Annotated in this window: 99 protein-coding genes, 5 tRNA genes and 1 pseudogene (1 of these 105 only partly in view); 35 read left to right on the top strand and 70 right to left on the bottom strand. The window is 70.0% G+C overall.

The genetic code is table 11. The features are described from left to right. Positions 1-125 precede the first annotated feature (125 nt). Together leuD and leuC are read right to left on the bottom strand one after the other, a co-directional pair. Positions 126-719 (bottom strand): 3-isopropylmalate dehydratase small subunit, encoded by a 594-nt coding sequence (gene leuD, locus ACZ5WE_RS27035; protein ID WP_467693010.1) that lies wholly within the window; start codon positions 717-719, stop codon positions 126-128. Positions 720-724: 5 nt separating this feature from the next. Continuing rightward, the gene (leuC, locus tag ACZ5WE_RS27030; protein ID WP_467693012.1) at positions 725-2,149 is read right to left on the bottom strand and encodes a 3-isopropylmalate dehydratase large subunit; all 1,425 of its coding nucleotides are present in this window, start codon (positions 2,147-2,149) and stop codon (positions 725-727) included. Between the two features lie 181 nt (positions 2,150-2,330). Between leuC and ndgR the strand changes: the two genes are divergently transcribed. Continuing rightward, complete coding sequence (gene ndgR / locus ACZ5WE_RS27025; RefSeq protein ID WP_053137572.1) at positions 2,331-3,047, top strand: IclR family transcriptional regulator NdgR; 717 nt, start codon at positions 2,331-2,333, stop codon at positions 3,045-3,047. Positions 3,048-3,181: 134 nt separating this feature from the next. Here ndgR and ACZ5WE_RS27020 read toward each other — a convergent pair whose 3' ends face one another. Next, positions 3,182-3,640 (bottom strand): DUF4188 domain-containing protein, encoded by a 459-nt coding sequence (locus tag ACZ5WE_RS27020; RefSeq protein WP_467693218.1) that lies wholly within the window; start codon positions 3,638-3,640, stop codon positions 3,182-3,184. A 129-nt stretch (positions 3,641-3,769) separates the two neighbouring features. Here ACZ5WE_RS27020 and ACZ5WE_RS27015 point away from each other — a divergent pair, with 129 nt between their 5' ends. Then, positions 3,770-4,423, top strand: coding sequence for a MerR family transcriptional regulator (locus tag ACZ5WE_RS27015; RefSeq protein ID WP_467693014.1), 654 nt, complete (start codon positions 3,770-3,772; stop codon positions 4,421-4,423). Positions 4,424-4,464: 41 nt separating this feature from the next. Here ACZ5WE_RS27015 and ACZ5WE_RS27010 read toward each other — a convergent pair. The 6 genes and pseudogenes from ACZ5WE_RS27010 to ACZ5WE_RS26985 all read right to left on the bottom strand — a co-directional run. Beyond that, positions 4,465-4,537 (bottom strand) — tRNA-Glu (locus ACZ5WE_RS27010). Positions 4,538-4,577: 40 nt separating this feature from the next. Beyond that, a tRNA-Gln gene (locus tag ACZ5WE_RS27005) sits at positions 4,578-4,649 on the bottom strand. A 28-nt stretch (positions 4,650-4,677) separates the two neighbouring features. Beyond that, a tRNA-Glu gene (locus tag ACZ5WE_RS27000) sits at positions 4,678-4,750 on the bottom strand. A gap of 62 nt (positions 4,751-4,812) precedes the next feature. Next, positions 4,813-4,885, bottom strand: a tRNA-Glu gene (locus ACZ5WE_RS26995). 21 nt (positions 4,886-4,906) lie between these two features. Continuing rightward, a tRNA-Gln gene (locus ACZ5WE_RS26990) sits at positions 4,907-4,978 on the bottom strand. Positions 4,979-5,067: 89 nt separating this feature from the next. After that, a pseudogene (locus ACZ5WE_RS26985) lies at positions 5,068-5,391 on the bottom strand (HAD family hydrolase); the annotation flags it as partial. Between the two features lie 84 nt (positions 5,392-5,475). Here ACZ5WE_RS26985 and ACZ5WE_RS26980 point away from each other — a divergent pair. Next, entirely contained in the window at positions 5,476-5,697 is a 222-nt protein-coding gene (locus ACZ5WE_RS26980) for a hypothetical protein (protein WP_467693016.1), read from the top strand. A gap of 131 nt (positions 5,698-5,828) precedes the next feature. Here the strand turns inward: ACZ5WE_RS26980 and gltX are convergent, their stop codons facing one another. From gltX to ACZ5WE_RS26965, 3 genes are all read right to left on the bottom strand, one after another. Then, the gene (gene gltX, locus ACZ5WE_RS26975) at positions 5,829-7,310 is read right to left on the bottom strand and encodes a glutamate--tRNA ligase (RefSeq protein WP_467693018.1); all 1,482 of its coding nucleotides are present in this window, start codon (positions 7,308-7,310) and stop codon (positions 5,829-5,831) included. Further along, positions 7,303-8,091 carry a fumarylacetoacetate hydrolase family protein gene (locus ACZ5WE_RS26970; RefSeq protein WP_467693020.1) on the bottom strand — a complete coding sequence of 263 codons (789 nt, stop codon included), beginning with the start codon at positions 8,089-8,091 and terminating at the stop codon, positions 7,303-7,305. Before ACZ5WE_RS26970 ends, gltX begins: the two co-directional genes overlap by 8 nt. A 118-nt stretch (positions 8,092-8,209) precedes the next feature. Next, the gene (locus ACZ5WE_RS26965; RefSeq protein ID WP_467693219.1) at positions 8,210-8,410 is read right to left on the bottom strand and encodes a hypothetical protein; all 201 of its coding nucleotides are present in this window, start codon (positions 8,408-8,410) and stop codon (positions 8,210-8,212) included. A gap of 575 nt (positions 8,411-8,985) precedes the next feature. Here ACZ5WE_RS26965 and ACZ5WE_RS26960 point away from each other — a divergent pair. The 8 genes from ACZ5WE_RS26960 to ACZ5WE_RS26925 all read left to right on the top strand — a co-directional run bounded on the left by ACZ5WE_RS26960 (position 8,986) and on the right by ACZ5WE_RS26925 (position 19,464). Further along, positions 8,986-12,777, top strand: a complete 3,792-nt coding sequence (locus tag ACZ5WE_RS26960) for a sensor histidine kinase (RefSeq protein WP_467693022.1) — start codon at positions 8,986-8,988, stop codon at positions 12,775-12,777. Continuing rightward, positions 12,778-13,197, top strand: coding sequence for a roadblock/LC7 domain-containing protein (locus tag ACZ5WE_RS26955; RefSeq protein ID WP_098244998.1), 420 nt, complete (start codon positions 12,778-12,780; stop codon positions 13,195-13,197). A 119-nt stretch (positions 13,198-13,316) separates the two neighbouring features. Then, positions 13,317-13,721, top strand: a complete 405-nt coding sequence (locus tag ACZ5WE_RS26950) for a DUF742 domain-containing protein (RefSeq protein WP_190084712.1) — start codon at positions 13,317-13,319, stop codon at positions 13,719-13,721. Beyond that, complete coding sequence (locus tag ACZ5WE_RS26945) at positions 13,702-14,283, top strand: ATP/GTP-binding protein (RefSeq protein ID WP_160507410.1); 582 nt, start codon at positions 13,702-13,704, stop codon at positions 14,281-14,283. The genes ACZ5WE_RS26950 and ACZ5WE_RS26945 overlap by 20 nt, the downstream gene beginning before the upstream one ends. Before the next feature lie 340 nt (positions 14,284-14,623). Next, complete coding sequence (locus ACZ5WE_RS26940; protein ID WP_467693024.1) at positions 14,624-17,788, top strand: nitrate- and nitrite sensing domain-containing protein; 3,165 nt, start codon at positions 14,624-14,626, stop codon at positions 17,786-17,788. A 10-nt stretch (positions 17,789-17,798) separates the two neighbouring features. Continuing rightward, positions 17,799-18,212, top strand: coding sequence for a roadblock/LC7 domain-containing protein (locus ACZ5WE_RS26935; protein ID WP_135330751.1), 414 nt, complete (start codon positions 17,799-17,801; stop codon positions 18,210-18,212). 93 nt (positions 18,213-18,305) lie between these two features. Then, complete coding sequence (locus ACZ5WE_RS26930; protein WP_363212490.1) at positions 18,306-18,899, top strand: DUF742 domain-containing protein; 594 nt, start codon at positions 18,306-18,308, stop codon at positions 18,897-18,899. Further along, positions 18,880-19,464: a GTP-binding protein gene (locus ACZ5WE_RS26925; RefSeq protein WP_030361923.1), complete on the top strand. Its 585-nt coding sequence runs from the start codon at positions 18,880-18,882 to the stop codon at positions 19,462-19,464. The genes ACZ5WE_RS26930 and ACZ5WE_RS26925 overlap by 20 nt, the downstream gene beginning before the upstream one ends. A 157-nt stretch (positions 19,465-19,621) precedes the next feature. Here the strand turns inward: ACZ5WE_RS26925 and ACZ5WE_RS26920 are convergent, their stop codons facing one another. Together ACZ5WE_RS26920 and ACZ5WE_RS26915 are read right to left on the bottom strand one after the other, a co-directional pair. Further along, positions 19,622-19,819 (bottom strand): acyl-CoA carboxylase subunit epsilon, encoded by a 198-nt coding sequence (locus tag ACZ5WE_RS26920; RefSeq protein ID WP_160507407.1) that lies wholly within the window; start codon positions 19,817-19,819, stop codon positions 19,622-19,624. 32 nt (positions 19,820-19,851) lie between these two features. Further along, positions 19,852-21,447 carry an acyl-CoA carboxylase subunit beta gene (locus tag ACZ5WE_RS26915; protein ID WP_467693026.1) on the bottom strand — a complete coding sequence of 532 codons (1,596 nt, stop codon included), beginning with the start codon at positions 21,445-21,447 and terminating at the stop codon, positions 19,852-19,854. A gap of 364 nt (positions 21,448-21,811) precedes the next feature. Here ACZ5WE_RS26915 and ACZ5WE_RS26910 point away from each other — a divergent pair, with 364 nt between their 5' ends. The 3 genes from ACZ5WE_RS26910 (at position 21,812) to ACZ5WE_RS26900 (ending at position 24,252) form a co-directional block, all read left to right on the top strand. Continuing rightward, on the top strand, positions 21,812-22,447 hold the full coding sequence (locus ACZ5WE_RS26910; RefSeq protein WP_467693028.1) for a YceI family protein: 636 nt from the start codon (positions 21,812-21,814) through the stop codon (positions 22,445-22,447). A 207-nt stretch (positions 22,448-22,654) separates the two neighbouring features. Further along, a complete protein-coding gene (locus ACZ5WE_RS26905) occupies positions 22,655-23,191 on the top strand; it encodes a hypothetical protein (RefSeq protein ID WP_467693030.1) in 537 nt (178 codons plus the stop codon). 65 nt (positions 23,192-23,256) lie between these two features. After that, complete coding sequence (locus ACZ5WE_RS26900) at positions 23,257-24,252, top strand: SDR family NAD(P)-dependent oxidoreductase (protein ID WP_467693031.1); 996 nt, start codon at positions 23,257-23,259, stop codon at positions 24,250-24,252. Between the two features lie 135 nt (positions 24,253-24,387). On the opposite strand, the gene ACZ5WE_RS26895 is transcribed toward ACZ5WE_RS26900, so the two are convergent. The 9 genes from ACZ5WE_RS26895 to ureA form a co-directional block, all read right to left on the bottom strand. Then, a complete protein-coding gene (locus ACZ5WE_RS26895; RefSeq protein WP_467693033.1) occupies positions 24,388-25,284 on the bottom strand; it encodes an alpha/beta fold hydrolase in 897 nt (298 codons plus the stop codon). A 77-nt stretch (positions 25,285-25,361) separates the two neighbouring features. Further along, on the bottom strand, positions 25,362-26,708 hold the full coding sequence (locus tag ACZ5WE_RS26890) for a hypothetical protein (RefSeq protein ID WP_467693035.1): 1,347 nt from the start codon (positions 26,706-26,708) through the stop codon (positions 25,362-25,364). Between the two features lie 62 nt (positions 26,709-26,770). Continuing rightward, on the bottom strand, positions 26,771-28,375 hold the full coding sequence (gene cimA / locus ACZ5WE_RS26885) for a citramalate synthase (RefSeq protein ID WP_467693037.1): 1,605 nt from the start codon (positions 28,373-28,375) through the stop codon (positions 26,771-26,773). A 334-nt stretch (positions 28,376-28,709) separates the two neighbouring features. Beyond that, positions 28,710-29,957, bottom strand: coding sequence for a TolB family protein (locus ACZ5WE_RS26880; RefSeq protein WP_467693039.1), 1,248 nt, complete (start codon positions 29,955-29,957; stop codon positions 28,710-28,712). 125 nt (positions 29,958-30,082) lie between these two features. Next, entirely contained in the window at positions 30,083-31,144 is a 1,062-nt protein-coding gene (locus tag ACZ5WE_RS26875) for a TolB family protein (protein WP_467693041.1), read from the bottom strand. A 103-nt stretch (positions 31,145-31,247) separates the two neighbouring features. Continuing rightward, positions 31,248-31,814, bottom strand: a complete 567-nt coding sequence (locus tag ACZ5WE_RS26870) for a TetR/AcrR family transcriptional regulator (RefSeq protein WP_467693221.1) — start codon at positions 31,812-31,814, stop codon at positions 31,248-31,250. Between the two features lie 102 nt (positions 31,815-31,916). Next, positions 31,917-32,930 (bottom strand): agmatine deiminase family protein, encoded by a 1,014-nt coding sequence (locus tag ACZ5WE_RS26865; protein WP_467693043.1) that lies wholly within the window; start codon positions 32,928-32,930, stop codon positions 31,917-31,919. 92 nt (positions 32,931-33,022) lie between these two features. Next, a complete protein-coding gene (locus ACZ5WE_RS26860) occupies positions 33,023-34,744 on the bottom strand; it encodes an urease subunit alpha (RefSeq protein WP_467693045.1) in 1,722 nt (573 codons plus the stop codon). After that, positions 34,741-35,445, bottom strand: coding sequence for an urease subunit gamma (gene ureA / locus ACZ5WE_RS26855; RefSeq protein ID WP_467693047.1), 705 nt, complete (start codon positions 35,443-35,445; stop codon positions 34,741-34,743). Before ureA ends, ACZ5WE_RS26860 begins: the two co-directional genes overlap by 4 nt. A gap of 162 nt (positions 35,446-35,607) precedes the next feature. Between ureA and ACZ5WE_RS26850 the strand changes: the two genes are divergently transcribed. Next, positions 35,608-37,062: a cytosine permease gene (locus ACZ5WE_RS26850; RefSeq protein WP_467693048.1), complete on the top strand. Its 1,455-nt coding sequence runs from the start codon at positions 35,608-35,610 to the stop codon at positions 37,060-37,062. Between the two features lie 634 nt (positions 37,063-37,696). Here the strand turns inward: ACZ5WE_RS26850 and ACZ5WE_RS26845 are convergent. Both ACZ5WE_RS26845 and ACZ5WE_RS26840 read right to left on the bottom strand, forming a co-directional pair. Further along, complete coding sequence (locus ACZ5WE_RS26845; RefSeq protein ID WP_467693050.1) at positions 37,697-38,794, bottom strand: branched-chain amino acid aminotransferase; 1,098 nt, start codon at positions 38,792-38,794, stop codon at positions 37,697-37,699. A 245-nt stretch (positions 38,795-39,039) separates the two neighbouring features. Next, positions 39,040-40,080 (bottom strand): 3-isopropylmalate dehydrogenase, encoded by a 1,041-nt coding sequence (locus ACZ5WE_RS26840; RefSeq protein WP_467693052.1) that lies wholly within the window; start codon positions 40,078-40,080, stop codon positions 39,040-39,042. Positions 40,081-40,231: 151 nt separating this feature from the next. Here ACZ5WE_RS26840 and ACZ5WE_RS26835 point away from each other — a divergent pair, with 151 nt between their 5' ends. Continuing rightward, positions 40,232-41,848, top strand: a complete 1,617-nt coding sequence (locus ACZ5WE_RS26835) for a purple acid phosphatase family protein (protein ID WP_467693054.1) — start codon at positions 40,232-40,234, stop codon at positions 41,846-41,848. 24 nt (positions 41,849-41,872) lie between these two features. Here the strand turns inward: ACZ5WE_RS26835 and ACZ5WE_RS26830 are convergent, their stop codons facing one another. Both ACZ5WE_RS26830 and ACZ5WE_RS26825 read right to left on the bottom strand, forming a co-directional pair. Next, a complete protein-coding gene (locus tag ACZ5WE_RS26830; RefSeq protein WP_367045152.1) occupies positions 41,873-42,001 on the bottom strand; it encodes a hypothetical protein in 129 nt (42 codons plus the stop codon). A gap of 287 nt (positions 42,002-42,288) precedes the next feature. After that, complete coding sequence (locus tag ACZ5WE_RS26825; protein ID WP_467693222.1) at positions 42,289-42,858, bottom strand: GNAT family N-acetyltransferase; 570 nt, start codon at positions 42,856-42,858, stop codon at positions 42,289-42,291. A 35-nt stretch (positions 42,859-42,893) separates the two neighbouring features. Between ACZ5WE_RS26825 and ACZ5WE_RS26820 the strand changes: the two genes are divergently transcribed. The 3 genes from ACZ5WE_RS26820 to ACZ5WE_RS26810 are packed head-to-tail and all read left to right on the top strand — an operon-like array spanning position 42,894 to position 44,523. Continuing rightward, on the top strand, positions 42,894-43,490 hold the full coding sequence (locus ACZ5WE_RS26820) for a CDP-alcohol phosphatidyltransferase family protein (protein WP_467693055.1): 597 nt from the start codon (positions 42,894-42,896) through the stop codon (positions 43,488-43,490). Next, positions 43,487-43,663 (top strand): hypothetical protein, encoded by a 177-nt coding sequence (locus ACZ5WE_RS26815; RefSeq protein WP_467693057.1) that lies wholly within the window; start codon positions 43,487-43,489, stop codon positions 43,661-43,663. Before ACZ5WE_RS26820 ends, ACZ5WE_RS26815 begins: the two co-directional genes overlap by 4 nt. Beyond that, complete coding sequence (locus ACZ5WE_RS26810; RefSeq protein ID WP_467693059.1) at positions 43,660-44,523, top strand: phosphatidate cytidylyltransferase; 864 nt, start codon at positions 43,660-43,662, stop codon at positions 44,521-44,523. The genes ACZ5WE_RS26815 and ACZ5WE_RS26810 overlap by 4 nt, the downstream gene beginning before the upstream one ends. A 77-nt stretch (positions 44,524-44,600) precedes the next feature. Here ACZ5WE_RS26810 and ACZ5WE_RS26805 read toward each other — a convergent pair whose 3' ends face one another. Beyond that, positions 44,601-44,783 carry a hypothetical protein gene (locus tag ACZ5WE_RS26805; RefSeq protein ID WP_467693061.1) on the bottom strand — a complete coding sequence of 61 codons (183 nt, stop codon included), beginning with the start codon at positions 44,781-44,783 and terminating at the stop codon, positions 44,601-44,603. Between ACZ5WE_RS26805 and ACZ5WE_RS26800 the strand changes: the two genes are divergently transcribed. Then, on the top strand, positions 44,763-45,815 hold the full coding sequence (locus tag ACZ5WE_RS26800; protein ID WP_467693063.1) for a lysophospholipid acyltransferase family protein: 1,053 nt from the start codon (positions 44,763-44,765) through the stop codon (positions 45,813-45,815). The two genes, ACZ5WE_RS26805 and ACZ5WE_RS26800, sit on opposite strands and share 21 nt — an antisense overlap. 19 nt (positions 45,816-45,834) lie before the next feature. Beyond that, complete coding sequence (locus ACZ5WE_RS26795) at positions 45,835-46,542, top strand: nitroreductase family protein (protein ID WP_467693065.1); 708 nt, start codon at positions 45,835-45,837, stop codon at positions 46,540-46,542. On the opposite strand, the gene ACZ5WE_RS26790 is transcribed toward ACZ5WE_RS26795, so the two are convergent. Next, positions 46,521-47,654 carry an alkene reductase gene (locus ACZ5WE_RS26790; protein ID WP_467693067.1) on the bottom strand — a complete coding sequence of 378 codons (1,134 nt, stop codon included), beginning with the start codon at positions 47,652-47,654 and terminating at the stop codon, positions 46,521-46,523. The genes ACZ5WE_RS26795 and ACZ5WE_RS26790 overlap by 22 nt on opposite strands. Before the next feature lie 57 nt (positions 47,655-47,711). On the opposite strand from ACZ5WE_RS26790, the gene ACZ5WE_RS26785 reads away from it, so the two are divergent. Beyond that, positions 47,712-48,077 (top strand): MerR family transcriptional regulator, encoded by a 366-nt coding sequence (locus ACZ5WE_RS26785; RefSeq protein ID WP_467693069.1) that lies wholly within the window; start codon positions 47,712-47,714, stop codon positions 48,075-48,077. Between the two features lie 107 nt (positions 48,078-48,184). Continuing rightward, positions 48,185-49,075, top strand: a complete 891-nt coding sequence (locus ACZ5WE_RS26780) for an alpha/beta fold hydrolase (protein ID WP_467693071.1) — start codon at positions 48,185-48,187, stop codon at positions 49,073-49,075. An 84-nt stretch (positions 49,076-49,159) separates the two neighbouring features. Here the strand turns inward: ACZ5WE_RS26780 and pruA are convergent, their stop codons facing one another. Then, complete coding sequence (gene pruA, locus ACZ5WE_RS26775) at positions 49,160-50,791, bottom strand: L-glutamate gamma-semialdehyde dehydrogenase (RefSeq protein ID WP_467693073.1); 1,632 nt, start codon at positions 50,789-50,791, stop codon at positions 49,160-49,162. Positions 50,792-50,831: 40 nt separating this feature from the next. Further along, positions 50,832-51,758 carry a proline dehydrogenase family protein gene (locus ACZ5WE_RS26770; RefSeq protein WP_467693074.1) on the bottom strand — a complete coding sequence of 309 codons (927 nt, stop codon included), beginning with the start codon at positions 51,756-51,758 and terminating at the stop codon, positions 50,832-50,834. Positions 51,759-51,938: 180 nt separating this feature from the next. Here ACZ5WE_RS26770 and ACZ5WE_RS26765 point away from each other — a divergent pair, with 180 nt between their 5' ends. Continuing rightward, positions 51,939-53,123, top strand: a complete 1,185-nt coding sequence (locus ACZ5WE_RS26765; RefSeq protein WP_467693075.1) for a PucR family transcriptional regulator — start codon at positions 51,939-51,941, stop codon at positions 53,121-53,123. A gap of 8 nt (positions 53,124-53,131) precedes the next feature. Here the strand turns inward: ACZ5WE_RS26765 and ACZ5WE_RS26760 are convergent, their stop codons facing one another. From ACZ5WE_RS26760 to ACZ5WE_RS26730, 7 genes are all read right to left on the bottom strand, one after another. Next, positions 53,132-53,716 (bottom strand): TetR/AcrR family transcriptional regulator, encoded by a 585-nt coding sequence (locus ACZ5WE_RS26760; RefSeq protein WP_467693077.1) that lies wholly within the window; start codon positions 53,714-53,716, stop codon positions 53,132-53,134. 131 nt (positions 53,717-53,847) lie between these two features. Next, positions 53,848-55,452, bottom strand: a complete 1,605-nt coding sequence (gene serA, locus ACZ5WE_RS26755; protein WP_467693079.1) for a phosphoglycerate dehydrogenase — start codon at positions 55,450-55,452, stop codon at positions 53,848-53,850. A 260-nt stretch (positions 55,453-55,712) separates the two neighbouring features. Then, entirely contained in the window at positions 55,713-56,711 is a 999-nt protein-coding gene (gene ilvC / locus ACZ5WE_RS26750) for a ketol-acid reductoisomerase (RefSeq protein WP_467693081.1), read from the bottom strand. A 100-nt stretch (positions 56,712-56,811) separates the two neighbouring features. Beyond that, positions 56,812-57,339: an acetolactate synthase small subunit gene (gene ilvN, locus ACZ5WE_RS26745; RefSeq protein ID WP_160507374.1), complete on the bottom strand. Its 528-nt coding sequence runs from the start codon at positions 57,337-57,339 to the stop codon at positions 56,812-56,814. 29 nt (positions 57,340-57,368) lie between these two features. Then, positions 57,369-59,216, bottom strand: a complete 1,848-nt coding sequence (locus ACZ5WE_RS26740) for an acetolactate synthase large subunit (RefSeq protein WP_467693083.1) — start codon at positions 59,214-59,216, stop codon at positions 57,369-57,371. 233 nt (positions 59,217-59,449) lie between these two features. Next, positions 59,450-62,389, bottom strand: a complete 2,940-nt coding sequence (locus ACZ5WE_RS26735) for a putative bifunctional diguanylate cyclase/phosphodiesterase (RefSeq protein WP_467693085.1) — start codon at positions 62,387-62,389, stop codon at positions 59,450-59,452. 385 nt (positions 62,390-62,774) lie between these two features. Next, the gene (locus tag ACZ5WE_RS26730; protein WP_467693087.1) at positions 62,775-63,725 is read right to left on the bottom strand and encodes a 2-hydroxyacid dehydrogenase; all 951 of its coding nucleotides are present in this window, start codon (positions 63,723-63,725) and stop codon (positions 62,775-62,777) included. 97 nt (positions 63,726-63,822) lie between these two features. Between ACZ5WE_RS26730 and ACZ5WE_RS26725 the strand changes: the two genes are divergently transcribed. Together ACZ5WE_RS26725 and ACZ5WE_RS26720 are read left to right on the top strand one after the other, a co-directional pair. Continuing rightward, positions 63,823-64,815 carry an aldo/keto reductase gene (locus ACZ5WE_RS26725; RefSeq protein WP_467693088.1) on the top strand — a complete coding sequence of 331 codons (993 nt, stop codon included), beginning with the start codon at positions 63,823-63,825 and terminating at the stop codon, positions 64,813-64,815. 86 nt (positions 64,816-64,901) lie between these two features. Then, complete coding sequence (locus ACZ5WE_RS26720; protein WP_467693223.1) at positions 64,902-66,074, top strand: PQQ-dependent sugar dehydrogenase; 1,173 nt, start codon at positions 64,902-64,904, stop codon at positions 66,072-66,074. 43 nt (positions 66,075-66,117) lie between these two features. Here the strand turns inward: ACZ5WE_RS26720 and ACZ5WE_RS26715 are convergent, their stop codons facing one another. From ACZ5WE_RS26715 to ACZ5WE_RS26635, 17 genes are all read right to left on the bottom strand, one after another. After that, complete coding sequence (locus tag ACZ5WE_RS26715) at positions 66,118-66,363, bottom strand: DUF6191 domain-containing protein (protein WP_467693090.1); 246 nt, start codon at positions 66,361-66,363, stop codon at positions 66,118-66,120. Between the two features lie 80 nt (positions 66,364-66,443). Continuing rightward, positions 66,444-69,608, bottom strand: a complete 3,165-nt coding sequence (locus ACZ5WE_RS26710) for a helix-turn-helix transcriptional regulator (RefSeq protein WP_467693225.1) — start codon at positions 69,606-69,608, stop codon at positions 66,444-66,446. After that, on the bottom strand, positions 69,608-69,787 hold the full coding sequence (locus tag ACZ5WE_RS26705; protein ID WP_467693092.1) for a hypothetical protein: 180 nt from the start codon (positions 69,785-69,787) through the stop codon (positions 69,608-69,610). The genes ACZ5WE_RS26710 and ACZ5WE_RS26705 overlap by 1 nt, the downstream gene beginning before the upstream one ends. A gap of 282 nt (positions 69,788-70,069) precedes the next feature. Then, on the bottom strand, positions 70,070-70,663 hold the full coding sequence (locus ACZ5WE_RS26700; protein ID WP_467693094.1) for a hypothetical protein: 594 nt from the start codon (positions 70,661-70,663) through the stop codon (positions 70,070-70,072). A 35-nt stretch (positions 70,664-70,698) separates the two neighbouring features. Continuing rightward, positions 70,699-71,277 (bottom strand): GNAT family N-acetyltransferase, encoded by a 579-nt coding sequence (locus tag ACZ5WE_RS26695; RefSeq protein ID WP_467693095.1) that lies wholly within the window; start codon positions 71,275-71,277, stop codon positions 70,699-70,701. Beyond that, positions 71,246-73,519, bottom strand: a complete 2,274-nt coding sequence (locus ACZ5WE_RS26690; RefSeq protein ID WP_467693096.1) for an MMPL family transporter — start codon at positions 73,517-73,519, stop codon at positions 71,246-71,248. The genes ACZ5WE_RS26695 and ACZ5WE_RS26690 overlap by 32 nt, the downstream gene beginning before the upstream one ends. A 213-nt stretch (positions 73,520-73,732) precedes the next feature. After that, positions 73,733-75,826 (bottom strand): phosphocholine-specific phospholipase C, encoded by a 2,094-nt coding sequence (locus ACZ5WE_RS26685; RefSeq protein ID WP_467693226.1) that lies wholly within the window; start codon positions 75,824-75,826, stop codon positions 73,733-73,735. A 170-nt stretch (positions 75,827-75,996) separates the two neighbouring features. Then, positions 75,997-77,298, bottom strand: coding sequence for an SLC13 family permease (locus tag ACZ5WE_RS26680; protein WP_467693098.1), 1,302 nt, complete (start codon positions 77,296-77,298; stop codon positions 75,997-75,999). 309 nt (positions 77,299-77,607) lie between these two features. Continuing rightward, the gene (gene gatB, locus ACZ5WE_RS26675) at positions 77,608-79,119 is read right to left on the bottom strand and encodes an Asp-tRNA(Asn)/Glu-tRNA(Gln) amidotransferase subunit GatB (RefSeq protein WP_467693099.1); all 1,512 of its coding nucleotides are present in this window, start codon (positions 79,117-79,119) and stop codon (positions 77,608-77,610) included. 16 nt (positions 79,120-79,135) lie between these two features. Then, a complete protein-coding gene (locus tag ACZ5WE_RS26670; protein WP_399396243.1) occupies positions 79,136-79,378 on the bottom strand; it encodes a hypothetical protein in 243 nt (80 codons plus the stop codon). Next, entirely contained in the window at positions 79,375-80,880 is a 1,506-nt protein-coding gene (gene gatA, locus ACZ5WE_RS26665; protein ID WP_467693100.1) for an Asp-tRNA(Asn)/Glu-tRNA(Gln) amidotransferase subunit GatA, read from the bottom strand. Before gatA ends, ACZ5WE_RS26670 begins: the two co-directional genes overlap by 4 nt. Before the next feature lie 5 nt (positions 80,881-80,885). Continuing rightward, positions 80,886-81,182 (bottom strand): Asp-tRNA(Asn)/Glu-tRNA(Gln) amidotransferase subunit GatC, encoded by a 297-nt coding sequence (gene gatC / locus ACZ5WE_RS26660; protein ID WP_016642027.1) that lies wholly within the window; start codon positions 81,180-81,182, stop codon positions 80,886-80,888. A gap of 132 nt (positions 81,183-81,314) precedes the next feature. Next, a complete protein-coding gene (locus ACZ5WE_RS26655; protein ID WP_467693227.1) occupies positions 81,315-83,432 on the bottom strand; it encodes a putative bifunctional diguanylate cyclase/phosphodiesterase in 2,118 nt (705 codons plus the stop codon). Positions 83,433-83,968: 536 nt separating this feature from the next. Beyond that, a complete protein-coding gene (gene ligA / locus ACZ5WE_RS26650) occupies positions 83,969-86,152 on the bottom strand; it encodes an NAD-dependent DNA ligase LigA (RefSeq protein ID WP_467693102.1) in 2,184 nt (727 codons plus the stop codon). Positions 86,153-86,182: 30 nt separating this feature from the next. Next, entirely contained in the window at positions 86,183-87,178 is a 996-nt protein-coding gene (locus ACZ5WE_RS26645) for a methionine synthase (RefSeq protein ID WP_467693104.1), read from the bottom strand. After that, positions 87,175-87,864 carry an SDR family oxidoreductase gene (locus tag ACZ5WE_RS26640; protein ID WP_467693106.1) on the bottom strand — a complete coding sequence of 230 codons (690 nt, stop codon included), beginning with the start codon at positions 87,862-87,864 and terminating at the stop codon, positions 87,175-87,177. The genes ACZ5WE_RS26645 and ACZ5WE_RS26640 overlap by 4 nt, the downstream gene beginning before the upstream one ends. Before the next feature lie 31 nt (positions 87,865-87,895). After that, a complete protein-coding gene (locus ACZ5WE_RS26635; RefSeq protein WP_467693108.1) occupies positions 87,896-88,441 on the bottom strand; it encodes an LOG family protein in 546 nt (181 codons plus the stop codon). A gap of 63 nt (positions 88,442-88,504) precedes the next feature. Between ACZ5WE_RS26635 and ACZ5WE_RS26630 the strand changes: the two genes are divergently transcribed. Then, positions 88,505-88,840 (top strand): DUF427 domain-containing protein, encoded by a 336-nt coding sequence (locus tag ACZ5WE_RS26630; protein ID WP_467693110.1) that lies wholly within the window; start codon positions 88,505-88,507, stop codon positions 88,838-88,840. Between the two features lie 63 nt (positions 88,841-88,903). Here ACZ5WE_RS26630 and ACZ5WE_RS26625 read toward each other — a convergent pair whose 3' ends face one another. The 3 genes from ACZ5WE_RS26625 to ACZ5WE_RS26615 form a co-directional block, all read right to left on the bottom strand. Beyond that, entirely contained in the window at positions 88,904-89,635 is a 732-nt protein-coding gene (locus tag ACZ5WE_RS26625; RefSeq protein ID WP_467693112.1) for a M48 family metallopeptidase, read from the bottom strand. A 56-nt stretch (positions 89,636-89,691) separates the two neighbouring features. Further along, the gene (locus tag ACZ5WE_RS26620; protein ID WP_467693114.1) at positions 89,692-93,288 is read right to left on the bottom strand and encodes a type I restriction endonuclease subunit R; all 3,597 of its coding nucleotides are present in this window, start codon (positions 93,286-93,288) and stop codon (positions 89,692-89,694) included. 103 nt (positions 93,289-93,391) lie between these two features. Continuing rightward, positions 93,392-93,949, bottom strand: coding sequence for an ATP-binding protein (locus ACZ5WE_RS26615; RefSeq protein WP_467693116.1), 558 nt, complete (start codon positions 93,947-93,949; stop codon positions 93,392-93,394). Positions 93,950-94,219: 270 nt separating this feature from the next. On the opposite strand from ACZ5WE_RS26615, the gene ACZ5WE_RS26610 reads away from it, so the two are divergent. Together ACZ5WE_RS26610 and ACZ5WE_RS26605 are read left to right on the top strand one after the other, a co-directional pair. Continuing rightward, positions 94,220-95,071: a helix-turn-helix domain-containing protein gene (locus tag ACZ5WE_RS26610; protein WP_467693118.1), complete on the top strand. Its 852-nt coding sequence runs from the start codon at positions 94,220-94,222 to the stop codon at positions 95,069-95,071. 12 nt (positions 95,072-95,083) lie between these two features. Then, a complete protein-coding gene (locus tag ACZ5WE_RS26605; RefSeq protein WP_469157301.1) occupies positions 95,084-95,281 on the top strand; it encodes a DUF397 domain-containing protein in 198 nt (65 codons plus the stop codon). Here the strand turns inward: ACZ5WE_RS26605 and ACZ5WE_RS26600 are convergent. The 5 genes from ACZ5WE_RS26600 to mnmA form a co-directional block, all read right to left on the bottom strand. Beyond that, positions 95,250-96,476 carry a restriction endonuclease subunit S gene (locus tag ACZ5WE_RS26600; protein WP_467693120.1) on the bottom strand — a complete coding sequence of 409 codons (1,227 nt, stop codon included), beginning with the start codon at positions 96,474-96,476 and terminating at the stop codon, positions 95,250-95,252. The genes ACZ5WE_RS26605 and ACZ5WE_RS26600 overlap by 32 nt on opposite strands. Then, the gene (locus ACZ5WE_RS26595; protein WP_467693121.1) at positions 96,466-99,090 is read right to left on the bottom strand and encodes a type I restriction-modification system subunit M; all 2,625 of its coding nucleotides are present in this window, start codon (positions 99,088-99,090) and stop codon (positions 96,466-96,468) included. The genes ACZ5WE_RS26600 and ACZ5WE_RS26595 overlap by 11 nt, the downstream gene beginning before the upstream one ends. 114 nt (positions 99,091-99,204) lie before the next feature. Beyond that, entirely contained in the window at positions 99,205-100,059 is an 855-nt protein-coding gene (locus ACZ5WE_RS26590) for an RloB family protein (protein WP_467693123.1), read from the bottom strand. Beyond that, entirely contained in the window at positions 100,056-101,318 is a 1,263-nt protein-coding gene (locus ACZ5WE_RS26585) for an AAA family ATPase (protein ID WP_467693124.1), read from the bottom strand. Before ACZ5WE_RS26585 ends, ACZ5WE_RS26590 begins: the two co-directional genes overlap by 4 nt. 188 nt (positions 101,319-101,506) lie before the next feature. Next, positions 101,507-102,643, bottom strand: coding sequence for a tRNA 2-thiouridine(34) synthase MnmA (gene mnmA / locus ACZ5WE_RS26580; protein WP_467693125.1), 1,137 nt, complete (start codon positions 102,641-102,643; stop codon positions 101,507-101,509). A 61-nt stretch (positions 102,644-102,704) separates the two neighbouring features. Here mnmA and ACZ5WE_RS26575 point away from each other — a divergent pair, with 61 nt between their 5' ends. Next, positions 102,705-103,382 carry an N-acetylmuramoyl-L-alanine amidase gene (locus ACZ5WE_RS26575; protein ID WP_467693127.1) on the top strand — a complete coding sequence of 226 codons (678 nt, stop codon included), beginning with the start codon at positions 102,705-102,707 and terminating at the stop codon, positions 103,380-103,382. Positions 103,383-103,407: 25 nt separating this feature from the next. On the opposite strand, the gene ACZ5WE_RS26570 is transcribed toward ACZ5WE_RS26575, so the two are convergent. From ACZ5WE_RS26570 to ACZ5WE_RS26555, 4 genes are all read right to left on the bottom strand, one after another. Next, the gene (locus ACZ5WE_RS26570) at positions 103,408-104,697 is read right to left on the bottom strand and encodes a cytochrome P450 (RefSeq protein WP_467693129.1); all 1,290 of its coding nucleotides are present in this window, start codon (positions 104,695-104,697) and stop codon (positions 103,408-103,410) included. 234 nt (positions 104,698-104,931) lie between these two features. Further along, entirely contained in the window at positions 104,932-106,095 is a 1,164-nt protein-coding gene (locus ACZ5WE_RS26565) for a cysteine desulfurase family protein (RefSeq protein WP_467693131.1), read from the bottom strand. A 48-nt stretch (positions 106,096-106,143) separates the two neighbouring features. Then, positions 106,144-106,449, bottom strand: a complete 306-nt coding sequence (locus ACZ5WE_RS26560; protein ID WP_467693132.1) for a DUF4190 domain-containing protein — start codon at positions 106,447-106,449, stop codon at positions 106,144-106,146. Between the two features lie 57 nt (positions 106,450-106,506). After that, on the bottom strand, positions 106,507-106,662 hold the full coding sequence (locus ACZ5WE_RS26555) for a hypothetical protein (RefSeq protein WP_467693133.1): 156 nt from the start codon (positions 106,660-106,662) through the stop codon (positions 106,507-106,509). A 115-nt stretch (positions 106,663-106,777) separates the two neighbouring features. Here ACZ5WE_RS26555 and ACZ5WE_RS26550 point away from each other — a divergent pair, with 115 nt between their 5' ends. Together ACZ5WE_RS26550 and ACZ5WE_RS26545 are read left to right on the top strand one after the other, a co-directional pair. Continuing rightward, positions 106,778-107,401: a TetR family transcriptional regulator gene (locus ACZ5WE_RS26550; protein WP_467693135.1), complete on the top strand. Its 624-nt coding sequence runs from the start codon at positions 106,778-106,780 to the stop codon at positions 107,399-107,401. Between the two features lie 63 nt (positions 107,402-107,464). Next, positions 107,465-108,307 carry an alpha/beta fold hydrolase gene (locus ACZ5WE_RS26545; RefSeq protein WP_467693137.1) on the top strand — a complete coding sequence of 281 codons (843 nt, stop codon included), beginning with the start codon at positions 107,465-107,467 and terminating at the stop codon, positions 108,305-108,307. Here ACZ5WE_RS26545 and ACZ5WE_RS26540 read toward each other — a convergent pair. Continuing rightward, positions 108,267-109,256: a helix-turn-helix transcriptional regulator gene (locus tag ACZ5WE_RS26540; protein WP_467693138.1), complete on the bottom strand. Its 990-nt coding sequence runs from the start codon at positions 109,254-109,256 to the stop codon at positions 108,267-108,269. The two genes, ACZ5WE_RS26545 and ACZ5WE_RS26540, sit on opposite strands and share 41 nt — an antisense overlap. Positions 109,257-109,308: 52 nt before the next feature. Here ACZ5WE_RS26540 and ACZ5WE_RS26535 point away from each other — a divergent pair, with 52 nt between their 5' ends. From ACZ5WE_RS26535 to ACZ5WE_RS26525, 3 genes are all read left to right on the top strand, one after another. After that, positions 109,309-110,214: a LysR family transcriptional regulator gene (locus ACZ5WE_RS26535; RefSeq protein WP_467693140.1), complete on the top strand. Its 906-nt coding sequence runs from the start codon at positions 109,309-109,311 to the stop codon at positions 110,212-110,214. A 114-nt stretch (positions 110,215-110,328) separates the two neighbouring features. Next, entirely contained in the window at positions 110,329-110,901 is a 573-nt protein-coding gene (locus ACZ5WE_RS26530) for a cysteine dioxygenase family protein (RefSeq protein ID WP_467693141.1), read from the top strand. Next, a complete protein-coding gene (locus ACZ5WE_RS26525; protein ID WP_467693143.1) occupies positions 110,901-111,938 on the top strand; it encodes a YeiH family protein in 1,038 nt (345 codons plus the stop codon). Before ACZ5WE_RS26530 ends, ACZ5WE_RS26525 begins: the two co-directional genes overlap by 1 nt. Positions 111,939-112,093: 155 nt before the next feature. Here ACZ5WE_RS26525 and ACZ5WE_RS26520 read toward each other — a convergent pair whose 3' ends face one another. Beyond that, the gene (locus ACZ5WE_RS26520; RefSeq protein ID WP_467693145.1) at positions 112,094-112,963 is read right to left on the bottom strand and encodes a thioesterase family protein; all 870 of its coding nucleotides are present in this window, start codon (positions 112,961-112,963) and stop codon (positions 112,094-112,096) included. Between the two features lie 63 nt (positions 112,964-113,026). Further along, a protein-coding gene (locus ACZ5WE_RS26515; protein WP_467693147.1) for a coagulation factor 5/8 type domain-containing protein crosses the window boundary here: on the bottom strand, positions 113,027-113,558 show its 3' end. It continues 1,253 nt past the right edge of the window; only the last 532 of its 1,785 coding nucleotides appear in the window; the start codon falls outside the window, past its right edge; the stop codon is at positions 113,027-113,029.

Below are 113,558 nucleotides of genomic sequence, written 5' to 3'. Positions count from 1 at the left end.
TTCTGCCGTCCGAATCAAGGGAGTTGATACCACCCGTTCAGGTCATCGGGCACCCCGAAAGGCCCGGACACAGATGTACCCCCAACCGTCCACGATTGGGGGTACACCAGGGTGTTGCGGGGGTGTCAGACCTGCACCGTCCGCGGCTTGTGCGAGCGTCGGCCCGACTCGTACGCGGCGATGTCCGGCTCGTTCTGGAGCGTGATGCTGATGTCGTCCAGACCGTTCAGGAGACGCCAGCGGGCGTTCTCGTCGAGTTCGAAGTCTGCGGTGACGCCCTCGGCGCGAACTTGGCGATCCTGCAGGTCAACGGTGATTTCGGCCTGCGGGTCGTTCTCGGTCAGCGCCCAGAGCGCGTCCACCACCTTCTGGTCGAGCACGACGGTGAGCAGGCCGTTCTTCAGCGAGTTGCCGCGGAAGATGTCGGCGAAGCGCGAGGAGATGACCGTCTTGAAGCCGAAGTTCTGCAGTGCCCACACGGCGTGCTCGCGCGAGGAGCCCGTACCGAAGTCGGGTCCTGCGACCAGGACCGTTGCCCCCTGGCGCTCGGGCTTGTTCAGGACGAACTCGCCGTCCTTGCGCCAGGCCTCGAAGAGCCCGTCCTCAAATCCGTCCCTGGTGACCTTCTTCAGCCAGTGGGCGGGGATGATCTGGTCGGTGTCGACGTTGCTGCGGCGCAGCGGAACGGCCCGGCCGGTGTGCGTGGTGAATGCTTCCATGGCTCTCAGACTCCGGCGGTGACGGGGGCGTCGGTCAGATCGGCGGGCGAGGCCAGGTGGCCCGTCACCGCGGTGGCGGCGGCGACCTGGGGCGACACCAGATGGGTGCGGCCGCCCTTGCCCTGCCTGCCCTCGAAGTTGCGGTTGGAGGTCGACGCGGAGCGCTCGCCGGGCGCCAGTTGGTCGGGGTTCATGCCCAGGCACATCGAGCAGCCCGCGTGCCGCCATTCGGCGCCCGCCGCGATGAAGACCTTGTCCAGGCCCTCCGCGACGGCCTCCAGAGCGACCCGCACCGAACCGGGGACGACCAGCATCCGTACGCCGTCGGCGACTTTGCGCCCCTCGACGATGGAGGCCGCCGCACGCAGGTCCTCGATGCGGCCGTTGGTGCACGAACCTACGAAGACGGTGTCGACCTTGATGTCGCGCAGCGCCTGCCCCGCGGTCAACCCCATGTATTCCAGGGCCTTTTCGGCGGCGTACCGCTCCGACGCGTCTTCGTACGAAGCGGGATCGGGGACCTGCGCCGAGAGCGGCGCTCCCTGGCCCGGGTTGGTGCCCCAGGTGACGAACGGCGCGAGCTGGGTGGCGTCGATGTAGACCTCGGCGTCGAAGACCGCGTCGTCGTCCGTCTTCAGGGTCTTCCAGTACGCGACAGCCGCGTCCCACTCCTCGCCCTTCGGGGCGTGGTCGCGGCCCTCGATGTAGTCGAAGGTGGTGGCGTCGGGGGCGATCATGCCCGCGCGGGCACCGGCCTCGATCGACATGTTGCAGATGGTCATGCGGGCTTCCATCGAGAGTTTCTCGATGGCGGAGCCTCGGTACTCCAGGACGTAGCCCTGGCCGCCGCCGGTGCCGATCTTGGCGATGATGGCGAGGATCAGGTCCTTGGCCGTGACGTCGTCGGGCAGTTCGCCGTCGACCGTGATGGCCATGGTCTTCGGCGGGGCCATCGGCAGCGTCTGCGTCGCCAGGACGTGCTCGACCTGGGAGGTGCCGATGCCGAACGCCAGCGCGCCGAAAGCGCCGTGCGTGGAGGTGTGGGAGTCGCCGCAGACCACGGTGGTGCCGGGCTGGGTCAGGCCCAGCTGGGGGCCCACCACGTGGACGACGCCCTGCTCGACGTCGCCCAGCGAGTGCAGACGTACGCCGAACTCGGCGCAGTTCTTGCGCAGCGTCTCCAACTGCGCCCGCGAGACCGGGTCCGCGATGGGCTTGTCGATGTCGAGGGTCGGGGTGTTGTGATCCTCGGTGGCGATGGTGAGGTCGAGGCGCCGCACCGGGCGGCCGGCCTGCCTCAGGCCGTCGAAGGCCTGCGGGCTCGTCACCTCGTGCAGCAGGTGCAGATCGATGAAGAGGAGGTCGGGCTCGCCTTCGGCGTGCCGGACGACGTGGTCGTCCCAGACCTTCTCCGCGAGTGTCCTACCCATCGCTTTCCCTCCGACCGGCTGTGTTGGGCCGGCCCAACTAGAGAATTGTTCGTCCACGCCCGTACCCCTCGTGCCGCGCGTTGACCGCTATCCGTTGGTCCGCGGATCGCACGTCCCAGGGTGACGTGTTCCATCGAAAATTGAACTTGCGTTTCACAGAGTGAGACGCGAGTATCGACGCATGGACAACTCTAGCGGCGTCGGCGTTCTCGACAAGGCGGCTCTCGTCTTGAGCGCCCTGGAGTCCGGTCCGGCCACCCTCGCGGGGCTGGTCGCGGCCACCGGACTCGCACGACCCACGGCACACCGCCTCGCCGTGGCACTGGAACACCACCGGATGGTGGCGCGCGACATGCAGGGCCGTTTCATTCTCGGCCCGCGGCTCGCGGAACTCGCGGCGGCGGCCGGCGAGGACCGTCTGCTCGCCACGGCGGGCCCGGTCCTCACGCACCTGCGTGACGTGACGGGCGAGAGCGCGCAGCTCTACCGCCGGCAGGGCGACATGCGCATCTGCGTGGCCGCCGCCGAGCGCCTCTCGGGCCTGCGGGACACGGTCCCGGTGGGCTCGACGCTCACGATGAAGGCGGGCTCTTCCGCGCAGATCCTGATGGCCTGGGAGGAGCCGGAGCGCCTGCACCGCGGCCTCCAGGGCGCCCGCTTCACGGCCACGGCCCTTTCGGGCGTACGCCGCCGGGGCTGGGCCCAGTCGATCGGCGAGCGGGAGCCGGGCGTCGCGTCCGTCTCCGCCCCCGTGCGCGGCCCCTCGAACCGCGTCGTCGCCGCCGTCTCGGTCTCCGGGCCGATCGAGCGCCTGACCCGTCACCCGGGCCGGATGCACGCCCAGGCCATCATCGACGCCGCCGGGCGCCTCTCCGAGGCCCTGCGCCGCACGGGCTGACCCGGACGGGCTCGCCGCCGCGGGCCGAGCCACACCACCCGCAGACAGCACACAGAACGCCCGAGGAGCCGCCTCAACGCCGCGGCGGCCCCTCGGGCGTTTTCCTGTGCGCTCCCGGGGCTCCCGGGACGCCCTCAGGCCGCCTTGAGCCGGTCGGCGGCCCTGTCCCCGCGCCTGCCGACCGGGACCACGCCGATGGCCTTGCCCAGGCCGAACTCCGGCATGTTGACGTACACCGCCTCGTGGGCGCCCGGCGGCACGACATACGTCTCGTGCCAGAAGCCGACCTTTCCCTTGCCCTCCCGCATCCGCCGGTTGAAGGCGGCCCAGGCGGGCCGGTGCTCCTTGCCCTGATCGGACGCGTAGGCGAGGAGCTTCTCCGACGACTCCCAGTACTGCACGACGTACAGCACCCGCGGCCCGCCGAGCAGGAGCTGGTAGCCGAGCATGCCGCTCCCCCGGTCCGTGGACAGCTCCCTGAGCATCCGCGGCATCGCACGGAAGACGGGCCACCAGCTGCGCACGGCACGGAAGTTGTTGATGCGCATCCCGATGTTGAAGACGGTGATGCCGCCCTGCGCGTCGGCGGTCATGCGCCCTTCGATCGGCTGGGTGCTCACGATGGTTCCCCCTTCAGAGAGCGTTGGATAGTTTCGCTATCCATGATTGGATAGTGCCACTCCCCAAGTGGATGCGCAAGAGGAAAGAGGAGAAGTGAGCCGATGAGACTGGCGGAGCTCAGTACGCGCAGCGGGGTCGCGACGGCCACGATCAAGTACTACCTGCGCGAGGGTCTGCTTCCGCCCGGCCGCCGCGTGACGGCGACGCAGGCCGAGTACGACGAGAAACACCTGCGGCGGCTGCGCCTCGTCCGGGCGCTCATCCAGGTGGGGCGGGTACCGATCGCCTCCGCCCGGGAGGTGCTCGCCGCCCTGGAGGACGACTCCCTGGACCACAACTCCCGCCTGGGCGTGGCTGTTTGGGCGCTCCCTCACGGCCGCGAGACCGCCGAGGACGACACGCACGCACAGGCGGCGCGGCGCACCGTCGACGCGCTGCTCGAACGGCTCGGCTGGGAGTACGCCCAGGCGTACGGGGCCGCCTCGCCGGCGTACGGGATGCTCGCGACCGCGGTCGGTACCCTCGCCCGGCTCGGATATCCGTGCACCGTCGACGACTTGACGCCCTACGCGCGGGCGGGACGCCAACTGGCCGTCGCCGACCTGGACTTGATCGAGCGGTACGAGTCGTCGGAAGAACAGTTGCAGGCGGCTGTCGCGCTCACCGTGCTGTACGAGCCCGTGCTGCTCGCGCTGCGCAGGATCGCGCAGGCGGAGGAGTCCAACCACCGCTTCGGGCAGGGGACTTCGGAGTAACGACGAAGGGGCCCTCCCTTACGGGAAGGCCCCTTCTCCTGTACCCCCGACCGGATTCGAACCGGCGCTACCGCCTTGAGAGGGCGGCGTGCTAGGCCGCTACACAACGGGGGCTAGCTTGTCCTGCTGTACTGCTTCGTCCTGCCGTACTGCGCTGGGCTACCAGGACTCGAACCTAGAACAACGGAACCAGAAACCGTCGTGTTGCCAATTACACCATAGCCCACTGTGGTCTAGACCAGCTAGACCCTGCGTACCCCCGACCGGATTCGAACCGGCGCTACCGCCTTGAGAGGGCGGCGTGCTAGGCCGCTACACAACGGGGGCCCTAGCGATCCTGCATCGGTAGCAGTGGGTGCGACCCTGACTGCTTCCATGGGAAGGATCTGTACCCCCGACCGGATTCGAACCGGCGCTACCGCCTTGAGAGGGCGGCGTGCTAGGCCGCTACACAACGGGGGCGTTGCAGATAAGCTCTGCGAGCTGGCCTACCAGGACTCGAACCTAGACTAACGGAACCAGAAACCGTCGTGCTGCCAATTACACCATAGGCCATCGATACGCAACCCCTAGCAGGAGTTTTGCTTCGACTTACGCCTCCCTGTCCGGACCTTTCGGCCTTCTCGGGCGGCGCAGGAAGAACATTACCCGAAGGTGGACGGCGCTCCAAAACGGGTATCGGCGCGGAGCAGCGGCGGCAGCTCGGTGAGACGCGTGATGCGGTGCACCCCCGACGGGCCTTCCTGGGCAGCGCTGTTGCGGTCCAGCCAGATCCCGAGAAGACCCGCGTCCCGGGCGCCTCTGGCGTCGATCTCCGGCTGGTCCCCCACGTAGGCGATCTCGTCCGGCCGCAGCCCCATCGCCGTGCACACCGCGAGGAAGGCCTCGGCCACGGGCTTGGAGACGCCGAGGTCCGCTGCGCACAGGACGGCCTCGAAGCGGTCGCGGACGCAGAGGACGCGCAGCTCCGCCGGTTCCCGGAAGCGGATGCCTCGCCTGGCTCGGGTGACTTAGCGTAGGTGGACCGACGAGTGAGAGACCGAGCCCCACCCATGACCGATTACCGCGTCCAGTTCACTGTTGAGGCCCGCGCGGCGTACGACGCCTTCCCCGGCGAGCGGCAGGGCCAGCTGGACAAGGCTCTGCGCGTGCTGGCCCGTGACCCGTTCCACAAGACGGCAACCGCCCAGCTCGGCCCTGACGAGCACTTGCGCAAGGCGTACGTGGCCCCGGCGTTGTACTCGAATACATGGTGGCCGGGGCTGTCATGGTGATCGTTGTGCTGGAGATCTTCGACGAGAGCCACTATCTCGTCGACCACGCCTGAGCACGCCACAGACAGCACAGCAGAAAAGGACCCGGGAGCCGTGGTGGCTTGCGGGTCCTTCTCTGCTGTCATGCGTTCTTACGCGGCCAGCTTCGCCAGGGTCGCGTCGATGCGGGCCAGCGACTTCTCCTTGCCCAGGATCTCCAGGGACTCGAAGAGGGGCAGGCCGACCGTGCGGCCGGTGACGGCGACGCGGACCGGGGCCTGGGCCTTGCCGAGCTTCAGGCCGTGCTCCTCTCCGGCGGCCAGGACGGCCTCCTTGAGGGACTCGGGCGACGTCCAGTCGGCGGCGTCGAGCTTGGCGCGGGCCGTCGTCAGGAGCGCGGCGGGGTCGCCCTTGCCCATGGCCTTCGTCCAGGACGCCTCGTCATCGACGGGCTTGTCGAGGAAGAGGAAGTCCACGTTCTCCGTGATCTCGGAGAGGACCTTGATGCGGGTCTGGGCGTGCGGGGCGATGGCCTCCCAGGCCGCCTGGTCGAAGTCCTCGGGGGCCCAGTTGGCGTGCGGGGCCTTCAGCCACGGCTCGCAGGCCGCCGCGAACGCCTTCACGTCCAGCATGCGGATGTGGTCGGCGTTGATCGCCTCGGCCTTCTTCAGGTCGAAGCGGGCCGGGTTGGCGTTCACGTCCGCGAGGTCGAACTTGGCGACCATGTCGGGGATCGAGAAGACGTCCTGGTCCGCGGAGAACGACCAGCCCAGGAGGGACAGGTAGTTCAGCAGGCCCTCGGGGAGGAAGCCGCGCTCGCGGTAGAGGTTGAGCGAGGCCTGGGGGTCGCGCTTGCTCAGCTTCTTGTTGCCCTCGCCCATGACGTACGGGAGGTGGCCGAAGGCCGGGGTCTCCTTGGCGATGCCCAGGTCGGCCAGCGCGCCGTAGAGGGCGATCTGGCGCGGGGTCGAGGAGAGCAGGTCCTCGCCGCGCAGGACGTGGGTGATCTCCATCAGGGCGTCGTCGACCGGGTTCACCAGGGTGTAGAGCGGTGCTCCGTTGGCGCGGACGATGCCGTAGTCCGGGACGTTCTCCGGCTGGACGGTGATCTCGCCGCGGACCAGGTCCGTGAAGGTGATCGCCTCGTCGGGCATGCGGAAGCGGACGATGGGCTTGCGGCCCTCCGTCTCGTACGCGGCACGCTGCTCGGTGGTCAGGTCGCGGCAGTGGCCGTCGTAACCGGACGGCTTGCCGGCGGCGCGGGCGGCCTCGCGGCGGGTGTCGAGCTCCTCCGTGGAGCAGTAGCAGTAGTACGCGCGTCCCGCGTCCAGGAGCTTGGCGGCGACATCCTGGTAGATGTCCATGCGCTGCGACTGGCGGTACGGCGCGTGCGGGCCGCCGACCTCGGGGCCCTCGTCCCAGTCGAAGCCCAGCCAGCGCATCGCTTCCAGGAGCTGCTCGTACGACTCCTCCGAGTCGCGGGCCGCGTCGGTGTCCTCGATGCGGAAGACCAGGGAGCCCTCGTTGTGCCGGGCGTAGGCCCAGTTGAAGAGAGCGGTGCGGACCAGGCCCACGTGGGGGTTGCCGGTCGGCGAGGGACAGAACCGTACGCGTACGGGGGTCGCGTTAGCCACGCTTGATCACCTTGTTGGTGAGAGTGCCGATGCCTTCGATGGTGACGGCGACCTCGTCGCCGACGTTGAGCGGCCCGACGCCTGCCGGGGTGCCCGTGAGGATGACGTCGCCCGGGAGCAGCGTCATGGCCTCGGAGATGTGCACGATCAGGTCCTCGATGGAGCGGACCATCTCGGCCGTACGCCCCAGCTGGCGCTGTTCGCCGTTGACCGTGCACTGGATGGTGAGGTCGGAGGGGTCGAGCTCGGTCTCCACCCAGGGGCCGAGCGGGCACGAGGTGTCGAAGCCCTTGGCCCTGGCCCACTGCTTCTCGCGCTTCTGCACGTCACGCGCGGTGACGTCGTTCGCGCAGGTGTAGCCGAGGATGACGTCACGGGCGCGCTCGCGCGGGACCTCGCGGCACATGCGGCCGATGACCACGGCCAGCTCGGCCTCGTAGTGCACCTCCTGCGAGAAGGAGGGGTACGCGATGGAGTCGCCGGGGCCGATCACCGAGGTGGACGGCTTGAAGAAGGCGACGGGGACGTCCGGGACCTCGTTGCCGAGTTCCGCCGCGTGGTCCGCGTAGTTGCGGCCGATGCCCACGACCTTGTTGGGGAGCACCGGAGGCAGCAGCCTGACCTTGCTCAGCGGGACCTTCGTGCCGGAGAGCTCGAAGTCCGCGAACGGGATGCCCTTGATGATGTCGAGGACGAGCCCATCGGTCGTTCCGGGGGGACTCTCGCCCTCGACCGCGCCGAAGGCGACGTTGCCGTCGATGGAGAACCTGGCGATGCGCAAGAGCGGTGCCCTTTGCTGGAGGGAAAGTCTGACACCCCAGGCTAACGTGGCCGTGTGCCGCCAAGCCTCCTGTGACCCTGCGGCTTCGCCGCCCGTTGATCGCGCTGCGCGCTCGTCCTCACACGCCGGCCGGGCTGAAAGCCTCGGGGGCGTCCATCAGGACCGTGCGGCGGGGGTTGGCCGTCACCGTGGGGAGTTCCACGGCATGCTCCGGCTGGTCGGCGGCCGGCTGGACCTCGTCGGCATCCGTGAGGTGCGCGAGGGTGGTGCGGCGCGGGTTGGCTATGTTGCGGAACATCGCCGACTTCACAGTCTTCATCTGCTGTTCGGGCCCTGTCAGTTGAGGCGTCGCATGGCGGACGCGGGTTGTCGGATTCGCCATCCCTGTAAAGCGTCAGGCTAAACATCCAATTCCCGGCCAAAGCCAGGATGAGGCCTTGATCTTGATGTGAGTTTGCTCACGAGCTAGCGGGCAAATGGGTCAATTCAGGCCCGTGAAGGGCTTGTTGGAATCGGACATTGCGTCACTGAAGCCATCATTCCGCTCCCGATCATGAAGACTGGGACACCGCTTACCGCCGGCCCCCCTGGGCCCAATCAACCGTTTTGCCCCAGATCACTTTCTACGTCTCGTGACGCGCCACTCACGCCGTGTCACGGAGAGCCCGACCAGACACACGGGCCTTGTTGGAGATCCTGCACTGTGCTGGAATTCCCGGGACCGCCGCGGGATCGAACCGGCGCGCAGGGGCGCAACGAAGCGCCGAGTGGCGGCGGGAAAGGGGAGCCAGCGCCGGTCACTCACGACCACCATGGGGCGTTCTGCGCCCCACGACGCCGACACCGTCCCGCCGTTTGTGCGGAGGGACGCCTGGTCCAGAGGTTGCGACGCTAGTGCAGGGACGTTTCAAGAGGGATGGCAGCAGCGCTGCGGCGGAGCCGGAGCGCGGCGGGACAGACCGCGGCGCCTCGGCCCAGCACGCCCAGAACCCCGGGCAGGCACCGTCCGGCGACAACAGCACCGGAGCCACGCGCGGAGCCGGCGGCGTGAGCGTGCCCACCGCGGCATCGGGCAGTACGACGGGCACCGTGAAGTCGCCCACCGGCCCCGGCTCGCGAATAGCCCTGCGCAACTGGCGCATCTCCACCCGACTCGTCTCGCTGCTCGCGCTCCCCGTGATCACCGCGACCTCGCTCGGCGCGCTCCGCATCAACGAGTCCATGGACGAGATCCAGCAGCTCAACAACATGAAGCTGCTGACCGACATGACCAAGCGGGCCACGGAGCTGGCCTCCGCGCTCCAGGAGGAGCGCGACCGCTCGGCAGGTCCCCTCGCGCACGGTGCGAACTCCTCGGACTACGTGGTCAAGGGCTCCCGGCAGAAGACGGACCGCGCGTACAACCGCTTCCTCCAGGAGACGCAGGACCTCGACAACACGGACGGCGACAAGGGCCTCCTGGGCGTCCGCGCCAACACCGTCGAGATCACCCAGCAGCTCCAGCAGATCAACAAGGTCCGCAAGGACGCGTACAAGGACGAGAACTCCACCTCGCAGACGGTCGACGCCTACAGCCAGCTCATCGAGCAGCTGCTCACCCTGTCCTCGGACATGGCGCAGGCGACCAGCAACCCGGACATGATCCAGCGCACCCGCGCCCTGACGGCCTTCTCCTCCGCCAAGGAGTACGCCTCGGTGCAGCGCGCCGTGATCGCCGCCTCGCTTCCCGCGGGCGACAGCACGTTCGGCAAGATCTCCGAGACGGACCGGCGCTACGGCTTCTCCGCGCTCGACAAGGAGAACTCCAAGCTGGATGCCTTCAAGGGCATCTACGCGGGCAACGCCGACGAGGTCACCAAGCCCATCGACGGCGGCAACTCCTCGATCAAGGGCGCCGACTCCTACGCCAAGCGCGTGCTCGGGCAGCAGGGCGGCATCAAGCTCCAGGACAAGCGCTCGTACAAGGACTGGGTGGACGCCGACACCACCAAGATCGACGCGATGTCCAAGATCGAGCTCACGCTGCTCAACGAGATGGAGCAGAAGGCCCGCGAGCTGCGCAACGAGTCCGAGCAGGCCGCCATCCTCAACGGTGCGCTGATCCTGCTCGTCCTCGGTGTCTCGCTCGTCGGCGCCTTCGTCGTGGCCCGGTCCATGATCCGCTCGCTGCGGCGCCTCCAGGACACCGCGACCAAGGTCGCCCAGGACCGGCTGCCCGAGCTCGTCAAGCAGCTCTCCGAGGCCGACCCGCAGGACGTCGACACCTCCGTCGAGTCCGTCGGTGTGCACTCCAGGGACGAGATCGGCCAGGTGGCCGCGGCCTTCGACGACGTGCACCGCGAGGCCGTCCGCCTCGCCGCCGAGCAGGCGCTGCTTCGAGGCAACGTCAACGCGATGTTCACCAACCTCTCGCGCCGTTCGCAGGGCCTCATCCAGCGCCAGCTCTCGCTCATCTCCGAGCTGGAGTCGCGCGAGGCCGACCCCGACCAGCTCTCCTCGCTGTTCAAGCTCGACCACCTCGCGACCCGCATGCGCCGTAACGGCGAGAACCTCCTCGTTCTCGCCGGTGAGGAGCCCGGCCGCCGCTGGACCCGGCCCGTTCCGCTCGTCGACGTGCTGCGTGCCGCCGCGTCCGAGGTGGAGCAGTACGAGCGCATCGAGCTCTCCGCGGTCCCGACGACCGAGGTCGCCGGACGCGTGGTCAACGACCTCGTGCACCTGCTCGCCGAGCTCCTGGAGAACGCGACGTCGTTCTCATCGCCGCAGACCAAGGTCAAGGTCACCGGTCACGCGCTGCCCGACGGGCGTGTGCTGATCGAGATCCACGACACGGGCATCGGCCTCTCGCCCGAGGACCTCGCGGCGATCAACGAGCGGCTCGCGTCGCCGCCCACCGTGGACGTCTCGGTCTCGCGCCGCATGGGTCTGTTCGTGGTCGGCCGTCTGTCGCAGCGCCACGGGATCCGCATCCAGCTCCGTCCTTCGGACTCCGGCGGCACGACCGCGCTCGTCATGTTGCCCATCGATGTCGCCCAGGGCGGCAAGAAGGCGCCGAACAAGCCCGGTGCGCCCGTGCCCGGCCAGGGCGGTGGCCCTGTCGCCGCGCAGGCCTCGGCGGGTGCCGCGGCAGCGCGTCGCGGAGTCGGCGCAGGGAACGGTGGCGGCAACGGTGCGCCCGGCTCCGCGGGTCCCGCGGGCTCCCAGGGCAGGCTCGGTGCCGGTCCGCCGCGCGGTCAGGTCACCGGCGCGGGACCGCGGGCCGCGCTGCCCTCGCGTGACGCGGGCCCGGGGCCGCGCAACGGTGCGCCCTCCGCTCCTGCGGGCCCGCAGTCCGGTCAGCAGCCTTCCCGTCAGGGCCCGCCCGGACAGGGCGCCGGCGCCCCGGGCACGTCCGGCGGCAGCCTCTTCGGAGGCGGGCAGGGCGGTGGCCGCGGTCAGGCGCCCGCGCCGCAGCCTCCCGTGCCCCAGCAGCGTACGAATCCGGTGAATCCCGCAGGGCCCGGCAACCCCTCCGGCTCCTCGAACCCCTCCGGCTCCGCGAACGACGCCGGGGGCCAGGGGCGCCGGCCGCAGCTGCCGCCGCGCGGTGGTCCGCGTGCCGAGCTCCCCGGGGGCAACCCGCAGCCGCGGGTGCCCAGTTGGAGCGACGAGAACGCGCAGCCGCAGATCTCGCGCGAGCCGTTCGACACCCCGCGTGGCCACGAGGAGCCGGAGTCCACCGGACAGTTCCCGCACCCCTCGGCCGGCGCCGCCGCCCAGGGCCCCGGTTCGACCGCCGAGTTCGCGCGGCCTGACTTCAACGGGCCGCCGCCCGGGACGGGTTCGCCGCAACAGGGTGGCCAGGGCCAGCAGGGCACCGGTCAGTTCGTCCGCCCGGACGTCTTCGGCGGTCAGGACTCCACCTCCGGTACGGGGCAGTTCCAGCGTCCCGGCACCAGCGCTCCCGGATACAACGACGGGACGCCTCGGCGCGGTCAGAACCCCGGTCAGGGCCAGGGTGCGCAGGGCCCGGGTCAGCAGGGCATCCCGCCGGTGCCGCAGCAGCCGTCGCAGCCGCAGCAGCCCGTGCAGCCGGAGGGCCTGCCGCCCGCCGGTCCCGGCGACGGCCGTACCCCGCTGTTCGACACGTTGGAGACCAACTGGTTCCAGCAACAGCAGCAGCAAGGGCATCAGGCGCCCCAGGGCAACGCCCCCGAGCAGCAGCAGCCCCAGCGCCCGCAGCGGCCGCAGTCCTCGTCGCCGTCGTCGCCGTCGTCGCCCTCGTCACCCCTCCCGTCGAGGCCGCAGGCACAGCAGCCGCAGAATCCGGCCGCGCCCCAGCGCCCGACCGGAGCCACCGCCCCCGCGTCCAACGGAACCGGCGGCGGGAACGGCAGCAACGTCACGAACGGCAGCGCCGCGTCCTGGCGCACCTCGCCGAACGACGAACTGGGCCGCCAGGCCGAGCGCGTCCGGCAGCCGTCCGCCGGTGGCGTCACCACATCCGGACTGCCGCGCCGCGTCCCGCGGGCCAACCTCGTCGCGGGGACCGCACAGCAGCAGCAGGACAGCACGGGCCCGCAGGTCTCGCGTGCGCCCGACGACGTGCGCGGCCGGCTGACGAATCTCCGTCGGGGCATCCAGCAGGGTCGCCAGGCCGGTACCGGCCAGACCGGCAGCTTCCCCACTCACCAGCAGGAGCGTTAGTTGAGTCCGAGCCAGGCGGCACAGAATCTGAACTGGTTGATCACGAACTTCGTGGACAACACCCCCGGGGTGTCCCACACGGTCGTGGTCTCCGCCGACGGCCTGCTTCTGGCGATGTCCGAGGGCTTCCCGCGTGACCGCGCCGACCAGCTGGCCGCGGTCGCGTCGGGTCTGACCTCCCTCACCGCCGGGGCCTCGCGGATCTTCGAGGGCGGCGCCGTCACCCAGACCGTGGTGGAAATGGAGCGGGGGTTCCTTTTCCTCATGTCGGTCTCCGACGGTTCGTCCCTGGCCGTGCTCGCGCACCCCGAGTGCGACATCGGCCTTGTCGGATACGAGATGGCGCTCCTCGTCGACCGCGCGGGCGCCGTCCTCACCCCGGACCTCCGCGCCGAACTGCAGGGCAGCCTGCTGCACTGACTCTCTCCATCGGCCGCCCCACCGACCGAACGTACTGACCACCGTCCGGCCAACCTGGTGCCCCCCACCGGCTCTATCAGACGGCTCGCAGACCACCTGCTGTCCCGCCCGGAGGATCCATGACCCCGCCCAACGCCTCTCACGACCCGTACGGCTCTCACGCGTCGTACGGCATTGAAGGCGACCAGCCGCTGGTGCGTCCCTACGCGATGACCGGCGGCCGGACCAGGCCCCGCTACCAGCTCGCGATAGAGGCGCTGGTGAGCACGACGGCCGACCCGGCCCAGCTGATGGGGCTGCTCCCGGAGCACCAGCGCATCTGCCACCTCTGCCGTGAGGTCAAGTCGGTGGCCGAGGTGTCGGCCCTGCTCTCCATGCCGCTCGGCGTGGCCCGGATCCTCGTGGCCGACCTGGCCGAGGCCGGGCTCGTCGCCATTCACCAGCCCGGCGGCGACGAGAACGCCGGCGGTCAGCCTGACGTGACACTGCTCGAAAGGGTGCTCAGTGGACTTCGCAAGCTCTAGCAGCGGCGGAGGCCGCTCCACCACTTCCGCGAAGATCGTGGTGGCGGGCGGCTTCGGCGTGGGCAAGACCACGTTCGTCGGAGCGGTCTCTGAGATCAACCCGCTGCGCACCGAGGCCGTCATGACGTCCGCGTCCGCGGGCATCGACGACCTCACCCACACCGGGGACAAGACGACGACGACCGTCGCCATGGACTTCGGCCGTATCACCCTGGACCAGGACCTGATCCTGTACCTCTTCGGTACACCGGGACAGGACCGCTTCTGGTTCATGTGGGACGACCTCGTACGCGGCGCGATCGGCGCCGTCGTGCTCGTGGACACCCGCCGTCTCGCCGACTGCTTTCCGGCCGTCGACTACTTCGAGAACAGCGGCCTGCCCTTCGTCATCGCCCTCAACGGCTTCGACGGCCACCAGCCGTACACCCCCGATGAAGTGCGCGAAGCTCTCCAGATCGGCCCCAACACGCCGATCATCACCACGGACGCGCGACACCGTGCGGACGCAAAGAGCGGCCTGATCACGCTGGTCGAGCACGCGCTCATGGCACGACTCAAGTAGACGAGGCAGTACGGCAGTTACCGTAGATTCCACAGTGCGGTCTGTGTCCTTTGACACGGATGACCGCTCTGTTCATAACGTTTCGACAGAGAATTCGCCGGGCGCCGCCACGCGTCGCGGTCATCCGGTGTCGCTGTGCGCACAAGAGCCCCGCCTTTTGGCGGGGCTCGCTCTATTTGACCGTTTTATCTGAGGCTTACACCACTCGGAACTTCCCCTTCCCACTGTTTGGTAGACGACGCCCTGACGTGCTGGAATGCGCTGAACTGCCCAGTAGCACGGGCCTTGGAGACGACAGCGGGACCGGTGTAGGTCCCGCCGCCGAGAGGTTGTTGGTCGAGTGAGGCGAAGCAAGACGAGCCCCGCACCGCCGCATACGCGGGACACGCGGGGCAACTTCACCCCGCCGCCGCGCGCAGCGGCGTCCCCCACCGATGTGCAGGGCATGGAGCCGCCGGCGCCCACCGGCGGCAGAATGTCGCCGCGCAACTGGCGCGTGCCGACCCGCCTGAACGCGATCCTCCTCATACCCGTGCTGGTCGGCCTCGTCATGGGCGGCTTCCAGGTCAAGGGCTCGATCGACACCTGGAGCGAAGCCCAGGACGCCGAGAGCACGGCCCGCCTCGTGCAGGCCTCGCTCAACTACGGCAACCGCCTCATCGAAGAGCGCGACATCTCCGCCGCTCCGCTGCTGCGCGGCGAGAAGAACGACCCGGCCGTCGTGAAGGCCCGCAAGGCCACCGACGCGGCAGCCGACGACTTCGACGCCGCCGCCGAGAACATGCCGCAGAAGGAAGGCCTCAAGCGCCGCCTCGACGGCTTCCACAAGGTGGAGCCGGGTCTCCAGTCGCTGCGCCAGGCCGCGTACACCTCCAAGCTCTCCGGCGCGCAGACCGAAGAGGGCTACGTCGCCATCCAGCACCCCCTGATGGAGTTCGCCAACGAGCTCGGTCTGGGCACCGGAAACATCACCAGCTACGGCCGCACGGTCTACGCCATCTCGCTGACCAAGGCCGCGCTCTCGCTCGAGCGCTCCATCGGCATGCACCTCCTCGTCAAGCCCGGCCCGACCGCGAGCAGCTTCGGCAAGCAGAAGGTCGCACTCTCCTCGTACGCCTACCTCGAGCGCATCGCCATCGAGGAGTACAGGGGCGGTGGCACTCCCGAGGACGTCGCCAAGCTCGAGGCCGCCAAGAAGAAGCTGACGGCCGACGGCGAGAAGCAGGCCAAGCAGGCCGCTGCCGCCGCCAAGGCCCAGGGCAAGACGTTCGTCCCGCCGCCGTCCGCGGAGGACATGGTCTCGGCCATCGCGACGCTGCCGAGCACGCAGCCCAGCGCCCGCGTCACGCTCGCCGGTAAGGGCGTCACCAAGGAAACCTGGTGGGCCACCACGTCCGCCAAGTTCGACGCGTACCGGACCATCGAGTCCGACCTCGCCGACAAGGCCGTGACCGAGGCGTCGGACATCGCCGCCAACGCCCAGCGCAACGCGTACATCACCGGCGCCATCGTCGTGGTCGCGCTGCTCGCCGCCTTCATCCTGGCCGGGATGATGGCCCGCCAGATGTCCAAGGCGATGCGTCAGCTGCGGACCGCCGCCTTCGGCATCGCCGAGCAGCGCCTGCCGATGCTGGTCGACCAGCTCTCGCGCACCGACCCCGGTCGCGTCGACACCCGCGTACAGCCCATTCCGATCTCCTCCACGGACGAGATCGGCGAGGTCGCCCGCGCCTTCGACCAGGTGCACCGCGAGGCCGTGCGGCTCGCCGCCGAGCAGGCCCTGCTCCGTGGCAACATCAACGCGATCTTCACCAACCTCTCGCGCCGCAACCAGTCCCTGATCGAGGGCCAGCTGACCCTCATCACCGACCTGGAGAACAACGAGGCCGACCCGGACCAGCTGGAGAGCCTCTTCCGCCTGGACCACCTGGCGACCCGTATGCGACGCAACGGCGAGAACCTCCTGGTCCTCTCCGGCGAGGAGCCGGGCCGCCGCTGGGACCAGCCGGTCCCGCTGGTCGACGTCCTGCGCGCCGCGTCCTCCGAGGTGGAGCAGTACGAGCGCATCGAGCTGTCCGGCGTCCCCGAGGCCGAGATCCACGGCCTCGCCGTGACCGACCTCGTGCACCTGCTCGCCGAGCTCCTGGAGAACGCCACCACGTTCTCCTCGCCGCAGACCAAGGTCCGCGTCACCGCGACCCGTCTTCCCGACGGCCGCGTCATGGTCGAGATCCACGACAAGGGCATCGGCCTCACCGCCGAGGACTTCGCGGACATCAACCACAAGCTGGCCAACCCGCCGACGGTGGACGCCGCGATCTCCCAGCGCATGGGTCTGTTCGTGGTCGGCCGACTGTCCGACCGGCACGGCATCCGCGTCCAGCTGCGCCCCTCGGGCGAGCAGGCGGGCACGACCTCGCTCGTCATGCTCCCCGACGGGATCACGCACGGCGGCGGCGGCGAACACCAGCTGCCCGAATCCGAGTTCACGGTCTCCTCGATCATGCCGGAGCAGCAGGCCCCGGAGCAGCCGGCCTTCAACCACCAGCCGATGCGTACGGCGGCCGAGCTGGGCTTCGACGACAGCCGCTACAACGGCGACGGCGTCGACTCCCCGGATCTCGACCCCGTGGGCCGCTCGCTGATGCGTGAGGAGCGGCGTGCCGCCCTGGAGGCGCAGGCGCAGTCCGGCGACGGCCGCCCGCTCTTCCGCGACGAGACGGACCCGCAGCAGGGCGGTTACGAGCCCGCGTACGACCAGCAGGCTCCGGTGTACGACGACTACAACCAGGGCCAGGTCGCGCAGCCGGCGTACGACGACGCGTACTACCCGGCGCAGGACGGCTACCAGGACGCCCCCTATACGGAGGCCGGTCACGACGATCACGCCGCTCGTACGGGTGCTGTCTCCGAGCCCTTCGTGGCCTACCCCGACCGCTCTCACCAGGACGACTGGCCGACGCGTGACGGATACGAGAACAACTCGGGCGCGTATCAGGCCGAGTACTCTCCGGAACCGGAATCTGGTCCGGCGGCTCCCGCGAACGGCGCCGAGCGCGTAGGCTTCGACCGTCCCGGGCCGGCCCCGTCCGCAGTACACGACACCACCGCTGCGGGTCTTCCGCGCCGCGGCGGAGCCGGTGCGACCGGCAGCGCCCCGGCCCCGACCGGTGACGCGTTCGGCAACAGCGTCGGCAACAGCGAGAGCAACTGGCGTGCGTCGCCCAATGACGACCGCTGGCAGCGCGCCGAGTCGCTGAAGGAGCCCAAGGCGGGTGGGATCACCCCGTCCGGTCTCCCGAAGCGGGTGCCCAAGGCCAACCTGGTCGAGGGCACGGCGGAACAGACCCCACAGGGAGGCCCCCAGGTCTCCCGCGACCCCGAGGACGTTCGGGGTCGGCTGAGCAACCTGCGCCGCGGCGTCCAGCGGGGACGCAGTGCAGGCAGTGACACCACGAATGGCCAGGGCCTCGGCCCTGACAGCACCTACAACCAGGAGCGTTAGTGTGAGCCCGATGAGCCAGGCGGCGCAGAACCTGAACTGGTTGATCACCAACTTCGTGGACAACACCCCTGGGGTGTCCCACACGGTGGTGGTCTCCGCCGACGGACTCCTTCTGGCGATGTCCGAAGGCTTCCCCCGCGACCGGGCCGACCAGCTCGCGGCCGTCGCATCCGGTCTGACCTCCCTCACCGCCGGGGCCTCCCGGATCTTCGAGGGCGGTTCCGTGACCCAGACCGTTGTGGAGATGGAGCGAGGATTTCTCTTCCTTATGTCCATCTCCGACGGCTCCTCGCTGGCCGTCCTCGCCCACCCGGATGCGGACATCGGTCTCATTGGGTACGAGATGGCACTTCTTGTCGACCGTGCCGGCACCGTGCTCACGCCCGACCTGCGTGCGGAGCTGCAGGGGAGCCTTCTCAACTAGTAGACGTACGGTGCGTTTTCGCGTCCCGTGGCCGTAAGGTTTCGGGACGCGGCTCCAGAGTGATGGTGCCCGGCACAGTCGGAGGAGGAGTACGTGGCAGGCTCAGGAACACCCCCGGACGGTTCGTCATCGGCCAACTGGTCGCCCGGCCACGGCCAGGGGCAGGGGCCGCACGACGGGGCGCCGAACCGATACAACTTCCCCTCCGCGCCCAGCCAGCACCGCAGGCCCTATCAGCAGCCGCAGCAGCCGGGCCCCCGCCAGAGCCCGTACGAGCAGCCTCACACCCCCAGGATCCAGCCAGTGCAACCACAGCGACGCGCGCCCGAGTCGGCGCCCGCTGCGAGCAACCCCCTGGTGCGCCCCTACGCCATGACGGGCGGCCGCACCAGGCCCCGCTACCAGCTCGCCATCGAGGCGTTGGTGCACACCACCGCCCAACCGCACCAGCTGCAGGGCCAGTTGCCCGAGCATCAGCGGATCTGCAATCTGTGCCGCGAGATCAAGTCAGTCGCTGAGATCTCGGCACTTCTCACCATTCCCCTCGGCGTCGCCCGGATCCTCGTAGCCGACCTGGCGGAGGCCGGACTTGTCGCCATCCACCAGCCCGGCGGCGACGAGTCCGCCGGCGGCCAGCCAGACGTGACACTGCTCGAAAGGGTGCTCAGTGGACTTCGCAAGCTCTAGCGGCGGAGCAACAGCCCGCTCCACCACCTCCGCGAAAATCGTGGTGGCGGGCGGCTTCGGCGTGGGCAAGACCACGTTCGTCGGAGCGGTCTCTGAGATCAACCCGCTGCGCACCGAGGCCGTCATGACGTCCGCGTCCGCGGGCATCGACGACCTCACCCACACCGGAGACAAGACCACCACCACGGTGGCCATGGACTTCGGCCGCATCACCCTGGACCAGGACCTGATCCTGTACCTCTTCGGTACACCGGGACAGGACCGCTTCTGGTTCATGTGGGACGACCTCGTACGCGGCGCGATCGGCGCCGTGGTCCTGGTCGACACCCGCCGTCTCGCCGACTGCTTCCCCGCCGTCGACTACTTCGAGAACTCGGGCCTGCCCTTCGTCATCGCCCTCAACGGCTTCGACGGCCACCAGCCGTACACGCCGGACGAGGTGCGCGAGGCGCTGCAGATCGGCCCGGACACTCCGATCATCACGACGGACGCGCGCCATCGCGCCGACGCGAAGAGCGCGCTGATCACGCTCGTGGAGCACGCGCTGATGGCGCGGCTGCGTTAGCGGTCCCTGCCTGTACGTCGTTGGGCCTCGCACCCTCAGGTGGGTGCGGGGCCCGTCGTGCATCCGCGTCCGGAAGCGCTAAGGCCCCGGAAGCGCGAAGGCCCCGGTACTCCTTGGAGTACCGGGGCCTTCGAGGTGTGCGTCTGGCGGCTGGGGCTCAGCCCTGCCAGCTGTGCGGGGCGCGGAAGCCCGGGGTGCGCTCCAGGCGGCGCCAGCCGGCCTTGTCGCGGCCTCGGCGGGGCGCGGGGGCCTGCGCGGTGGCGGCGGCGCTACGGGCCAGCAGGATCGCCGTGATGGCGGCGACCTCTTCGGGCTCGGCGTGGCCCTTCTCGACGCGGATGTCGGGAGTGTTCATGTGCAGCGTTCTCCTTGTGGGCTACTGCAGGATTACTGCGGGGGGTTGCCGTGCTTGCGGGACGGCAGGTCTGCGTGCTTGTTGCGGAGCATCGCGAGGGAGCTGATGAGCACCTCGCGGGTGGCGGCGGGGTCGATCACGTCGTCGACCAGACCGCGCTCGGCGGCGTAGTACGGGTGCATCAGCTCGGCCTTGTACTCCTTGACCATCTTCTGCCGCATGGCCTCGGGGTCCTCGGCATCCGCGATCTGCCGGCGGAAGATGACGTTGGCCGCGCCCTCGGCGCCCATCACGGCGATCTCGTTGGTCGGCCAGGCGTAGGTCAGGTCGGCGCCGATGGACTGGGAGTCCATGACGATGTACGCGCCGCCGTACGCCTTGCGCAGGATGAGGGAGATACGGGGGACCGTGGCGTTGCAGTACGCGTACAGGAGCTTCGCGCCGTGCCGGATGATCCCGCCGTGCTCCTGGTCCACGCCCGGCAGGAAGCCCGGGACGTCGAGGAGCGTGACGATCGGGATGTTGAAGGCGTCGCACATCTGGACGAAGCGGGCCGCCTTCTCGGAGGCCTCGATGTCCAGGACCCCGGCGAGCGACTGCGGCTGGTTGGCGACGATGCCGACGACCTTGCCGTCCAGGCGGGCCAGGGCGCAGATGATGTTGCGCGCCCAGCGCTCGTGGACCTCGAGGTAGTCGCCGTCGTCGACGAGCTCCTCGATGACCTTGGCCATGTCGTACGGACGGTTGCCGTCCGCCGGGACCAGATCGAGCAGGACGTCCGAGCGGCGGTCCGCCGGGTCGTCCGACTCGTGGGTGGGCGGGTTCTCGCGGTTGTTGGAGGGCAGCATCGCGATGAGGTAGCGGACCTCGGCGAGGCAGGTCTCCTCGTCGTCGTACGCGAAGTGGCACACGCCCGAGGTCTCGGCGTGCACGTCCGCGCCGCCCAGGCCGTTCTGGGAGATCTCCTCGCCGGTCACCGCGCGGACCACGTCCGGGCCGGTGATGAACATCTGCGAGGTCTCGCGGACCATGAAGACGAAGTCGGTCAGGGCCGGGCTGTAGGCCGCTCCCCCGGCACACGGGCCGAGCATCACGCTGATCTGCGGGATGACGCCCGAGGCCTTGGTGTTGCGCTGGAAGATGCCGCCGTACCCGGCGAGCGCGGAGACGCCCTCCTGGATACGGGCGCCGGCGCCGTCGTTCAGCGAGACCAGCGGGGCACCGGCCGCGATGGCCATGTCCATGATCTTGTGGATCTTCGTGGCGTGGGCCTCGCCGAGCGCGCCGCCGAAGATGCGGAAGTCGTGGGCGTACACGAAGACCGTGCGGCCCTCGACCGTTCCCCAGCCGGTGATGACACCGTCCGTGTACGGCTTCTTCGCCTCCAGGCCGAACCCGGTCGCCCGGTGTCGGCGCAGCTGCTCGACCTCCTGGAACGACCCGGCGTCAAGAAGCAGCTCGATCCGCTCGCGCGCGGTCAGCTTGCCCTTGGCGTGCTGGGCCTTCGTCGCCTTCTCACTGGGGCCACGCAGCGCCTCGGCACGAATCGCGTGCAGCTCGGCCACGCGCCCCCGCGCGTCGGTGGGCTCGCCGTCGGGAGAAGAAGCGGTGTCGTCCAAAACGGTCATGTAGTGACCTTACGAAGCGGGCCCAGGAAAACGGACCGTCGACTCTGAACAGTCTCCGGCCCGTTTTCCTGGCACCCCCGGACAGAAGCCCTCCGTTGTACGCGCGAAGTGACTGCTCAGAGCCGTCTCCGCCTGTAGGGATTCAACAAAGGACCGCGTGAGAGACACCTCACAGCGAGGCTCACCGCCGCCTGGCGGGCGCGCTTGTGAGGCGTGATCGCTTCGGCACGCTCCATCATAGGTTGAATGTTGAACTGAATGGCGTTAGAGTCGATCTCGTTGAACATTCAACAGACGTATCCCCTCCAGCTCACCAGCTCGCAGCTCGACTTTCCCGCTCGCAGCTCGTCCCCAAGGAGCAGTCATGGGTCTCTTCGGCCGCAAGAACGAAACCGTCACCACCACTTCCGCCACCGCCTCCGCCGCCGCCACTGCGGTCGCCCCGGTCAACGCGGACCTGGCCGCTCTGACCGGGGAGTACGCCATCGACCCCTCGCACACGTCGATCGGCTTCGTCGCCCGCCATGCCATGGTCACGAACGTCAAGGGCGCTTTCGCCGACGTCGCCGGCACGCTGCACCTGGACGGCACGAACCCGTCCGGCTCGACGGCTTCCATCGACGTCAGGATGGAGAGCATCGACACCGGCAGCGCCGACCGCGACGGTCACCTGAAGAGCGCGGACTTCTTCAAGATCGACGAGTTCCCGGAGATGACCTTCCGCTCCACGAAGGCGGAAGCCCTGGGCGGCGACGACTACCGCGTCACCGGTGACCTGACGATCCTCGGCACCACGAAGCCGCTGACCATCGACCTCGAGTTCAACGGCTCGGCCACGGACCCCTTCGGGAACGAGCGGGTCGGCTTCGAGGGCAGGGCGGAGATCCTCCGCTCGGAGTGGGGCCTCACGTGGAACGCCGCCCTGGAGACGGGCGGGGTGCTGGTCTCCGACAAGATCAAGCTGAGCTTCGACATCTCCGCGATCAAGTCCGGCTCCTGAGTCTTGGGCTCTTTCTGGGCCGCCGCTTCGCGGCGGATGCTTTCCCGCCCACCCACCCGATTGCCACGTAGCGCCAAAGGGGGGCGGGTGGGCGGCTTGGGTGATCTTGCGGGTGCCCGGGCTGGGTCGGGTCGGGCGGCCTTCGTTGAACGTTTCCATCCGGCCGGCCCCCGGCCGACCGCTCGATTCCTCCTATACCGTTCGGCCGTGTCGGACTTCATACAGCAACTGCCCGCCCTCATAGGCGTGATCGTCGGTGCGCTCGGTTCGTATCTGGCGATCACCCGAGGTGACCGGGCCCGGTTCCAGCGGGAGCAGGCTGCCCGTTGGGAGGAGCGGCGTCTCGCCGTCTACGGCGACTACGCCCGCGTGGTGAAACAGACGGTCACGCTCACCTACCGCGTCGCGGCCCACCTCGGCAACGACCCGCACCCCCATCCCCTGACCCCAGAGGAAGCGGCGCCCCACCTGGCGGAGGCCGCCATCGCGCGGGATCCGGCCGGTGAGGCGCTGTTGATGCTGGGCACGCCGGACGTGGTGGACAAGGCGCGGGTCTGGGTCCTCACCGTCATCGAGATGGAGCGCTTCCTGCGCGAGGACATCCGGGACCCCGACGCCTGGTCCGCCCTCCTGGAGCGTCAGCGGAGTTCGCGCGAGGGCTATTACCAGGCGGTGCGGCGCGACTTGGCGCTCCCGCCGGGGCATTCGGGCTCCTGGCCGGTCTCGTCGTCACCAGGCGCTTGAGGCGCACCTGTCTCTTGAAAGCACGGCTTGCCTTGGAGTGCGGTCCAGCTTCTAGCGTCACGCGCATGACCACACAGCAAGAGCGACAGCACAGGATCGGCAGCGGGTTCGGCGCGCTGAGCACGGCGGACGACGTGCTCGACGGGATCGACCTCTCGGGCAGGACGGCGCTGGTCACCGGCGGCTACTCGGGCCTCGGCCTGGAGATCACCCGGGCGCTCGCCCGGGCCGGCGCGCACGTCGTCGTCCCGGCACGCAGACCCCGTATCGCGGAGGAGGCGTTGCGCGGCGCGGACCTCGTGGAGGTGGGGGCGCTGGACCTGGCCGACCAGGAGAGCGTCCGGCTCTTCGCGGACCGTTTCCTCGCGACGCGCCGCGCCCTCGACATCCTCGTCAACAACGCGGGCGTGATGGCCTGCCCCGAGACCCGCGTCGGCCCGGACGGGACCTGGGAGTCCCACTTCGCGATCAATCACCTGGGCCACTTCGCCCTGGTCAACCACCTTTATCCGGCGCTGACTCGGGGCACGCTGGGTCGGGGCACCGCCGCACGCGTGGTGTCCGTGGCCTCCTCCGGTCACTTCCTCTCCGGCATCCGCTGGGCTGACCCGCACTTCCACGAGGGTTACGACCGCTGGCTCGCCTACGCCCAGTCCAAGACGGCGAACGCGCTCCTCGCCGTGCACCTCGACTCCCTGAGCGCGGCAGGCACCGGCCCGCGTGCCTTCGCCGTCCACCCCGGCAGCATCCTCACGCCCCTCCAGCGCCACATCCCCCGCGAGGAACAGATCGCGCAGGGCTGGTTCACCGCCGACGGCACACCGGCGCAGGGCTTCAAGACCCCCGCGCAGGGCGCGGCCACGGCGGTCTGGGCGGCGACGTCACCGCTGCTCGACGCCCACGGCGGCGCCTACTGCCAGGACTGCGATGTCGCGGAGCCCGCCCTGGCGGAGGACATGCTGACCGGCGGCGTCAAGCCATGGGCAACGGACCCCGAGGCGGCGGCCCGTCTCTGGCAACTGTCGGCAGAACTCACAGGGTTGGGGAGTCTGCGGCGGTGACCTGCCATCGCGGCCGGCATGGCAGCGGCTGGATGCCGGTCGCGACGGACGAGGTGTACTGGGACCACATGTGCGGCCCCGGCCCCGACGGCCACCGCGGCCGGGCTTGTGGCACGCGGGCGCCGAACGGTGCGGCTAGGGTCCGACGGATTCTGTGTGCGTCAGGATCGCTTTCGCGAGCGGGCCCTGTACCGCCGGGGGCAGTGCGTGTCCCATGCCCGGGATCTCCACGACGTGGGTGGTGCCAGCGCCGATGACCTGGGCCAGGTGGTGCGGGTGCGGGGGTGGGAAGACCGGCTCGGCCGGGGCGGAGATGACCAGCGTGGGGACCTTCGTGTCGGCCAGTTCGTCGGTACGGAGCATGTGGGAGTCGTCGGCTCGGGCGTGGGCCGTCGAGGCGACGTGGGTGCCGGTGTGGGCGATGATCCTGCGCTCCAGATCGCGGAAGTACGCGTCGTCCGCGTCGAGTTGGCGGCCGTTCAGGCCCCGCCAGTGCTCCACCCTGCGGTCGAGTTCGGCCTCCATCCCCGTGTCCTTGACCGGACGCGACCACATCTCCAGGACCTCCGGTGCGATGCCGGGGAGTTCCCCGACGGGGACTTCAGTTCCGTCCGGGGCCAGGTACGGGGTTTCGCTCAGCGCACAGGTGCCGATCAGCGTGGCGCTCAGGACGCGCTCGGGGTGGTCGGCGAGGACCAGTTGGGTCAGCATGCCGCCGAGGGACATACCGACCAGATGCGCCCGCTCGACCCCCAGGGCGTCCAGGACCGCGACGGCGTCCCGCGCCAAGTCGGTGATGGGGTACGGGTGTTGATCAAACTCAGCGGTGGAGCGCCCTGTGTCCCTGTGGTCGTAACGGATGACCTGAAACCGGGCGGCGAGCGCGTCGGCCAGGGCGTCGGGCCAGCCGAGGCCCGACGCCTGGGCGCCCATGATCAGGAGCAGGGCGGGGGCGTCGGGTGCACCACGCCGTTCCGTCCACAGGCGGACGCCGGGGGCGGCTTCGACGTACTGCTGCTGGGGCTGCTCCATGGGATGACCTTTCGTGGCAACGAGGCTTCACCAAGACGATACGTATCGTCTCTTAAAGCCCGTGCGCCGTCAACCCGCTAGAACCCGCCGCCCCCGAAGTCCCCGCCCCCGCCGAAGTCCCCGCCGCCCCCGAAGTCCCCGGGATTGAAGTCCGAGCCCGAGTAGTCACCGCCGTCGTACCCGGCGCCCCCGCCGCCTCCGAAGTCGCCGTACCCCGCCCCGTAATCGCCCGCGTACGCCGGGCTCGCCATCATTCCGCCGAGCATCGTGCCCACAAGGAGGCCCGGCAGCATGCCGCCGCCGAAATAGCCGCCGGCCCAGGGGCCGTAGGCCGGGCCGGCCTCCCAGTACGGGCGCCGCTCCCCCGATTCCGTGGCCACCGTCCGCGACATGGGCTCCTCGCCGTCCGCGAGGCGCGTCGCGTCCGCGAGGCACACCGGGACCGACCGCTCGGCCCCGCCCGGCGGCGCCCACTGGGCGTCCTTCACCGACGGGCCGTGGCGCGGGTCGAAGAAGCAGGGAGCGCGCCGCTCCGGCAGCGGGCGGCCCTCCCGGCGCGCGGCGAGCAGGGCGAGCGAGAAGCGGCCGTCCTCCAACGACTGGGTGACGGCCCGCACCTGCTCGGGCCGCTCCGCCGCCGCCATGAACGACTTCGCCTTCTCGTACGAGTCGAGGGCCCGTTCGTAGTCCGCGCGCATCATGTCGTCCGCTCCCGCCTCCCCGGGGTGGAAGTCGAGACGGTCCAACTCCTCGCCGTACGCCGTGATGTCCTCGTCCACCACGACCCGCAGCTTCTCCAGCGCGACCCGCTGCTCCTCGGCCCTGCGCCGCCGGTTCCGCCGGACCACCGCGTACGTGGCACCGCCGCCCGCGACGAGCACCGCGCCGACACCGATCAGCGCGCCCACGGGAGTGCCGCTGTCGGAACCGGCGTCCCAGGACGCGGGCGCCGAGCCGCGTGTGTCCTTCACCGCCTGGTCGACGAAGTCGTTGAGCTGGGTCTTGGTGTCGGCCACGTCCCCGTAGGTCGCGACGAGGTTCGAGACAGCCGCGTTGCTCAGGACCTGCCGGTCGGCCTTCGCGTCGAACGCGTCGCCGAGCCGGATGCCGTACACACCGGTCACGCCGGTCTCGGTGCGCAGCTTCTGGAAGAGGTCCTGCTTGGGGAAGTCGGCGGGCAGCACCGCCACGAACACAGGCTTGTCGGCGTCCTTGATCTTCTCCGCGAGCGCGTTCGCGTCAGCGTCGGGCAGCTGATCCGCGGCGTCCGGATCCACGTACACCGGGCTCTTCTCCCAGGCGTCGGCCACCGCGGGGACGCTGGTGGCGGCCGCAGCCCCGGGCGCCGCCGTGACCGACACGGCACCCAGGGACAGGAGCATCCCGGACAGCGCGACAATGAACCGCTTCGTCCCATTGCTCATACTTCGAAGCTAACTCAGTCGGGCCCCCGACGGAGGTCCGTGAGCGAGCCTATTTGCGGCGACTACTCCACCGGCTCGACGCCCGCGCGCAGCAGACCGAAGGTGTACGCGTCCTCCAGCGCCTGCCACGACGCCGCGATGACGTTCTCCGCCACACCCACCGTCGACCACTCACCGTCACCGTCACTGGTGGAGATCAGTACCCGGGTCGTGGACGACGTGCCGTGCTTGCCCTCCAGGATGCGGACCTTGTAGTCGACCAGCTCCATCTTGGCGAGCTGGGGGTAGATCCGCTCCAGGCCGACCCGCAGCGACCGGTCGAGCGCGTTGACCGGGCCGTTGCCCTCCGCCGTGGCGACGATGCGCTCGCCCTTGGCCCACAGCTTCACGGTCGCCTCGTTGGCGTGCGTGCCGTCGGGCCGGTCCTCGACGATGGCCCGCCAGGACTCGACGCGGAAGTAGCGGCGTGCGCGACCCTCGACCTCCTCGCGGAGCAGCAGCTCGAAGGACGCGTCGGCGGCCTCGTAGGTGTATCCGCTGAGCTCGCGCTCCTTGACCCGCTCGACGACCCGGCCCACCAGCTCCCGGTCGTCGCCCAGGTCGATCCCCAGTTCCTTGCCCTTGAGCTCGATGGAGGCGCGGCCCGCCATGTCGGAGACCAGCATCCGGATGCGGTTGCCCACCAGGTCGGGGTCGATGTGCTGGTAGAGATCCGGGTCGACCTTGATCGCGGAGGCGTGCAGGCCCGCCTTGTGGGCGAAGGCCGAGACGCCCACGTACGGCTGGTGCGTGGAGGGGGTCAGGTTCACGACCTCGGCGATGGCGTGCGATACGCGGGTCATCTCGCGCAAAGACCCCTCGGGCAGGACCTGCTTGCCGTACTTGAGCTCCAGGGCGCCGACCACGGGGAAGAGGTTGGCGTTGCCGACCCGCTCGCCGTAGCCGTTGGCGGTGCACTGCACATGCGTGGCGCCCGCGTCGACCGCGGCGAGGGTGTTGGCGACGGCGCACCCCGTGTCGTCCTGCGCGTGGATGCCGAGCCGGGCGCCGGTGTCGGCGATGACGGTGCCGACGATGGCCTTGACCTGGGCGGGGAGCATGCCGCCGTTGGTGTCGCACAGGACGACGACGTCGGCGCCCGCCTCCCAGGCCGTGCGGACGACGGATTTCGCGTACTCGGGATTGGCGCGGTACCCGTCGAAGAAGTGCTCGCAGTCGATGAAGACGCGGCGTCCCTGGGCGGTGAGGTAGGAGACGGTGTCGCGCACCATCTCCAGGTTCTCGTCCAGGGTCGTGCGCAGAGCGAGCTCGACGTGCCGGTCATGGGATTTGGCGACGAGCGTGATGACCGGGGCTCCGGACTCCAGCAGGGCGTTGACCTGCGGGTCCTTCGCCGCCGAGCCACCCGGGCGGCGCGTGGCGCCGAAGGCGACGAGCTGGGCGTGCCGGAAGGTGATCTCCTGCTGGGCGCGGGAGAAGAACTCGGTGTCGCGGGGGTTGGCGCCCGGCCAGCCGCCCTCGATGAAGCCCACGCCGAAGTCGTCCAGGTGCCGGGCGATGGTCAGCTTGTCCGCGACGGTCAGGTTGATTCCCTCACGCTGTGCGCCGTCGCGCAGCGTGGTGTCAAAGACGTGGAACGCATCGTCGGGTGTGCTGGTTTCCGTCATGCTGATCTGGCTCCTGTGTCGGATCTCGGTCTACCGGAATGACCGGCTCCACCACCTCAATGATCCCTCGCGCTCCGTGTCCGGCTGATGTTGGGCCAGGAAACGAAAAAACCCCTCGTGGGTACGAGAGGTTTGCGCGCGGGTCGAGAGACGACGGTGTCCGTCCGTACATGGTGGTACGAGACGGTCACTGCGGACCGGCGCGCCTGCTGCCAATAATCATGGCGAACGAGAGCACGGTGACAGCCTGCCACAGCCCGCACACGACGCGCCGCCCCGTCTCACGATGCGGGCGACGCGTGGGACGCGCCGCCCGCAGGCGTGACGTGCGGTGTCAGCGCATGTGACGTACGAAGGCGTCGTAGCCGTCATTGGTGTCGCCGCTCAGGAGCGACGCGTCACCGGAGAGGAAGGCGACCCTGCGGCCGTCCGCCGAGATTCCGCCGGGGGCGACCTTCGCCGTGGCCGTGCCGCCCGTGGTGTCCGGGGTGACGAGCGTGGTGCTGCCCTTCTTCAGGTCCCGCAGGTAGACGGGCCATTCCTTGCCGTACTCGGAGCCGGCTTCGGCGAGTTCCGACATGAACGTCAGGCGGCGGCCGTCGGCGCTGATCGCGGGCGCGCGGGTGTAGACCTCGCCGGGGCCGCCCTGGGTGCCGTGGATGCGCTGGTTCTCGCCGGACGCGATGTCGTGCACGAAGACGTTCCAGGCGACGTCGTCGTCGTTCGGCACGAGGTGCGTGTCGCGGGACTCGAAGACGACGGTGCGGCCGTTGCCGCTGATGGACGGGTCGAGGGACTCCTTCTCCGTCTTTGATCCGTCGTGCGAACGGTCGACCTCCGTCAGCTCACCGGTCCTGCGGTCCCGCAGCAGGACGTCGCTCCAGTCGTCGCCGCGCGGGCCGTTGAAGTAGTTGTACGCGTAGACGACACGGCTGCCGTCGTCGCTGACGGTGGCCCCGTGCGCGGTGCGGCCGTCCCTGGCCGGGTCGGCGTCGCTGATCCGCTCCGTCGTGCCGGTCTTCCGGTCGCGCAGGAAGACGATGTCGCCGGGGCCGCCCGCGCGCCGGCCGACGTTGAAGACGGCGTACCGGGCGTTCGGCGTCAGCGAGACGGTGCCCGCCCCGGCGGCACCGTCCGGCAGCTCGACGTCGAGCCGCTCGACCTTCTTGGTCCTGCGGTCGTAGAGCCGGACGTCGGCGTCCGAGAAGGAGTCCGCGGGGCTGGTGATCATCGCGACATAGCGCCCGTCGGCGCTCAGCGATGGGCTCCTGACGTCACGCCCTTCGAGGGCGATCCGCTCGGTCTTGCCGGTGCGCAGATCGCGTACGAAGACGTCGCTCAGTCCGTTGGTGTCGCCCGCGACCAGATCGGTGGCCTCGGAGTCGAAGGCCGCGAACCGGCTGTTTCGGCTGATCACGGACCCCGCGGAGCGGTCGTTGGCGGCCTTGCCCTCGGCCGTGACGCTGACGCCCTCGGTGCGGGACGCCTCGGGTGCCGCGGACGCGGCCGGCAGGGTGCCTGCCGTGACCGCGGCGACGAGTGCGGCGGCGGCCAGAGCGGCGCGGCGCTTGGTGCTGTGCATGGTCAAATCCCCCGTGATTGCTCGGTGTTCGGTGCGGATGCCGCCTTTGGTGCGACGCGGCGTTCCGTGCGTGCATTGTCTGTGATGCGCGAGATGCGCTGATGGTTGCGCTACTTGCGGAACTGTCAGCGCGGCGTCCACTTGAAGACGTCGCTCAGACCGTTCGTGTCGCCAGGCACGACATCCGCGTCCGCCGTGGAGAAGACGACACCGCGTCCCTTGTCCGCGATCCCGCCACCGGCGCCGTGGCCCACGGCGACCTGGTGGCCGCCGCGCAGGTTCCGCAGCCACAGCTTGGACTGGCCGTCACCGCTCAGGACTTGGCGCCCGTCGGGGCTGACGGCGCTGATGCGGCTATCCTCGACGCGCTGGATCCTCCCGGTCCGCAGGTCGCGTACGTAGGAGCCGTCCGCCCCTTCCATGACGGCCGTGCGGCCGTTGTCGCTGATCTGCGTCAGCGTGGACGGGGTACCGTCGTCGATGCGGGCGAGGCTGCCGGTCGTACGGTCGCGGAGCCGGACCTGGCCGATGCCCTTGTCCTCGTAGGCGACGTAGCGGCCGTCGCCACTGATGGACGGGTCCACCATGTCGCGGGCCGCGTCCGGGGGTCCGTCGCTGATGACCTCGCGGGTGTCGTTCTCGCGGTCGTAGACCTCGACCCGCTGCGGGTCCCCGGGATGCTGTGGCTGCAGGTCGTAGGCGACGTAGCGGCCGTTCGCGCTGATGTCCGGAGAGGACGCGCTGTACTTGAAGCCCCTGCCGTCGATCTGCTTGATCTGCCCCGTGCTCAGATCGGTGAGGAAGACGTTGATGCCGTGACTGCCCCAGCCGGTGTGGGCGGCGTACCGCCCGTCGTCACTGAGGGAGGGGGCGCCCATGGAGTTCTTGATCCGGGTGACCTCGCCGGTCTTCAGGTCGCGCACGTGCCCGTAGTCGTACGGCCCCTGGTAGGGATCCGGCGTCAGGGTCTCCGCGTCGCTCCAGAACGCGACGTACCGGCCGTCGCTCGTGATGGAGGCCGTCCTCGAAGGCCCGTCCCCCTCGGCCCCGTCGGCGGCGACGCTCACGCGCTCCACCTTCGGTGCCGGCGGCTTGTGCGGCGCGGCCCGCGCCGCGGCCGGTAACACGGTGGTGCCGAGCGCCGCGATCAGCAGGGCGCTCAAGGACACACGCCTGGCAGTGGACATGGCTTCCCCCAAAACCTGTCGTTCCCCCCGGCCCCGTACCGAAGGCCCACGGGGATACAAGCGCACCGCCAGGAAACACACAATCCGCAGGAACGCGTACAACCTAGACGGGGGTCACCGGGTCCTGGGGTCCGAAGACGAGCGCTCCGTCCAGGAACTCCCGTACGTGCGCGAGGATTTGGTCACGCCCCGTGCCGCGCAGGCCGATCGCCACGTGGATGGAGAACCCGTCGAGCAGCGCCCGCAGCCTGGCCGCGAACCGGTCGGGGTCCAGGGGCCCGAACTCGCCCCGTGACACGCCTTCGGCGAGCAGCGCCACCAGGTCGCGGTGCCAGGCGCTCTCGATGGCGACCTGGCGGTCGCGCTCGTCCTCGTCGGCGTTCAGGGAGCGGTTCCAGACCTCCAGCCAGAGCGTCCAGTGGGGGTCGCCGGGCGCGTCGGGGACGTACAGATCGACGTACGCGTCGAGCCGCTCGCGTGCCGTGCCCTGCCGGGCGAGCAGCCGGCCGCGCTCGGCGCCGAGCGCGGACTCGCTCCACTCCAGGGTGCGCAGGAGGAGCTCGTCCTTGGTGCGGAAGTAGTAGAGGAGGTGACCGCTGCTCATGCCGACCTCACGGCCGAGCGCGGCCATGGTCAGTTTCTCCAGGCCGCGCTCGGCGATCATCTCCATGGCAGCGGCAAGCACGTCCTCGCGCGGTGGTGCGTTCTTCCGGCGGGCGGCCTCGGCCACGGAAACTCCTGCGGTTGTTCGTCTGTCACCAGCTCTGGTGAGCTAGATCCTCGGCTGCTGCTGGGTGATGCAGTGGATGCCACCACCCCCGGCAAAGATCGTACGGGCGTCCACGAGCGTCACGGTCCGCTCCGGGAAGAGACGGCGGAAGATGCCCGCGGCGATCTCGTCGCGCGGGTCGTCGAAGGCGCACAGGACGACGCCGCCGTTGCAGAGGTAGTGGTTGATGTAGGAGTAGTCGACCCAGCCCTCGTCGTCGGTGAGGACGGTCGGCGCGGGCACCTCGACGATCTGCAGGGTGCGGCCCCGGGCGTCGGTCTGCCCGCGCAGAACCCCGATGATCTCCTTGCTGACCTCGAAGTCCGGGTGGGCGGGGTCCTGCTGCGAGTGCACGAGGACGATGCCGGGCGCCGCGAAGGCGGCGACGATGTCGACATGTCCCCGGGTGCCGAACTGGCCGTAGTCCCCGGTCAGGCCCTTCGGGAGCCAGATCGCCTTGCTCGTGCCGATGCGGGCGTGGATCGCCGCCTCGGCCTGCTCGCGCGTCAGCCCCGGATTGCGTCCCGGGTCGAGCTGGACCGTGTCGGTCAGCAGGACCGTGCCCTCGCCGTCGACGTGGATGCCGCCGCCCTCGTTGACCAGGGGCGAGGAGTGGACGGGTACCTGCGCCAGGTCGGCGACATGGCGGGCGATCTTCGCGTCGTGCTCCCAGCGGGCCCAGTCCTGGCCGCCCCAGCCGTTGAAGATCCAGTCCACGGCGGCCAGTTGGTCTCCGTCGCGTACGAAGGTGGGGCCGATGTCCCGCATCCACGCGTCGTCGAGATCGCGCTCGACGAGCTCGATGTCCGGGCCGAGGAGCGCGCGGGCCGACTCGCTCTGGCCGGTGCCGACGACCATCGTCACCGGTTCGAAGCGGCGTACGGCACGGGCGACGGCCGCCCAGGCTGCCCGGCCCTCGGCGAGCTCGCGCTCGTTGGTGAAGGTCGGGTTGGGGCCCGGCCAGGCCATCCAGGTGCGCTCGTGCGGGGCCCACTCGGCGGGCATGTGGAAGGTCATGGTGATCCCTATGGAAGGACTTCAAGGAGGACTGACGGGAGGACTGACGGGAGGACTGACGGGAGCGCTGCCGGAGGGACCGACGGAGGGAACTACAGGAAGTAGAGACGGTTGAGCGAGACCGAGTCGGCGGGCTCGGAGCGCACCGGGTCGCCGTCGAGCGTGACGAGGCCCGAGCGCTGGTCGACGTCGATGGAGCCGGTGCGGGAGTTGAGCCGCAGGTCGGCGGGGCCGATGCCCCGGGTGCCCCGCACGGCGACGCGGCGCCGCCGGGTCGGCATCTTGTCGTTTCCCTGGTCGACGGCGGCCTGCGCCACGAAGGCCACGGAGATGTCGGCGGGTGTCGCGCCGTACGAGCCGAACTGCGGCCCGAGGACGAGGGGTTCGCAGGTGTCGGTCGCGGCGTTCGGATCGCCCACGACGCCATAGGCCGGGAAGCCGGACTTCAGAACCAACTGCGGCTTGGCGCCGAAGTATTCGGGCCGCCAGAGCACGATGTCGGCCATCTTGCCGACCTCGATGGAGCCGACCTCGTGGGCGAGGCCGTGGGCGATGGCGGGGTTGATGGTCAGCTTGGCCATGTAGCGCAGGACGCGCGCGTTGTCGTCGGCCGCGCCGTCCCCGTCCATGGGGCCGAAGTCGGCCTTCATCTTCCCGGCCATCGCGAAGGTCCTGCGTACGGTCTCGCCCGCGCGCCCCATGCCCTGCGCGTCGGACGAGGTGATGCCGATGGCACCCAGGTCGTGCAGCACGTCCTCCGCGCCCATGGTGCCGGCGCGGATGCGGTCTCGGGCCATGGCCGCGTCGCCCGGCAGGTCGGTCTTCAGGTCGTGGACCGAGACGATCATGCCGTAGTGCTCGGCGACGGCGTCGCGCCCGAAGGGCAGCGTGGGGTTGGTGGAGGAGCCGATCACGTTCGGCACGCCCGCCATCTTCAGGACGTTCGGGACGTGACCGCCGCCGCACCCTTCGATGTGGAAGGCGTGGATGGTGCGGCCTTCGAGGACCTTCAGGGTGTCCTCGACGGAAAGACACTCGTTCAACCCGTCGCTGTGCAGGGCGACTTGGACGTCATGTTCCTCGGCGACGCGCAGCGCGGTGTCCAGGGCACGCGTGTGCGCGCCCATGTCCTCGTGCACCTTGAAGCCCGATGCGCCGCCCTCGGCGAGCGCCTCGATGAGCGGGGCGTCGTGCGAGGACGAACCCCGGCCGAGGAAGCCGATGTTGACCGGCCAGGCGTCGAAGGCGTTGAACGCGTGCTTCAGCGCCCAGGGCGAGTTGACGCCGACGCCCCACACGGGCCCGAACTCCTGCCCGATGATCGTGGTGACGCCTGAGGCGAGGGATGCCTCCATGATGCGCGGCGAGAGCAGGTGGACGTGGGTGTCCACGGCTCCGGCGGTGGCGATGAGCCCCTCGCCCGAGACGATGGACGTGCCGGTTCCGACGACGACGTCGACGCCGTCGAGGGTGTCGGGATTGCCGGCCCGCCCGATCGCGTGGATACGGCCTTCCCGGATCCCGATGGACACCTTGCGGATGCCCTGCACGGCGTCGATCACCAGCACATTGCTGATCACGACGTCACAGGTCTCACGGACGGCGGCGGCCTTCAGATGCAGACCGTCACGGGCGGTCTTGCCGAACCCGGCGAGGAACTCGTCGCCGTACCGCTGCGAGTCGGACTCGACGCGGACCGTGAGGCCCGAATCACCGAGCCGGACGTGGTCGCCGGCTCGGGGGCCGTGCGTGGCGGCGTACTCGTACGGGGTGAGGCGGCGTGGTTCCGCGGGGTGACCTCCGGGGCGGCTCATCGCTCGACCTCCTGCTCAGTGGTTTCCGGTATGCCGAGGTAGCCGCAGGCGGCGGCGCGGCGCAGGGCCTCTTCGCGGGCGCCCGGGGCGTCCAGCGGGCCGTCGACCAGGCCGGCGAAGCCGATCGCGATCCGTTCGCCACCGATCGGAAGCAGCCCGACCTCGGCGCTCTCGCCGGGCCCGAAGCGGACCGAGGACCCGGCGGGCACGGCAAGACGCAGGCCGTACGCGGCCGCCCGGTCGAAGTCGAGCCGGGGGTTGGCCTCGAAGAAGTGGAAGTGCGAGGTGACGGAGACGGGCACGGTGGCCGTGTTGCGCACCGTGAGCTTCAGGGCCGGCGCGAGGTCCTCGTGCTCGGGTCCGGGCAGCAGCGCCCCCGGAGCCTCGCTCCCCAGCCCCTCCCCGATCGGCTCCGCGACGACCGCGAGCCGGGATCCGTCGTCGAAGACGGCTTCCACATGCACCTCGGTCACCACGTCCGCGACGCCCGGCAGGACGTCGTCGGGCCCGAGCACCGAGCGCGCACGCTCGATCGCCTCGGCGAGCCTGGCGCCGTCGCGGGCCGCCTCGCACACCGTGTCCGCGATCAGCGCGGTCGCCTCGGGGACGTTCAGTCTCAGGCCGCGCGCCTTGCGGGCCCTGGCCAGCTCGGCCGCCCCGAAGAGCAGCAGCCGGTCGCGTTCCGTGGGAGTAAGCCGCACGCCACCACACCTCCATCGTTTGAACACCACTCTAACCATGAGATTCATCTGACGGAAACATTGACGTGCGACCTTGACTCAGGTCACATTGAGCGGCACTCAAACAGTCGGACGGCGGCCTGTGTGCGCAGGCGGCCACGATCGAGCGTCAGGGGCACCCTCATGCCGATAGAACAGCGCGGAGTCGACACCATCCCGGACGGGGAACGCACCAGCGGCCCCCGCGATCTCATCTCGATCCTGCTCGGCTCCAACCTCTGCCTCGGGGTGATCGTCTTCGGCTGGCTGCCGGTGTCGTTCGGCCTCGGCTGGTGGGCATCCGTGACGTCCGTGGTGGCGGGCACGGTGATCGGTACGGCTCTCACGGCGCCCCTGGCCCTGGTCTCGCTGCGCACGGGCACGAACCTCTCCACGTCCTCCGGCGCCCAGTTCGGTGTGCGGGGCCGCCTGGTCGGCTCGATCGTCGGCCTCCTGCTCTCCCTCGGATACACCGCGCTGACCATCTGGATCGGCGGCGACGTGATGGTGGGCGTCCTGCACCGCCTGACGGGACTCCCCTCCAGCGGCCTCTCGTACGGAGTCGTGTACGCGCTCCTCGCTGCCGCCACGATGACGGCGGCGGTGTACGGCTACCGGGTCCTGCTGCGCCTCTCGCGCGTCCTCGCGGTCGGCATGACGGCGCTGCTGATCCTCGGGGCGGTGGCCTACGCCCCCGACTTCACCACCTCCGCCCTCCCCGAGGCGGGCGGCTACCTCCTCGGCTCGTTCTGGCCGACGTGGCTGCTCGCCCTGGTGGCGGCGGGCCTCAGCGGCCCGATCGCGTTCATCACGCTGCTGGGCGACTACACGCGGTACGTCTCGCCCGCCCGGCACAGCTCGCGCACGGTGCTGAGGGCGTCATGGATCGGCCTGCTCGCCGGACTCCTGGTCCCCCAACTCTTCGGTACGTTCACGGCGTACGCGGCGGGTGCGGCGCTCGACTACGCGGGGCCGCTGGTCTCGGCGTCCCCCTCCTGGTACTTGACCCCCCTCCTGCTCGCCGCCTCCGCGGGCTCGGTCGGCAACGCGGGCCTGATGCTGTACTCGATGGGCCTCGACCTGGACGCGATCCTGCCGCGGGCTTCGCGGGCCCGCGCGACGTACACGGTGGCGGTGGTGGCCACGGGGTGCGTGTTCGTGGGCCACTACGCGTGGGAGGCGCAGGACGCGATGACGTCCTTCGTCCTCCTCCTCACGGCGATCGGTACGCCGTGGGCGGTGATCACCCTGATCGGCTTCGCGCGCTGCGGTGGCGTGTACGACGCGGAGGCGCTCCAGGTCTTCAACCGCCGTTCCAGGGGCGGGATCTACTGGTACCGGGGCGGCTGGAACGTCCCAGCGACGGTGAGCTGGGCGCTGGGTGCGGTGGTCGGGCTCGCGGCGGTCTCGCTCCCCTCCTACGAGGGGCCGCTGCTCTCCCTGACGGGTGGGGTGGACTGCAGTTTCCTGCTGTCGGGGGTGGTGGGGGGCGTGGCGTACGTGGCCCTTGAGCGGGGGCGGGCTCCGGAGCCTGTCGCTGCCGCTGGGGCTGGGGCTGGGGCTGCGGAGGAGGGCCCTGCGGTCAGCGTTGCCCCTTGATCAGCTCACCCGCGGCCTTACCTGCCCGAACGGGCCCTTCCCGCCCACCCACCCGATCACCCCGCATCCAACCCTGACCGAACAAACCTTTCCCGCCCACCCACCCGATCACCCCGCAGCGACAGGGGGTGGGCGGGCGGGGGTCGATGATCCGTCTAGTGGACGTGGCGGGCGGGGGTCGATGATCCGTCTAGTGGACGTGGCGGGCGGGGGGCGATGATCCGTCTAGTGGACGTGGCGGGCGGGGGGCGGGCCGCATGCACCCGCAGTCGGCAGCGCTCGGGAGGGGGCGTGCCGGTATGTCTGCCCGGAGCACGGCTCCCGAAGGCTCCGGAGCCGAAGCAGCCACGCGGCCACCGGACGATAGCGAGGACGGACATACCGGCGCGGCCCCGCACCCACACACGGGCCGCCCCCGCAGCACGCATGCACCCGCAGCACGCATGCACCCGCAGTCGGCAGCGCTCGCGAGGGGGCGTGCCGGTATGTCTGCCCGGAGCACGGCTCCCGAAGGCTCCGGAGCCGAAGCAGCCACGCGGCCACCGGACGCTAGCGAGGACGGACATACCGGCGCGGCCCCGCACCCAAGACGGCGGACCCGCGCCGATCCCCGCTCCAGCCCCGCAGGGAACCCTCAGCCGAGGTCGTGCATCCAGCCGTGCCGGTCCTCCGCCGTCCCGCGCTGGACGTCAAGCAGCGCCTCGCGCAGCTTCATCGTGACCGGGCCCGGCTCGCCGCCGCTCTGCGTCCACTCGCCCGAACGGCACTTGACCGTGCCCACGGGAGTGATCACCGCCGCGGTGCCGCACGCGAAGACCTCCGTCAGCGTGCCCTCGGAGGTGTCCGCCTGCCACTGGTCGATCGAGACCCGGGTCTCCTCCGACTTGTAGCCGAGGTCCTGGGCGACCGTGAGCAGCGAGTCACGGGTGATTCCGGCGAGCAGCGAACCGGTCAGAGTCGGCGTGACGATCTTGTCCCCGTACACGAAGTACAGGTTCATGCCGCCGAGCTCCTCGACCCACTTGTGCTCCACGGCGTCCAGGTAGGCGACCTGGTCGCAGCCCATCTCCGCCGCCTCGGCCTGCGCGAGCAGGGACGCCGCGTAGTTGCCGCCGGTCTTGGCATCGCCGACACCGCCGGGGACGGCGCGCACGCGGTCCTCCGACAGCCAGATCGAGACGGGCTTGACGCCGCCGGGGAAGTACGCGCCCGCGGGCGAGGCGATGACGATGAAGAGGTACTCGTTGGCGGGCTTCACGCCCAGACCGACCTCGCTCGCGATCATGAAGGGCCGCAGGTAGAGCGACTCCTCACCACCGTGCGCCGGCACCCACGCCTTGTCCTGCTTGACCAGCGCGTCGCACGCCTCGATGAACGTCTCGACCGGCAGCTCCGGCATCGCGAGGCGCCGCGCCGACCGCTGGAAGCGCTCCGCGTTGGCGTCGGGGCGGAAGGAGGCCACCGAGCCGTCGGGCTGACGGTAGGCCTTCAGGCCCTCGAAGATCTCCTGCGCGTAGTGCAGGACGTTGGTCGCCGGGTCGAGGGAGAGCGGGCCGTACGGCACGAGCTGGCCGTCGTGCCAGCCGCGCCCTTCCGTCCACTTGATCGTCACCATGTGATCGGTGAAGTGGCGACCGAACCCGGGGTTGGCCAAAATCGCCTCGCGCTCCGCCTTGGACAGCGGGCTCGAGGTGGGCTTGAGCTCGATCGTGGGTGTCGGCGTCGTCGTCATGAGTACTAGTCCTTCACGGTGTGATGGTGACGGACCGCGCTCACGCCTGTACTTCTCGTACTAGGACGTCCGAGTAACCCTGCATTCCGCGGCCCCACGTTCGATTATCGCTCGCGTGGCGCCGAGGAAGAAACAGCGTGAATGCGGCCCAGGGGTCGATGGTGGCACCCGGAGCCGCATACGAGAAGCCGCCGGGTCGTGTACCGGACCCGGCGGCTTCTGTGTCGTAAGGACGAGCTACCGGGTCAGCCCGCTACTCGTACGGCGAGCGCGTCGCCGATCTGCTCGGTCGTGCGGACCGTTTCGCCGCGCTCCACGAGGTCGGCCGATACGGCCGTCTCGATGCGCCCCGCCTCGTCCTCGTAACCGAGGTGGCGCAGGAGCAGGGCGACGGACAGGACGGTGGCCGACGGGTCGGCCTTGCCCTGGCCCGCGATGTCCGGCGCCGAGCCGTGCACGGGCTCGAACATCGAGGGGAACTCGCGGCTCGGGTTGATGTTGCCCGACGCCGCGACGCCGATGCCGCCGGAGACGGCAGCGGCGAGGTCGGTGATGATGTCGCCGAAGAGGTTGTCGGTGACGATCACGTCGAAGCGGGCCGGGTCGGTGACGAGGTAGATCGTCGCGGCGTCGACGTGGATGTAGTCGGTGGTGACGTCCGGGAACTCCTTGGCCACCTGGTTGAACACGTTCGTCCAGAGGTGACCCGCGTACGCGAGGACGTTGTTCTTGTGGACCAGCGTCAGCTTCTTGCGCGGGCGGGCCTGGGCGCGGGCGAACGCGTCACGGACCACGCGCTCCACACCGAACGCGGTGTTGACGGAGACCTCGGTGGCCACCTCGTGCGGGGTGCCGGTGCGGATCGAGCCTCCGTTGCCCGTGTACGGGCCCTCGGTTCCCTCGCGTACGACGATGAAGTCGATCTCGGGCTGGCCCTTGAGGGGGGTCGCCACACCCGGGAGCAGCTTGGAGGGCCGCAGGTTGACGTGGTGGTCGAAGAGGAAGCGGAGCTTCAGCAGGAAGCCGCGCTCCAGGACGCCGGACGGGACCGAGGGGTCGCCGATCGCGCCGAGGAGGATCGCGTCGTACTGCTTGAGGGCATCGGTGTCGGCGTCGGTTAGGGTCTCACCGGTCGCGTGGTACCGCTTGGCGCCGAAGTCGAACTCCTTGGTCTCCAGCTTCACATCCTGCGGGAGGACGGCATTGAGGACCTTGAGCCCCTGGGCCACGACTTCCTGGCCGATTCCATCACCGGGGATCACTGCGAGATTGATGCTGCGAGACATGCATGCACCCTACGCCCCGTCCCAGGGGATGACACAAGCAGTCCGGCATGCGGACACTCCTGGTCGCGCCATGGGGGCGCCACCACATGGCCACTCTCTCTTTACCCTCAGGTCTGGCGGGAGTTGCGCGTCACCGGGAAGTTCTATGGACATGGACACCCCCAACGTCGGCATACCGGAGCAGCTCGCGGCCGGGATGAGCATGCCCGAGCAGCACGAGTACCTGCGCAGGAAGTTCTCCCGCCGCAAGGTCCTCGCCAGTTCGTTCGCCACGGCCGGCACGGTCGGCGGCATAGGCCTGCTCGCCGGCAGCTCGGGCAGCGCCCACGGCGAGGGCACGTCGGCGTCGAGCCCGCTCACCGCGACGTCCGCGCCGTCCGCGACGTCCGCAACGTCCGCGCCCGTCAGGGTCGACGGAAAGCTGGTGGCCCCCTTCGCCCGGCATCTCGCCTTCGGCGCCGACCCGAAGACGCAGATGCGGGTCTCCTGGCAGGTGCCGTTCGCCGTCAAGTCCCCCTATCTGCGGGTGGGTTCGAAGCCCTGGGAGCTGAGCCGCAAAATCGAGGCGGAGGTGCGCGACCTGCACACCCCGTCCCTGTCGAAGAAGCTGCCCGCAGTCGAGCAGTACTACCTGCACGCGGCGCTCGACGGCCTGCAGCCCGGCACGACGTACTACTACGGCGTCGGCCACGACGGCTTCGACCCGGCCTCACCCGAGCGGATGGGGACCATCGGCTCCTTCCGCACGGCGCCCGCGACACCGGAGAAGTTCGTCTTCACGGCCTTCGGCGACCAGGGCGTGAGCTACGACGCGCTCGCCAACGACCAGCTGATCCTGGGCCAGAACCCGTCCTTCCATCTGCACGCGGGCGACATCTGCTACGCGGACAGCACCGGGCACGGCAAGGAGTCCGACACATACGACGCGCGCGTGTGGGACACCTTCCTCGCGCAGACGGAGTCCGTGGCGAAGTCGGTCCCGTGGATGGTGACGACCGGCAACCACGACATGGAGGCGTGGTACTCGCCGAACGGCTACGGCGGCCAGTCCGCGCGCTGGTCGCTCCCCGAGAACGGCTTCGACCCGAAGAGCGCGCCGGGCGTCTACTCCTTCACGTACGGCAATGTCGGCGTCGTCGCCCTCGACGCGAACGACGTCTCGTACGAGATCCCCGCCAACAAGGGCTACACGGACGGCAAGCAGACCGCCTGGCTGGACAGGCGCCTCGGCGCACTGCGGGCGGACGAGGCCATCGACTTCATCGTGGTCTTCTTCCACCACTGCATGTACTCGACGGCGACGCACGCCTCGGACGGCGGGGTGCGCGACGCGTGGCTGGACCTCTTCACCAAGCACCAGGTGGACCTGGTCGTCAACGGCCACAACCACGTCTACGAGCGCACGGACGCGATCAAGGGCGGTGAGGTCGGCAAGCCCGTGCCGGTCGGCGCGTCGACCGATCCGACGCGCGACGGCATCGTGTACGTCACCGCGGGCGGCGCGGGCAAGGACCTCTACGACTTCCCGACCGGCGTGAAGGACAGCTACGAGGGGAACGTCAACGACCGCGATTCGATCCTGTCGTTCCACTGGACGAAGTCACGCGTCGCCAACCCGGACACAGTGGATTGGTCACGGGTGCGGTACACCGGCTTCTCGTTCCTCGCGGTGGAGGTGACGGCCGGCGCGCACCCGAAGCTGACGGTCTCCGCGCTCGCCGAGAGCGGAGAGCGCGTGGACCACTTCGAGGTGGTGCGCGGCAAGTAGGGACTCAGGGGCGGGGCGGGTTTCTCAGTGACCCGTCTCGCCACCGTTGTCCCTGCGGTCGAGGGCGCGCTGCAAGGCCGCCGCGGCGTTCTTGCGCTCGGAATCGGTTGTACGGGAGGCGTGTCGGACTCGGCGTGCGGTCGTCTCGGCCATGGGAGATCCACTCCTTGAGGGAAGGGGGTATTTCGAGACGCCGGAGAGGCGGGGAGCGGCGGAGCCGCAGGGGTTGCCTGCGTGGGGCTCCGGCTCACGACCGCCATTCGCTTGATCGAGCGAGACGTTCGGCTCCTACAAAGCTAAGCGAGGACGGAGCGTCTGTCTCCACAATTACTCGGACTTCCTACTATCTGAGACGGGCTTCACTCCACGCCCCTCATCTGGCCGCTCTGAGCTCGCGGATCAGGGCGCGGACGGTGATGGTGGTGGCCCCGGGACGAAGGCTAGAAAATGTCCCCGTCGCGCCAGTCGACGAGCAGTTCGTGCACCGGATCGAGGTCGGCGCCCCAGAGCAGCGGGGGCTCCTCATCCGGCATGTGGACCACGCCCTCGGGGCCGAGGGCGCCGACCGCACCCTTCCACTCCTGCCAGCCGCGCGCGAGGTAGAGCCGCTGCCCCTCGTCCGACGCCGAGAGCGCGCCCAGGGCGTACGCCCGGTCGATCACCCGCTCCAGGGCGCCCATCACCCGGCCGCCGAGGCCCGCCCGCTGCCGGTCCGGGCGGACGGCGACCGCTTCGACGTAACCGATGCGCAGTGAACGGCCGTTGTGCAGGATCCGGCGCTGGACCACGGAGCCGTGCGCGAGGAGTAGGCCGGAGTCGTCGTGCACGAGGGCGTGCACGCCGCCGAGGCCGTGGTCCCAGTCCGTGTCGCTGAAGTCACCGTCGAACGCCTCGTCCATCAGGGCGCGGCCGGCGCGGAGTTCGGTGGGGTCGAGATCGCAGGTGTGGGCCGTACGCAACGTGGTCACCCCACCACCGTACTCAGGCCGAACTTGAGTACGCACGCCGATTTGCCCGCGGCCCCGGCGGCGGCAGAGTCAGTGCCATGAACGGCCTCTACGCTCTCAAGCCCTGGTACGCGGACCGGTTGTCCGGCGTACGCGGCGCGCTCGTCCGCCGCGAGGTGTCGCCCGACACCCTCACCGTGGCGGGGGTGCTCTGCGCGGCGGGCGCGGCGGCGGCACTCGCTTGGCTGCCGGTGCCGCTCGCCGCGCTCCCGGTGGCCGTGCTGCTCGCCGCCCGGCTCGCGTGCGCGAACCTCGACGGGGCGCTGGCCCGCGACACGGGCCGCACCACGCGCCGCGGGGCGCTCCTGAACGAACTGGGTGACCGGGCGGCCGACCTCGCCATGCTGGCGGGCTTCCTGACCCTGGCCCCGCTGTGGCTGGTGGCTACGGCGGGCCTCGCGGCGACGCTGCCTTCCTGGGTATCGCTCGCGGGCACGGCGGCGGGCGCACCCCGCCTGAACGGGGGCCCGGTGGGCAAGACGGAGCGCTGCGCCCTCGCGATCCTGGCGGCGGCCTCCGGCTGGGCCGTCTTGGTGCTCGTGGCGATCGCCGCGGGCTCGGTGCTCACGGCGGGGCTGCGACTGGCGCGGCTGTGGCGGGAGTTGGGCCCGACTCGGCCGGAGGGGCAGCGATGAGCGCCGCCTTCGTCGCCGGGGAAGGCGCCGGGGAAGTCGCCGGGCGGGCCGTGCCCATGGTCGTCTCGGTGCTCGGCGCGGGCTCGGCCGCGACCGCGACCGCGGTACCGCACCTCGCAGGCCTGCGCCCGGAGCCGCACATGGCTTCAACTCCCCTCTGGAGCAAGCGATGAGCGCCGCCTTCGTCGCCGGGGAAGTCGCCGGGCGCGCTGTGCCCGTCGTCGCCGGAGTGCTCGGTGTCGGTGGAGTGGCCGTGGCCGTCCTGCCCTCGCGGGTGCGGGTGCGGGGCGAGCTGCGCAAGCGGTGGCGGACCTGGGCGCTGGCCGCGCCGCTCTTCCTTGGGGCGTTCTTCCTCGGGCAGGCGGGGGCGTTCGCGCTCGCGGCAGGGCTGGGAGTGGTCGCCGTGGGCGAGTACGCGCGGATGGCGGGTCTGCCGCGGGGCGAGCGCGCGGTGCTCGGGGGCTCCGCCGTGGCGGTGCCGGGCATCGCCTGGGCCGCGCCCGGCGCCCTGGATCTGCGGACAGCGGGTGTGCTGCTCGTCGTCGCCGCCGGTGTGGCCCTCTTCTCCGGAGATGCCGCGCGGGGCTTCACGCGGGCGAGCCGGGCCGTGTTCGGGCTGCTCTGGATTCCCGTCCCGCTCAGCGGGCTGGTCCTGCTCGGCGACACTGCCGTGGCGGTGGGCGTCGCGGTGGCGTTCGGGGACGTGGGCGCGTGGTGCGGGGGTACGGCGCTCGGCCGCAGGGGGCTGCTGTCCCGGCCGCTCTCGCCCCTCTCCCCCAACAAGACCTGGGCGGGTGTGGTGGGCGCCGCCGCGGCGACCGCGGCGGCGCTGGCCGCGGTCGGCGCGTTCTCCCTCGTGCTGTGGGCCGCGGTACTCGTCGGCTGCGTACTCGGGGATCTTCTGGAGTCGATGGTCAAGCGCGAGGCGGGTGTGAAGGACGCGGGGAGCTGGCTGCCGGGGTTCGGCGGGCTGCTGGACCGGATCGACTCGCTGCTGGTTGCTCTGCTTCTGACGATGGTGGTGACGCTGTGAGGGTTCGTACGAGGACTCGCTCCACGGGGACTCGCTCCACGGGGACTCGGTCTACGAGGACTCGGTCTACGAGGACATCAGCCCGTCCGGCGTTTGAGGACGAACTCGGCGGAGCCGGTGACCGACGGCGCCCGAAGCGAGGGGCGGCCCGCCTGCGCCGTGCCCTCTGGTGGACCCTCCTCACCCTCACCGGCGGGGTCGAGCGGCGCGGTCAACTCCCGCCCGGTGGCTGCGTGGTCGTGGCGAACCACTCGTCCCACGCGGACACCGCCGCGCTCCTCGCGGCACTGGACGCCCGCCACGCTCCCGCGATAGGGGCCGCCGCCGACTACTGGTTCGCCTCCCCCTGGCGGAAGCGGATCTGCAGCCGCCTGGCCGCGGGGTTCCCCGTGCGCCGTACCGGAGGCGGCATGGACGACCTGCTGGCCAGGGCGGACGCCCTGCGCGCGGGCGCGGCCGTCGTCCTCTTCCCGGAGGGCACCCGTGCGCGCGAGGGCGAACTGGGCGCCTTCCACAAGGGCGCCCTGATCCTCGCCCGGCAGGCGGACGTACCCGTCGTCCCGGTCGCCATCGCGGGCACGGACCGCCTCCTGCCCAAGCACGGCAGGCTACGCCCCGCCCTGGTGCGGGTCGCCATCGGTGAGCCGCTACCCGCTTCGGCCACCCCCGGGGAGGCCCGCGACGCGGTGGCCGTGCTGCATCGCCGTACGACGGAAGAGCCCCTCGCCGACTCCTCGGCGCGCAAGCGGATCGCGGCGGTAGCGGCCTCCCGCTGGGGCCTCGCCGCAGGCTTCCTGTGGGCCTTCGCCGAGGCACTGAGCTGGCCCCTGATGCCGGAGCTGTTCCTGGCGATCGCCTGCGTGGCACTGCCGCGCCGGGCCCTGAAGCTGTCCCTCACGGCGCTCGCCGGCAGCCTGGCCGGCGGACTGCTCGCCCTCCAACTGGCCATATCCGGAGCCCAGTTGCCGCACCCGCTGACCACGGACCGGATGCGCGCGGAGGTCCGCGCCGAACTCGCCGCCGAGGGCGCGGCGGCCGTCCGCCATCAGCCCTGGAACGGCATCCCCTTCAAGGTGTACGCCCGCGAGGCGGGCCGTGCCGACATCGCTCCGCAGGACTGGCTGGCCCACTCCGCGCTCTCGCGCGGCTCCCGCACCCTCACGGTGGGCCTCACCTTCGGGGCCTTCGGATTCCTCGTACACCGGCTGCGCAGGTTCTACGGGCTGTATCTGGCCCTCTTGGGCGCCGGATTCACGATCGGGCTCTCGTTGATCGTGACGGGGTGGAGCTGACCGGGGCACACTCGTGAGCATGGCTGACGAGACCACAGAACGCCCCTGGACCCCCATCCACGGCGAGCCCTACCGCTCCGTGCCGTACCGCCCCGAGCGCATGCCCGAGTCCCAATCCCTCGCGCAGGCCGCGGAGTTGCGCACGCGGATGCGGGAGCGGCGCACGGTGCGGCAGTTCGCGCCGGACCCGGTGCCCCCGCAGGTCGTGCGGGACGCCATAGCGTGCGCGGCGACGGCGCCGTCCGGCGCGCACCAGCAGCCGTGGACGTTCGTCCTGGTCCAGGACCCGGAGATACGCCGCCGCATCCGCGAGGCCGCCGAGCACGAGGAGCAGATCTCGTACGACGGGCGCCTTGGCGAGGAGTGGCTCGCGGCCCTGCGTCCGCTCGGCACGGACGAGGTGAAGCCGCATCTGACGGACGCGCCCGCGCTGGTCGTCGTCTTCCAGCAGCGGTACTGGCTGGGCGATGACGGCACCAGGCACAAGCACTACTACGTGGACGAGTCGGTCGGCATCGCGGTGGGGATGCTGCTCTCCGCGCTGCACCTGTCGGGCCTGGCCGCGCTGATCCACACGCCGAGCCCGATGCGGTTCCTGTCGCAGGTGCTCGGCCGCCCGGAGAACGAGAAGGCGTTCGCGGTGATCCCCGTCGGCTATCCGGCGCCGGACTGCCGCGTCCCGGACCTCGTACGGAAGTCGCTGGATCAGGTACTGGTGGAGGTCTGAGCGGCGGCCACCAGTTCACGCTCCATGGACTCCATGGCGGGGTAGTCGGTGTACCCCTCGGCGCCATGGGTGTAGAGGTGCGCCTTGTCGATCTCCTGGAGCGGCGCGGCGGCCGCGAACCGCTCCGGCAGGTCGGGGTTGGAGATGAACGCCCGCCCGTACGAGACGAGGTCCGCAAGGCCTTCGGCGAGCACCGCTTCGCCCGCCTCGCGCGTCGTCGGATCGCCGTTCTCGCCGACGTTGCCGATGAGGGTGCCGTGCCAGTGGGGGCGCAGGTCGGTGAGGGCCGGGTAGCTGTCGTTGTCGGTGAGGTGGAGGTAGGCGAGGCCCAGACCGTCGATCTCGTCGAGCAGCGCGCGGTAGACGGGGCCGGGGTTCGCCTCCGCCATGCCGAACTGCGGGTTGCCCGGCGAGAGGCGCAGGCCGAGCCGTTCGGCGCCGATGGCGTCGGCGGCGGCGCGTACGACCTCGACGGCGAAGCGGATGTTGTCGGCGATCGATCCGCGGCCGTACGCGTCGGTGCGGAGGTTGGAGTTGTCCGCGAGGAACTGGTGGATCAAGTAGCTGTTGGCGCCGTGCAGTTCGACGCCGTCGAAACCCGCGGCGATGGCGTTGCGGGCGGCGTCCGCGAAGTCCTCGACCGCCGTGCGGATGTCGTCGGGGCTCATCTCGCGCGGGGTGACCGGGTCTGCCTTGGCTCCGTCGCGCACGTGGACGCGGCTCGGGTCGACGAGTACGGCGGAGGGCGCCGCGGGCACGTCCTCGTCGATCCGGGACAGCGGGTGTCCGTGCCGGCCGCCGTGCATCAACTGGGCGTAGATCCGCCCGCCGGCGGCGTGCACGGCTTCGGTGACCCGCCGCCACCCTTCGATGTGCGCGGCGGTCTGCAGGCCCGGGAATCTCCATCCGCTCTGGCCCCGGCTGCTGGGCCAGATGCCCTCGGTGACGATGAGGCCCGCGCTCGCGCGCTGGGCGTAGTGGTCGGCGACCACGGGCAGCGGGGTGCCGTCCTCGGTGGCGCGGTGGCGGCTCATGGGGGCCATCACGATGCGGTTGGGGAGGTGACCGAGGGGGCCCGCGGAATACGGTGCGAGAAGCGAAGTGTTCGTCATGCCGGAACGGTAGAAGCTGACACCGGTGTCAGATTCAAGTGCGGAGGTACTTGGGACATGAAGATCGGCGAGCTGGCGAAGCGTACCGCCGTGAGCGAGCGCTCCCTGCGCTACTACGAGAAGCAGGGCCTGCTGCACGCGGACCGCACACCGGGCGGCCACCGCGACTACCCGGAGGCGGCGGTCGACCGGGTCGTCCACATCCAGGAGCTGTTCGCGGCGGGCCTGTGCAGCGCGAAGATCGTGCAGCTGCTTCCGTGCCTGCGGGACCAGGACGGCGGCCCGTCGGAGACGGCGACACCGTGGCTGGTGGACCAGCTCTCGGTGGAGCGCGCCAGGATCGACGGCATGGTGGAGGAACTGCTGCGGGCACGGGAGGTACTGGACGAGGTGATCTCGGCGGCGTCCGGCACGAGCAGCTGAGCCCCCTCTCCACCCCCTAACCCTTCAATGCGCATTGACCAGTTATACATGCGCATGCTCTACTCATCTCGTCGCGCAACCACCAAAACGCACTTGAGGGGTTACGGATGAGCAACTCTCAGCAGGCCCGCACCTACCGCACCCACCACCGCTCCACCTCGGTCCGCGGCCACGAGATCTTCTACCGCGACGCGGGCCCCGTGGACGCCCCCGTCCTCCTCCTGCTGCACGGCTTCCCCACCAGCTCCCACATGTTCCGTGACCTCATCCCGCGCCTCGCCCACCGTTACCGCGTCATCGCCCCGGACCACATCGGCTTCGGCCGCTCCGCGGCTCCGTCCTCGGAGGACTTCCCGTACTCCTTCGCCGAACTCGCCGACATCACCGCCGAGTTCACCGAGCAGCTTGGCCTGACCCGCTTCGCGCTCTACATCCAGGACTACGGCGCCCCCATCGGCCTGCGCCTCGCGCTCGCGCACCCCGAGCGCGTCACCGCGATCGTCACGCAGAACGGCAACGCGTACGAGGAGGGCCTCGGCACCGAGGCGTGGGCGCCCGTGTTCGCCTACATCGACGACCCGAGCGAGAAGACCGCCGCGCCCGTACGGGAGATCCGCTCCCTGGAAGGCAACAAGTGGCAGTACACGCACGGGGTTACGGACCAGAGCCTGCTGAACCCGGACGCCTGGCACCACGACGCCGCGCTGATGGCCCGCGAGGGCCAGGACGGGATTCAGCTCTCCCTGATCGGCGACTACGGCAGCAACGTCAAGTTGTACGCCGAGTTCCAGGAGTACTTCCGCTCTTCACAGGTCCCGCTCCTCGCGGCCTGGGGCGCGCACGACCAGATCTTCGTGCCGGAAGGCGCGCTCGCCTTCCTGCGCGATCTGCCGGAGGCCGAAGTGCACCTGCTGCCCACCGGCCACTTCGCCCTGGAGACCCACGCGGCCCAGATCGGCGCCCTGATCGACGACTTCCTGACCCGGCGCCTGCCCTGAACCGGGAAACGACACCGCCTCCGACCGGGGTGGGGCCCAGGTCGGAGGCGGGGTTCGGAGGGGGCGTCGAGGCCCCGGGGGGCGTCAGCCCATGTGCGGGTACGGGTAGTCCGTCGGCGGGACCAGCGTCTCCTTGATGGCGCGGGTCAGCGTCCAGCGCTGCAGGTTCTGCGGGGCGCCCGCCTTGTCACAGGTGCCGGAGGAACGACCGCCGCCGAAGGGCTGCTGGCCGACGACGGCGCCGGTGGACTTGTCGTTGATGTAGAAGTTGCCCGCCGCGTAGCGGAGCTTCTCCATCGTGTCCGCCGCGGCGGCACGGTCGTTCGCGATGACCGAGCCGGTGAGGGCGTAGTCCGAGGCCGACTCCATCTGGGTCAGCATCTCCTCGTACTTGTCGTCCTCGTAGACGTGGATCGCGAGGAACGGGCCGAAGTACTCGGTCGTGAAGACCTCGTTGGCCGGGTCCGAGCACTCGACGACGGTCGGACGGACGAAGTAGCCGACCGAGTCGTCGTACGTGCCGCCCGCGACGACCGTGCAGGTGTCGTCCGCCTTGGCGCGGTCGATGGCCGCCTTGTTCTTGGCGAACGCGCGCTCGTCGATGACCGCTCCGATGAAGTTGGAGAGGTCCGTGACGTCGCCCATCTTGATGCCGTCGACCTCGGCCGCGAACTCCTCACGGAAGCCGTCGTTCCAGATCGAGGCGGGGACGTACGCACGCGAGGAGGCGCTGCACTTCTGGCCCTGGAACTCGAAGGAGCCACGGGTCAGGGCCGTCTTGAGGATCGCGCGGTCGGCGCTGGGGTGCGCGACGACGAAGTCCTTGCCGCCGGTCTCGCCGACCAGGCGCGGGTACGTGCGGTAGTTGGCGATGTTCTCGCCGACCGTCTTCCACAGGTGCTGGAAGGTCGGGGTCGAGCCGGTGAAGTGGATGCCCGCCAGGTCGCGGTGGGGCAGGGCCACCTCGGACACGGCCTTGCCGTCGCCCGTGACGAGGTTGATGACGCCCTTGGGCAGACCGGCCTCTTCCAGGAGCTGCATGAGCAGCACGGCGGCGTGCGTCTGCGTCGGGGACGGCTTCCACACGACCACGTTGCCCATGAGGGCCGGGGCGGTGGGGAGGTTGCCCGCGATGGCGGTGAAGTTGAACGGCGTGATCGCGTAGACGAAGCCCTCGAGCGGGCGGTGGTCCAGACGGTTCCAGACGCCGGTCGCGTTCGCCGGGGGCTGCTCCGCGAGCAGGTCACGGGCGTACTTGACGTTGAAGCGCCAGAAGTCGATGAGCTCGCAGGGGGTGTCGATCTCGGCCTGCTGGGCGGTCTTCGACTGGCCGAGCATCGTGGAGGCGGCCATGGTCTCGCGCCACGTCGTGGAGAGCAGCTCGGCGGCGCGCAGGATGATCGCGGCGCGGTCGTCGAACGCCATCGCGCGCCACGCCGGTGCGGCGGCGAGGGCCGCGTCGATCGCGTCCTGGGCGTCCTGCTGCGTGGCGCCGCGGCCGTTGCCGATGACGGACTTGTGGTTGTGCGGCTGCACGACCTGGAAGGGCTCACCGCCACCGAGGCGCTTGACGCCGCCGATGGTCATCGGCAGCTCGATGGGGTTCTCGGAGAGCTCCTTGAGCTTGGTCTCGAGGCGGGCACGCTCCGGGGAACCGGGGGCGTAGCCGTGCACCGGCTCGTTGACCGGCGCGGGGACCTGGGTGACGGCGTCCATGAGTTCCGTTCTCCTTAAGGGGGGTCGGGGGAAAGGGAGCTCAGCCCTTGGTGAGGATGGAGCGGGCGAAGAAGAGCAGGTTGGCCGGCTTCTCCGCGAGGCGGCGCATGAAGTATCCGTACCAGTCGGTGCCGTAGGCGGTGTAGACGCGCATCCGGTGGCCCTCGGCCGCGAGCCGCAGGTGCTCGTCGCTGCGGATGCCGTACAGCATCTGGAACTCGTACTCGTCCAGTTTGCGCCCCGCACGCCGCGCGAGCTCCTGTGCGATGGAGATCAGGCGCGGGTCGTGGGACCCGATCATCGGGTACCCGTCGCCCTCCATCAGGATGCGCATGATCCGGACGTACGCCTTGTCGATCTCCGCCTTGTCCTGGTACGCGACCTCGGCGGGCTCCTTGTAGGCACCCTTAACGATGCGTACGCGGCTGCCCGCGGCGGCCAGGCGGCGGGCGTCGTCCTCAGTGCGGAAGAGGTAGGACTGGATGACGCAGCCCGTCTGCGGGAAGTCCTTCCGCAGCTCCTCGTGGATGGCGAACATCGAGTCGAGGGTGGTGTGGTCCTCGGCGTCCAGGGTCACCGTGGTGCCGATCGCGGCGGCGGCGATGACGACCGGGCGGACGTTGGCGAGGGCGAGCTCGTGGCCGCCCTCCAGTGCCTGGCCGAACATGGACAGCTTCACGGACATCTCGGCCTTGGCCCCGAGGCCGAGGTCCTTGAGGCGCTCGACGAGCTCCAGGTAGGCGTCGCGCGCGCCGGCGGCCTGCTCGGGCGTGGTGATGTCCTCGCCGACGACGTCGAGGGTGACCTCGAGACCCTTGTCGGCGGCGTCCGTGATGATCGGCACGACCTGGTCCACGGTCTCACCGGCGATGAAGCGGCCGACGACCTGCTTGGTGCCCGGGGCCGCCGACACGAAACGGCGCATCTGGTCGCTGCGCGACGCGGCGAGGATCACGGGACCCAGCACGGGCACCTCCACGGAGAGTAGAAACAGGGCCGTACCTGGATATGCGTAACGAAGCGGTACGGCACGGAGAACCACTGTGAAACCTAAGGATCTCTCCGATCCGGTGCCATCGACAGCTGTCACGCATCCGTGCCCTGGATCTCAGACATCTGTCTGAAGGCGGGGGCGAACTACGTCAGAATGGACAGCGTGAAAGGCGATTACCAGGAACTGGTCGACGAGATCTCAGCCCTGCTCGGCGCCCCCGCGACGCTGGAGAACCGCGATTTCGAGCTGATCGCCTTCGGCGCGCACGACAGCGGCGGCGACAGCGACTTCGACGCGGCGGCCCTGGACCCCGTGCGCACCCGCTCGATCCTCACGCGCCGCTCCACGGCCGGGGTCCGCACCTGGTTCGAGAGCTTCGGCATCACGCGCGCGACGGCCCCGGTCCGCATTCCGCCCACCCCGGAGGCGGGCGTGCACCGCGGGCGGATCTGCCTGCCCGTACGGCATCGGGGGTTCTCCCTGGGTTACGTATGGCTGCTCGACGACGATCCCGGGCCGACGGACGCCCAGCTGGCCGCCGCCATGGAGGTCGCCACCCGCATCGGCGCCCTGCTCGCCGACGAGGTGCAGGCGGGCGCCGACCTGACCCGGGAGTTCCGGGCGGTCCTGACCGCCGAGCGCGGCTGGCAGCGGGACATGGCCGTGGCCGACCTCCGCACGGCGCTCGGCCCGCGGGGCGAGGGCCTGCACGCGGTCGTCTGCGTCGCCCCCTGGCCGTCCGCCGACCCGGACGACGCCCCTTCGGTCCGTACGGTGCAGGGGGCGACGGCGCTGTGCACGGTGCCCTGGGGCGCGGCGGGCCACAGCCTCGCGGTCCTGGTCCGGCTGCGCTCGGCGGACGTGCCCACCCCGGCGGTGTCGGCGGCCACGCGGCTCCTGGACGCCACGAAGAGCGCCTCGAAGGGCACGGCGGCGGCCGGCATCGCGAGCGCACGCCACGGCCTGGACGAGCTCGGCGCCGCCTGGTGGGAGGCGTCGACGGCGGCCCGCGCGGCCCGCGCCGAACCACGCTTCGCCCCCGTGGCCCAGTGGGCGGACGTGGGCCCCTACCGCCTGCTCACCTCGCTGCCCGCCGAGGCCGCCGAGGACCCGGTGGCCCGCGCGCTCCTCTCCCCCGCACACCGCGAACTCGCCCGCACCGCGGAGGTGTTCCTCGACTGCGCGGGCCAAGCGGGCCGCACGGCAGCGGAGTTGGGCATCCACCGCCAGACGCTCTACTACCGCCTCTCGCGCGTGGAGCAGCTCACGGGCCTCGACCTGGACGACGGCGAGGACCGGCTGCTGCTGCACATGGTCCTGAAGGCATCACGGCTGTAGCCGCCGCGTCAGCCCTCCGACGCTCGCCCCATGACACGCCTCATACCCTCGGTGAGCTGCTCGGCGGTGGTCGCCGACTCCGGGTCGAAGAGCCACTGCACCATCAGGCCGTTGAGCAGCGTCGTGTAGAAGCGGCCTTCTGTCTCGACCACATCGTCCGGGATGGCGCTCTCCTCGATCCCGGTGAACACCGCGGCGAGCCCGCTGCGCCCGTCCCGCTGCGTCCTGACCAGCAGGTCACGGACCCCGGCGAGACGCTCCCCCTGCGTGATGACCTCGAAGGTCAGCATCCAGATGGCCCGGGAATCGGGGAAGGTGCGCAGGACGTTCGCCCACACCTCCTCGAACCGCTCGATCGAGCCGCCCTCCGTGCCGTCCCCGCCGGCGGTCGTGTCGCCGAAGTCGCCCCCCGCCCGCTCGATCAGGGCGACGAACGCCTCCACGAGGAGCGCGTCCTTGGAGCCGTAGTGGTACCCGATGGACGCCAGGTTCGTCCCCGACTCCTTCACGATGTCGCGGGCCGTCGTCCGCACGAAACCCTTCTCCAGCAGGCAGTGCTTGGCGCCTTCGAGCAGATCCTCACGGTGTCCCATGCGGGGCAGGCTACTTCGGCCTACGACAAACGCCGGACGGGCTGGAGAGTATCCAGCCCGTCCGGGGATTCCCTGCTCCTCAGGAGCTTGGGGGAGTTCGAGGCGAGTTCGAGGCGAAGCCTCGAAAGGCCCTAGTCCGTGAGGTTGACCGCGCGTGCGGACTCCGCACCGATCTCCTCGGCCAGCTCGTTGAGCACCGTCTGCGGCACGGTGTCGTCCACCGTGAGGACGGCGAGCGCCTCCCCGCCGACGTCGGCGCGCGCCACCTGCATGCCGCCGATGTTGATGCCGGCCTCGCCGAGGACGCGGCCGACGGTGCCGACGACACCGGGACGGTCCGCGTACCGCAGGACGACCATGTGCTCGGCGAGCGCCAGGTCCACGTCGTACCCGCCGATGGCGACGATCTTCTGCAGGTGCTTCGGGCCGGCCAGCGTGCCGGAGACCGAGATCTCCTCGCCGCCGGTGAGCGTGCCGCGCACCGTCACGACGTTGCGGTGGTCCGGGGACTCCGAGCTCGTGGTGAGGCGGACCTCGACGCCACGCTCCTGGGCGAAGAGCGGCGCGTTCACGTAACTCACGGTCTCGTCGACGACGTCCTCGAACACGCCCTTGAGGGCGGACAGTTCGAGCACCTTCACGTCGTGCTGGGTGATCTCGCCGTACACCTCGACGTCGAGGCGGGCCGCCACCTCGCTCGCGAGGGCGGTGAAGATCCGGCCGAGCTTCTCGGCGAGCGGCAGACCGGGACGCACGTCCTCGGCGATGACGCCGCCCTGGACGTTCACGGCGTCCGGGACGAGCTCACCGGCGAGGGCCAGGCGGACGGACTTGGCGACGGAGACGCCGGCCTTCTCCTGCGCCTCGTCGGTCGAGGCGCCGAGGTGCGGCGTGCAGACGACCTGGTCGAACTGGAAGAGCGGGGAGTCCGTGCAGGGCTCCTTCGCGTACACGTCCAGTCCGGCACCCGCGACGCGGCCCTCCTTCAGCGCCGAGTACAGCGCCTCCTCGTCGACGATCCCGCCGCGCGCGGCGTTCACGATGCGGACGGCGGGCTTGACCTTGTGCAGGGCCTCGTCACCGATCAGACCGACCGTCTCGGGGGTCTTGGGCAGGTGCACGGTGATGAAGTCCGAGACCTCGAGCAGCTCGTCGAGCGTGAGGACCTTGACGCCCATCTGCGCGGCACGCGCGGGCTGCACGTACGGGTCGTACGCGACGACCTTCATGCCAAAAGCGCTCATGCGCTGGGCGACAAGAGCACCGATGCGGCCGAGGCCGACGACGCCGAGGGTCTTCTCGGCGAGCTCGACGCCGGTGTACTTGGAACGCTTCCACTCGCCGGCCTTCAGGGCCTGGCTGCCCTGGGGGATGTTGCGGGCGGTGGCGATGAGCAGGCCACAGGCGAGCTCGGCCGCGGTGACGATGTTCGAGGTGGGGGCGTTCACCACCATGACGCCGGCCTTCGTGGCGGCGGACACGTCCACGTTGTCCAGGCCCACGCCCGCGCGGGCGACGACCTTCAGCTTCCTGGCGGCCGCGATGGCCTCGGCGTCGACCTTGGTCGCGGAGCGGACCAGAATCGCGTCGACGTCGGCGATGGCGGGCAGCAGCTCGGCGCGGTCCGCGCCGTTGCACTGACGGATCTCGAAGTCCGGGCCCAAGGCGTCGACAGTGGCGGGCGACAGCTCTTCAGCGATGAGTACGACCGGTTTGCCGTTGGCAGCAGTGCTCACGTGAGTCCTCACAAGTCCAATGCGGACGGCCGTCCCGACGGCCGCATGCGGTGTCGCTTAGCCGCGTGGAAGACGCACGACGCTGTGGGCCCGACGCGAATGTTGAAAGCAGTCTAGTGGCGTAGTGACGAGTGTCTTACGCCTTGGTGGAAGGATCACTCGTCCGTGGCTGGACGGGGTGGACAACGACGTCGTCCGCGGCCCTTCCGGGGATCGACGTGAGGGCCGGGACTGCGGTCCCGGCCCTCGCGTCGTACGGCTTACGCCTCTTCGTTGACCCACGACATGAGCTTGCGGAGCTCCTTGCCGGTGGTCTCCAGGAGGTGGTTCTCGTCCTGGGACTTGTACTCGTTGTACTTCTTCAGACCGCCGTGGTACTCGTCCATCCAGTTCTTGGCGAACGTGCCGTCCTGGATCTCGGTGAGGACCTTCTTCATCTCGGCCTTGGTGGCGTCCGTGATGATGCGCGGACCGGTGACGTAGTCGCCCCACTCGGCGGTCTCGGAGATCGACCAGCGCATCTTCTCCAGGCCGCCCTCGTACATGAGGTCCACGATGAGCTTCAGCTCGTGGAGGCACTCGAAGTACGCGATCTCCGGCTGGTAGCCGGCCTCGGTCAGCGTCTCGAAGCCCGCCTTGACCAGCGCCGCGGTGCCACCGCAGAGCACGGCCTGCTCGCCGAACAGGTCGGTCTCGGTCTCCTCGGTGAAGGTCGTCTTGATGACGCCCGCACGCGTGCCGCCGATGCCCTTGGCGTACGAGAGGGCCAGCGCGAAGCCGTTGCCGGTCGCGTCCTGCTCGACGGCCGCGATACACGGAACGCCGCGGCCCTCCTCGTACTGGCGACGGACCAGGTGGCCCGGGCCCTTGGGGGCGACCATGCAGACGTCGACGCCCTCGGGGGCCTTGATGAAGCCGAAGCGGATGTTCAGGCCGTGGCCGAAGAACAGCGCGTCGCCGTCCTTGAGGTTGTCCTTGATGGACTCCTCGTAGACCTGGGCCTGGATGGGGTCCGGGACCAGGATCATGATGACGTCGGCCTCGGCGGCGGCCTCCGAGGGAGTCACCACGCGCAGGCCCTGCTCCTCGGCCTTGGCCTTGGACTTGGAGCCCTCGTGCAGACCGACGCGGACGTCGACACCCGAGTCACGGAGCGACAGCGCGTGGGCGTGGCCCTGGCTGCCGTATCCGATGACCGCGACCTTGCGGCCCTGGATGATGGACAGGTCGGCGTCGTCGTCGTAGAACAGCTCGGCCACTGGAAATCTCCTATGTGTGCTGGTGTTGCGACCCACCGTACGGCGGGCGGGGGGAAGAAAGTTTTCAGGTCTCGCTATGCGGGCGGGCCCGGCGGCCCGTTCAGGCCGAGCGGTCGAGCGCCCGCAGGCTGCGGTCCGTGATGGAGCGGGAGCCGCGGCCGATCGCGATGGTGCCGGACTGGACGAGCTCCTTGATGCCGAAGGGTTCCAGCATCTTGAGCATCGCCTCCAGCTTGTCGCTGGAGCCCGTGGCCTCGATGGTGACCGCCTCGGGCGAGACGTCCACGGTCTTGGCGCGGAACAGCTGGACGATCTCGACGATCTGCGAGCGCGTCTCGTTGTCGGCGCGGACCTTGGCGAGAACCAGTTCGCGCGCCACGGCGCCGGCCGGCTCCAGTTCGACGATCTTCAGGACGTTGACGAGCTTGTTGAGCTGCTTGGTGACCTGTTCGAGCGGCAGGTCCTCGACGTTCACGACGATGGTGATGCGTGAGATGTCGGGGTGCTCGGTGACGCCCACGGCCAGGGAGTCGATGTTGAAGCCGCGGCGGGAGAACAGGGCGGTGATCCGGGCGAGGACACCGGGCTTGTTCTCGACCAGGACGGAGAGCGTGTGCTTGGTGGACATGAGTCGTTCTCTCTCTTTCGCTCTCGGTCTCAGTCGTCTTCGTTGTCGCCGAAGTCGGGGCGGACCCCGCGGGCGGCCATGACCTCGTCGTTCGAGGTGCCTGCGGCGACCATGGGCCAGACCTGGGCGTCCTCGTGGACGATGAAGTCGACCACGACGGGGCGGTCGTTGATGGCGTTGGCCTCGGCGATGACCTTGTCGAGGTCCTCGGGGCGCTCGCAGCGCAGCGCCACGCAGCCCATCGCCTCCGACAGCTTCACGAAGTCCGGGACGCGGGTGCCCTTGTTGGGGCCGATGTCCTCGGGACCGCTGTGCAGCACGGTGTTGGAGTAGCGCTGGTTGTAGAACAGCGTCTGCCACTGGCGGACCATGCCGAGGGCGCCGTTGTTGATGATGGCGACCTTGATCGGGATGTTGTTCAGGGCGCAGGTGGTCAGTTCCTGATTGGTCATCTGGAAGCAGCCGTCGCCGTCGATCGCCCAGACCGTGCGGTCGGGCTGACCGGCCTTGGCGCCCATCGCGGCCGGGACCGCGTACCCCATCGTTCCGGCGCCGCCGGAGTTGAGCCAGGTGGCGGGCTTCTCGTAGTCGATGAAGTGGGCGGCCCACATCTGGTGCTGGCCGACGCCCGCCGCGAAGATCGTGTCCTCCGGGGCGAGCTTTCCGACGCGCTCGATGACCTGCTGCGGGGAGAGCGAGCCGTCCTCGGGCTGGTCGTAGCCCAGGGGGTAGGTGTCGCGCCAGCGGCTGAGGTCCTTCCACCAGGCGCTGTAGTCACCCTTCTGGCCCGCGGTGTGCTCGGCCTGCACCGCCTGGATCAGGTCGGCGATGACCTCGCGGGCGTCTCCGACGATCGGCACGTCGGCGGCGCGGTTCTTGCCGATCTCGGCCGGGTCGATGTCGGCGTGGACGATCTTCGCGAAGGGCGCGAAGCTGTCCAGCTTGCCGGTGACGCGGTCGTCGAAGCGGGCTCCGAGGGCGACGATCAGATCGGCCTTCTGCAGCGCGGTGACGGCGGTGACCGCTCCGTGCATGCCCGGCATTCCCACGTGCAGCTCGTGACTGTCGGGGAATGCGCCGAGCGCCATCAGTGTGGTGGTGACGGGCGCTCCGGTGAGTTCTGCCAGGACCTTCAGCTCGGCGGTGGCCTGGGCCTTCAGGACGCCGCCGCCGACGTAGAGGACGGGCCGCTTGGCGGCGGTGATCAGCTTGGCGGCCTCGCGGATCTGCTTGGCGTGCGGCTTGGTCACCGGGCGGTAGCCGGGCAGGTCCTGGGTCGGCGGCCACTGGAAGGTGGTCCGCGCCTGGAGGGCGTCCTTGGCGATGTCGACCAGGACGGGCCCCGGACGGCCCGTGGAGGCGATGTGGAAGGCCTCCGCGATCGTCGCCGGGATGTCCTCCGCCTTGGTGACCAGGAAGTTGTGCTTGGTGATCGGCATCGTGATGCCGACGATGTCCGCCTCCTGGAAGGCGTCCGTGCCGATCGCCTTGGAAGCCACCTGGCCGGTGATCGCGACCATGGGCACGGAGTCCATGTGGGCGTCGGCGATCGGCGTGACGAGGTTGGTGGCACCGGGGCCGCTCGTCGCCATGCACACCCCGACCTTGCCGGTGGCCTGCGCGTAACCGGTGGCGGCGTGGCCCGCGCCCTGCTCGTGCCGCACCAGGACGTGACGGACGCGGGTGGAGTCCATCATCGGGTCGTACGCGGGAAGGATGGCACCGCCGGGAATGCCGAATACCGTGTCGGCCCCGACTTCCTCGAGAGAACGAATGAGGGACTGCGCACCCGTGACGTGCTCGACGGGGGCGGACTGCTGTCCTGAGGATCGGGGCCGCGGCTGCGGATGGTGGGCCCCGGTGGCCTGCTCGGTCATCGGCATTCTCTTCTCGAAGCTGAGGGTTTTTGCGGGGTGTTTGCGGGGTTTTGGCAGGTGCCGGTGCAACAAAAAACCCCTCGTGCCGTGAGGCAAGCGAGGGGAGCGCGTCGGAGCGGGTGCAGGGATTCCGGTGTTCGGACCGGTGAGTCCCAGCTTCAGCCGACGCGCTTTCCAAGTACGAGAATTCGGGTGCGCATGGCACTGACCCTCTCTCCGGCGCGCAGTGCCTGTCAAGTAGGTGGGACGGGGGTCTCATTATGTGAGCGGGCGAAGGACTCGACACCTCCTCCGTACGCCACGGGCGGGCCGCCGGCGAGCACCGGCTCCGCGGGGCCGTGCGGCACCGGATACTGCCCGAGCGACAGGGCGCGGCGCAGCCGGTACTCGTCGAGGGGCCCGGAGAACGCCATGCCCTGCCCGTGCGTGCAGCCCATCGCGCGCAGGGCGATGACCTGCTCCGGAAGGTCGACGCCGTCGGCCACCGAGAGCAGCCCCAGATCGCCTGCGATGCGCAGCAGACCGGAGGTGATCTTGTGCAGCCGCGCGGACTCGACGACGCCCTCGATGAGACTGCGGTCCAGTTTCAGTACGTCGACGGGGAGCCGCCGCAGTGCCGTGATGGCGGCATAGCCGCTCCCGAAGCCGTCCAGGGCGATACGTACGCCGAGCCTGCGCAGGGCGGTGAGACGGCGCTCCAGGTCGTCGAGCGACACCCGGGGGTCGCTGTCGGCGAGCTCGATGATGAGCGCCCCGGAGGGCAGCCCGTACCGGGTGAGGAGCGCCTCGATGGAGCCAAGGGGCATGGAGCGGTCCAGGAGGCGCCGCGCGCTGATGCGGACGGCGACGGGCGTCGCGTGGCCCGTGCGCCCGCGCTCGGCGGCCTGCTGGACGGCTTGCTCGATCACCCAGCGGCCGAGCTCGGCGGTGCGGGCGCCCTCCTGGGCCTCCGAGCTGTCGGCCACGCGCAGGAACTCGGCGGGCGTGAAGAGGATGCCCTGCGCCGAGCGCCAGCGCGCCTGGGCGGCGACGGAGGTGATACGGCCGTCGTCCAGGGAGACCACCGGCTGGTGGAGCAGTGCGAACTCGCCGTCGTGCAGGGCGGTGCGCAGCCGTGTGGCCAGCTCCGCCTTGCGTACGACGTCGGCCTGCATCTGGGGTGCGTACAGCTCGACGCGGCCCTTGCCCGCGGCCTTGGCGCGGTACATCGCGAGGTCGGCGTTGCGCAGCAGCTCGCCCGCTCCGATGCCTGGTTCGGCGAAGGCCACGCCGATGGAAGCCGCCACGCGCACGTCGTTGCCGTCGATCGCGTAGGGCTGGGAGAGGGTGATTCTGAGGCGGTCGGCGAGTTCGTAGATGTGCTGCTCGCGTGCGGCCTGGTCGCGGGTGCCGTCACCCACGATGAGCGCGGCGAATTCGTCGCCGCCAAGCCGGGCCGCGCAGTCCCCGGACCTGACGGCCACCTGAAGGCGGCGGGCCGCCTGGATGAGGAGCTCGTCCCCCGCTTGGTGGCCGATGGTGTCGTTGACCGCCTTGAAGCCGTCCAGGTCGATGAAGAGCACGGCCGTACCCCGGTCGGTGACCCTGCGGCCGGTGAGCGCCTGGCCCACCCGGCGGGTGAACAGCGCGCGGTTGGGCAGGTCGGTGAGCGGGTCGTGCTCGGCGTTGTGCTGCAACTGCGCCTGGAGTCGGACCCGTTCGGTGACGTCGCGGCTGTTGAAGATGAGGCCGCCCTGGTGGCGGTTGACCGTGGACTCCACGTTCAACCAGTCGCCGTCCCCGGACTTGAAGCGGCACTCGATGCGGGTCGTGGGTTCTTCTACGGGGTTCGCGGTGAGGAATCTGCGCACTTCGTGGACGACGCGGCCCAGGTCCTCGGGGTGCATGAGCGAGGCAAGTTCGGAACCTACGAGGTCTTCGGCCTCCCGGCCGTACACGCCGGATGCGGCCGGACTGACGTAGTGAAGTATGCCGTTCGGAGCGGCGATCATGATGACGTCGCTCGAACCCTGGACCAGGGAGCGGAAGTGGTTCTCCTTCTGGGCCAGTTCCTGGGTGAGGGTGATGTTGTCCAGGAGCATGATGCCCTGGCGCACGACCAGGGCGAGCACGACGGTGCCCGCGGTGAAGAGCACGACTTGGTCGACGCTGCGGCCACTGAGCACGTTGTAGAGAATCCCCAACGTGCAGACGGCGGCGGCCAGATACGGCGTCAGGGCGGCCAGCGAGCCGGCGATCGGGCGGGTGGCGGCGGCCCGTTCGTCGGTGGGGACGTCGTCGTGCTGCACGCGCGCGTGCGGCTGCGCGTCGTCCGCGTTCTTGTGCCAGGGCGCCGCCCAAGGGGCGTACGCGAGGAGGAGTGAGCCCGCGAACCAGCCCGCGTCCAGCATCTGTCCGGAGCGGTAACTGGCGTGCAGCAGGGGCGAGGTGAACATCGCGTCGCACATGACCGTCAGCGCGAGGGCGCCGATCGCCGTGTTCACCGCCGTGCGGTTGGCGGACGAGCGTCTGAAGTGCAGCGCGAGGACCATGCTGACCAGCGCGATGTCGAGGAGCGGGTAGGCGAGCGAGAGAGCGGCGTGCGCGACGCTCTGGCCCTCGAACTGCGCCGTGTGCGCGAGCGCCAGGCTCCAGGAGAGTGTGAGGAGTGAGCCGCCGATGAGCCAGGCGTCGAGCGCCAGGCAGACCCAACCGGCCTTGGTCACCGGGCGCTTGGCGAGCACGAGCAGGCCGATGATGGCGGGCGGCGCGAAGCAGAGGAAGAACAGGTCGGCGAGGCCCGGGCTCGGCACCGGCTGCTCGAGCACGACCTCGTACCAGCCCCATACGCCGTTGCCCAGGGACGCCATCGCGGAGGAGAGCGCGAAGAGCAGCCATGCGGGTCGAAAGCGGCTGCGACGGGTGCGTGAGTAGCGGAAACAGGAGACCGCGGCGGCGGCCGCCGCGACGCTCAGGCCGAAGTCTCCCATGATCAGGGCGGTGCGGGTCGATCCCCAGCCGAGCGCGGCCCCGGTGGCGTACCCGCCGCAGACCACGAGGAGCGCGATCTGCGAGACGAAGCCCGCACCGCCGCCGGAGGCGGGGCGCCGGGTCAGGGGCGTGCCGGGCGGCATCGGCGCCGTCAGACCTCCGCCGCCCTCCAGGGCGGTGGCGGGTGACGGACGGGTGCTCACCGGGCCGCCCTGATCCGTACCGCGCCCGCGTCCGTGCGCCTCCCGTGACTGATCGGCCCCGGGACCTCGTGTGCGAAGCCGTCGCGCGTACGGCTGCGCGCCGGTGTGCGTGAGAGTCGTCGGCGGCCTCGCCGCGTCGGATGGTTCGCCCATTGGCCGTACATCGCCCGTCGCCCCCCTCGCGTCTGATGTCTCGTCCCCGGCGCCGACGAACTGTCCACGGCGCAGCCCCTGTCGGGACGATACACCAGTCTCGTCACTCAGGGACATAGCTTCTCTACGCTGCGTGACTGCCGACGGAGTTGTAAACACGGGGCGCACACAAACAGGTGCGGAGTGTGCTCGAACGGTCCCTGAATGACCGCGGGTTGGCCCGGTTGGTGCGCTACTCGGTTGTCAGGACGACGTTTCCGAGGGGTTCCCCGGCGACGTAACGGGTCAGCTGCGCGGCGAGCAGGCGCTTGGCGCGGGGCAGGAAGGCGGAGGACGATCCGCCCACGTGCGGGCTGATGAGCACTCCAGGAGCGTGCCACAGGGGGTGACCTGCGGGCAGCGGTTCCGGCTCGGTGACATCCAGAGCGGCGGTGATCCGGCCGCTCTCCAGTTCGGCCAGGAGCGCTTTGGTGTCGACGACTGGGCCGCGCGCGACGTTCACGAGCAGGGCGCCGTCCTTCATGCGGGCCAGGAAATCGGCGCTCACCAGGCAGCGGGAGGCGTCGGTGAGGGGCGTGGAGAGGATGACCACGTCGGCATCGGGCAGCAGCGCCGGCAGTTCGGCGAGCGGGTGCACGGGGCCGCGCTCCGTGGCACGGGCAGAGCGCGCGACGCGCGCCACCCGCGCGCACTCGAAGGGGGTGAGCCGGTCCTCGATGGCGGAACCGATCGACCCGTATCCCACGATCAGCACGGACTTGTCGGCGAGCGCCGGATAGAACCCGGATCGCCACTCCTCCTGCCGCTGCCCTTCCACGAAGCGGGGGATGCCACGCAGTGACGCGAGGATCAGGGCGAGCGCGAGCTCGGCCGTGCTCGCCTCGTGCACTCCCCTGGCATTGCACAACTGGACACCGGGCGCGAGGAACTTGAGCCCGGCCTCGACGTGGTCGATGCCCGCGGTGAGGGTCTGTACGGCGCGTACGGATGTCATCCCGGGCAGGGGCCTCACGGAGGTCTCCGCGCCCTTCATATAGGGCACCGCGTAGAACACGCAGTCGGCCGGGTCCGCGGGGAAGTCCGGGCCACCGTCCCAGAAGCGGTAGTTGAGCCCGGCTTCGGCAGCTCCGGGCAGGCCTTCGATCTCGTCCGCGGCGTAGGGGAGCCACACGTCTGTCGTCATGGTCAGGAGGCTAGTGCGCCCTGGCCGCACGCCGCGCGGGCGGAGCCAGAGGTTACGTTGGGGGCCGCTCGGACATGAGGTGGGAGGGCACGGCCAGGTGGACCGCAGGACGATCGGCGCGGCAGCGCTCGGGGTGGGTGCGGTCGGGCTCGGCTGCATGCCGATGAGCTGGGCGTACACCGGGTCACGGCAGCGGGGTGAGGAGTCGCTGCGCACCGTGCACGCCGCGCTCGACCAGGGCTCGACCCTCCTTGACACGGCGGACATGTACGGGCCGTTCACCAACGAGCTGCTGGTGGGAAGGGCGTTGAAGGAGCGGCGGGCCGAGGCCTTCGTGTCCACCAAGTGCGGGCTCCTGGTGGGCGAGCAGCACATCGTCGCCAATGGCCGCCCCGGTTATGTGAAGCGGGCCTGCGACGCGTCGCTGCGGCGGCTGCAGACGGACACGATCGACCTGTACCAGCTGCACCGCGCCGATCCCGAGGTGCCCGTCGAGGAGACCTGGGGCGCGATGGCCGAGCTCGTCGCCGCGGGGAAGGTGCGGGCGCTCGGGCTGTGCGCGGTGGGAGCCCGTGCCTCGCGGCGCGAGGGCAGGGGGCTGCACGAGGGGACCATCCGGCAGCTGGAGCGGGTGCAGCAGGTCTTTCCGGTCAGCGCGGTGGAGGCGGAGCTCTCGGTGTGGTCGCGTGAGGCGCTGGAGACACTGCTGCCGTGGTGCGCGGCGCGCGGGGTCGGCTTCCTGGCGGCGATGCCGCTGGGGAACGGTTTCCTCACGGGGACGCTGACGCCGGGGCAGGGCTTCGAGCCGGACGACGTGCGGGCCCGGCATCCCCGTTTCACCGCCGAGATGATGGCGGCCAACCAGCCGCTGGTGGTGGGCCTGCGCCGGGTGGCCGAGCGGCACGAGGCGAGTCCGGCGCAGGTGGCGCTCGCCTGGGTGCTCGCGCAGGGCCGCGACGTGGTGCCGATACCGGGGGCCAAGCGGGAGCGCTGGGCGGTGCAGAACGCCGGGGCGGCGTCGATACGGCTCACCGGGGCGGATCTGGCCGAGATCGCGGCGCTGCCGTCGGCGATGGGATCCTGGGAATGACGACGTCCGCGAGTCCGTGATGCGGGGTTGGGAACCTGTGGGGACCGAGCGGTGTATGAACAGTAGAAGCGCTGCGTCGAAGGGACCTGATCGTGCAACGACCTGCTGTCACAGCCGCATTGGCTGCCGCCGCCCTGGTGCTCACGGCCGGTTGCTCGTCCGGGGGCTCGGACACGCCGGACAACGGAAAGAGCGCCGAGTCGAGCCCCGCGCAGTCGGAGGGGACGTCCACGGGAAAGCCACGCGCCGGCGACGCCCCACCGAAAAAGGGATCGGCGTCGGTCACCAGGACACTCACCGAGGACCTGAAGTCGCCGTGGGGCCTCGCACCGCTCCCCGGCGGGGACCTGCTGGTGTCCTCACGCGACGAGGGGACCATCACCCGCGTCGACGGCGAGACGGGCAAGAAGACGGACCTGGGCCCGGTTCCCGGCGTCTCCCCCGCCGGCGAGGGCGGCCTGATGGGCTTGGCGCTCTCTCCGTCGTACGCATCGGACCACATGGTCTACGCGTACTTCACCACCGAGTCGGACAACCGCATCGCCCGCATGCTGTACGACGAGAAGAAGCCCTCCGGTCAGCAGCTGGGCGCCCCCGACACGATCTTCAAGGGCATCCCCAAGGGCGTGGTCCACAACGGCGGCCGGATCGCCTTCGGCCCGGACAAGATGCTGTACGCGGGCACCGGCGAAACCGGTGACACCGGCCTGGCCCAGGACAAGAAGTCACTGGGCGGCAAGATCCTCCGCCTGACCGCGGACGGCGAACCGGCCCCCGGCAACCCCTTCGGAGACTCCCCTGTCTATTCGTACGGCCACCGCAATGTGCAGGGCCTGGCCTGGGACGAGGAGAAGCGGCTCTGGGCGGCGGAGTTCGGCCAGGACACCTGGGACGAGCTGAACGAAATCAAGGCAGGCGGCAACTACGGCTGGCCGGAGGTGGAGGGCAAGGGCGGCGAGGAGGGCTTCCAGGACCCGGTGGCCCAGTGGAAGACCTCGGAGGCCTCCCCCAGCGGCATTGCCTACGCCGAGGGTTCGGTCTGGATGGCGGGCCTGCGCGGTGAGCGCCTCTGGCGGATTCCGGTGCGCGGGGTGGAGGGCACCGTGGAGCCCCAGTCCTTCCTGAAGGGCGACCACGGCCGCCTGCGCACGGTCGTCGCCGTGGGCGGCGAGAAGCTGTGGCTGGTGACGAACGAGACCGACTCCCGGGGCACCCCGGAGAAGGGGGACGACAAGATTCTCGAGGTGACGGTGAAGTAGGGCTTCAGGGCTTCAGAGCTTACGGGCTACTGCGCAGGCCGGGCTAGGCGCCGTCCGCCGGGGGGTCAGGCTCGGACGCCAGGTCCTGCTCGGACGCCAGGTCCCGCTCAGACGCCGCTTCCGCCTCCGCCTGCTGCGGCACCCTCACCACCACCTTGCCGGAGGTCAGGTCTATCGGTCCGCGGCCCGGGTCGCCGTCGGCCACGTCGACTCGGCTCAGCTCCAGCCGCTTCTGCTCGTCGTCCGTGTGTTTGCGGCCGGGCTGGAACAGCTCGATCGGGTTGAACACTGCGCCTCCTGGCGGCCGGGTTCCTCCTACCAAGCGTAAGCGAGCGCCTCCGGGACCCTCCGGGGCCGGGAAAGCGCAGGTCAGCCGGTGGGCCGTGCGCGTTCCGGGGGGAACAGGCGCAGGCGGTGGGCCAGGGCCGCCGCCTCGCCCCGGCCTGCCACGCCCAGCTTGGCGAGGATGTTGGAGACGTGGACGCTCGCCGTCTTCGGGGAGATGAAGAGCTCTTCGGCGATCTGTCGGTTGCTGCGGCCCGCGGCGACGAGACGGAGCACGTCCCGCTCCCGGCTGGTGAGGCCGAGCGCCTCGGCGGGGTCGACGGGGGTGAGGTGAGGGCTCGCGGTGTCGTCGTCGTTCAGGGTGAGTCGGGCGCGCTGGGCGAGCCCGGCGACGGACTCGGCGAGCGGGCGGGCCTTCAGGCGCTCGGCGACCTCGCGGGCCTGTCGCAACAGGCCGGCGGCGCGCTCCCGGTCCGCTTCGGCGCCCACGCCGGCGGAGGTCGCAAGGAGGGACTCGGCGAGGCGGAGGCGGGCGCGTGCCAAGTCGTAGGGGCGGTCGACGGTTTCGAGCGCGGTGACCGTGGCGGACCAGTCGTCGGGGGTGTCGCTGTCCTCGGCGCGCAGGAGTTCGGCGCGCACCCACTGCTCGTAGGCGACCCAGACCGGCATGGGTGCGGGGAGGTTCTTGGCGGCGCGGCGGATGGTGTCGATGGCATCGGTCCTGCCGGGCTCGGCGGCGGGCAGGCCGCGCGTATCGGCCTCCGAGGTGGCGGCGGCGAGCAGCAGGGGCCAGGTGTAGCGCTGGGTGCCGGGCGGGAAGCCCTTGGCCAGGGCTTGTTCGAGCTCGGCGCGCACGGCGGCGACACCCGACGCGCGGTCGGGGCCGGCCGCCGCGATGCCGACGGCGGCGTGGACCATGGGCAGGGAGTACTGCGGCATGCGGTCGTGCGAGCCGTAGTGGCTGCGGGCCGTGGTCAGTTGGGTGGCGGCTTCGGCCACGTCACCCCGGCCGAGGGAGATGGAGGCGAGCTGCAGGGCGGCACCGCCCCGCGGCTTGACGCTGAGCGCCCCACGGCGGGCCGCCTCGGAGGCCTCGGCCGACTCGTCCCAACGGCCCAGCGAGAAAAGGGTCTCCGCCTTGTTGACCTGGACCCAGCTCTCGGTGTCCGTGAGGCCGTACTTCCGGCAGAGCGCGAGGCCCTGGTCGCCGATCTCCAGGGCGTCGAGCGAGCGGCCCGCGCCTTCGAGTACGGACGGCAGGTTGATGTGGATGTGCGGGATGCGGGAGACGAGGCCGGGCGGCTCCACGCACCGGTCCCTGACCGCGTACATCTCGGCGAAGCCCTGTTCGACGTCGCCCGCGTCGACCAGGAGGCCGCCGAGGATGAGCCGGGCGTTGAGTTCGGTCTCCTCGGCCTTGACCATCCGGGCGTACTCGACGGCGCGCTCGGCCGCCGCGAGGGTCTCGGCTCCGGGGTTGTGGAGCATGCCCCAGGAGGCGACGTTGGTCAGTACCTCGGCGTGCACCTCGGACGGCGGGAGTCCGCGGACCAGTTCCTGCGCGGTGGCGATCTCCGCCCAGCCGTCGCCGCGGCCGAGCGTCGAAGTGAGCCGGGAGCGCTGGATCCAGAACCAGGCGGCCCGCAGGGGATCGTGCTCGTCCTCGAGCAGCCTCAGCGCACGCTTGGTGATCTTCAGGGCGCGTTCCCGCTCTCCGCAGAGCCGGCCCGCGACGGCGGCTTCTGCCATGAGGTCGAGGTAGCGCAGGGGGGTGGTTTCGGGGTCGCAGCCGCAGGGTGGGTAGACCTCGGCGTAGTCGAGGGGGCGCAGTTCGAGGCGTATCTCCTCGGGGGCGTCGTCCCACAGTTCCATCGCCCGTTCGAGGAGGCGCAGTTGCTCGGAGTACGCATAGCGGCGGCGGGCTTCGACGGAGGCCCGCAGCACGGCGGGCAGCGCCTTCGCCGCGTCGTGCGCGTGGTACCAGTAGCTGGCGAGACGGGTGGCGCGCTGGTCGGCGGCGACGAGTGAGGGTTCGGCTTCGAGGACCGTGGCGAAGCGGCGGCTGATCCGGGAGCGCTCACCGGGCAGCAGGTCGTCGCCGACGGCCTCGCGCACCAGGGAGTGCCGGAAGCGGTAGCCGTCGCCGTCGGGTGACGGCAGCAGGATGTTGGCGCCGACCGCGGCCCGCAGCGCCTCGATCAGGTCGTCCTCCGCGAGCCCCGCGACGGCGGCGAGCAGCGGGTACTCGACGTTCGAGCCGCCCTCGGCGACGATCCTGGCCACCCGCTGGCTGTCCTCGGGCAGCTCCTCGACGCGTACGAGAAGGAGATCGCGCAGGGAGTCCGTGAGGCTCGCGCAGCTGCTGCCGTGCGAGGCGACCGCGAGCTCCTCGACGAAGAAGGCGTTGCCGTCCGAGCGGTCGAAGACGTCGTCCACCAGGGTCTGCTCGGGCTCGGAGCTGAGGATCCCCGCCATCTGCCGGGCGACTTCGCCCTTGCTGAAGCGGGACAGTTCGATGCGGCGCACCGTGCGCAGGCGGTCGAGCTCGGCGAGGAGCGGACGCAGCGGGTGGCGCCGGTGGATGTCGTCGGCGCGGTAGGTCGCGACGACGACGAGGCGGCCGCTGCGCAGCGTGCGGAAGAGGTAGGCGAGGAGGTGCCGGGTCGAGGCGTCGGCCCAGTGCAGGTCCTCCAGTGCGATGACCACCGGGCGATCGGCGGCGAGACGCTCCAGGAGGCGGACGGTCAGCTCGAAGAGGCGGGCCATGCCTTCCTCGTCGTGGTGGGCGTCGGTGCCCCGGCGGCGCTGCGGTGCCTCGCCCAGTTCGGGCAGGAGCCGGGCGAGCTCGCCCTCCTGGTCGGCGACCGCGGCATCCACCTCGTCGGGGAGCTGGCGGCGCAGGGAGCGCAGGGCACTGGAGAAGGGGGCGAAGGGAAGGCCGTCCGCGCCGATCTCGACGCAGCCGCCGAGCGCGACGACGGCACCTTCGGCGCAGGCCGCCGCGGTGAACTCCTCGATGAGGCGGGTCTTTCCGACGCCCGCCTCGCCGCCGAGCAGCAATGCCTGCGGCTCGCCCGTGCCGGGTGTCGTCCCCTTGGCACGGGCGAGTGCGTCGTTCAGCAGGCCCAGCTCGTCGGAGCGGCCGACGAACACGGGGCTTACGGACCTGGTCTCCACAGCGGTGAGCATCGCACAGGGTGCGGGCGTCACGGCAGCGGATATTCCGAGAGCAGAAGACCCCGCGCTCATCAGGCGGCCCGGGTGAAGCGGGTCCTCCACTGGCCGGTGCTCACCTGCCCCTCGGATGCGTGACGCGCCGAGCGGCGGCGGGCCGCCTTGGCCTCACGCGCCTGGCGAAGGAGGCGGCGGCGGTCGGCCTCGCGGGCGAGGTCGGCGGCGCGGAGCTGGTGCATCTCGTACTCGAACATTTCGACTCCCTGAGCTGGTGTGACGTCCGGTGTCCGGCTTCGCTTTCTGCGATGCCTTTACTTTCGTCTCCCAGGCAGGGGTGGCACATCGGGAGAGTGCCGCATCTTGAGGGGGTGGGGGGCCTTAGGGAGGTAGGAGGGGGCCTTAGGGAGGTGGGAGGGGGCCTTTGGCGCCGTTGGACGCAGAAACGCCGGGGGGGCTGAGACTCAGCCCCACCGGCGTTTCTGCACACTTCGCGGCCGTCGAAACGGCTGGGAGCCGTCAGAGCGGCTCCGCTGCCATCAACTCGTCGACGGAAGACCGTAGATCAGGTCCGAGTACTTGGCGATGGCCAGCAGCAGGCCGATGACGCCCAGGGCGACACCCGCCCAGGCCACCGACTTGATCCACGGTGCCTGTACCTGGTCGGGCGTGCCGAAGGCGGGCTTGACCAGGACGACGAAGCCGACGACCAGCGCGGCGAGCGCGAAGGCTCCGGCGATCAGCGCCGTGACCTGCCAGGAGTCGCCGTACAGCGCCTGGATCTGGTCGGCGACGCTCGCCGACTGCTTGGTCTCGAGCTGCCCGACGATGTTCGAGCGGGCCGCGGCGACCGTGCCGAGCCAGCCGCCGGACAGGCCGATCACACCGAGAGCGGCGGAGACGACGGCCGCGGCGCCCTGGAACACGCCACCGGACTTGGCCGGAGCGAACTCTTCGACCACGACGAGCTCATCGGCGTCATCGGAGTCATCGGCGTTGTCAGCCTCGACCGCGTCCGCCTTGGTGGCGTCGACCTTGGTCACGTCCTTGGTGTCAGCGGTGTCCGCGGCCTCCGGCTCTGCGGGCTTCGCGGCCGCCTCGGCCGCGGTCTCGTCCTCTGTCTTAGTTCCCATGCACCGCACCGTACGGACGGAGTCTGAGAGGTTTCTTAACGAGCCGCTTCGGCGCCTTGACGAGCCTCGCGCGCCTTCCGCCACTCCGGCGCGAGCACCGACCACACCTCCATGTCGTGCCGCACCCCCTGCCAGGGAAAGCACTCCCGCAGCACGCCGTCCTTGGTCATCCCGAGCCGCTCGGCCACCGCCTTGCTGCGGTCGTTCGCCGTGGAAACCAGCCACTCCACGCGGTGCATGCCGCGCACGTCCACCGCCCAGTCGATGAGGACCCGGCTCGCCCTGGTGACCAGACCGCGCCCGGCGGCCGAAGGCTCCAGCCAGACGCCGACCTCGCAGCTCTCCGTGGCCGTGTCGAAGATCCGGAAGAGCACTCCGCCGACCAGCGTGCCGTCCAGCCAGATGCCGTACAGGCGTCCCGTGTCGGCGGCCTGCTTGTCGGCGAACGTCTGGAGCAGCTCCCGCGCCGATTCCAGGTCCTTCGTCCGCACGGTCAGGGGCACCCACGGCCCCGCGTACTCCCGCGCACGGTCGACGTGCGTGAGGAATTCCTGCGCCTGCCAGGGCTCGATGGGCCGCAGCTCAGCGCCCTCGCCCAGCGATATCGCGAACATCCCGCTCCTTCAGTCCGTCCGGCACCACGCCCGGGGCGTCCCGCGCGTCCCGTTGCCCCCGGATCCTCGCACTCACGACGGCCGTGTTCGAACGACATTCTGGCGGCTCGATGCTGATGCGCGGCAGCAAGCGGTCCAGGCCCCGCGGCAGCCACCAGTTGGCGCCGCCCAGCATGTGCATCAGGGCCGGCACGAGGAGCGTGCGCAGGACGAACGCGTCGAGCGCGACCGCGGCGGCGAGGCCGATGCCGAACATCGCGATGACCCGGTCGCCGCTCAGGACGAAGGCGAGGAAGACCGAAATCATGATCACGGCCGCGGAGTTGATCACACGGCTCGTCTCCGCGAGGCCGACGCGGACGGCCCGCCGGTTGTCGCCGGTCTCCAGCCACTCCTCGTACATCCGGCTGACCAGGAAGACCTGGTAGTCCATCGAGAGCCCGAAGAGGACGGACACCATGATCACGGGCAGGAACGGTTCGATCGGTCCGGCCGAGCCGAGGCCGAGCAGCTCGCTCCCCCAGCCCCACTGGAAGATCGCGACGACGACGCCGAAGGCGGACGCCACCGCCGCCACGTTCATCGCGGCGGCCTTCAGGGGGATGCCGATGGACCGGAAGGCGAGGAGCAGCAGGACGCAGCCGAGGCCGATGACCACGCCCACGAAGAGCGGCAGCTTGCCGACGATGATCTCCGCGAAGTCGTCGTAGCTCGCCGTGACACCGCCCACCTCCAGGTCGAGCGAGGTGTCGGCCTCGGCCCTGGGGAGCACGTCGTCGCGCAGCCGGTCGACAAGATCGCTGGTGCGCTCGGACTGCGGGGCCGAGTCCGGTACGACGGTGATGTGGGCCACCGTGCCGTCGGCGTCGTACGTGACGGGGCTGACGGAGGCGACGCCCTTGGTCGATTCCAGCGTGGGGACGAGGTTGGTGAGGGCGAGCCGGTCGCCCGATCCCTCGACGTCCGTGACGAGGGTGAGGGGGCCGTTCACGCCGGGGCCGAAGCCGTCCGCGAGCAGGTCGTAGGCCTGCCGTGTGGTGGTCGACGCCGGGTTGTTGCCCTGGTCGGACGTGCCCAGGTGCAGGGAGAGCGTGGGCAGCGCGAGCAGCGCCATCACGGCGATGGCGACACCGCCGAGCAGCTTCGGGTGCCGCTCCACGAAGGCGGACCAGCGGGCGGCGAGCCCGGTGGGCACTTCCGGGGCCGGGCCGTGCTCGGCCAAAGCGCGCCGTTCCCGGCGGCTGAGCGCGCGCGGCCCGATCCAGGACAGGAGGGCGGGCAGCAGGGTCACGGACGCGGCGACCGTGAGGAGCACCGTCAGCGAGCCGGCGATCGCGACCCCGTTGAGGAAGCTGAGCCGCAGGATGAGCATGCCGAGCAGAGCGATGCACACGGTGGCGCCCGCGAAGACGACCGCGCGCCCGGTGGTGGCGACGGCGCGTTCCGCGGCGACGGCCACCGGAAGGCCCTGTTTGAGGCCCTTGCGGTGGCGGGTCACGATGAACAGCGCGTAGTCGATGCCGACGCCGAGCCCGATCAGGGTGCCCAGCATCGGGGCGAAGTCCGCGACGGTCATGAAGTGACCGAGCAGCACGATGCCCGCGTATGCCGTGCCGACCGACACAAGGGCCGTGGCGATGGGCAGGATCGACGCGGCGAGCGAGCCGAAGGCGAGGAAGAGCACGACGGCGGCGACGGCGACCCCGACGATCTCGGCGGTCTGGGCGCTCTTGGACTCGGTGAGGCCGACGGCGCTGCCGCCGAGCTCCACGTCCAGGCTGTCCGAATCGGCGGCCTTCGCGGTGTCGACGAGGGCCTGTGCGTCCGCCTTGTCGATGGCGTCGGCCTGCTCGTGGAAGGTGACGTTCGCGTACGCGATGCGGGCGTCGTCACTGATCTGTGCGGCGCCGCGCTCCTCGTACGGGCTGCTGACGGAGGCCACCGCGGGCATGTCCTCGATCTTGTCGAGGGTGTCGGTCATCGTCTGCTCGACGTCGGCCGCGCGCACGGTGGTGCCCGCTTCGGTCTTCCAGACCACGGTGTTGCTGTCGCCGCCGAGGCCTTCGAACCCCTCGTTCAGGAGCTGGGTCGCACGGCCGGACTCGGTGCCCGGCACCTCGTAGTTGTTCGAGTACGCGGATCCGGCGACGGCCGCGGCGCTCGCGGCGCCCGAGAGCGCGACGATCCAGAGCAGTACCGCGAGGAGGCGGTGCTGCACACACCACCGTGCGAGTGCTGCCACAGACCGGCTCCCTGATGTGGTTCGTGGATCTTTATCGGGAACCGTCTTGAATGACCTGAACAGCCCGCAAAGAACGTATGAGCGATGACATAAGCGCCAGAGACACTTTGACAGGGCCTGGAGATCGTTGGCCCTGTTCGTGGCTTTCCTCACAAGAGCACAAAGGCTGTGCGAGGCCCCACCGGGACCTCGCACGCCCTGAGAACCGTGGCGTCAGCCCGATACGCTCGCGCGTCCGTTCTCTATGTGCCCCATCAGACGCCTTCGGAAGGCAGGCTCACCCGCGACCGTCACCTGAAGGTCGTACCAGCCGTGCTCGTCGTCCGTGTGCCAGGCGATCGTGCGACTGCTGCCCGCCTTGATGCGGATGACTCTGGTACGCGACTTAACGTGATGTTCCTCCACATATCCGACAGGCTTGACCGTGAAGACGAGTTCCTTGCGGCCTCGGTTGGCCAGTGTGACGTGGATCTCCCGGCGAGTGATCGCGGAGGCGACCTGCGCACCGCCGTCCTCGCCGCCCTTGCCACCCTTGCCACCCGCGAACTCGCGCCGGAAGCCGTTCGGCCCCGTGATCGTGAAGTCGTACGCGTCCTTGGGCACCGGCACGGTCCACGAGCCCTCGCGTACGACGTCCTGGTGCTGCGGGGCCGTGAACTCACCGGCGTACGGATAGAGCGCGAAGTGCGCGCTGGAGCGCCCGCCATTGCGCAGCCGCACCGAGAGAGCACCGCTCTCGCCCGGCTTCACGTACGCGTCGGGCTGGTAGGGCAGCGGGCGGGCGCGGCGGGTGCCCGGCTCCTGGACCGGCATGGCCTGCTTCAGGGGCGGCTGCGGCGACCAGCGGCCGCTGAACTCCGGGATGGCGCCGGGCTGTTCCACCTCGGGCTGCCGGTGGCCGCGCCTGAAGTCGAAGGCGCCGGTGAGATCGCCGGTGACCTTGCGGCGCCAGGCGCTGATGTTGGGTTCCTTGATGCCGGTCCACTTCTCCAGGAAGCGCACGACCGAGGTGTGGTCGAAGACTTCGGAGCAGACGTAGCCGCCGACGGTCCAGGGCGAGACGACGAGCATCGGCACTCGCACGCCGAGGCCGGTCGGCTTCCCCTCCCAGCGCTCCTCCTTCTCCTCGGCGGATTCGCCGCCGGGCACGGGCGGCGGGACGTGGTCGAAGAAGCCGTCGTTCTCGTCGTAGTTGATGAAGACGGCTGTGCGCCGCCAGACGTCGGGGTGCGAGGCGAGGGCGTCGAGGACCTTGTAGACGATGGTCGCGCTGTGGATCGGCGAGGAGACGCTCGGGTGTTCGGAGTCCAGGGCGGACGGCACCAGGTAGCTGACCTTCGCCAGCTTGCCGCCGGCGACGTCCTTGGCGAACTCCTCGGCGAGCTTGCCGGTGGGCACGCGCCGCAGACCGCGCTCGAAGAGCGACTTCTCCTTCTTGGTGAGGGTGGCGACGCCCTCCTCCAGGGTGACGAGCAGCTTCGCGCGCTCCGCCTCGTCCTTGGCGTCCCGCACCTTGGCGTAGAAGGCCTCCATGAAGGTGAGGCCGGTCTTGGCGAGGACCTTGCGGGCGATGGCCTTGAAGGTGGTGAAGAACTCGATCTGGTTGTCGGTGAAGTTCTCCCACTCGGTGTACGTCTGCCAGCTCACGCCCGCCTTCTCCAGGCGCTCGGCGTAGGTCCCCCAGTCGTATCCGGGGTGCGTGCCCTCGGCGTAGGCGTCGTTCTCGACGGCGCGGCTGCCATCCGCCTCGAAGCCGGTCCTGCCGCTCCACAGGTGGTTGCGGTTGGGGCTGGTGGAGGTGTGGATGGAGGAGTGGTAGGCGTCGCAGACGGTGAAGGTGTCGGCGAGTTCGTAGTGCAGCGGGATGTCGTCGCGCGTGTAGTACGCCATGGTCGCCGCGGTCTTGGCGGTGATCCAGCCGTCCGTCCAGCCCTCGTGCCAGGCCTTGGCGCCACCGCTCCAGGAGTGGTCGAGGGCGCCGATGTACTGCAGGTCCTTCTTCTGCGCCGCCGCGGCTTCGCGGACCGGGAAAGGCATGACGGTGCGCAGCACACCCGGCTGTTCGAACACGGACTTCCCGCTCGGGAGCCGGATGGCGTTGCGGTCGCCGAAGCCTCGTACGCCGCGCAGGGCGCCGAAGTAGTGGTCGAAGGACCTGTTCTCCTGCATCAGGATGACGACGTGCTCGATCGAGTCGAGCCCGCCGCTGCCGGGTCGGGGCCGGTCCTGCGCCAGTGCCTGCTGCAACGACGGGGGCAGGAAGGAACCGACGGCGGCGGCGCCGATCGCGCCACCGCCGACCGCCATCAGTCGCCTGCGCGAAATCTCCGGTGACACGTAACGACCTCCAGTCGACGGCCAATGGTTCTCTGCTGATCCATTGGCCTGCTCGCCGGGACGGTAGTGAAGTCTGGTTTCGCTGTGAAGACTTGGGGACGAAGTCGGTGTGAACGGATGTACTGACGGGCGAGAGGAGCTCAGGAGCCGAGCCGCAGGCCCGCCCACAGCGCGACGGTCGACGCCGTCAGCGTGAGGGGCACGGTCAGCGCGCCGAGGCGGGTGAAGGTCCCCAACTCCGCGTCCGTGCCGTGCTCGTGCAGGATGCGGCGCCACAGCAGGGTGGCGAGCGAGCCGACGTACGTCAGGTTCGGGCCGATGTTGACGCCGATCAGGGCGGCGAGGACGGGGCCAGGGCCCGCGGGGGCGACGGCTGGCAGCAGGGCAAGGATCGCCGGCAGGTTGTTGATCAGGTTGGCGAGCACGGCGGCGACGGCCGCCACGGCGAGCAGCGCGGGCAGTGACGCGCCGTCCGGCAGGAGCCACTCGATGCCGGAGCCGAGGCCGTTGTCGACGACCGCCTTGACGACGATGCCGAGTGCGAGCACGAACAGGCAGAAGAGGGGGCCGGCGGAACGGACGAGTGCCGTGGCGCTCGTACGCCGTCGCAGCAGCGCACGGCCCGCGAGAACGGCCGCTCCCGCGAGGGCGGCCCACAGGGGTTCGAGGCCCGCGAGCGAGGTCACCACGAACCCGGCGAGCGTGAGCCCGAGGACGGCCAGGGTGCAGACCGGCACGGGGGTCGGCTCGGTCTCCTTGGGCTCAAGGGCGCCCGCGTCCAGATCGACGGCGAAGTACCGCCGGAAGGCGGCGTACTCGACGCCGATGGCCACCAGCCACGGCAACGCCATGAGCAGCGCGAACCGCGTGAAGGTGAGACCGCTCGCGGTGAGGGCGAGGAGGTTGGTGAGGTTGGAGACGGGCAGCAGGAGCGACGCCGAGTTGGCCAGGTGGGCGGTGGCGTGGACGTGCGGCCTGGGCCTGGCCCCGACGCGGGCCGCGGTGGCGAAGACGACCGGGGTGAGCAGCACGACGGTGGCGTCGAGGCTGAGCACGGCGGTGACAGCGGCGGCGACTCCGAAGACCCCGCCAAGGAGCGCCCGGGTCCGCCCACCGCAGAGCCGGGCGACGAGATCCCCGGCGGCGGCGAAAAGCCCGTCGTCCGCGCAGAGTTGAGCGAGGACCAGCACGGCGGCGAGGAACCCCACGACCGGCAGCAGGCTATGGACCTCCGCGAGCGCATGCTGCGGCGAAACGGCCCCGAGCCCCACCACGAGCCCGGCGGCGGGCAACGCGGCGGCGGCCTCGGGCCACTGCTTGGGCCGTATGACGGCGAACGCGAGCACGCCGAGCAGCAGGCCGACGGAGAGGATCTCGGCGGCGACGGTGTTCAGGGGACGCTCCGTGGCCCGCGTGGGCGGTGGTTCGGCGGGGACAGACATTCCCAGCGTAAGACGGGTGCCGGGCGGCATTGCACCGGAAACGGCACATCCCGCCCGCCCCGGCCAGCACCTCCGGGGTCACGCCCGCCTGCCTGCACAACGGGAGCCCGCGCACGCGGCACGCGGCACGCGGCACGCGGCACGCGGCACGCGGCACGCGGGATCTTCCCCGCCCACCCACCCGACGACTCGGGGCCATCGGTGGGTGGGCGGGAAAGGTCCGCCGCGAAGCGGCGGTTCATGCAACACCCTGCTTCAGGCCAGCGCACGCGCGGTGCGCCGCCCTGGATCCCGTACGAGCCGGAGAGGCTAGCCCTCCACGCCCAGCTTCTGAAGGATCAGTTCCTTGACGCGGGCCGCGTCGGCCTGGCCCCTGGTGGCCTTCATGACCGCGCCGACCAGCGCGCCGGCCGCGGCGACCTTGCCGCTGCGGATCTTGTCGGCGATGGCGGGGTTGCCCGCGATCGCCTCGTCCACGGCGGTCGTCAGGGCGCCCTCGTCCGAGACGACCTTCAGGCCGCGCTTCTCGACGACCTCGTCCGGCGTGCCCTCGCCGGCCAGGACGCCTTCGAAGACCTGACGGGCCAGCTTGTCGTTCAGGTCGCCCTTGGCGACGAGCTCGGCGACCCGGGCGACCTGCACGGGGGTGACCGGCAGCTCGTCGAGGGCCTTGCCCGTCTCGTTGGCGTTGCGGGCCATCTCGCCCATCCACCACTTGCGCGCGGCCGCCGAGTCGGCGCCCGCCTCGATCGTGGCGACGATGGGGTCGACCGCGCCCGCGTTCAGGATCGACTGCATGTCGTGCTCCGACACGCCCCACTCCTCGCGGAGCCGGTTGCGGCGCACGCGGGGCATCTCCGGGAGACCGGAGCGCAGTTCCTCGACCCATGCGCGGGCCGGGGCCACCGGGACGAGGTCGGGCTCCGGGAAGTACCGGTAGTCCTCGGCGTTGTCCTTGATGCGGCCCGACGTCGTGGAGCCGTCCTCCTCGTGGAAGTGACGGGTCTCCTGGACGATCGTTCCGCCGTCGTTCAGGACGGCCGCGTGACGCTGGATCTCGAAGCGTGCCGCACGCTCCACGGAACGCAGCGAGTTGACGTTCTTCGTCTCCGAGCGCGTACCGAACTCCTCGCGCCCGTGCGGACGCAGGGAGAGGTTCACGTCGCAGCGCATCTGGCCCTTGTCCATCCGGGCCTCGGACACGTCGAGCGCCTTGATGACCTCGCGCAGCTCGGCGACGTACGCCTTGGCGACCTCGGGAGCCCGCTCGCCCGCGCCCTCGATCGGCTTGGTGACGATCTCGATGAGCGGGATGCCCGCGCGGTTGTAGTCCAGGAGCGAGTGCGATGCGCCGTGGATACGGCCCGTCGCGCCGCCCACGTGCGTGGACTTGCCGGTGTCCTCCTCCATGTGGGCGCGCTCGATCTCCACGCGGAAGACCTCGCCGTCCTCCAGCTGGACGTCCAGATAGCCGTTGAAGGCGATCGGCTCGTCGTACTGGGAGGTCTGGAAGTTCTTCGGCATGTCCGGATAGAAGTAGTTCTTCCGGGCGAAGCGGCACCACTCGGCGATCTCGCAGTTCAGCGCGAGACCGATCTTGATGGCGGACTCGACGCCGATCTCGTTGACCACCGGCAGCGCGCCGGGAAGGCCGAGACAGGTCGGGCAGGTCTGGCTGTTGGCGCCCTGCTTGAGCTCGGTGGAGCAGCCGCAGAACATCTTGGTCTTGGTGCCCAGCTCGACATGGACCTCAAGGCCCATGACGGGGTCGTACGTCGCGAGGGCGTCCTCGTACGACACCAGGTCAGTCGTGACAGTCACGGTGAAACTTTCCCTCTCAACCCAGCAGGACGTCGTCGTCGCCGAGCTTCTTCAGCTCGCGATAGAGCAGAGCAAGACCGGTGACGATGGCGGCGGCGGAGACAGCGGCGTCGACGAGCCGGAGCGTGTCGTTCTCCTTGCGGGCCAGCCTGGCCTGCTTGACGACCGAGATCGCGCCGAAGGCGGTGGCGCCCATCGACAGGTACGCGCCGGGCTTGGACTTCTTGAAGCCCTGGGCCTTGGCAGTCATGGGACTCATAGTGACGGTGCCTCCTCAAGCAGCGGGTGACCCCACCTTTCCACGAAGGCGGCCTCTACGGCAGCGCCGACCCTGTAAAGGCGGTCGTCCTTCATGGCCGGGGCGATGATCTGCAGTCCGACAGGCAGGCCGTCCTCCGGCGCGAGGCCGCAGGGCAGCGACATGGCGGCGTTGCCCGCCATGTTCGACGGGATGGTGCACACGTCCGCGAGGTACATCGCCATCGGGTCGTCGGCGCGCTCGCCGATCGGGAAGGCGGTGGTGGGCGTCGCGGGCGAGACGATCACGTCGACCTGCTCGAAGGCCTTCTCGAAGTCCTTCGTGATCAGCGTGCGGACCTTCTGGGCGCTTCCGTAGTACGCGTCGTAGTAGCCGGAGCTCAGTGCGTACGTGCCCAGGATGACGCGGCGCTTGACCTCGTCGCCGAAGCCCGCCTCGCGGGTGAGCGCGGTGACGTCCTCGGCGGACTTCGTGCCGTCGTCGCCGACGCGCAGGCCGTAGCGCATGGCGTCGAAGCGGGCCAGGTTGGACGAGCACTCGCTCGGCGCGATCAGGTAGTACGCGGAGAGCGCCAGGTCGAAGGACGGGCAGTCCAGCTCGACGATCTCGGCGCCGAGCTCCTTGAGCAGGGCCACCGACTCCTGGAAGCGCTGGACGACACCGGCCTGGTAGCCCTCGCCGGCGAACTGCTTGACGACGCCGACGCGCATGCCCTGTACGGAGCCGTTGCGGGCGGCCTCGACGACCGCCGGGACCGGGGCGTCGATGGACGTCGAGTCGAGCTCGTCGTGCCCGGCGATGACCTCGTGCAGGAGCGCCGCGTCCAGGACCGTGCGGGCGCAGGGACCGCCCTGGTCGAGGGAGGACGAGAACGCCACCATGCCGTAGCGCGAGACGCCGCCGTACGTGGGCTTGACGCCGACCGTGCCGGTGACGGCCGCGGGCTGGCGGATGGAGCCGCCGGTGTCCGTGCCGATGGCGAGCGGCGCCTCGTACGAGGCGAGGGCGGCGCTGGAGCCGCCGCCGGAGCCGCCGGGGATGCGGGTGAGGTCCCACGGGTTGCCGGTGGGGCCGTACGCGCTGTTCTCGGTGGAGGACCCCATGGCGAACTCGTCCATGTTGGTCTTGCCGAGGATGACGACGTCGGCGGCCTTCAGGCGCTTGGTGACGGTCGCGTCGTACGGCGGGATCCAGCCCTCGAGGATCTTGGAGCCGACCGTGGTCGGTACGCCCTCGGTGGTGAAGATGTCCTTGAGCGCGAGCGGGACGCCGGCCAGCGGGCCGAGCTTCTCGCCCTTGTCCCGCTTGGCGTCGACGGCGCGAGCCTGTGCGAGGGCACCCTCGCGGTCGACGTGCAGGAAGGCGTGCACCTTCTCGTCGACGGCCTCGATGCGGGCGAGGTGGGCCTCGGTGACCTCGACGGCCGTCAGCTCGCCGGACGCGACCTTCGCGGCGATCTCGGCGGCGGTGAGCCTGATGATGTCGATCTTGCTGTCCGTCATGGTGGTTAGTCCTCCCCCAGGATCTGCGGCACCTTGAAACGCTGCTGCTCTTGGGCCGGGGCTCCGGAGAGAGCCTGCTCGGGGGTGAGCGACGGACGGACCTCGTCCGCGCGCATGACGTTCGTCAGCGGCAGCGGGTGGGAGGTCGGCGGTACGTCTTGGTCGGCGACCTCGGAGACGCGGGCGACCGCGCCGATGATGTCGTCGAGCTGTCCGGCGAAGTGGTCGAGCTCCTCGTCCTTCAGCTCAAGACGTGCTAGGCGGGCGAGGTGGGCGACCTCCTCGCGCGTAATGCCAGGCATGCGGCGATCCTCTGGGGGTGAGTGTGTGGTGTGTGGCCCCAATCCTATGGGGCCACACCCCGTGCACGTGAAACGGATTCCCTCGGCGGGGACCCGGCCGCTCCCCCACGGGTCCCGCGGGTCCGTGCCCGGCTACTTCGCGATGTCGGCCCCGGCCTCGGCGGCCGCCGCGGCGGCCGCCTCCTCGGCCGCCACGTCCACCGGCCTGCGCCACCCGCGAGAACCCCGGGCCCGCAGCCAGGCGGTGGTCTCGTCCGGCGGCATCGCGGCGGCGACCAGCCAGCCCTGCACCGCGTCGCACCCCAGGTCGCGCAACCGCTCCCACGTCTCGTCGTCCTCGACGCCCTCGGCGACGACGAGCAGACCGAGGGAGTGCGCGAGGTCGACCGTACAGCGGACGATCTCCGCGTCCTCGTTGTCGACGGCGAGCCGCGCCACGAACGACCGGTCGATCTTCAGCTCGCTCACCGGCAGCCGGCGCAGATGCACCAGGGACGAGTACCCCGTGCCGAAGTCGTCGAGCGACATCTTGACGCCGTGGCCGGTCAGCCCCGCCAGCGTGTCCGCGGCCCGCTGCGGGTCCTCTAGGAGAACGTGTTCCGTTATCTCCAGTTGGAGCGCTCCCGCGGGGACGCCGTGCCGGGCCAGACGGGCGGCGACGGCGCCCGCGAAGCCGGGCGTGTGGACGTCGCGCGGCGAGACGTTCACCGCTACGGGGACCTTGAGGCCCATCGCCTGCCACTTCGCCACCTGGCAGAGCGCCGTCTCCAGGACGTACTCCGTGAGGTGCGGCATGAGACCGGACGACTCGGCTATGGCGATGAACTCGTCCGGGGGCACCTTCCCGCGCTCCGGATGCACCCACCGCACCAGGGCTTCGAGCCCCGCGACCCGCCCGTCGAACTGGACCTTCGGCTGGTAGTGGAGCTCGACGTCCCCCGCGTCGAGTGCCCGGCGCAGGTCGCCCAACAGGCCTAGCCGGTCAGGGGTGTTGGAGTCCCGCTTGGACTCGTACACCTCGACGCCCGTGCGGTCGCGCTTGGCCTGGTACATCGCGACGTCCGCCCGCCGCAGCAGGCCCTCGGCGTCCATGGCGTGGTCGGGGAAGACGGCGAGCCCCGCGCTGGCCTCCAGGACCAGCGTCAGGCCGTCGAGGTCGAGGGGCGAGCCGAGGGCGGCGACCAGCGACCGCGCCACGCGGGTGGCGGACGTCGTGGAGTCGGCGACGGGCAGCAGAACGGCGAACTCGTCGCCGCCGAGTCGCGCGGCCTCCGCACCGCGCGGCAGGGCGAGCCGCAGCCGGTCGGCGATCTGCAGCAGCAGACGGTCGCCCGCGAGGTGGCCGAGGGTGTCGTTCACCGACCGGAAGCGGTCCATGTCGATCAGCATCAGAGCGGACCGGGCCCCGATCCGCTCGGCGTCGTCGAGGGCCGTCCAGGTCCGTTCGAGGAGCCACTGGCGGTTGGGCAGGCCGGTGAGCGGGTCGCGCAGCTGCTCCTCGGCCCTGGCCCGTGCGATCCACAGCGTCGAGTCGAGCGCGACCAGGGGGATCGCGAAGAGCGGCAGCAGGATGGGCGTAGAGGCCGCGACCACGCAGATCAGCGGGGCGATACCGAGCAGCGCGACGCCGACGAGGCCCTGCCGGACCAGGGCCGTTCGGGTGACCGTGGGCAGGGCTCCGGTGCGCGGCGCGTGGACGTACCAGAGCAGGACGCGGGTGACGACGAGGTACGCGGCGGCGGCGAGCGCCACTTCGGGGGCCGAGTACAGGTCCCAGGTCTCGGGCAGCCAGGGCGACTCCGTCGAGGGGGCCGTGCCGAACGCGGCCATGGCGAGCGCACCCGCGCCGAGGCCGAGGATGTCGACCGCGCCGTGCAGGATGCCCTGGCGCCAGCGGTGGCGGCGTGCGATGCCGACCAGGACGACGACGGTGAGGCTGACCATTCCGGCGGGCACCCAGCCGTACAGCAGGAGCACGGCGACGGTCAGCGCGCCGCCCGATCCCGTGCCGCCCCACCAGCGGTCGCGGCCGAGCGCGACGAGGTGGCCGACGATGAGACCCGTGAGGACGGCGAGGGACCAGCCGACCGTGCCGGAGGGGAACAGCGCGCTGCGTCCGGTGAAAGCGTGGAAGAAGCCCGTGCCGAGTACCACCGCGGCGATCGTCACGACGACAACCGGAAGCACGGGCCAGGGGTCGCGCTCACCGGAGGCGTCGTCCGGGCCGTGCGCCTCGACGCCGCGCCACAGCGGCCTGCGCCGCCCCTCGACCCCGGTCTGCGGGGAAGAACGGGGTCCCGCGTCCCGGCCGGCCGCGGTCTCGCCCACACCGAGCTCCTGCGTGCCGTACCCGCCGACGGTGCTCCATGCCCGTTCGCGTCGCTCGACCGCGGTGCTCGGGGCGGGACGCCGGCTCTCGGCTTCGCGGGCCTCGCGGGCCTCCCGTGCCGCTCTGCGGCCGCTGAGCCACGCGCCCGGTCCGCGCCCCAGGCACGCGCGCAGCCGGGAGTCCGGTGCGGCGCTCTCGGTCGGTTCCATTCCCGTCCCTCTCACAGCCAGCGGTGCCCACGCCACGCGACTCGCTCCAGAAGTCAGCCGCGTCTGAAACTCCTTCCCCGTGCTCCCGATGAGCAGGGGATACCCCAATCGCAGCGGGGCACGGCAGGCGCACACCTCAACAGTAGGCCGCAGAAGGCTTCTACGGGCAGCGGTCCACTACGGTTGCCCGAATGCGACCCGGCCACCCGTATGCCTCTGGTATGCGCTGAACGGGTGGCCTTCAACCGCTACTCCTCGGTCGGAAGCGCGACTTCCGCTGCCGCGTCGGGTCCCTGTTCCAGCAGGACGGCGAAGCCTTCCTCGTTGAGAACCGGAACCTTCAGCTGCATCGCCTTGTCGTACTTCGATCCGGGATTGTCACCCACGACGACGAAAGCTGTCTTCTTCGAAACGGAACCGGTCACCTTTGCACCACGGCTCTGCAACGCGTCTTTTGCGCCATCCCGTGTGTGGTGCTCAAGCGTTCCGGTCACGACGACGGTGAGCCCTTCGAGCGGCCGCGGCCCCTCGTCCTGCCCTCCTCCCTCTTCCTCCATGCGCACCCCGGCCTCGCGCCACTTGCGCAGGATCTCCCGGTGCCACTCCTCCTCGAACCACTGCTTCAGGGAGGCGGCGATGGTCGGGCCGACACCCTCGACGGCGGCCAGCTCCTCCTCCGTGGCCTGCTCGATCCGCTCGACGGACCGGAACTCGCGGGCCAGCGCCTCCGCGGCGACCGGGCCCACGTGGCGGATCGAGAGGCCCGTGATGACGCGCGCGAGCGGGCGCTCCTTGGCCGCCGCGATGTTCTCCAGCATGGAGAGCGCGTTCTTCCTGGCCTCGCCCTGCTGGTTGGCGAAGACCGTGGCGATCTTCTCCTCGCCCGTCTTCGGGTCCCGCTTGGGCAGACCGCTGTCCTGATCCAGTACGTACGCCTTGATCGGCAGGAGCCGCTCGATGGTGAGGTCGAAGATGTCGCCCTCGTCGAGGACGGGCGGCTCGGACGGCTCGAGGGGCTTGGTGAGGGCGGCTGCCGCCACATAGCCGAAGTTCTCGATGTCCAGGCTCTTGCGGCCCGCCAGATAGAACAGGCGCTCGCGCAACTGGGCGGGGCACGACTGGGCGTTGGGGCAACGGAGGTCGATGTCGGCCTCCTTCATCGGCCGCAGCGCCGTGCCGCACTCGGGGCACTCGGCGGGCATCACGAACTCCCGCTCGGTGCCGTCGCGCAGATCGACGACGGGGCCGAGGATCTCCGGGATGACGTCGCCCGCCTTGCGCAGGACGACCGTGTCCCCGATGAAGACGCCCTTCTTCTTCACCACGTCCTGGTTGTGCAGGGTCGCGAACTCGACCTCGGATCCCGCGACCGTGACGGGCTCCACCTGGGCGTACGGCGTGACGCGGCCGGTGCGGCCGACGCCCACGCGGATGTTCACCAGCTTGGTGTTGACCTCCTCGGGGGCATACTTCCAGGCGATCGCCCAGCGGGGAGCGCGCGAGGTCGAGCCGAGGCGGCCCTGGAGCGGGATCTCGTCCAGCTTCACGACGACGCCGTCGATCTCGTGCGCCACGGAGTGGCGGTTCTCGCCGAAGTACGTGATGAAGTCCCGTACACCGTCGAGGCCTTGGACCACCTTGTTGTGCTGGGCGGTGGGCAGGCCCCATGCGTGCAGCAGCTCATAGGCGTGGCTGAGGCAGTCGATGTCGAAGCCCTCACGGGCGCCGATGCCGTGCACCACCATGTGCAGCGGGCGGGTCGCGGTCACCCGCGGGTCCTTCTGGCGCAGTGAACCCGCCGCCGCGTTGCGCGGGTTGGCGAAGGGCTTGTCGCCGGCCTCCACCAGGCGGGCGTTCAGCTCCTCGAACTTCTCCATGGGGAAGAAGACCTCGCCGCGGATCTCGACGAGGGCGGGGATCTTGTCACCCTTGAGGCGGTCGGGGATGTCCGTGATGGTGCGGACGTTCGGAGTGATGTCCTCGCCGGTGCGGCCGTCGCCACGGGTAGCCGCGCGCGTGAGCTTGCCGTCCTCGTACGTGAGGTTCACGGCGAGGCCGTCGACCTTCAGCTCGCACAGGAAGTGGTGGTCGCTGGTGCCTACCTCCTTGCCGACGCGGTCGGACCAGGCGGCGAGCTCCGCGTCGTCGAAGGCGTTGTCCAGGGAGAGCATCCGCTCGCGGTGCTGGACCGAGGTGAACTCCGTCTCGTACGCCCCGGAGACCTTCTGGGTCGGCGAATCGGGCGTACGCAGCTCGGAGTACTCCTCCTCCAGGGCCTCGAGCGAGCGAAGGAGCTTGTCGAACTCGGCGTCGCTGACGACCGGTTGGTCGTTCACGTAGTACCGGAAGCGGTGCTCCTCGATCTGTTCGGCCAGCTGGGCGTGCTGATCCCGTGCCTCGGCGGGCACAGAGCCTTGCTGTTCGACAGCCACCGTTTCGTCCTCCCGTTACGTCATACCCAATTACTCAGGGTTGTCCGCGAGTGATCTCGCCGCCCTGGCGCAGTGGGCGAGCACCGCACGGGCGTACGCGGGAGAAGCTCCCGCGAGCCCGCACGACGGAGTGACCACGACCGACTCCGCGAGAGAACCCGGATTCAGCCCCAGCCTGCGCCACAGCGTCCTGACACCCATGACGCTACCGGCAGGGTCTGACAATGGTCCTTCCACGCCCGACACGACACCGGCGAAGAGCTTCGTGCCGCCCTCGACGGCCTCACCGATCGCCTCGTCGTCACGCTCGGTGAGCAGCGAGAAGTCGAACGAGATCGCGTCGGCGCCGGCCCGGCGAAGGAGCGCGAAGGGCACGTCCGGCGCGCAGGAGTGCACGACGGCAGGACCGTCATGGACGCCCCGGACGTCCCGCAGGGTGCTCTCCACGAGCTGCCGGTCCACGGCGCGGTGGGTGCGGTACTCGCTCGCGGTCTTGATGTGCCCGCGCAGTACGGCGATGAGCGAGGGCTCGTCGAGCTGGAGCACGATCTGGGCGCCGGGGATCCGGCGGCGTACGTCCGCGAGATGGGCGCGCAGGCCTTCGGTGAGCGATCCGGCCAGGTCACGGCAGGCGCCGGGGTCGGAGAGCGCGGCCTGGCCGTTCTTCAGCTCCAGGGCGGCTGCGAGGGTCCACGGCCCGACGGCCTGCACCTTGACCGGACCTTCGTACCCCTGGGTGAACTCCTCCAGGGCGTCGAGGTCTTCGCCGAGCCACGCCTTCGCACGGCGCGTGTCCCGCCCCGGCCGGTCACCGATCCGCCAGCCGCTGGGCTCCACGCGCGCGTAGAGCTCGACCAGCATCCCTGCGGTGCGCCCGATCATGTCCGCGCCGGGCCCCCGCCCGGGCAGCTCCGCCAGATACGGGAAGTCCTCGAAGCTGCCGGTGACGGTCCTCGCGGCCTCGCGGGCGTCGCCGCCCGGCATGGACCCGATGCCGGTGGCCGGGCCCCAACGAAACGCGTTCACTGTCCGGGCCGCACCGTCAGGTCGTTGACCTCCGCGTCGCGCGGCAGGTCGAGGGCCATCAGGATCGTCGTGGCGACCGACTCCGGGTCGATGAAGCGCGAGGGGTCGTACGCCTTGCCCTCCTGCTGGTGGACCTTGGCCTGCATGGCGCTCGCCGTGCGGCCCGGGTACACGGAGGTGACACGGACGCCTTCCGCGTGCTCCTCGGCGCGCAGGGAGTCCGCCAACGCCTTCAGGCCGTGCTTGGAGGCGGCGTAGGCGGACCAGTCGGCGTGGGCGCTCAGGCCGGCGCCCGAGTTGACGAAGACCACGTGGCCCTGGGCGGCGCGGAGTTGGGGCAGGAAGTGGCGGGTGAGCTCGGCGGGGGCGATGAGGTTGACGTTGAGCTGGTGGCGCCAGGACTTGGGGGTGAGGTCGCCGACCCGGCCCAGGTCGACCACGCCCGCGATGTGGAGCAGGGAGTCCACCCGGTCGGGCAGCGACTGGTGGCCGAACGCCCAGGAGAGCTTGTCGGGGTCGGAGAGGTCGCCCACGAGCGTGTCCGACCCGGGGAACTGCGCCGCCAGTTCCTTGGCCCGGCCCGCGTCCCGTGCGTGCAGGACGAGGGCGTCGCCGCGTGCGTGGAGGCGGCGGGCGACGGCCGCGCCGATGCCGGAGCCGGCTCCGGTGATCACATGTGTTGCCATGCGTCCATCGTCGCACCCCGGCGGGCGCGGATCAGCGCGTGCCCATGCACTCCTCCAGGTAGGCGAGGGCGCCGACCGGCTCCTCCGCGAAGAAGACGAGGCCGGTCAGCGGCACCGGCAGGAAGCCCTCGTCCTCCATGCGCTGGAACTGTTCCTTCAAGCCGTCGTAGAAGCCCGCCGAGTTGAGCAGGACCACCGGCTTGGTGTGCTTGCCGTGCTTCTTCAACTCGAGGATCTCGGTGGCCTCGTCCAGCGTGCCCGTGCCGCCGACCATGATCACGATCGCGTCGGACTTCTCCAGGAGCAGTGCCTTGCGCTCGGCGAGGTCACGCGCGATCACCATCTCGTCGGGCGCGGACACGGTCCGGGCCTTGGCGGCGAGGAATTCGACCGAGACGCCGACGAGGCGCCCGCCCGCCTCCGCCACTCCATCGGCGACGACCTTCATCAGACCGCTCTCCGAACCGCCCCACACCAGGGTGTGGCCGCCCTTGCCGAGCAGCTCGGCGAACTCGCGCGCGGGGCGGGTGTAGCGCTCGGGGAGGTCGGCCGCGGAGAGGAAGACACAGATGTTCATGGCATCACCGTACGATCCGGCAGAGACTGGGTGGGACGCGGCCGTCCATAGAAGGAGACCCCTGTGACCGCAGGACACAAGATCACCGTCGAGCAGGGCACCGACACCGTACGGGTGGTGCACGAGGGCCAGGTGGTGGCCGAAAGCAGCCGCCCGCTGCTGCTGCGCGAGACGGGCTACCCCGTGCGCCACTACCTCCCGCCCCAGGACGTGCGCACCGACCTCCTGACCCCGTCGGACACGACGACCTACTGCCCGTTCAAGGGAACGGCGTCGTACTGGTCGCTGCCGGGAACCGAGGGCGGCAAGGACGCGGTGTGGGGGTACCCCGAGCCGAAGGACGCGGTGGCGCAGATCAAGGACCACTTCTGCTTCTACGAAGTGGAAGAAGTGAAGTAGCGGCGAGACAGAACCCGCTTCCGGCGCCGGCGCGGGGCCTGCCCTGCCTGCCAGCTCGTCAGGTCAGACGGCCCCGCGCCACAGGCCGGACTCAGCCTCGGCGAAGCGGCGCTCCAAGCCCTCCAGGTCTCCGAGCACCCTGCGCATCCTGTGCCGGAAGGCCGCACCGTGCGCGGAGACCTTCAGATGGGTCAGCTCATGGACGAGCACCAGATCCACGAGATCTGGCGGCAACTGCATGAGTGCCCAATGCAAAGCGATGGATCCATCCGGCTCACAGGCTCCCCATCGTTCGCCGAGGTCTCGCACAGTCACTCCCTGAGCGGTGACGCCCGTCCGCTCGGCCAGAGGACCTGTGCGGGTGGCCACCCATCGGGTGCCTCGCGCGGCGTACCACTCGGCGATCAGGCGGGCGCCCTGCTGCGAGGGTCCGCCGTCCGGTAGCTCCAGCCAGCCCTGGTGCAACCGCACCCGCCCTCCTGACCCGGCAGGCACGACCTTCAGCCGGTGACGGCGCCCGAGATACGCGAAAGCCGCCCCGCCGACGAGCTCCTTGACGGGCTCACCGCCGCTGCGCCTGCGCCGCTGGACCTCGTCGGCAAGGCGCGGCAGACGGGACCGCACAGCCTCGGCGACGGCCTGCGGATCGGCGTCCGGCGGCACCGCGAAGAGCAGGTCACCGTCCTCCTGGATCTCGATCCCCAGGGTCCGGCGCCGAGGCCGCACGACGACCTGCCACGTCCACTCCCTCGGCATGGGGAGTGACGCCAAGGCGGACTGGACAGAGTGGCTCACACGGCATTCGTACCATCCGACACCGACAGGGTCCGCGAGGGCCGCCGACGAGGCTGCTACTGGCGTGGCCCGCCGCCGTAGCGCAGGAAGTCGCCGTGACGCTCCACGGCGAGTTCCAGGAGGCCCGCAGCGATGTCCGCCGTCCTCTCCCACTCAACGTGCAGATGGTCCGCCACCTTGAAGCGCAGCTCCTTGCGTACGTCGATGCGTGCCTCGGCCTGTGACGGGAAGTGCGGCTGCCTCACCAAGGCCGCTATGTCCACGGCGATGTGACAAGCCGCCTCGTACAGGTCGACCTCCGGTGGCACGGAGGCCGCGTCGTCCCGCTCCAGTTCCCTGGCCAGTGCGCGGTACACCGGCCCTTCGGTCAGCGGGTCGAGGACCGGCCCCGTCTCCTCCACGTCGTCGGTGACGTCTCCGACGAGCCGTGCGAGGTCGGCAGCGGCCTGGTCGAAGTCCTGCTGCATCCTCTGGATGATCTCTTCCAGGCGGCTGCTGAACCGTTCGTAGCGGGCCCGGTCCGTGCCGATCTTCGCCGTGATGTGCGTGCGCAGCCGGCTCACCATGTAGCGGGTCCGGGTCCGCGCGTCGCGGTTGGCCTCCACCCGTTCCATGAAGTCGGGCGCGGTCAGCTCGACGGGCGGGATCTTCAGCTCGACGCCAGTGACCCGGATGTGGTCGGCGATGAGCTTGCGCACCTTCGCTCCGTACCGGCGCGGGCTGAACTCGTCGCGCCCGTCCAGATACGCCTGCCGGGCCAGATACTGCACCTCGCCGAGATGGCCGGCCAGCTGCTCGTACGTGAGTGCGTAGGGCCTGGGCAGGACGGCTCCGAGGGCAGTGAGGAAGTCGCGGGCCAATTCGTCGAACTCGCCTCGCGCCAGCGGGTCGGCCAGCGCTTCGAGCAGCGCCTCACGGCGCTGCTCGTCGGCCAGAGAGACGGTGCCGTGGGTGTCGTAAACCGCAAGCTTCCGTGCGTCGAGGAAGCGGGCAACGGAACCGTGCAGGTCCTTGAGGAGCCGGTCGGCGGCGGCATCCGCCTGGAGGAGCAGGCCGTCGCCGGTGGGCTGGGGCCCCTGGTAGTCCCGGCTGAGGTGGTCGACGGTCACGTTCTGGTAGCCGTACACCTCGCGCAGGTGGTGCTGCTCGTACGCGTGAAGGGACCGGGCCAGTTCGGGCCCGATGCCGATGAAGTCGACGACCGAGCCCCACTTCTTGCGCGGGTAGGGCCGGTTGGTGCGGGCCACAGCTTGCAGGAGACCCACTCCGGAGAGCGCACAGTCCAGATAGAGGACCTGTTCCACGGGCGCGTCGAAGCCGGTGAGCAGCATCGACTGGACGACGAGGAAGGCCAGCGGCTCGGCATTCTCCCGGTCGTCGCCGTCCCTCTCCTCGGCCGGTTCCTCTTCCTCCGCCTGCCAGACGTCGCTCACGGGCGCCCCGGGCGCATACAGCCCCTGCCCCGGCATGCCATGCGGGTCGACGACCCAGGAGGGGTCATTGGCGGCGGCGAGCGGATCGCCGATGCCCTTCTTGAAGCGCTCGATGTACGCATCCTGCCGGGACTTCAGCGTCCAGTCCCGCCACCCCTCGGGGTCCCGCTGCCGGTCTCCGTGGATGACTACAGCGGCACTGATGGAGGCCAGTACGTCGCGGTGCGGCAGCATGGCGAGCAGTTCACGAGTCGCGGGGCCGACGCCGAAGGCTGCCATCGGATCGGAACGCAGGGCAGGGTCGAGCGCGTCGAGCTCCCCGAGCAGCCGGTCCCGGGCGGCGAGCAGCGCACCCTGATAGCGGACTGCCGCGCGACGGGACACCGCCACGAGCTGAGCGCCGAACCGGTCGGGCAGCGCGTTGACCGCCCAATGCCGGAGCATGTAATCGGCCTTGTCGGCGATCACGGACTCGGCTTCGAGGACCTCCTTGCGGCGCGCGAACTTACGCAGGACGCGCTCGCGCAGCTCCGGATCGGCGGGCACCTGCACGTCGAACTCCGCGTCCAGGGCCACCTGTTCGACCACCTCGAGGGGGACCTCGTACGCCTCGTAACGGACCGGCACGACAGACCGGTCCTGCTCGGCGTCATGAAGGGTGTACGTGTCGACGAGCGACCCGAAGATCTCTTCGGTCTTCTTGCGGGCGTCGCTGATGATGGGGGTGCCGGTGAAGCCGACGAGCACGGCGTTCGGCAACAGAGCACGCAGGCGGGCGTGCAACCAGCTGGCCTGGCCCCGGTGTGCCTCGTCGACAAGGACAACAATGTGCGGGCTGGGGTTCGCCGCCTGAACCTGAACGTACGCTTCCGATTCCTCGTCGCCGCCGTCCGGCCCGAGGCTTTCCTCGCGGCCGTCGTAGGCGGTGTCGTCACGCTGAGCCTTCTGGAGCATCACCAGGACGACGTCCGGAACGGGCACGGCCAGGTGTGCGCGTGCGTCCCTGACCCCTTCGGCCCGGTAGACGGTCTCGTCGGCGGCGGCCATGGATTCCAGGATCTGCTTTTCCAGGTCGATACGGTCGGTGACGACGACGACCTTGTGGCCCTTGAGTTCGTGACTGCTTCTGAGGTGGCGTACCAGGAAGGCCATGGTGAGGCTCTTGCCGGAGCCCTGGGTGTGCCAGATGACACCGCCCCGTTGGCCTGCGTCATGTCCGGCCGCAATAGCCGACTTGCGCTCCCGCAGGGCACGGGCGAGTCTGCGTACGGCGCGGAACTGCTGGTAGCGGCCGACCACCTTGAGCGTTCGGCCGCCCTGCCCTCGCTCCGTGGTGAAGTCCCGTACCAGGGTGAGGAGATGCTCCGGGGTGAGGACCCCGGCGGCGAGGACGGCCATGTCCGTGCTGCAGCCGTCGGCGGACGCCGGTTCGGTCGTACGCCACGGCGTGAAGTACTCGGGGCTTGAGGTGACGGTGCCCAGCTCGGCGTACGTGCGGTCGGTTCCGACCAGGACCTGCGCGTAGCGGGTGAACTCAGGCACGGGGGCGGCGGAATCCAGGCTCGCGTAGCGGCAGACCTGCCCGACGGCGTCGTCCAGGGCCGCCCTGCTGTTACTCCCCGACGTGAGCGGGGCCTTGCACTCGATCACGACCCAGGGCAGTCCGTTGACGAACAGCACCAGGTCCGGGGTGACGTGGGAGTTCTCCTTGCGGTCCACGCGGAACTGGCTGACGGCCAGCAGGTCGTTGCGACCGCCGTTCTCCCCCTCCCAGTCGACGAGTCGTACGTGTTCGGGGTCGCCCTTCTTCCAGCCGGGCAGGGTGCGGGCGTTGACACCGTCGCGCAGGAGCTTGGTCACCGCGAGGTTTGCGGCCACGCCTCGCTCGGCGGGCCCCTGGCCCGGGGCGGTGCCGAGTACAAGGGCGAGGAGTCGGTCGAGCTGGGCCGGGGTCAGCCAGGTTCCGCCGCCCCTGGGGCCGGGATTGATCTTCACCACGGCGTCCCGGAAACGGTCCTCGTAAACGACTTGGGCGAAGGTGGCCCGCTGGGAGGGCGCGGGGCTACCGACGGGCTCGCCGGGCCGGGCGCCTTGCAGGTGCTCCCACCCGAGCGCGGCCAGCTGCTCGATCAGCGGCTTCTCGGTCTTGACGTACTCCGGCCCCGCGTACTCCGACGCCGCCCGCTCCTCGTGCTCCTCTTGCCCCCGCTGCCCGCTCACCGCTGAACTCCCTGCCCTCACCGTGCGCTCCAGTGCCACGCTGGGGCGTACGGGCAACCCTACGTCCGGGCAGGGGCTCAGCCAGGGGCGTTTCGGCCTTTGATCAAGCCGCGAGGGTGGGCGGCGGTGCCTGGTGGAGGGCCAGCTCGAACCACATGGTTTTGCCGCCTGGCTCGTACGGCCCTTCGCCTATGGCACACCCGCCCCATCGGTCGGCAACGGTATCGAGGATCACCAGCCCCCGGCCACCATCCGCGTGGACGCTCACCGGTGGGGGCGGGGCGAGCGAGGGCAGATCGGGGCTCATGTCCCACACGCTCACGCGCAGTACGGGGCAGAGCCAGTGGAGGCGTACGGAGGCGGGGCCCTTGGTGTGGCGTACGGAGTTGGTCGCGAGCTCGGTGGTCAACAGCTCGGCGCGGTCCGTGAGTTCGGCGAGGTGGTGGGCGATGAGGACCGCGCGGAGGGTCAGGCGGGCGATTCCGGGGCTGCGGGGGTCGCAGGGGAAGTGGAGTTCGTACGACCAGGGGGCGGCGAAGGGGAGGGGCTGGGGGTGCGGGGGCGAGCCGTGGGCCTCTTCGGGGAGACAGGTGGCTGGGTCGGGGTCGGGATCTGGTTTGGCGTAGGCATCGTCGGGTTGAACGTTGAGGACTGAACTCACGCGGCACCTCCATTGGTGCGGGGCGCTCTGGGGAGCGCGGGGACGTGAATGTCGGCTACGGGGTTCGGTCTTCGCGTTGGGGCGGTGTGCCTGCCGGTGGGTGCCGGTGCGCTTCCGCTGGGCGCGAGAGCGAAGTGGTGGCCTGCGTCACACCATAGACCTCAACTTACAACCCGTGAGACCGACTTCACCTTAACGGGTTGAACAGTGTGATTCGGTGGACGCTAGCGCCCGCAGTCGGCACTATGGGCCCGAACAAGGAGAAGATGCATGGCACCACGGCCGACCCCCACAGTGCGCCAACGTCGCTTCGGTGCCGAACTGCGCAGGCTCCGAGAGGCGGCCGGACTATCCGCCCCCAGGGCGGCGGAACTCCTCGGAACTGATCGAACCACCATCTCCAACGTGGAGGCGGGACGCTTCGGCATCAGCGAGCAGCGATTGCGTCGCCTTGCCAGCGTCTACGAGTGCGACGATCCGACACTGATCGACGCCTTGGCCGCCATGACCGGTGGCCGGAGCACTGGTTGGTGGGACGAGTACCGGGGCAAGATCCCGCCCGACTTCCTGGATGTTGCCGAGTTGGAGCACCACGCGACGTCTCTGCGCACCCTGCAGACCGCACATATTCCCGGCATGTTCCAAATCGAGGAACACGCACGCGCCCTGTTCGACCTGTTCATCCCGGCAATGCCCCGACTTGAGGTCGAACTGCGTATCGCTCAACGCCAGGCACGCCACACCGTGATCACGCAGAACCCGCCGGTGGAGTACCAAGGCGTGATCCACGAATCGGCTCTGCGGATGCAGGTAGGCGGCCCAAGCGTGGCCAAAGCCCAGCTCAGCCGCCTTCTGGAGGAGAGCGAGCGCGACAACGTAACGCTTCTGGTGATCCCGTTCCGCGTCGGCGAGTTCCCCATGGCTGGCGACTCGGTGCTGTACGCAGCAGCCTCCAGTCCACACCTGGACACCGTTCAGGTGGACTCGCCGATCGGCGCCGTCTTCTTCGACTCCCCGACGCAACTGGGCAACTTCCGAAAGCGCTTGGACGCAGTCGAACAGGTAGCGTTGGATCCCGAGAAGTCGAGGGAAGCCATCCTCGAAATCACACGAGATCTATAAGAGGTACCTGTTTTGCCCGAGTTGAAGTGGATCAAGTCATCGTTCTCCGAGGCTTCGGGCAACAACTGTGTTGAGGTTGCCAGCACGGACGACGAGGGCATCGGCCTCCGCGAAAGCGAAAGCCCGGCCCACATGCTAACGACGGACCGGGCTGCGCTGGGGGCTCTGATACGGAGCCTCAGGCGGCCCACGCCTTCGAGGGGCCGGTAAGCAGGTCATCTACCACGCCCCGCTGAACCGTGCGCAGCTTGGCGATGCGCTGCCTCAACAAGCCTGCGGTGCGGCTTTCCGCCTTCCAAACACTCACAACCCGCTTCTGCTCAGCACGCCTCACCCGAGGAAACGGGACGTCTTCCAGCAACGTTGAGTTGATTGTGTATAGGCCTGAGCTGGTGGCGCACTGCGATTTCCAGTACCTGCGCACTGTGTGGGAGTTGAGCCACAGCATGGCGAACTCGGGAAGGACATCGTCGAAGCGGAGCCGGAACAGATGGTTCTGGTAGAGCAAACCACGCTGATCGGATCCGACGATGGCGCAGCGTCCGATCTGCTCAGGGTCCGCATGACCCTCGACCACGAGGATGTCACCGAGAGCCAACGAGTAGCGCTTATGGTCGCGTTCCACCGCCTCCAACAGAGCAACGTCCCCTTCAATCCACCCCTTGCGAACGTTGGCCACGCGTAGGTACCCAGCTGGCCTGAGATGTGGCACCCGATGGGACCCTAGAGTGATTCCCGCGTCAATTGATACGCCCGCCTCCTTGAGGGGGCCTACCTCCTCGCCACACTCGCCCAGTAGCTGCTCAACCAAAGCACCGAGAAGCTGGTCCCTCTTGTTAGCCAGCTCCTCCAACAACCCGATCCACCGCTCGAAAGCGGCATGCGCGGCGACGATCCGGCGCTGTTCATCCAGCGGCACGTCGGGAACTGCCAGCTGCCGGATCTGCTCTTGTCCGATGTTCTTCATCCCGGCGCTCGTGCCAGTGGCCATGGCCCTGACACGCAGCCGGAAGGTCCGCTGCGCCATAGCGAGCTGCAGGAATCGAGGATCCGCCACTGACTCGTCCACATGAAGCCGGAGCGTCTTGTCGCTGAGCATCAGCCTTGGAGGCGGGTTCTCTGCCACACAGGCCATCCCGACCAGCTCCTCCGTGTTCGCCCGCGTCATGAGCAAGTCGCCATGCCCTACTTCATAGCGAGGATGAATCAGCGCCGCATCACGGATGACCTTGTTCTCCCGCGGCGCAAGACGGCCAGCCTGAACTGCGCTGACCTTGAGCACTCCCCACTCGCCTTCGCCTGCGGGCGTATCTTCGGCAGAAGGACTCTTCCCGGCCTCGATGCGCGTCAGAAGTGATTCGAGCGCTACTTCTCCACGATCCGCGAATTTGCCGTCACCGCCCATAACCCAACTCCTCCAACCATCCCCGCAGCTCCCCCTGAGCCGAGTCGCTAGCCCCCTCCAGCTCGCTCAACGACACCGCATACTTCTCAGCCCACCGCCGGAACACCGCCACCAGCTCGCGCCGCCCCACCGCGACCGCCGCGTCAAGGCGCCCCGACAGGTCCTCATCCAGCACCGCCAGAACAACCTCCTGGGTCCGATCCCCGTCCGCGAGAACAAGGTCCGCCGACGCCATCAGGTCACCCAGGAAGCGATCGTCCAGTGCCCTGCGCTTTTTCGTCGCGGCCGTCCGGACCTTCTTGCAGACCGCCAACTGGGCTTCCAGTCGCGCCAGTTCCTCGGGGGAGACCGGCTCAACAACAGCAGTCTCCTCCGCAGCCAAAGCTTCCTCCTCGCCGTCCTCCGACGACGACTTCGCCACCGTTACCGCGTCCGCCGCCTCCTTGAACGCCGCTTCGGCCGCCGCGACCTCCGCCTCCACTACCGCGTACTGCTTGAGGAAGTCGGGGATGAGCTGACGTACGACCGGCTGGTCCATGGCGCGGCGGCGGTCGGAGGCCGAGACCGGCTTCGCCTTCCGGACCGCGCCTCCTGAACCCGTACTGCTGACCGCGCCCTCCGCCGGCCGCACGATCGCCTCTGTTGAGTCGACCCAGCCTGCGAGCACCCGCCCGAAGCCCCCCGCTGCCAGCGCCTTCATGTCATATCGCGCGTGCGTCCACCAGTCGGCGACGATGCCCGCAGTCCGGTACTCGTCGAGTACACCCACAGCCTCGATCGCCTTGGTGAAGCCCGCCAGCAGGTCGGCCCGCAGGTTCATCAGGCGACCGTCCTCGGCCAGCTTGCCAAAGAGCCCCGATCCCGACTTCCACCACTCCACGTACGCCGCCCGCAGCGACGCCTCCTTGGTGGCGGCCTGTTCCGCGATGCGGCCGACGGTGGCCTCGGGATCCTCGGGGAGGAAGTCGTAGTAGTCCGGGTCGCCGTCCCGCTTCGCGAACAGCGTCGACGCATCGACCCCGTACGCGTCGAACAGCTCGGCCCGCGCCTCGACTTCCGTGACCGGCACGCCGCCGTACAGATGCGCTCGTACGTCCTGCGGTTCGGCAGGAGGTGAATTGTCCACCCAGCGGCGGATGTTGAGGTTCGCGCCCTCGGAGAGGAGGTCTTCCACCTTGACCCAGCGCGAGTAGCCCTTCAGCTGCCGCCCCTGCTGGAACACCGTGACGATCTTCTCGACGTGCTCGGGGCCCAGCTCGTTCTGGTTGCGACCGACGGTGAACTCCCGGTCGGCGTTGATGAAGAGGACCTTCTTGCTCCGCTCCGGGACCTTGCGGCGCGGGCGGCGCAGGATGAGGACGCAGGCCGGGATGCCGACACCGTAGAAGAGGTTCGGCCCGAGGCCGATCACCGCCTCCACGCAGTCGTCACGCAGCAGCTCCTCCCGGATCTCCTTCTCCTTGCTGCCCCGGAAAAGCACGCCGTGCGGCATGACGACGGCGACCATGCCCCGCTCGTCCAGCACCGACACCATGTGCTGGACGAACATCAGGTCGGCCTTCTTGCCCTTCTCGGGCGCCCATCCCCAGTTCATGCGGGTGCCGTGGTCATGGTCCGCCTTGGCCACCGCCGCTTGGTCGTACGGCTGCGAGAAGGGGGGATTGGAGAGGACCTTGGTGAAGGTGCGCAGGCGGTTGCCTTCGTCAAGGTGGAGCGGCTCGGTGAGGGTGTCGCCGTGCTGGAGGTCGAACTTGCGGATGCCGTGCAGCACCATGTTCATGCTCGCCATCGACCAGGAAGCGGGGTTCCGGTCCTGGCCGTTGATGCCGAGCTCGTCAGGATTACCCCCGTGCTCCTCGACATATTCGCGGGCCGCGATGAGCATGCCGCCGGAGCCCATGCAGGGGTCGTAGACACTCTCCCGCGGTTTCGGGTCGAGCAGGCGTACCAGCATCCGCACTACGGAGCGCGGGGTGTAGAACTCGCCGCCGCTCTGCCCGGCGCTGTCCGCGAACCGGCCCAGCAAATACTCGTACGCCGCACCCAGCATGTCCGGGAACTCGAAGTCCTCGTTGCGGAGCCGGTAGAGACTGAAGTGCCGGATCAGGGAGAGGAGTTCACTGGGCGTGAAGACGGACTTGTTGCCGGCGACCGCGTTGAACTCGATGTGCGAGGCGACGCCGGAGAGTCTGCGGTTGCCCTCCTGGAGCGCGACGAGCGCCTTGTCCAGGTACTCCCCCACCTTCATCAGCTGTCCGTCCGGGCCCCGGGTTTCCGCCGTGACTCCCTCGATGCCGGGGACCGTCTGGTCCAGGTGCTCGGGGTCGAGCACATGCGGCCTGTTCCACCAGCGGGCGCGCGGAGGGACGTAGAAGACGTGGCGGTAGTAGTCAGGATTGTCGGCCCGCTCCAAGGCCTGCTTCTTGCTGCCGGTCTCCGCCAACCGCTGCTCGTAGACACGCTCCCACTCGGGCTGGAACTCGTCCGACGCCCGTTTGAGGAACAGCATCCCGAAGATGTAGTCCCGGTAGTCGGAGGGCTCCATGCGTCCGCGCAGGATGTCGGCGGCGGCGAAGAGGTGCCGCTCCAGCTGGGGAAGGGTGATTCGGGCCACGCGCCGGTCCTTCGTGGGAAAGTGAGTCGGGAGTGAGTGGGGTGCCAGGGCAGAGTAGACGCCTGGCGGCTTCCGGCGGAAACCGCCCGAAGCGCGCGTTTTCGACGAGCCGTGTCAGTCCGTCTCGTCTTCCTGGATACCCAGACTGACCAGGAGGCGCCAGACATCGGTGGAGGGGTCCCGATCCAGAACCTTGCAGTCCATGGCGTGGCCGGAGCGGGCCGCCCACTTGCGAGGGGACTGGGGCAGGTGGTCGGGGTTCTCGGGGCTGGTGCGGTCGACCGGGTCGGCCGTGTACTGGCTCGGGCTCCCCTTGCATGAGCCGTGGTCGCACTGGGAGACAAGGCCCTGAGCGTTCTTGATGGCGGCCTTGGCCTTGCCCTCCAGGGCTTGGCGGCGTAGCCCCCGTACGCTCTTGTCGTTCCTCTTGTCGAACCTTTTGAACGCCGTATCGGCTTTGCGGAGCTTGTCCACCACGTCCGTGCTCTTGCCGCTCTGCCGCCCGCCGTACGCCTGGAAGTGCAGGAGCAGCCACAGGTCGAAGGACGGGTGGGAGAAGCAGATCTCCGTGCCGTCCGCTGCCGCTTCTTCCACGGCCTGCGGAATCCGGGTGTGTTCGTCCCGGTCGAACAAGGCCCAGGTCTCATCCGTCGCCGCGTGTTCACGCACGGCTTCTACTACCTGCTCGGGCAGCAGGCCATTCGTCTGGTAGACCGGCACGATCCGGAAAGGCTGACCCGTCCGCTCACCGGACCCGAAACGCTTGACCAGGAAGTCAAGGTAGTCAGGCTCAGTCGACTCACCCTCACAGCCAACGTAGAGAACCCGCTCCTGCTTGGACTCGATCACCTGGACCGGTGCCAGCGGGCGTTCGTCCTCGCTGCTTCCTCTGCGCCTCTTCCGCTTCTTCGGCGTCGTCCCCGGCTCGTGGCCGCCCGATGCCCGCTCCTGCCCGCCCCGCCTGCTCACGCTGACGCCTTCGCCTCCCGCTCGCGTTCCCGTTCCTTCTCGCGCCAGGTCAGCGCGCGGGCGATCTCACCCACACTGACCCGTGGCGACCCGCCGTACCGGCCGCGCAGGTATCCGCGCTCCAAGTCCTCATCCTCGCCTGGTCCGGCTGCCGCGAGTGGATACAGCTCGGTCTCGCCGGACGTCTTCTTCGAGGTGATCCACACCTGCTCGCGGGCGAGCGGGCGGTCCAGGACCGCGCTGCCCAGCAGCGTCGCGTCGTGCGTGGTGAAGAGCAACTGCGCACCCCGCGGATTGGACTTGGGGTCCTGGAAGAGCCTGACGACCTCTGCAGCCAGCGTCGGGTGGAGGCTGGAGTCGAGCTCGTCCACCAACAGCACCGTCCCGGCATCGAGGACAGCGAGCATCGGACCGAGGAAGGCAAACCACGAATGGGTGCCGAGCGATTCCTCACCGACGAAGTCCAAGGCGATGTCGTTGCCGTCCGAGCTACGGTGACGCAGGGCGATCTCGCCGGTCTTACGGTCGACGTCGATACCGCTGACGCCCAGGTCGGCGATGGAAAGCAGTTCGACGAGCCAGTCCCGGTAATCCTTGCCGCGCTTCGAGTCGGCCAGCAGACGCTGGGTCCAAGCGCTTCTGGCTTTGACGTCCTGGCCCGGGGTCATCAGCCACAGATTGTCGATGAACCACCTGTGCAGCGCGGCAAGTTGCGGATCATTGAGAGTGGCGCCCGTGGACAGGAACAGGGAGTTGGGGCGGGTGACAGGGACGAGGACATCACGCTGGCGGCCGAAGTCAGGTCCGGAGTCAGCTGGGGCATCAGGGAAGTGAAACTCCCCGCCCTCATCCTCGGGACGGTCGGCTTCCCGGTCGAACCAGACGACCCGCTCGCCTCCGGGGTAGGCGTGCAGCCACTCCGCCTCCACCCGCTCGTCCGAGAGCTCGAAGCCGTAGGTGTAGCGGACCGGGTTCACTCCCAGCATCAGGTCGACTTCGTAAAGCGTCGTTTCTTCTGCTGCGGACGGGTCCAGCTTGAACGGCTGACGCGGCACCCCTGGCCGGGTCGCCCACTCCGCGAACGATGTACGTACGGCGTCACGCATGTCGAACAGAGCTCGGAGCAGGTTGGTCTTGCCGGAGGCGTTGGCACCGAAGACGCCGACCACAGGAAGGACAGATACCTCTCGGTCGTGGTCGCGCAGTCCCGTGGCACGCGCCGTGCCATCGCCCGGTTCCGCACCGATCAACGACAGCACGCACTCATCACGAATCGAGCGGTGATTGGCCACCCGAAAACGGAGGAGCACCCTCGACCTCCTGGAGGACGGGGAGGCGCCCCCGCCAAACTCGAAATCCCTGCGGACGATCCGCAGGGGCAGCCTATGACGGCGGCTGGGCCGGGGCCAGTCCCGGCCCGGCAGCCGGGTTCATGCGCGCCAGCAGGTCAGACCGCCGCCGTCGCCCGCTCCGTCGTGGCGATCGTCGCCGAGCCGACCACGCGCGTGCCGTCGTAGAGGACGATCGCCTGGCCGGGGGCCACGCCGCGTACCGGCTCGTCGAAGGCGACCCGCAGCTCCGAGCCGTCGACCAGCTCCGCGCGCACCGCCGTCTCGCCCCCGTGCGCCCGCAGCTGCGCCGTGTACGTGCCGGGCCCGGAGGGAGCCGCGCCGCACCAGCGGGGCTTGATCGCCGTCAGGCCCGTGACGTCCAGGGCAGCTGCGGGACCGACCGTCACGGTGTTGTTCACCGGGGAGATGTCCAGGACGTAGCGCGGCTTGCCGTCGGGGGCCGGGGTGCCGATCCGCAGGCCCTTGCGCTGGCCGATGGTGTAGCCGAACGCCCCTTCGTGGGTGCCCAGCTTCTTGCCGTCGGCGTCGACGATGTCGCCCTCCGCCTTGCCGAGGCGGTCCGCGAGGAAGCCCTGGGTGTCGCCGTCGGCGATGAAGCAGATGTCGTGGCTGTCGGGCTTCTTGGCGACGGCGAGGCCGCGCTCCTCGGCCTCCGCGCGGATCTCCTCCTTGGTGGTGAGCGTGTCACCGAGGGGGAACATCGCGTGGGCGAGCTGGCGGTCGTCCAGGACCCCGAGGACGTATGACTGGTCCTTGGCCATGTCCGACGCGCGGTGCAGCTCGCGCGTGCCGTCGTCGTTCACGACCACTGTGGCGTAGTGGCCGGTGACGACCGCGTCGAAGCCGAGCGCGAGGGCCTTGTCCAGGAGCGCGGCGAACTTGATCTTCTCGTTGCAGCGGAGGCACGGGTTGGGGGTGCGCCCCGCCTCGTACTCGGCGATGAAGTCCTCGACCACGTCCTCGCGAAACCGCTCGGCCAGGTCCCAGACGTAGAACGGGATGCCGATGACGTCCGCGGCGCGGCGGGCGTCGCGGGAGTCCTCGATGGTGCAACAGCCTCGCGCGCCCGTGCGGAACGATTGCGGGTTCGCCGAGAGTGCCAGGTGCACTCCGGTCACGTCGTGCCCGGCTTCGGCGGCGCGCGCGGCGGCGACGGCGGAGTCCACGCCGCCCGACATGGCGGCGAGTACGCGAAGGGGGCGGGGGCGCTGCGGGGTCCGGTTCTCAGTCATAGCTCTAACAGGGTACGGGCCCGCGGGAACCAGGTGCCCGTGAGTAAGCGTTCACGATCACATGGGGGAAGAACAGGACACGACGGCGGAGCAGGGGCGCGGGCGCCGGGGCGTCAACCGCCGGACGCTCCTGATCGGCGGCGCGGCGGCGGCCGTCGGCACGGCCGTGCTCGCATCGGACGAGCTGGGCCGCCTGTGGTGGCGCCTTCCCGGCGTGGTCAAGAAGCGCAAGGAGGGCGAGGTCGACGCCAAGGGCGCGCAGTGGACAGCCGCCTCCGACTACAACTGGCGCCGCGCGGACCGTCCCGACGACTACGGAATCGACATGGTCGTCATCCACGTGGTGCAGGGCGGGTACGCGACGGCGCTGAGGGTCTTCAAGGACCCGGCCCACGGCGCGGCGGCCCATTACGTGGTGCGCAAGGACGGACACGTGGCCCAGATGATCCGCGAGCTGGACGTGGCGTTCCACGCGGGGAACAAGAGCTACAACGAGCGGAGCATCGGCATCGAGCACGAAGGCTTCGTCGACAAGAAGTCCTCGTTCACCGATGCCATGTACGAGTCGTCGGCGCGGCTGACGGCAGGCATATGTGAGCGGTACGACATCCCGGTGGACCGGGAGCACATCGTCGGGCACGTGGAGGTGCCGGGCACGGACCACACGGATCCGGGGCCGCACTGGGACTGGGACCGGTACATACGGCTGGTCCGCAAGGCCCGCGCCGCCCTCGGATGACATGGCCTGCCCGCGGTGGCGTGCCCTAGCGCAGGTGCACCGGCAGCGACTCCACCCCGTACACGATCGACAGCTTGCGGAAGGCGAGCTCCTCGGGAGTGACCGCGAGCCTCATCTCGGGGAAGCGCCTCACCAGGGCCGGGTAAGCGGCGCGCAGCTCCATGCGGGCGAGTTCGGCGCCGATGCAGCGGTGGATGCCGTAGCCGAAGGCGAGGTGGCCCGAGGCCTTGCGGTGCGGGTCGAAGCCGCCGCCGTCGGGGGTGTACTTGGCGTCGCGGTTGCCGCCGCTCAGGGAGCACAGGATCAGGTCGCCCTTGGGGATGCGCACCCCGGCTATCTCGATGTCCTCGCGGGCGAACCGCGGGAAGGCCACCTGCACCACGGTGAGGTAGCGCAGTGCCTCCTCGACGAAGGGGGCGGCCGCGGCGTCGTCGTCGCGCAGCCGCGCGGCGGTCTCGGGGTGCTGCAGGAGGAGCAGGGAGCCGAGGGCCACCATGCTCGCGGTGGTCTCGAAGCCGCCGGTGAGGACGCCGTCGGCGAGACCGGCGAGCTCCTCGTCGTCGACGGTGTCGCCGTGCTCCTTCACGATCATGCCGAGCAGGCCGTCGCCCGGGTTCTCGCGCTGCTTCTTGACGACATCACGGAAGTAGGAGAGCGAGGCGGATATGGCGCCGAAGGGAGCGGTCGCCCCGCCGAAGAGGTCGAAGCGCTCCATGGCCAGCTGCTGGAAGTCGTGGCGGTCCTCGTACGGGACGCCGAGCAGTTCGCAGATCGTCAGCGAGGGGATCGGCAGCGCGAAGGCCTGGACGAGGTCGACGGGCCCTTCCGCTGCCTCCATCGCGTCGAGCCGCTCCTCGACGATGGCCTCGATCCGGGGCGTGAGACGGCGCAGCCTGCGCATCGTGAACTCGGGCGTGAGGATGCGGCGCAGATGCGTGTGGACCGGGGGGTCGCTGAAGCCGAGGCCGCCGGGGTGGTGGTCGTCGACCACACCGGCGTTGCCCGCGAGGTTCGTGAAGTCGTTGCTGAAGCCGTCCGTCGCGCCGAGGACGGCCTTCACCTCGTCATATCCGGTGACCACCCAGGCGTCCATGCCGAACGGCAGCGGCACCTTGGATATCGGCTGCTCCGCCTGGTGCTCGGTGAGCCGGGCCACCGGGTCGAGCCCGTCGCGGCGCATCGGCGCGAGCAGCGGCTCGGGCAGTCGCGAGATCGCCGACGCACTGATCCCGTTCTTCTGGATCCGGGAGAGGTACATGCGTCCGAGCCGCGCGGTGATGCGAGAGCGGAGGTTCGCCTTCAATGTGAACTCCATCAGGGGGTTGTCGTGCAGCCCCGAAGAGGGGGGTGTCGTGCAGCCCCGAACGCGCGGAGCGGACTCGCGAGCGGCAAGCATAGATCGGCGGACTGTGGGCCTCGTAGCCCGCTCCTGCGCCTGTCCGCCCTATAGCGGCCGAAACCGGCATCAACACCGGGCGGGATCAGCGCAGTCCGGCGTTATCTGCGTCACCTACCCGCATAAACCGGGACCAACGTCAGTGCCCCGGTCTCAGCTCAGGCCCGCCGTCCGCGCCCGTTCCACCGCCGGGCCGATGGCCTCGGCCACCGCGGCCACGTCCGCCCGCGTCGAGGTGTGCCCGAGGGAGAAGCGGAGCGTGCCGCGGGCCAGGTCGGGGTCGGTGCCGGTGGCGAGCAGGACGTGGCTCGGCTGCGCCACGCCCGCCGTGCACGCCGAGCCGGTGGAGCACTCGATGCCCTGGGCGTCGAGCAGCAGCAGAAGGGAATCCCCCTCGCAGCCGGGGAACGTGAAGTGCGCGTTCGCGGGCAGCCGGTCGACCGGGTCTCCGCCCAGGATCGCGCCGGGCACCTCCGCGCGCACGGCGGTGACCAGCTCGTCCCGCAGGGCGCCGATCTCCCGGGCGAACCACTCGCGCTGCCCCGCGGCGTGCTTCCCCGCCACGGCGAACGCGGCGATCGCGGGCACGTCCAGCGTCCCGGAGCGCACATGACGCTCCTGCCCGCCGCCGTGCAGGACGGGCACAGGGCTGTACTCGCGGCCCAGGAGCAGCGCCCCGATGCCGTAGGGACCGCCGATCTTGTGCCCGGAGACGGTCATCGCGGCGAGCCCGGACGCGCCGAAGTCGACGGGCAGCTGACCGAAGGCCTGCACCGCGTCGGCGTGCAGCGGGATGTCGAACTCCCCTGCCACGTCGGCAAGTTCGCGGATCGGCTGAATGGTGCCGATCTCGTTGTTGGCCCACATGACAGTGGCGAGTGCGACGTCGTCGGGGTTGCGCTCGATGGCCTCGCGCAGCGCTTCGGGGTGCACGCGGCCGTAGGCGTCGACGGGGAGGTACTCGACGGTGGCGCCTTCGTGCTCGCCGAGCCAGTGCACGGCGTCGAGAACGGCGTGGTGCTCGACGGGGCTCGCAAGGACCCGGGTCCGCGCGGGTTCGGCATCGCGCCGCGCCCAGTACAGGCCCTTCACGGCGAGGTTGTCGGCCTCCGTGCCGCCCGCGGTGAGGACGGTCTCGCTGGGGCGCGCGCCGAGCGACTCGGCGAGCGTCTCGCGGGCCTCCTCGACGGTGCGTCGCGCCCGGCGCCCCGCGGCGTGCAGTGAGGAGGCGTTGCCGGTGACGGCGAGCTGGGCGGTCATCGCCGCGATCGCCTCCGGGAGCATCGGAGTCGTCGCTGCGTGGTCGAGGTAGGCCATGGTGCGCACGATTCTACGAGCCCCGGCGGGCCCCGCGTCCAAGCGGTGTCAGCCGGCGAGACCCCACGACACGGTGTTGTCCATGGACATCAGCACGGCGAGGACGACGAGATCGGCCACGCCGAGCCCGAGTCCCAGCATCGCGCGGCCCTTTCGGCCGGTCCCGCGCAGGAGCGCGATGCTCGCGAGGACGATCGCGATCGGGCCGAGGAAGAGGTTCAGGACCAGCAGCCCGAGCAGGCCGAGGACGAACGAGGCGACGGCCATGCCGTCGGTGTCTCGCCGGCCGGTGGGGACGGGGGCGGATGAGGGGGTGGTGGCCTTGGACCGGGGGGCGGTGGTGGTGAGTCCCATGGTGCGACTCCTTTCAGGGGCCGTACGGATCAGTCACGGATCGGCGGTGGCGCGCGCTCAGGACTGGCGACGCGAGTGCCGCTCGCGGACCACGAACACCATCAGCCAGACGCCGATGACGGCGGCGGCGGCGAGGGAGACGGGGAGCGGCGCGTGGGCCACGGAGCCCAGTGCGACACCGAGCAGCAGGAGGGCGGCGACGAGGAACAACACGGGATGCCTCTCGTAGGGGACTTCGGTGAACGCTTGTGGTAACAACTGTTCACTGACTTCAGAGTACCTCTTCTCCGGCTTCCCAATCCCGGAGAACAGTTGTTAACTGCATGGCATGAGTCACACTCTCGGCATCCGGCAGGCCCAGAAGCAGAAAACCCGGCAGGCACTCCTCGACGCGGCGCTCCAGCTGCTCGAGGAGCAGAGCCTGAGCAGCCTGGGCCTGCGCGAGGTCACCCGTGCCGTGGGCGTGGCCCCCACCGCCTTCTACCGGCACTTCCGCGACATGGCCGATCTGGGTGTGGCGCTGGTCGAGGAGGCGCTCGGCAGCCTGCACACCACGCTCGTCTCACTCCTCGCGGCGACCGGCGACGGCGAGGAACGGATCGCGGCCACGGTCGAGTTGATCGTCGCCTATGTGCGCACGCATCCCGCGCACGTCCGTTTCATCGCCCGCGAGCAGCACGGCGGGGTGCAGGCCGTGCGGTCCGCGATAGGCGATCAACTCACCCTGTTCGCCCAGGAGGTGAAGGACCAGTTCGCCCAGGAGCCCGAGTCCGCGGGCTGGGACGAGGACGATCTCCTGATGCTGGCCAGGATGTACGTCGACCACATGGTGATGACCGCGTCCGCGCTCCTGGAGGCGGCACCCGACGCCGAGGCACGGGTGGCGGCCAGCGCGCGCAGGCAGCTGCGCCTGGTATCGCTCGGCCGGCACCACTGGCTGGACGGGCAGTGACCGCGGGACAGCCCGCGGGCCGAGGCCTCGACTCTCCCGTAAGGAGTTATTAGCATTACGGTCATGACGACCGATCGCGACTGGACACTCGACCAGACCTTCGCGGGACCGACCGGCGCCGTCCGCTGGGCCGCCCTGGGCGCCGTGGACGCACCGCCCGTCGTCCTGGTCCACGGCACCCCCTTCTCCTCGTACGTCTGGCGGGACGTCGCCCGCGCGCTCTCCCGCGAACACCGCGTGTACGTCTGGGACTTGCCGGGCTACGGCGCGTCCGAGATGCGCTCCGGGCAGGACGTGACCCTGGCCGCGCAGGCCCGCGTCCTCACCGAGCTCATCGCCCACTGGGGCCTCGACGAACCGGCCGTCGTGGCCCATGACTTCGGCGGCTGCGTCGCCCTGCGCGCCCACCTCCTGCACGGCGCGGGCTACGAACGCCTCGCGGTCGTCGACCCGGTGGCGCTCGCACCCTGGGGCTCCCCCACCTACCGCCTGCTCGGCGCGCACGCCGACGTCTTCAACCAGCTGCCGCCCGCTCTGCACGAGGCACTCATGCGCGAGTACGTCGGCTCGGCGAGCCACCGCGGCCTGCACCCGGCCGTGCTCGACCGCCTGGTCGAGCCCTGGTGCACGCAGGAGGGCAGGCCCGCGTTCTACCGGCAGATCGAGCAGAACGACCAGCGCTTCACGGATGAGATCCAGGGCCGTTACGGGGAGTTGGCGCTGCCCGTGCTCATCTGCTGGGGCACGGACGACACCTGGATCCCGGTGGAGCGCGGCCACGAGCTCGCCAAGCTGATCCCCGGCGCGAAGCTGCACCTGATCGAGGGCGCCGGACATCTCGTACAGGAGGACGCGCCGGCCGAACTCACCGGCGAGCTGAGCCGCTTCCTGCGTACAGGCCGCTGACCGCGGCGGCGGCGTGCGCCAGCTCGGCCCGCACCTCCGGCGGCGAGAGCACCTCCACACTGGCGGCGAACGGCAGCAGCGTACGGGCATCACCGACGACGCCGAATCCGAGACGGACAGTGATCCACTCACTCTCCCCGTCGTCCTCGGGGGGCGCACTGAGGAAGTGGCCCTTCAGGCGCAGGAACTGGGCGAACCGGTCACGGGCGACCCGCGCCGTCACATCGACACTGACCGGCCGGTCCTCCACCTGACGCTTCAACACGCTCCACACGTCGGCGAGTTCGACACCCGGTCTGCGCTGCACCGGCAGATCCGTGAGGGTCGCCGCCTGCACGCGATCGGCCCTGAAGAGCTGCGGGGCGCCGCGCCGGTCGGCGACCAGGTACCAGACGCCCGCCTTGGAGACGAGGCCGTAGGGGTCCACGGTGTAGCCGCGCGGCTCCGCGTCGCCGCTGTGCCGGTAGCGCAGCCGCAGCCGCCGGTCGGTGAAGACCGCGTCCTGCAGTACGGCGAGATCGACGGCGACCGGACCCGACCCGCGGGGCCCCGGCATCCAGCGCGCCGAGTCGACCAGGATGCGGCGGCTCGTCAGCTCGGCGGCGGGCCGGTGCGGTGCGGGCAGCGCGGCCATGACCTTGCGCAGCGCGGAGCCGAGCGCCGCGTCGAGCCCGAGCGCGGCGTGCGCTCCCTGCCCGGCCAGGATGAACAGCGCCCGCGACTCGTCCGCCGTGAGCCCCGTGACGTCCGTACGGAAACCGGGCAGGAGCGCGATGCCGCCGTGCCGTCCGCGCTCGGCGTACACCGGGACGCCGGAGGCGGAGAGCGCCTCGATGTCGCGGTAGATGGTGCGTACGGAGACTTCGAGGCGGTCGGCCAGTTCATGGGCGGGGACCTGCCCACGGGTCTGGAGCAGCAGCAGGATCGAGAGCAGCCGGTCGGATTTCACGCAGCCAAGGATGGCCTGTCGGCCCTCTCAGGATCATGTTTATGATTCAGGCGTGTTCGATTCCCGGCACATCAGGTCGTTCCATGAAGTGGTCCGGACCGGCTCCTACTCCGCCGCCGCCCGCTCGCTCGGCTATACACAGCCCGCGATCACCCAGCAGATGAAGGCGCTCGAACGGTCCGTCGGCACGGTCCTGTTCACCCGCGTCGGCCGCAGGATGCGCCTCACCGAGGCGGGCGAGGCGCTGTCGCGGCACGCGGGGATCATCCTCGGCAACATCGACGCCGCCCAGCAGCAGATGAACGCCATCACGGGCCTGCGCACCGGACGCGTCCGCATCTGTGCCTTCCCCAGCGCCAACGCCACCCTCATCCCCGAGGCACTGTCCCGGCTCGCGGCGAGCCATCCCGGCGTACGCGTCGAACTCCAGGAGAACGAACCGCCCGAGTCGCTGCAGCGCCTGGTGGACGGCGACTGCGACGTCACTCTGGCCTTCCACTACCCGGGCCTGCACGAGGACGTACCGGACGCCGTGGTGGAAATCCCGCTGATGGAGGACCAGTTGACGGTCCTCATGCCCTCCCGGCATCCGCTGGCCCGGCGCCGCCGCGTCAGGCTCGTCGACCTCGCGGGCGAGCGCTGGATAGCGGGCTGTCTGCGCTGCCGCGCCAACTTCCTGCACGAATGCGCCGAGCAGGGCTTCACACCCGACATCGCCTTCACCACGGACGACAACCTCGTCATCCAGAGCCTGGTCGCCGAGGGCCTCGGGATCGCGATGATGCCGGGGCTCGTCCTCAACTTCCTGCGCCACCGGGAGGTGGCGGGACGGTCCCTCGAACCGGCGTCACGGCGGCAGGTCTCGGCGTACGCGCTGCGGGAGCATCTGCGGATTCCCGCGACAGCGCTGGTACTTGAGGAGCTGAAGGCGGTGGCCGCGAACCGGATGGGCTGCTGAGGCGCACCGCCCCCGCCCCGCTCCCCCAGCACGCCCCCACCCATAAGCAGAAGTTGGGGAACGGCTTAGAAACTGTCGTTGGACGTGATGGAAGGGCAGCGGGACGCTGCTTCTATGAGTGCCTCCATCACCACCGCGCATCGCGCGCCCCGCACCACCGAGCGACTCCAGGCCCTGGTCTCCGGCATCCGCGAGGCCGTCGGCCGAGGCCTTCCACCGGATCTGACGGCGTATCTGGTGGGCGAACGGCTCGCGCCGCATCTGGGCGCGGCCGATCTCCTCACCGACGAGCAGCGCGAGGGCGACCCCGAGCGCTATCGGCAGCATCTGCTGCACGCCGAGCACGACGGCAGCTTCTCCCTGGTCGGCATCGTCTGGCTGCCGGGCCAGCACACGCCGGTCCACGACCACGTCTCCTGGTGTGCCACCGGCGTCCACGAGGGCGCGGAGCACGAGCGGCGCTACCGGCTGATACCGGCGGCCTCCGGCGCCCCGGCGCGGCTCGTCGCCACCGAGGGCCTGGTCAACCGGCAGGGCACGGTGTGCGGTTTCGCGCCGCCCGGCGACATCCACCGTGTGTGGAACGGCGGTACGGAGCGTGCGGTCTCGCTCCACGTGTACGGCGCTGACATCTCCCGCCTCGGCACCAGCGTGCGCCGGGTGTACGAGCTGCCGGCCGACCGCTGATGGCGCTGCTCGGACAGCGGCCGCGCGTCGCCGCCGTGACGCCTCCGGGCCCCAGCCCGCTGCCGGGGCTCGCCCTCGCGGCCCTCGGTGTCGCCGCGGCCTGGGCGACGCACGCCCTGATCCCGGCCGTGCCGATGCTGACGGCGGCGGTGGTGCTCGGGCTCGCGGCGGCACATGTGCCGGGGGTGCGTGCTGTCGTACGGGGCCGGGGCAAGGCCGGGCTCTCCCTCGCCGGGAAGCGGCTGATGCGGCTCGGCATCGTCCTGCTCGGCCTGAAGCTGAGCCTGGACGATGTCCTTGGCCTCGGCTGGGCGACGGTGGCGATGGTGCTCGGCGTTGTCGCGGCGACGTTCTTCGGGACGTGGTGGCTCGGCCGCCGCATGGGACTGCCCGGCGATCAGCCACTCCTGATCGCCACCGGGTACTCGATCTGCGGTGCGTCCGCGATCGGCGCAGTGAGCGAGGTGACCGAGAGCGAGGAACGGGACGCGGCGGTCTCGGTGGCGCTCGTGACGCTGTGCGGGACGCTCGCCATCGCCGTACTGCCGCTGTTGCAGGGGCCGTTGGGGCTGAGCGACGTGGAGTTCGGACGCTGGGCCGGGGCGAGCGTGCACGACGTGGGCCAGGTGGTGGCCACGGCGCAGACCGCCGGGGCGGGGGCCCTCGGGGACGCGGTCCTGGTGAAGCTGATGCGGGTGGCAGCGCTTGCGCCGCTGGTGGCGGGGGTTGCGTTCGCCCTGCGGGCGCGGTCCGCTGCGCGCGGGGCGGGGAAGCGACGACCGCCCGTGCTGCCGCTGTTCGTGGCGGGGTTCATCGCGATGGTCGCGGTACGAAGCACTGGCTGGGTCCCGGGATCCGTCCTCGACCTGGCGGGCCACGCCCAGGAACTACTCCTGGCAGCGGCGCTGTTCGGACTTGGGGCTGCTGTGGATCTGCCTTCGCTCACCCGAACCGGTGGGCGGGTGGCGGTGCTTGGGCTGTGTGCGTGGGTGGTGGTGGCGGGAGTTTCGTATGCGGGGGTGGTGGCGGTCGGGTAGGGGATTCTCCTTGGTGACCGTCATCACCGGCTCCGCCGAGTTCGTCCTCGAACGCCGGACGGGCTGAAAACTTCGCCGGACGGGCTGAGAATTCCACCGCGAGGCAATCGGGTGGGCGGGCGGGAGAGATCCGCCGCGAAGCGGCGGTTCAGGGCTCAGCCCAGGCGGACCCGCGCCAATTGCCGCGACTGGGCCACCAGGCGGTCCGCACTGTCCCAGACCTCCGCATCCTCCTCCAGGAAGCCGCCGGCCAGGTTCCGCGTGGTGATGGAGACCCGGAGAGGGCCCGGCGCGGGCTTCGCCCGGACGTGGACCGTCAGCTCCACCGTAGGAACCCAGCCGGAGAGGCCCAGCTCGAAGGCCGTCGGCGGCAACGCGTCCACCGCCAGCAGCAGCGACAGTGGATCCGCGTCACGGCCGTCCGCGAGGCCGAACCAGGCGCGCATCTCCCCCTTGCCGGAGGGCCGGCCGAGGGCCCACCCCAGGGTGGAGGGGTCGAGCTTCAGGAAGAGCCGGTCACTGATCGCCGAACTGCCGGGCACAGGACGGTGGTCCGGGGCGTCCTGCGGCCCGAAGCACTGCTCGATCGGCGGCAGCGCGGGCGGCTTGGCCGTCGTACGGACGTCGTCGGGAAGGCCGGCCAGGTCTCCGTACGAGGCGAGCACGCGGATCCGCTCGACCTCGCGCCCCTCGCCGTCGTACTGGAAGAGCGAGGCCTGTCCGGTCGACAGGGTCCGCCCGGCGCGCGCCGTGTCCGTGCGGATCACGGCGGGCCCGGGGTGGGACGCGGTCAGGTAGTGCGCGGAGACCGTGAAGGGGTCCGCGTGCGGCAGGGCGTCGGCCAGCGCGCGGCCGATGACCGCGAGGAGATAGCCGCCGTTGACGGCGTTGATGATCGTCCACCCCGCGGAGAGCTCGATGTCATAGACACCGGGCTCCCTCCGGGTGACCGCGGTGTCGCGGTCGAACTCGCTGTCGCCGATGCTCGCGGGCACCGCTGCCGGTATGGATGCTGCCTCTGCCATACCGGCAACGTACAACATGTGATTACTGAGCGGTAGCTTTTTCTGCCGGGCGGACCGGGTCCGCTACGGGTAGCTCACCAGGTTCGCCACATTGTTCTGCGCGTCCGACGGCCCGCCCTTCCCGTTGATCACGTGATGGATCGTGCCCGTGCCGCCGAGGGACACCGTCACCATGTCGTGGAACCGCACCCCGTCCCGCTGAGGCGCCTCGAAGGCGTTCTCGGCCGCGACGGACTTGTCGACGTTGAAGAAGCAGTAGGAGCCGAGCCCCCACGCCTCGTGCTTCGTCACCGAATCGGCCACCTTGTACGCGGCGTATCCCTTCGTGTCCCCGTTCATCCAGGCCCCCTGGTTCGGCGGGTCGTAGGGCATCTCGTTCTGGTAGAAGTACGTCCGGCCGCCCTCGCCGTTCCAGATCGTCTGGTGCTTCTGGTAGTGCTCGACGAACAGGCCGTACATCGTCACGTCGTCGCCGTTCACCACCAGGCCGGTGTCCGCCGTGTTCGTGTTCCAGCCGACGCCGTCTCCGTGATCGGCCCGCCAGATCCAGGTGTGGTCGCCGATGACGTCCGAGCTGTTGACGACAAGACTCTTT

Source organism: Streptomyces sp. NPDC033180 (genome assembly GCF_055577645.1).
Note: the sequence above shows the minus strand (reverse complement) of the source record. Positions and strands in the feature narration are given on the sequence as shown.

Coding starts and splice junctions, on each gene's coding strand:
- ACZ5WE_RS26965 (WP_467693219.1), bottom strand. CDS start 8,410: ATGAAGACTGTGAAGTCGGCGATGTTCCGCAACATAGCCAACCCGCGC.
- ACZ5WE_RS26530 (WP_467693141.1), top strand. CDS start 110,329: ATGAGTGCCTCCATCACCACCGCGCATCGCGCGCCCCGCACCACCGAG.
- ACZ5WE_RS26685 (WP_467693226.1), bottom strand. CDS start 75,826: ATGGCGGTCGGCGGTGGCGCGATCGGCGCCGCCGCCGTCGGTTCCTTC.
- ACZ5WE_RS26760 (WP_467693077.1), bottom strand. CDS start 53,716: ATGGGACACCGTGAGGATCTGCTCGAAGGCGCCAAGCACTGCCTGCTG.
- ACZ5WE_RS26730 (WP_467693087.1), bottom strand. CDS start 63,725: ATGACGACAGACGTGTGGCTCCCCTACGCCGCGGACGAGATCGAAGGC.
- ACZ5WE_RS26865 (WP_467693043.1), bottom strand. CDS start 32,930: ATGACCTTCCACATGCCCGCCGAGTGGGCCCCGCACGAGCGCACCTGG.
- ilvN (WP_160507374.1), bottom strand. CDS start 57,339: ATGTCCACCAAGCACACGCTCTCCGTCCTGGTCGAGAACAAGCCCGGT.
- ACZ5WE_RS26610 (WP_467693118.1), top strand. CDS start 94,220: ATGGCACCACGGCCGACCCCCACAGTGCGCCAACGTCGCTTCGGTGCC.
- ACZ5WE_RS26795 (WP_467693065.1), top strand. CDS start 45,835: ATGGCTGACGAGACCACAGAACGCCCCTGGACCCCCATCCACGGCGAG.
- leuD (WP_467693010.1), bottom strand. CDS start 719: ATGGAAGCATTCACCACGCACACCGGCCGGGCCGTTCCGCTGCGCCGC.
- ACZ5WE_RS26525 (WP_467693143.1), top strand. CDS start 110,901: ATGGCGCTGCTCGGACAGCGGCCGCGCGTCGCCGCCGTGACGCCTCCG.
- ACZ5WE_RS26695 (WP_467693095.1), bottom strand. CDS start 71,277: ATGTTCGCGATATCGCTGGGCGAGGGCGCTGAGCTGCGGCCCATCGAG.
- ACZ5WE_RS26635 (WP_467693108.1), bottom strand. CDS start 88,441: ATGAACATCTGTGTCTTCCTCTCCGCGGCCGACCTCCCCGAGCGCTAC.
- ACZ5WE_RS27015 (WP_467693014.1), top strand. CDS start 3,770: ATGAGACTGGCGGAGCTCAGTACGCGCAGCGGGGTCGCGACGGCCACG.
- ACZ5WE_RS26920 (WP_160507407.1), bottom strand. CDS start 19,819: ATGAACACTCCCGACATCCGCGTCGAGAAGGGCCACGCCGAGCCCGAA.
- ACZ5WE_RS26810 (WP_467693059.1), top strand. CDS start 43,660: ATGAGCGCCGCCTTCGTCGCCGGGGAAGTCGCCGGGCGCGCTGTGCCC.
- ACZ5WE_RS26785 (WP_467693069.1), top strand. CDS start 47,712: ATGAAGATCGGCGAGCTGGCGAAGCGTACCGCCGTGAGCGAGCGCTCC.
- ACZ5WE_RS26790 (WP_467693067.1), bottom strand. CDS start 47,654: ATGACGAACACTTCGCTTCTCGCACCGTATTCCGCGGGCCCCCTCGGT.
- ACZ5WE_RS26765 (WP_467693075.1), top strand. CDS start 51,939: ATGGACAGCGTGAAAGGCGATTACCAGGAACTGGTCGACGAGATCTCA.
- ACZ5WE_RS26700 (WP_467693094.1), bottom strand. CDS start 70,663: ATGGGAACTAAGACAGAGGACGAGACCGCGGCCGAGGCGGCCGCGAAG.
- ACZ5WE_RS26705 (WP_467693092.1), bottom strand. CDS start 69,787: ATGTTCGAGTACGAGATGCACCAGCTCCGCGCCGCCGACCTCGCCCGC.
- gatC (WP_016642027.1), bottom strand. CDS start 81,182: ATGCCTGGCATTACGCGCGAGGAGGTCGCCCACCTCGCCCGCCTAGCA.
- mnmA (WP_467693125.1), bottom strand. CDS start 102,643: ATGACTGAGAACCGGACCCCGCAGCGCCCCCGCCCCCTTCGCGTACTC.
- ACZ5WE_RS26600 (WP_467693120.1), bottom strand. CDS start 96,476: ATGGGCGGTGACGGCAAATTCGCGGATCGTGGAGAAGTAGCGCTCGAA.
- ACZ5WE_RS26815 (WP_467693057.1), top strand. CDS start 43,487: ATGAGCGCCGCCTTCGTCGCCGGGGAAGGCGCCGGGGAAGTCGCCGGG.
- ACZ5WE_RS26740 (WP_467693083.1), bottom strand. CDS start 59,216: ATGACCGAGCAGGCCACCGGGGCCCACCATCCGCAGCCGCGGCCCCGA.
- ACZ5WE_RS26575 (WP_467693127.1), top strand. CDS start 102,705: ATGGGGGAAGAACAGGACACGACGGCGGAGCAGGGGCGCGGGCGCCGG.
- pruA (WP_467693073.1), bottom strand. CDS start 50,791: ATGGACGCCGTCACCCAGGTCCCCGCGCCGGTCAACGAGCCGGTGCAC.
- ACZ5WE_RS26640 (WP_467693106.1), bottom strand. CDS start 87,864: ATGGCAACACATGTGATCACCGGAGCCGGCTCCGGCATCGGCGCGGCC.
- ACZ5WE_RS26560 (WP_467693132.1), bottom strand. CDS start 106,449: ATGGGACTCACCACCACCGCCCCCCGGTCCAAGGCCACCACCCCCTCA.
- gatA (WP_467693100.1), bottom strand. CDS start 80,880: ATGACGGACAGCAAGATCGACATCATCAGGCTCACCGCCGCCGAGATC.
- ACZ5WE_RS26570 (WP_467693129.1), bottom strand. CDS start 104,697: ATGGAGTTCACATTGAAGGCGAACCTCCGCTCTCGCATCACCGCGCGG.
- ACZ5WE_RS26710 (WP_467693225.1), bottom strand. CDS start 69,608: ATGAGCGCGGGGTCTTCTGCTCTCGGAATATCCGCTGCCGTGACGCCC.
- ACZ5WE_RS26830 (WP_367045152.1), bottom strand. CDS start 42,001: ATGGCCGAGACGACCGCACGCCGAGTCCGACACGCCTCCCGTACAACC.
- ACZ5WE_RS26895 (WP_467693033.1), bottom strand. CDS start 25,284: ATGGAGCAGCCCCAGCAGCAGTACGTCGAAGCCGCCCCCGGCGTCCGC.
- ACZ5WE_RS26850 (WP_467693048.1), top strand. CDS start 35,608: ATGCCGATAGAACAGCGCGGAGTCGACACCATCCCGGACGGGGAACGC.
- ACZ5WE_RS26900 (WP_467693031.1), top strand. CDS start 23,257: ATGACCACACAGCAAGAGCGACAGCACAGGATCGGCAGCGGGTTCGGC.
- ACZ5WE_RS26780 (WP_467693071.1), top strand. CDS start 48,185: ATGAGCAACTCTCAGCAGGCCCGCACCTACCGCACCCACCACCGCTCC.
- ACZ5WE_RS26680 (WP_467693098.1), bottom strand. CDS start 77,298: ATGTCTGTCCCCGCCGAACCACCGCCCACGCGGGCCACGGAGCGTCCC.
- ACZ5WE_RS26875 (WP_467693041.1), bottom strand. CDS start 31,144: ATGTCCACTGCCAGGCGTGTGTCCTTGAGCGCCCTGCTGATCGCGGCG.
- ACZ5WE_RS26670 (WP_399396243.1), bottom strand. CDS start 79,378: ATGAGTCCCATGACTGCCAAGGCCCAGGGCTTCAAGAAGTCCAAGCCC.
- ACZ5WE_RS26820 (WP_467693055.1), top strand. CDS start 42,894: ATGAACGGCCTCTACGCTCTCAAGCCCTGGTACGCGGACCGGTTGTCC.
- ACZ5WE_RS26840 (WP_467693052.1), bottom strand. CDS start 40,080: ATGTCTCGCAGCATCAATCTCGCAGTGATCCCCGGTGATGGAATCGGC.
- ACZ5WE_RS26950 (WP_190084712.1), top strand. CDS start 13,317: ATGACCCCGCCCAACGCCTCTCACGACCCGTACGGCTCTCACGCGTCG.
- ACZ5WE_RS26845 (WP_467693050.1), bottom strand. CDS start 38,794: ATGACGACGACGCCGACACCCACGATCGAGCTCAAGCCCACCTCGAGC.
- ACZ5WE_RS26870 (WP_467693221.1), bottom strand. CDS start 31,814: ATGGAGATGATCGCCGAGCGCGGCCTGGAGAAACTGACCATGGCCGCG.
- cimA (WP_467693037.1), bottom strand. CDS start 28,375: ATGACGGAAACCAGCACACCCGACGATGCGTTCCACGTCTTTGACACC.
- ACZ5WE_RS26545 (WP_467693137.1), top strand. CDS start 107,465: ATGACGACCGATCGCGACTGGACACTCGACCAGACCTTCGCGGGACCG.
- ACZ5WE_RS26915 (WP_467693026.1), bottom strand. CDS start 21,447: ATGACCGTTTTGGACGACACCGCTTCTTCTCCCGACGGCGAGCCCACC.
- ACZ5WE_RS26890 (WP_467693035.1), bottom strand. CDS start 26,708: ATGAGCAATGGGACGAAGCGGTTCATTGTCGCGCTGTCCGGGATGCTC.
- ACZ5WE_RS26935 (WP_135330751.1), top strand. CDS start 17,799: ATGAGCCAGGCGGCGCAGAACCTGAACTGGTTGATCACCAACTTCGTG.
- ACZ5WE_RS26910 (WP_467693028.1), top strand. CDS start 21,812: ATGGGTCTCTTCGGCCGCAAGAACGAAACCGTCACCACCACTTCCGCC.
- ndgR (WP_053137572.1), top strand. CDS start 2,331: ATGGACAACTCTAGCGGCGTCGGCGTTCTCGACAAGGCGGCTCTCGTC.
- leuC (WP_467693012.1), bottom strand. CDS start 2,149: ATGGGTAGGACACTCGCGGAGAAGGTCTGGGACGACCACGTCGTCCGG.
- ACZ5WE_RS26980 (WP_467693016.1), top strand. CDS start 5,476: ATGACCGATTACCGCGTCCAGTTCACTGTTGAGGCCCGCGCGGCGTAC.
- ACZ5WE_RS26550 (WP_467693135.1), top strand. CDS start 106,778: ATGAGTCACACTCTCGGCATCCGGCAGGCCCAGAAGCAGAAAACCCGG.
- ACZ5WE_RS26880 (WP_467693039.1), bottom strand. CDS start 29,957: ATGCACAGCACCAAGCGCCGCGCCGCTCTGGCCGCCGCCGCACTCGTC.
- ACZ5WE_RS26860 (WP_467693045.1), bottom strand. CDS start 34,744: ATGAGCCGCCCCGGAGGTCACCCCGCGGAACCACGCCGCCTCACCCCG.
- ACZ5WE_RS26565 (WP_467693131.1), bottom strand. CDS start 106,095: ATGGCCTACCTCGACCACGCAGCGACGACTCCGATGCTCCCGGAGGCG.
- ACZ5WE_RS26835 (WP_467693054.1), top strand. CDS start 40,232: ATGGACACCCCCAACGTCGGCATACCGGAGCAGCTCGCGGCCGGGATG.
- ACZ5WE_RS27020 (WP_467693218.1), bottom strand. CDS start 3,640: ATGACCGCCGACGCGCAGGGCGGCATCACCGTCTTCAACATCGGGATG.
- ACZ5WE_RS26520 (WP_467693145.1), bottom strand. CDS start 112,963: ATGGCAGAGGCAGCATCCATACCGGCAGCGGTGCCCGCGAGCATCGGC.